The sequence below is a fragment of the Streptomyces sp. NPDC030296 genome (assembly GCF_055572815.1).
In genome coordinates, this window is record NZ_JBVICQ010000015.1 from 109,387 (window position 1) to 193,104 (window position 83,718).

Consider the following 83,718-nt stretch of genomic DNA (forward strand, 5'->3'; position numbering starts at 1 on the left):
CAAGCGCGTGGTCCTCGAACTGGGCGGCAACAGCGCGCTGGTGGTGCTGGACGACGCGGACGTCGACTACGCGGTCGACGCGGCGGTCTTCTCGCGCTACGTCCACCAGGGCCAGGTCTGCATGGCCGCGAACCGCGTCCTGGTGGACCGCTCGGTGCGGGACGAGTTCACCGAGAAGTTCGTGGCGAGGGTGAAGGCGCTGAAGACCGGCGACCCGCGCGACCCGGAGACGGTCATCGGTCCGGTCATCAGCTCCTCGCAGGCCGACGCCCTGACCGCCGTCGTCGACCAGGCGATAGCCCAGGGCGCCACGGCGCTCGTCCGGGGCACCACCACCGGCAACCTGGTCGGGCCGAGCGTCCTCACCGGCCTCCCTGCCGGCTCCCCCCTCCTCCAGCAGGAGATCTTCGGCCCCATCGCCTTCGTCATCCCCTTCGACGGGGAGGAGGAGGCCGTCCGCCTCGTCAACGACACCCCGTACGGCCTGAGCGGCGCCGTCCACACCGGGGACGTCGAGCGGGGCGTGCGTTTCGCCCAGCGGATCGACACCGGGATGTTCCACGTCAACGACGGCACCGTCCACGACGAGCCGATCGTCCCGTTCGGCGGCGAGAAGCACTCCGGCCTCGGCCGCCTGGGCGGCGAGACCACGGTGGAGGCGTTCACCACCCAGAAGTGGATCTCGATCCAGCACGGCCGCAGCCGCTTCCCGTTCTGACGCCGTCCGGCTGATCGTCCACCGGGTTTCCTACGCCCCGCGTACTTGCGGACCGTACCTGTCCGCAAGGGCCCGTAGCTTCGGAGGTGTCAGAGGGGCTCACCGGAGCCCGGACCCGACGAAAGGCGGACGGTCATGGTCACGCACGTGCAGGCAGAGGCGAAGGGCGACGAGAAGGGGGCGCTGCTCGCCTTCCTGGCGGAGCAGCGCGGCGGCCTGCGGCGCACGCTGCTCGGGCTGACCGACGAGCAGGCCGTCAGCCGGCCGAGTGCGAGCGAGCTTTCCCTGGCCGGGTTGGTCAAGCATGTCGCCGAGGTCGAGCAGGGCTGGATCGCCCGCGCCAAGGGCGAGCCCGCGGCGGTGCAGCGGGACGAGTCGAACTGGCACGAGTGCTTCACCCTCGTCGGCGACGAGACCGTCGAGCAGCAGCTCGCGTACTACGAGAAGGTGGCCGCCGAGACCGAGGCGTTCATCCGCGCGGTGTCGAGCCTCGACGACACCTTCGAACTGCCGGCGGCTCCCTGGCACCCGCAGGACGAGACGCTCTCGATGCGCTGGCTGTGCCTGCACCTGATCCGTGAGACGGCCCGGCACGCCGGGCACGCCGACATCATCCGGGAGTCGCTGGACGGAGCGACCGCCTTCGAGCTGGTGGCGAAGGAGCAGGGCGGCAGCTGGGGCTGATCCCGGGGGGTCCTACGCTGGCCCCATGTCAGCGATCCGTCTTCTCGTGCTGGGCGCGGTGCGCCAGCACGGGCGGGCCCACGGCTACCAGGTGCGCAACGACCTGGAGTACTGGGGCGCGCACGAGTGGTCCAACGCCAAGCCCGGCTCGATCTACCACGCCCTGAAGCAGATGGCGAAACAGGGACTGCTGCACGCGCACGAGATCGCCCCCTCCACCGCCGGCGGCCCGCCGCGCACCGAGTACGAGATCACGGAGAAGGGCACCGCCGAGTATCTGAGCCTGCTGCGGGAGGCCCTCCTCGCCCACGACCAGAAGCCGGACGTGCTCTCCGCGGCGCTCGGCTTCATGGTCGATCTGGACCGCGAGGAGGTCCTCTCACTCCTCCAGCAGCGGGTGCGCACCATCCGGCAGTGGCGCGCCGCGGTCACCGACCACTACACCCCCGAGGACGGCCCCGCCCAGCTGGGCCACATCGGCGAGATCATGAACTTCTGGGTCCACTCCGCCGACGCCGGCGCCGAGTGGACCCAGGGGCTCATCGAGCGGATCCGCGGCGGCGCCTACACCTTCGCCGGTGAGGGCGAACCCTTCGTCGGCGTCCTGACCGAGGGGCAGGAGAACCCGTACGCGACGGGGCAGCGGCATCCGGGGGACACTCGCTGATCAAGTTTGACCAATGCTTCGCGCTGCCTTACCGTGGTCGCGTAGTCAAACTTGACTAGTGGTCCGGACCGCCAGTGAGGGGTCCGGTGAGGGAGTGGGGACAGTGGCCGACACGGCGATCACCGTCGAGGGCGCACACAAGAAGTACGGCGACAAGAAGGCGTTGGACGGGCTCGACCTCACGGTCGCGTCCGGCACGGTGCAGGGCGTGCTCGGGCCCAACGGCGCGGGCAAGACGACCCTGGTCAGAATCCTGTCCACCCTGCTGCGCCCCGACGCGGGCCGCGTCCGGGTGGCCGGGCACGACGTGGTGGCACACGCGCGTGAGGTGCGCCCGCGCATCGGGCTCCTCGGCCAGCACGCGGCACTGGACGAGGAACTCGGCGGCCGGCAGAACCTGGAGATGTTCGGCCGCCTCTATCACCTGGGCGCCCGCCACGCGCGGGTGCGCGCCGACGAACTCCTGGAGCGCTTCGGCCTCACCGACACCGGCCGCAAGCCGGTCAGGCAGTACAGCGGCGGCATGCGGCGCCGCCTCGATCTCGCCGCGTCCCTCATCGCCGAACCGGAGGTGCTGTTCCTCGACGAACCGACGACCGGCCTCGACCCGCGCGGCCGGGCCGAGGTGTGGAGCTCTGTCCGCTCCCTCGTCGGCGGCGGGACGACGGTCCTGCTCACCACCCAGTACCTGGAGGAGGCCGACCGGCTCGCCGACCGCATCGCGTTCGTCGACGGCGGCCGCGTCGTCGCCGACGGCACCGCCGACGAGCTGAAACGCCTGACCGGCGGCGACCGCATCGACGTCGTTCTGCGCGACGCCGGACAACTCGGCGCCGCCACGGCCCTGTTGCCGGTCCCGAAGGACGACGTCTCCGTGGACGCCGACCGCCGCCGCCTCAGCGTCCCCGTCACCGACCGCATGACGGCCCTGGCCGGCGTCGTACGGGCCCTGGAGGACGCCGGGATCGAGGCCGAGGACATCGCCCTGCGCCGCCCGACGCTGGACGAGGTGTTCCTGCACCTCACCGGGGACGACCGGGCCGGGCACCACCGAGTGAGGGAGGCCGCGTGACCCCGTACGCGCTCGTCGATTCCTGGACCATGACCCGCCGCGAACTCGCCCACTGGGCGCGGCGGCCGGTCCAGGCCCTGGTCGCCCTGGTCTTCCCCGTCATGATGCTGCTGATGTTCGGCTACCTCTTCGGCGGCGGCCGCGGCGTCGAGGGCGACTACATCCCCTACCTGGTGCCCGGCATGCTCGCGCTGACCATGGCGTTCGGGCTCGAAGGGACCATGATCGCCGTCACCCGGGACCTCGACAAGGGTGTCGTCGACCGCTTCCGGTCCATGCCGATGGCGAGCGGCGCCGTCCTGGTGGGCCGCGCGACCGCCGACATGCTCCAGTCGGCGCTGAACCTCGCGGTGATGCTCGGCGTCGGGTACGCGCTCGGCTGGCGCGCGCACGGCGGGGCCGGGGCGCTCCTCGCGGCCGTCGGCCTGCTGCTGCTCCTCCGCTTCGCCATGCTGTGGATCGGCATCCACCTCGCGATGATCGCGGGGAGGCCCGAGATGGTGCAGGCCGTGCAGATCCTGGTGTGGCCCGTCGGATTCCTCTCCAACGCCTTCGCCACCCCCGAGACGATGCCGTCGTGGCTGGGCGCCGCCGTCGAGTGGAACCCGCTCTCGGCGACGGCCACGGCCGTACGGGACCTGTTCGGCGACCGGGGCGCCACCTCCGCGTCCTGGGCCGCCGAACACGCCGCCCTCCTCGCCGTGGCCTGGCCCCTGGCCCTGACCGCCGCCTTCTTCCCTCTGGCGGTACGGCGGTTCTCCCACCTCAGCAAGTAGCCGGTCTCGGCGAGTAGCCCCGGGGGCGGCCGGGACCTGCCCCCGTAAATCCGTGCTCTAGTGGTGGAAGCCGGTCGCGGCGGCCTTGTCGCGGGTGATCGGGTGCGGCTGCTTGCGCAGTTCGGGCAGCAGCCGCCCCAGATCCTCCAGGAACAGCTCGGCGAGGTCGGAGGAGAACCCGTTGCGGCACACCACGCGCAGCACGGACAGGTCCTGCCGGTTCTCCGGGAAGGTGTACGCCGGCACCAGCCAGCCCCGCTCGCTCATCCGCCGCGCCACGTCGAACACGTCGTACGCGGTGACGTCGTCGGTGGTGGTGAAGGCGAACACCGGCAGCTCGTCGCCCCGCGTGAGCAGCCGGAAGTCACCGAACGCGGCCACCTGCTCGGCGAGCCCGGTGGCGACGTCCCGCGTGGACTGCTGCACCGCCCGGAACCCCTCGCGGCCCAGCCGCAGGAAGGTGTAGTACTGCGCGACGACCTGGGCGCCCGGCCGTGAGAAGTTCAGCGCGAACGTCGGCATGTCGCCGCCCAGGTAGTTCACCCGGAACACCAGCTCCTCGGGCAGCTCGGCGGGCGACCGCCACAGCGCCCAGCCCACACCGGGGTACACCAGCCCGTACTTGTGCCCGGACGTGTTGATCGACGCCACCCTCGGCAGCCGGAAGTCCCACACGAGGTCCTCGTCGAGGAACGGCGCGACCATGGCGCCCGACGCCCCGTCGACATGCACGGGTACGTCGAGCCCCGTGCGCCCCTGCAGCTCGTCGAGCGCCGCGCACAGCTCCGCGATCGGCTCGTAGGACCCGTCGAAGGTGGACCCGAGGACGCCCACCACCCCGATGGTGTTCTCGTCGCACAGCGCGGCGGCCGCCGCCGGGTCGAGGTGGAACCGGTCGCCCTCCATGGGCACCTGCCGGGCCTCCACCTCCCAGAAGTTGCAGAACTTCTCCCAGCAGACCTGCACGTTGACGCCCATGACCAGGTTGGGCCGCGCGTCCGCCGAGGGGTAGCGGTCGGCGTTGCGCCGCGCCCACCGCCTTTTGAGGGCCATCCCGGCGAGCATGCACGCCTCGCTGGACCCGGTGGTCGAGCAGCCGACGGCGGTGGCCGCGTCCGGCGCGTGCCACAGATCGGCGAGCATCGCCACACAGCGCCGCTCCAGCTCGGCCGTGCGCGGGTACTCGTCCTTGTCGATCATGTTCTTGTCCCGGCACTCACTCATCAGGACGGCGGCCTGCGGCTCCATCCAGGTGGTGACGAACGTGGCGAGGTTCAGCCGCGCGTTGCCGTCCAGCATCAGTTCGTCGTGGACCAGCTGATACGCCGTGGAGGGCGTCAGCGGGCCGTCCGGCAGCCGGTGCCTGGGCGGGGCCTCCGCCATACCGGCGACCGGGTCGGCGGCGCCGTAGAAGGGGTTCATGGCGATCCGCCGCCGGTCGCCGTCGTGCCGCCGGTCGTCCGGGGCGAGGGGGTCCCATCGGTGCAGTGGCATGTCTTCGACGGTAGGTGCGGCACCGGGGGCTTGCACCTCACGCGACGTGAGGACCCAGGCTGGACGGAGACCGAAGGGAGGAGCGGAACATGAGCCACACCGTGGGGCAGGTCTCCGGATTCGCCGGGATCACGGTGCGCACTCTGCACCACTACGACGAGATCGGCCTGCTCGTACCGAGCGAACGCACCCACGCGGGGCACCGCCGTTACAGCGACGCCGACCTCGACCGGCTGCAGCAGATCCTGTTCTACCGGGAGCTCGGTTTCCCCCTCGACGAGGTCGCGGCCCTGCTCGACGACCCGGAGACGGACCCGCGGGCGCACCTGCGCCGCCAGCACGAGCTGCTGACCGCCCGGATCGAGAAGCTGCAGAAGATGGCCGCGGCCGTGGAGCACGCCATGGAGGCACGGAAGATGGGAATAAACCTCACGCCCGAGGAGCGGTTCGAGGTCTTCGGGGACAAGGACCCCGAGCAGTACGCGGAGGAGGCCGAGCAGCGCTGGGGCGGCACCGACGCGTACGCCGAGTCGCAGCGCCGCGCGGCCTCGTACACCAAGGACGACTGGAAGCGCATGCAGGCCGAGGTGGCCGACTGGGGCGCGCGCTACGACGCCCTGATGACCGCCGGTGAACCGGCGACCGGCGAGGCCGCGATGGACATGGCCGAGGAGCACCGCCTCCACATCTGCCGCTGGTTCTACGAGTGCCCGTACGACATGCACCGTTCCCTGGGCGAGATGTACGTCGCCGACGAGCGGTTCAAGGCGTTCTACGACTCCATGCGCCCGGGGCTCGCGGAGCACCTGCGGGAGGCGATCACGGCCAACGCCGCCCGTGCGCGGCCCTGACCACACAGCTTGGTCCCGGGGCGGGCACAGGGCACCCTGGAGGAGCCCGTGGAACCTGAGGGGGTGACCGTGCGTTGATAGCTTTGGTCACCCCTGTGGGTCCTCACCCGCAGGCCCTCATTGCCTCTCACCCCCCAGGAGCCCGGAACCGTGACGACGATCGCCCTCGGACCGAGCTGGCTGGACCCGGATTATCTGCTCGACTCGTTCGGGATCTGGGGCCTGCTCGTGATCGTGTTCGCCGAGTCCGGCCTCCTCATCGGCTTCTTCCTGCCGGGTGACTCGCTGCTGTTCACGGCCGGCATGCTCATCGCGACCGATAAGTTGAACTTTCCGCTGTGGACGGCCATCGTGCTGATCTGCGTCTCGGCGATCCTGGGCGACCAGGCGGGCTACATGTTCGGCAAGAAGGTCGGCCCCGCCCTCTTCAAGCGGCCCGACTCCCGCCTGTTCAAGCAGGAGAACGTCACCAAGGCCCACGAGTTCTTCGAGAAGCACGGCCCGAAGTCCCTGGTCCTGGCCCGCTTCGTGCCCATCGTGCGCACCTTCACGCCGATCATCGCCGGCGTCAGCGGCATGAAGTACCGCACGTTCCTGATCTTCAACGTCGTCGGCGGCATCCTCTGGGGCGCGGGCGTCACGCTGCTGGGCGCCTGGCTCGGTCAGATCGACTTCGTCCGCAAGAACATCGAGGCGATGCTGATCCTCATCGTCCTCATCTCGGTGCTCCCGATCATCATCGAGCTGCTGAAGGCCCGTAAGGCGAAGAAGAACCAGCCCGAACAGCCCCCGGCCGCCGCCCCGGTCATGGACGACGCGACGACCCAGCTCCGCCGCGTCCCCTCCGCCGACCAGCCCCAGCCGTACGCCCAGCAGCCCCCGCACCAGCAGCAGTACGACCAGCACCAGGGCTACGACAACCAGGGCTACCAGGCCTACCCGAACCAGGGCTACGACAGCGGCGGCCACCAGAACCACGGCTACCAGCAGCCGTACGCCCCGCAGTACCCGCAGGGCAACCACTACCCCCAGGACCCCAACCAGGGCCAGAACCAGGGGAACAACCAGGGCTACCAGGGGCAGAACCAGGGGAACAACCAGGGCTACCAGGGGCAGAACTACCCGCAGTACTGACCCGCCCCGCCCAGGACTCCGCGCCCCTGTCGCCAGGGGCGCGGATTTGCTTTCAGGGGCGCGGGGAACTGCGCGATCAGCCCGAGACGGCCCGCGGCCGCCCGCGACAGCACACCCCCGGGCAGTAGGCGCTCAGAACCCCCGCGTCCGCTTCGCCGCCTTGCGTCCCGCCCGGGCCGCCCCCGGCAGGAACAGCCGGAACAGCTCCGACCCGAGGTTCACCCCGATCGCGATGGCCATGGCCAGCGCCGCCGCCTTCGTCAGCGACACCAGCCCCGCGTCCACGTCGTTCTGCGCGAACGCCAGCAACCCGAAGTACGTCGCGGAACCCGGCAGCAGCGGCCCGATCGCGGCCGTCGTGTACGGCAGCGCCGACGCGAACCGGTACCGGGACAGCAGCTGCCCGAACAACCCCACCAGGCCCGCGGCCACCGCAGTCGACGCGACCGGCGAGATCCCGCCCGCGTAGTGCATCGCCCCGTACACCGACCAGGCCACACCCCCGTTGAGGGTCACCGCCAGCACGGTGGATCGTTCCTGCTGGAGCAGGACCGCGAAGGTCAGCGACAGCAGCATCGACGCCACGAGCTGGAGCACGGGCCGCTCGGCGGTGCTCAGCTCCGTGTCCGGGTTCAGCTGCGCCCCCAGCTTCACCCCGAAGTACAGGACGAGCAGCACCCCCACCACGATGCCCACGAAGAGGTACATGACCTCCAGCAGCCGGGCGGAGGCGGTGATGTAGAAGCCCGTCAGCCCGTCCTGGACGCCCGCGACGAGCGCCCGCCCGGGAAGCAGGGCGAACAGCCCACCGGTGATGACGGCGGCGGCCTCCACGTCCACGTGGAACACGGTCAGCAGCACGCCGATCGCCGCCGGCGGCATCGCCGCCGCCAGGAACTGGTAGAACTCCGGCAGCCCCCGCCCCGAGCACACCCACGCCAGCCGGTCGCCCAGCATGGCCCCCAGCGCGGCCGCCACGAACACGACGACGCCACCACCGACCAGCGTGGACGCGGCGCCCGCCAGCAGCCCGCTGGAGGCCGTCAGCACCCAGCCGGGATACGGGTGCCGGTTGCGCCGTATCTCCGCGAGCCGCCGGTACGCCTCCTCCAGCGAGATCACGTTCTCCGGGTCGCTGAGGTCGTCCACCAGCCGGAAGACGGCCGCGAGCCGTGTGTAGTCGGTGGCCCGGCGCCGCACGATCCGCGAGGCGGTGACCGGGTCGTCCACCAGCGACGGCTGATGGGTCACCGACAGCTGGGTGAACGTCACCGTCGGCTCGCAGCGGTCCAGGCCGTAGGACCGGCAGACGGCGAACATCGCCGCCTCCACGTCCTCCGCGCCCTCACCGCCCGCGAGCAGCAGCTCCCCGATACGCAGCGTCAGGTCGAGCACCCGCGGCACTGCGGGCCCCGAATCGCCCTCCGCGCGCACCGGCTCCGGCGCGGGCCGCTCCGCCACCGGCATCCGCAGCATGGTCCGCATCCGGTCCTGCCACGGCGCGTCCTTCGTGAGGCTGACGGCCGGGATGCCGCCCGCCGGTGTGAACGCGGGCGGCGCCTGCTTCGCGCGGTACGTCCGCGGCGTGCTGAACGCCGACCCCTCCTGCTCCCCGGTCACCGGCTCGGGCGGCGTGAGCCCCCGCGGCAGCGCGAACTCCGAGGTCGTCTGCGACTCCGGCTCCACCGCGGCCGGCGGCACGTCCAGCCCGGCGGGGATCGCGAACTCCGACGTCACCGACGACTCGCCGTCGATCCCCGGAACAGGGCCCGCCTGGGCCGCCGCTCTCACGGCGGCGAAGGCGCTGCTCGCCTCGTCCGACACCGGCTTGCGGTCCTCGCGTCCCGTCACTCCCACTCCGCGGCGCTCCCTGTACGACAGCTCCAGTACGGCTCAGTATGCGCGGCGCTACACACCGGTACGCGAACGGGCCACGCGTCCCACGAGGGGACACGCGGCCCGTTCGGTTCCACGGCCTGCAAGGCGGGAGGTCAGTGACCGCCCTGCTCCTTGAAGCGCTTGTACGACTTCTCGACCTCGGCCTCGGCCTCGGCGCGGCCGACCCAGTCGGCGCCCTCGACGGACTTGCCGGGCTCCAGGTCCTTGTAGACCTCGAAGAAGTGCTGGATCTCCAGGCGGTCGAACTCCGAGACGTGGTGGATGTCACGCAGGTGCTCCACACGCGGGTCGGACGCGGGGACGCACAGCAGCTTGTCGTCGCCGCCGGCCTCGTCGGTCATCCGGAACATGCCGATCGCGCGGCACTTGATGAGGCAGCCGGGGAAGGTCGGCTCCTCCAGGATGACCAGCGCGTCCAGCGGGTCGCCGTCCTCGCCGAGGGTGTTCTCGACGAAGCCGTAGTCGGCCGGGTAGCTGGTCGAGGTGAAGAGCCGACGGTCCAGGCGGATCCGACCGGTCTCGTGGTCCACCTCGTACTTGTTCCGCGAACCCTTCGGAATCTCGATCGTGACGTCGAACTCCACCGGTGGCTCCTCCATGATCAACACATAGTTCTGGTGGTTAAGTGTCCCTCACGCAGGTGTGTGATCGCGAAAGGGGCTGGTGGTCGTGCCCGAGCCGAAGGTCTGGCGGGCCGCGAGACCGCATGTGGTGCGGGTCGCGCGCGCCGTGAAACCGGGTGTCGTGCGGATGACGCGCGCCGTGAAACCCGGTGCCGCGCGCGTCGCACGGGTGGTGAAACCCGGTGTCGTACGCGTCACGAGCGCCGTCGGTGCGCGCTCTTCGCGACTCACGGGGAGCACGAAGAACCTCACGAACCTCCAGCTCACCGCGGGTGCTGCCACCCTGGGGCTGGTGCTCTCGACCGGCGCCGTCCTCGCCGCCGGGCCCTGGGACTCCACCGGCCAGCGTACGGCCGAGCGCGACTGGGCCGCATCGCACGGTCACGAGGGTGGCGCAGATCACGGACGTAATTCCGGTACGTCGTCCGGTACGGCCCAGGGGGCGCCCAAGCCCGCGCCGAGCGCCCCCTCCGTGCTGGCCGGCCTCGGCGGCGCCTCCGGCGCGGACTCCATGCCCGGCGGCGACGCCCTCGCCGCCGTCCTGGACCCGCTGCTGGGGGTCCCGGCGCTCGGGCCCCGCCGCGCGGCGGCCGTCGTCGACGTCAGGACCGGCGAGCTGCTGTACGGCAAGGGCGCCGACGACGCCCTGACCCCCGCCTCCACCACCAAGATCGCCACGGCCGCCGCGGCCCTCTCGGCGGCCGGCCCGGACCACCGCATCGAGACCCGCGTCGTCCTGGAGCCCGGCTCCGACAAGGTCGTCCTCGTCGGCGGCGGCGACCCCACCCTGACGGCCCACAAGGACGCCGGCGGCTACGCGAGCCTGCGCACCCTCGCCGACCGGACGGCCGCGGCACTGGCCAAGCGTCACCTGAAGGAGATCACCCTCTCCTACGACACGTCCCGCTACGACGGACCCGTGCTCCACACCATCGGCCACGACGACAACCTGGCCCCCGTCACCGCCCTCATGGTCGACGAGGCCCGCCTGAACGACTCCATCAGCGGCACGGCCAGGCGCAGCCTCGACCCGCCGGCGGACGCCACCCGCGCCTTCGCGGACCTCCTGGCGGACCGCGGCGTCAAGGCGACCAAGAGCGCCGACGCGGGCCCCGTCACGGCCTCCAAGAAGGCCGAGGAGATCGCCTCCGTCTCCTCCGCGCCCCTGTCCACCCTGGTCGAGCGCATGCTCACCCACAGTGACAACGACATCGCCGAGGCCCTCGCCCGTCAGGTCGCCCTCGCCGCCGGCGAACCGGCCAGCTTCGAGGGCGGCGGGGCGGCGATCAAGAAGGAACTCAAGAAACTCGAACTCCCCCTCGGCGACATCGCCTTCGCCGACGGCAGCGGCCTGAGCAGGGGCGACCGGCTGACCCCCGGCCTCCTCACCTCGCTCCTCGCCGCCGCCGCGTCCCCCTCCCACCCCGAACTCCGCCCGGTCCTCACCGGCCTCCCCGTCGCCGGCTTCACGGGCACCCTGCGCACCCGCTACCCCGCCGGCTCCACGGGCACCGGCGTCGTCCGCGCCAAGACCGGCACCCTGACCGGCGTCAACACCCTCGCCGGCACCGTCGTCGACGCGGACGGCCGCCTCCTGTCCTTCGCCTTCATGGCCACCGAGACCCCCAGCCGCGACCCGGCCCAGGCAGCCCTGGACACAGCAGCCTCAGCCCTGGCCAGCTGCGGCTGCCGCTGATCCTTGGGAAGGAACGCGCCCCTTGATGGGCCGAAGGCCCAAAAAGGGGCGCGGGGAACTGCGCGATCAACCCCCACCCACCCGCAGTCGCTGGACTACTGGCACCACCCCCCACCTTTGGCGCGGCCTGCCCCAAGCGGCAGCGCTCCCGTACGGTTGACAACATGACGCGCATCGGTGGTGCCGAGATGGTCGACTGGAATCTCGCGGTGGCGACCGCGACCCGGCTCGTACGGCCGGGCCCCGACGTGAGCCGCGACGAGGCACGCGCCATCGTCGCCGAGCTGCGCCGACACGCGAAGGCTTCGGAGGAGCACGTCCGCGCGTTCACGCGGATGCTCCCCGACGAGGCCGACGACACACCCGTCCTCGTCGTCGACCGCCCGGGCTGGGTCCGGGCGAACGTCGCCGGGTTCCGGGAACTGCTCAAACCGCTGCTGGAGAAGATGCAGGAACGTCGCGCCGGCAGCCCCGGCGGAGCGGTGCTGGGCGCCGTCGGCGGCAAGGTCACCGGCGTCGAACTCGGCATGCTGCTGTCGTTCCTGGCCTCCCGGGTCCTCGGCCAGTACGAGACCTTCGCCCCGGCGTCCCGCGATCTCCCCGCGGGCGAGAACGGCGGCGGCCGGCTCCTGCTGGTCGCCCCGAACATCGTGCACGTCGAGCGCGAACTCGACGTCCAGCCCCACGACTTCCGCCTCTGGGTCTGCCTCCACGAGGAGACCCACCGGACCCAGTTCACGGCCGTCCCCTGGCTGCGTGACCACCTCGAGGGCGAAATCCAGTCTTTCTTGCAGGAGACCGAGGTCGACCCCATGACGGTCCTGGAGCGCATCCGGGAGGCCGCCCAGTCACTCGCGGGGGGCCGCCCCGAAGGAGAGGTCGGCGACGACGGTCACTCGATCGTGGAATTGGTGCAGACCCCCGCCCAGCGCGAGATCCTCGGCCGCCTCACCGCCGTCATGTCCCTCCTGGAGGGACACGCCGACTTCGTGATGGACGGAGTGGGCCCCGCGGTCGTCCCGTCCGTCTCCGAGATCCGCGAGAAGTTCCAGCAGCGCCGCGCGAAGGGCGCCTCCCGACTGGACCTCGCCCTGCGCAAGCTGCTCGGCCTGGACGCCAAACTGAGGCAGTACCGGGACGGCGAACGGTTCGTGAGCGCAGTCGTCGAACAGGTCGGCATGGACGGGTTCAACCGCGTGTGGACCTCGCCGAACACCCTGCCGACCAAGGCGGAGATCGCCAAACCCGCGGACTGGGTCGCACGGGTGCACCGCAAGGCGGAGTCGTGAGCCGCACGCGAGTGTGGTGAACGAATCCGGCCGACGGCAGGCGAACGCCCCACCAATCACCCGTCCGAGGGACCGTGAGCGATGGGTAGGCGTGCAATGCTCGGGGAACGGCCCGGTTCTGTCACCATCTACACACTCAGCGTGACCGACCTCGGGCTCACCCCCCGACAATTTCGTGAAGGGAACCGGACATGGGTCCCCACCCCGCGGTCGCGGCGATACGCCTGGCGGTGCGCCGCGTACTCCACGACATCCTCACCGAACACACCACGAACACCACCCGTCGCACGCCCGCCCGCACGACCCCGGGCGCGCCACCCCTCACCGGCGCACCACCGGCGTCCACGCCCCTCACGGCCGCACCCCCCGAGGCCGTGCCGGGCCCGACGTCCTCCCACGAGAGCCCGGCCCCCCGCCCGGCACCGGCACCCCCCGCCGACGCCGGTGGCCCCCCGCACGAGCCCGCGCCCCCGCCGCTCGTGCTCGTCGCCTGCTCCGGCGGCGCCGACTCCATGGCGCTCGCCTCCGCCCTCGCCTTCGAGGCGCCCAAGCTCGGCATCCGCGCCGGCGGCATCACCGTCGACCACGGACTGCAGCCCGGCTCCGACCTGCGCGCCGAGGAAGTCGTCCTGCGCCTGCGCGAACTCGGCCTCGACCCCGCCGAGTCCGTCGCCGTCACCGTCGGCCGCGACGGCGGCCCCGAGGCCGCCGCCCGCGACGCCCGCTACACCGCCCTGGACGCCGCCCTCGAACGCCACGGCGCCACCGCCGTCCTCCTCGGCCACACCCGCGACGACCAAGCCGAAACCGTCCTCCTCGGCCTCGCCCGCGGCTCCGGCATCCGCTCCCTGTCCGGTATGGCCGCGGTCTCGGGGGCCGGCGGCCGCTACCGCCGCCCCTTCCTCGCGCTCGACCGCCAGACCGCCCGCAAGGCCTGCATGGTCCAGTCCCTTCCCGTCTGGGACGACCCCCACAACGCCGACCCCGCCTACACCCGCTCCCGGCTCCGCCACGAGGGCCTGCCCGCCCTGGAGAAGGCCCTCGGCAAGGGCGTCGTCGAAGCCCTCGCCCGTACGGCCCAGCTCTCTCGCGACGACGCCGACGCCCTCGACGCCTGGGCCCGCCAGGCCGAGGCCTCCGTACGCGACGCCGCGGGCCTCCTGGAGTGCGCCAAGCTCTACGCCCTGCCCCCCGCCGTACGGCGCCGCGTCCTGCGCCGCGCCGCCATCGAGGCCGGTGCCCCGGCCGGTTCCCTCTTCGCCCGCCACATCGAGGAGATCGACCGGCTCATCACCGGATGGCGCGGCCAGGGGGCCATCAATCTCCCCGGCCGGGTCGTCGCCCGGCGCCAGGGTGGCAGACTGGTGATTCGGCAAGGCTGAAACCGGACGCCGAAGGGGCCCCTCACCGGGCCCCGGGCCCCCAGGGGAAGAAGCGTCCGGCGGCGGCCCTGGGACGACCGAAAGTGATGCGGGTGGACGCGAAAGACATGGGTGCCGACCTCAAGCAGGTGCTCATCACCAAGGAAGAGATCGACGCGAAGCTGGCCGAGCTGGCCGCGAAGATCGACGCGGAGTACGCGGGCAAGGACCTGCTCATCGTCGGCGTCCTCAAGGGCGCGGTGATGGTCATGGCGGACCTCGCCCGGGCGCTGTCCACCCCGGTCACCATGGACTGGATGGCCGTGTCCTCCTACGGCGCGGGCACCCAGTCCTCCGGCGTGGTGCGAATCCTCAAGGACCTCGACACCGACATCAAGGGCAGGCACGTCCTGATCGTCGAGGACATCATCGACTCCGGCCTGACCCTGTCCTGGCTGATCTCCAACCTCGGCTCCCGCGAGCCCGCCTCCCTCAAGGTGTGCACGCTGCTCCGCAAGCCCGAGGCCGCCAAGGTCGCCATCGACGTCGAGTGGGTCGGCTTCGACATCCCCAACGAGTTCGTCGTCGGCTACGGCCTCGACTATGCCGAGAAGTACCGGAACCTCCCGTTCGTCGGTACGCTCGCGCCCCACGTCTACGGCGGCTGAACCACCCGCGTCACGCACACGGGCCAGTCTTACTGAGACGCTCGGGAACCCCAGCGGGTTTCAAGCCGTTGGAGCATGCGAGGACGGGGTGCCATCGGTCCTACGCGGCTTCGGGTGACAATGCTGGGGTACCGTCCGAAGAACAGTCTTTATCAAACTCACTATGGCAGGAGGGACGGGGCGGCACCGCTCCGTATGGATGGACGTGAAGCGATACTTCCGTGGGCCAGTCATGTGGATCGTGCTGGCCGTCCTTGCCGTGGTCGTGTTGATGCAGGTCGTCGGCTCGTCCGGCGGCTACAAGACGGTGGACACCGGCCAGGTCGTCCAGGCGATCAATGACAACAAGGTCCAAGAGGCCAAGCTGACCACCGGCGAAGAGCAGCTCCTGAAGGTGCAGCTCAAGGACGGCGAGAAGATCGAGGGCAGCTCGAAGATCCAGGCGAGCTACATCGGCGACCAGGGCGTCACCCTCGCCAACACCCTGCAGGACAAGTACCAGAACAAGCAGATCCCCGACGGCTACACGGTCTCCCCGACCAAGCAGAACGCTTTCGTCGGCATCCTGCTGTCCCTGCTCCCCTTCGTCCTGATCGTCGTCGTCTTCCTGTTCCTGATGAACCAGATGCAGGGCGGCGGCTCCCGGGTGATGAACTTCGGGAAGTCCAAGGCCAAGCTCATCACCAAGGACACCCCGAAGACCACCTTCGCCGACGTCGCCGGCGCGGACGAGGCCGTCGAGGAACTCCACGAGATCAAGGAATTCCTCCAGGAGCCCGCCAAGTTCCAGGCCGTCGGCGCCAAGATCCCCAAGGGCGTCCTGCTCTACGGCCCGCCCGGCACCGGCAAGACGCTCCTCGCGCGCGCCGTCGCCGGTGAGGCGGGCGTCCCCTTCTACTCGATCTCCGGTTCCGACTTCGTCGAGATGTTCGTCGGTGTCGGTGCCTCCCGTGTCCGCGACCTCTTCGAGCAGGCCAAGGCGAACGCTCCGGCGATCGTCTTCGTCGACGAGATCGACGCGGTCGGCCGCCACCGCGGCGCCGGCCTCGGCGGTGGACACGACGAGCGCGAGCAGACCCTGAACCAGCTCCTCGTCGAGATGGACGGCTTCGACGTCAAGGGCGGCGTGATCCTCATCGCCGCGACGAACCGCCCCGACATCCTCGACCCGGCGCTGCTGCGCCCCGGCCGCTTCGACCGGCAGATCGCCGTCGACCGCCCGGACATGCAGGGCCGCCTGGAGATCCTCAAGGTCCACCAGAAGGGCAAGCCGGTCGCGCCCGACGTCGACCTGTCCGCCGTCGCCCGCCGCACCCCCGGCATGACGGGTGCCGATCTCTCCAACGTCCTGAACGAGGCCGCCCTGCTGACGGCCCGCAGCGACAAGAAGCTGATCGACAACCAGATGCTGGACGAGGCGATCGACCGCGTGGTCGCGGGCCCGCAGAAGCGGACCCGGATCATGTCGGACAAGGAGAAGAAGATCACCGCGTACCACGAGGGCGGCCACGCCCTGGTCGCGGCGGCCTCCCCGAACTCCGACCCGGTCCACAAGATCACGATCCTGTCCCGGGGCCGCGCCCTCGGCTACACGATGGTCCTGCCGGACGAGGACAAGTACTCGACCACCCGCAACGAGATGCTCGACCAGCTCGGCTACATGCTGGGTGGCCGCGCCGCCGAGGAACTGGTCTTCCACGACCCGACCACCGGCGCCGCGAACGACATCGAGAAGGCCACCAACCTGGCCCGCGCGATGGTCACCCAGTACGGCATGACCGAGCGTCTCGGCGCCATCAAGTTCGGCGGCGACAACACCGAGCCGTTCCTCGGCCGTGAGATGGCTCACCAGCGCGACTACTCGGAAGAGGTCGCCGCGCTCGTGGACGAAGAGGTCAAGAAGCTCATCGAGAACGCGCACAACGAGGCCTGGGAGATCCTGGTCGAGAACCGCGACGTCCTCGACAACCTGGTGCTCCAGCTGCTGGAGAAGGAGACGCTGGGCAAGGAGGAGATCGCCGAGATCTTCGCCCCCATCGTCAAGCGTCCGCCCAGGCCCGCCTGGACCGGCTCCTCCCGCCGCACGCCGTCCACCCGTCCGCCGGTGCTCTCCCCCAAGGAGCTGGCACTGACGAACGGCGCCAACGGCGCGACGCCGGCGATCACCGCCAAGTCCACCGTCGAGGCGACCCCGGAGGAGCGTCCGGAGAGCTGACGCCCAGCCGATGAGATCCGGCCACCGGGAGCCACCGCTCCCGGCCGCGGCCGCCTCACCAGGCCCGGAATGGATGCCGCGCCCCCCTGGTTCTAGCCTGGGGGGCGCGGCACTGTCGTATGGCCGTAAACAGACGCGTCAGCCGCACGCGTCACAGGCTGCAGGAGCGAGGCACCACATGACCGACCCCGTGACGCTGGACGGCGAGGGCACCATCGGCGAGTTCGACGAGAAGCGCGCCGAGAACGCCGTACGAGAGCTGCTGATCGCGGTCGGGGAGGACCCGGACCGGGAGGGCCTCAGGGAGACGCCGGCGCGGGTGGCGCGGGCGTACAAGGAGATCTTCGCGGGGCTGTGGCAGAAGCCCGAGGACGTGCTGACCACGACGTTCGACATCGGGCACGATGAGATGGTGCTCGTGAAGGACATTGAGGTGTACTCGACATGTGAGCACCATCTGGTCCCGTTCCGGGGCGTCGCCCACGTCGGATACATTCCGGCCACCAGCGGGAAGATCACGGGGCTGTCCAAGCTGGCCCGTCTGGTTGATGTCTACGCCCGCCGCCCGCAGGTGCAGGAACGACTCACCACGCAGATCGCGGATTCGCTGATGGAGATACTGGAGCCGCGCGGCGTCATCGTGGTCGTGGAGTGCGAGCACATGTGCATGTCGATGCGGGGCATCCGCAAGCCCGGCGCCAAGACCCTCACGTCGGCGGTGCGCGGGCAGCTGCGGGACGCCGCGACGCGGAACGAGGCGATGAGCCTCATCATGGCCCGCTGACCGGTCCCGGCAGGAGCGGCCACCACGGCCCGCTCCCGGGGGCCTAGGCTTGTCGCATGAGCAAGCTGAACCGGCGCGGCCGAGTGGCTGGTATGCCTCTGTGGGACCGCTGCGCGGTCATGGGCGTCGTGAACGTCACCCCGGACTCCTTCTCCGACGGCGGCCGCTGGTTCGACACCACGGCGGCCGTCAAGCACGGTCTGGAACTGGTCGCGGAGGGCGCCGACCTGGTCGACGTGGGCGGTGAGTCGACCCGCCCCGGCGCCACGCGTGTCGACGAGACCGAGGAGCTGCGGCGGGTCGTCCCCGTCGTGCGGGGCCTGGCCTCCGAGGGCGTCACCGTCTCCGTGGACACCGTGCGCGCCTCCGTCGCCGAGCAGGCACTCGCGGCCGGAGCGACCCTCGTCAACGACGTCAGCGGCGGTCTCGCCGACCCCGCCATGATCCCGGTCGTCGCCGACGCCGGCGCCCCCTTCGTGGTCATGCACTGGCGCGGCTTCCTGGAGGGCGGCAACGTCAGGGGCGTGTACGACGACGTCGTCTCCGAGGTGGTCGACGAGCTCCACGCGCGCGTGGAGGCCGTTCTGGAGGGCGGTGTCGCCCCCGACCGCGTCATCGTCGACCCGGGGCTCGGCTTCTCCAAGGACGCGGAGCACGATCTCGCCCTGCTCGCCCACCTCGACCGGCTGCACGGGCTCGGTCACCCCCTGCTGGTCGCCGCCTCCCGCAAGCGGTTCCTCGGCCGGGTGCTGGCCGGGCCCGAGGGCGCCCCGCCGCCCGCGCGGGAACGCGACGCGGCCACCGCCGCCGTCTCCGCCCTCGCCGCCCAGCAGGGCGCCTGGGCCGTCCGCGTGCACGAGGTGCGCGCCACCGCCGACGCCGTCCGCGTCGCCCGCGCGATCGAAGGAGCCCGGGAGCGGTGAGCTCGGCCCACACCGATGTCGAACAGGTCGAACTCGCCAACACGGCCTTCTACGAGGCGATGGAGCAGGGCGACTTCGAGACGCTCTCCTCGCTCTGGCTGGACCCCGCCGACCTGGGCGTGGACGAGGAGTACCACGACCCCGCCGAGACCGGCGTGATCTCCTGCGTGCACCCCGGCTGGCCGGTGCTCACCGGCCGCGGCGAGGTGCTGCGGTCGTACGCGCTGATCATGGCGAACACCGAGTACATCCAGTTCTTCCTCACCGACGTGCATGTCTCCGTCACCGGGGACACCGCTCTGGTGACCTGCACCGAGAACATCCTCAGCGGCGCGCCCGCCCCGGACGGCAGCGACGAGCTCGGGCCGCTCGTCGGGCAACTGGTCGTCGCCACCAACGTGTTCCGCCGTACGGCCGACGGCTGGCGGCTCTGGTCGCACCACGCCTCTCCCGTACTCACCGAGTCCGCCGACGACGAGGGCGAGGAGTCACCCTCCTGAGCCGGTGGGCGCCGCCGGACGGGCCGTGACGTGACGGGGAACACGGCCGTGCGGGTATGGGCGGCGCCCGGCGCGTGAGCCATCGTGTTCCCTGCGGGAAACGCCCGGTGAACCCTTCCCCCCGGGGAGTGGGCACGGCCTTCCCCGGGCAGGCGCTGTCAGTGCCCGCAGGTAGATTCGAGGTGGCCGGTGTGCCGATCCGCACCCGGAGGACACCGGCCGATACCGACGATTGCAGGAGTGATTCGCGTGGATCGTGTCGCGCTGCGCGGCCTGAAGGCCCGCGGGTACCACGGAGTGTTCCCGCACGAACGCGAGGAGGGCCAGACCTTCGTCGTGGACCTCACGCTGGGCCTGGACACCCGGCCGGCCGCGGCCGACGACGACCTCACGAAGACCGTGCACTACGGGATCGTGGCGGAGGAGGTCGTGGGCATCGTCGAGGGCGAGCCGGTGAATCTCATCGAGACCCTCGCCGAGCGCATCGCCCGGGCGTGCCTGGGGCACGAGGGGGTCCAGGAGGTCGAGGTGAGCGTCCACAAGCCGAACGCCCCGATCACCGTCCCCTTCGACGACGTGACCGTCACCATCACCCGGAGCCGAGTATGACCGCGTTCTTCACCGGGGGTCAGAGCGACCCGACCGTCCAGCCGGTGCCCGCCTCCGTGGTGCGGCAGGTGGACGAGGCCGACACGACCCTCCAGAACCCCCGGCGCGCCGTGATCTCCCTCGGCTCCAACCTGGGCAACCGTCTGGAGAACCTCCAGGGCGCCATCGACGCGCTGGAGGACACACCCGGCGTCCGTGTGAAAGCCGTGTCGCCGGTGTACGAGACGGAGCCGTGGGGCGTCGAGCCCGGCAGCCAGCCCTCGTACTTCAACGCGGTCGTCGTCCTGAAGACCACACTGCCCCCGTCGTCCCTCCTGGAGCGGACGCAGGCCGTCGAGGAGGCGTTCCACCGGGTCCGCGACGAGCGGTGGGGGCCGCGCACGCTGGACGTGGACATCGTCGCCTACGCCGATGTGATCTCCGACGACCCGGTCCTGACCCTGCCGCACCCGCGTGCGCACGAACGCGCCTTCGTCCTCGCGCCCTGGCACGACGTGGAGCCGGAGGCGCTGCTCGCCGGCCGCGGCTCGGTGGCCGCGATCCTCGACGACCTCACCCGTGAAGGCGTGTCGCCCCGCGCCGACCTGGAACTCCACCTGCCCGAGTAGTCGTTAAGGTCTACCGGGTCGGGGTCGTCACCCGACGCCGCCGGGACCGGGGATCGGACCGACCGTCCGACACCCGCGGCTCCCGGTGTCCGTGGACCACCGGACTCGTCGAAAGGGCATCGTGAAAGAGCTGCGCATCAGGACGCTGGCCACGGTGTTCGTCGTGGCGGGGGTGCTGTCCTGGGCCGGGGCCCGGCTGTGGTACTCGGTGGGCACACTGCCGAGCGTGCCGCTGGCCGCGCCCATCGTCCTCGCCCTGATCGCCGCCGTCCTCACCGCCACCGCGCTCTCCATCCGCAGCCGGCTCAAGGCCCAGCGGGAGCGGCAGCCCGACGCCAAGGGGGTCGATCCCCTGATGGCGGCCCGCGCCGTCGTCTTCGGCCAGGCCAGCGCCCTCGTCGCCGCGCTCGTCTGCGGGATGTACGGCGGTGTGGGTGTCTTCCTTCTGGAGCACCTGGACGTACCGGCCCGCCGCGACCAGGCCATCTACGCCGGTTTCTCCGTCCTCGCGGGCATCGGCGTCATAGTGGCCGCCTTCTTCCTGGAGCGCGTGTGCAAACTCCCGGAGGACGACGACACCAACGGGGGCGCGGCGCGGGCCGCCTGACCCCTCGATGCTGTGACGACCTGAGCGAGAGCCCCTGGCACGGGGTAGTGGGGGCTCTCGCTCAGGCTGTTCGGGGTGGGTCAGACCGGTTGGGCGGTTCTTTCGTTGAGGTCGTGGTCGCGGCCGGCGTGGGCGCAGGGGGCCGGGGGCCTGGGGCGGCGGCGCAGGACGCGGGGGAGGGCGAGGCTGACGAAGCCCTCGGCCTGCATGGCGGCCAGGCCGATGCGGGGCAGGTCGCGCGAGGTGGCGTAGACGACGAAGCGGGGCTCCCAGCGTGGGCGGAACTTGGCGTTGAACTTGTACAGCGACTCGATCTGGAACCAGCGGGAGAGGAAGACGAGCAGGCCGCGCCAGGCGCGCAGGACGGGGCCGGCGCCGATCTTCTCGCCGCGGGCCAGGGCGGCGCGGAACATCGCGAAGTTCAGGGAGACGCGCTGGACGCCCAGGCGGGGGGCCGCTTCGAGGGCCGCGACGATGAGGAGTTCGTTCATGCCGGGGTCGGCGGAGCGGTCGCGGCGCATCAGGTCGAGGGAGGCGCCGTCCGGGCCCCAGGGCACGAAGTGGAGTACGGCCTTCAGGTCGCCGTAGGGGCCGGGTGTCTCGTCGGCCTTGTGCGCGGTGGCGATCAGGCAGTCACCGTCGTCAGGGTCGCCGATGCGGCCGAGGGCCATGGAGAAGCCCCGCTCGGTGTCGGTGCCCCGCCAGTCCTCGGCGGCGCGGCGGAGGCGGTCCAGCTCGGCATCGCCGAGGTCACGGACGCGCCGTACCCGGGTTTCGTAACCCAGGCGCTCGATGCGCTTCACCATTTGACGCACGTTGCGCATCGCGCGTCCGGTGAGGGAGAAATCCGTGACGTCCACCACCGCCTCGTCGCCCAGTTCGAGGGCGTCGAGGCCGGTCTCGCGGGTCCACACCTCGGCGCCGGTCTCGGAGCAGCCCATGACGGCCGGGGTCCAGGAGTGGGCCTTGGCCTCGTCCATGAAGCGTTCGATGGCGCCGGGCCAGGCCTCGACGTCGCCGATCGGGTCGCCGCTGGCGAGCATCACCCCGGAGACGACCCGGTAGGTCACCGCCGCCTTGCCGCTCGGTGAGAACACGACCGCCTTGTCGCGGCGGAGCGCGAAGTGGCCGAGGGAGTCACGGCCGCCGTGCCGGGCCAGCAGGGCGCGCAGCCGCACCTCGTCGTCGGAGGTGAGGCGGGCCGCCGGATGCTCGGGGCGGAAGGCGAGGTAGATGGTGGTGACGGCGGTCAGCAGGCCGAGGGCGCCGAGCGAGAAGGCGACCGTCCAGGAGGTGTTGCCGGCGTAGACGATCGGTCCCTCGAAGCCGAAGAGGCCGTAGATGACGTGTTCGAGCCGGTCGGCGAGGCTCGGGTCGCCCACCATGGGCTGGGCGTGGGCGCTGACGACGAGCAGGCCGAGGAGGATCGAACCGGTGCCCATCAGCATGAAGTTGGCGAGTGCCCGCCAGCGGCTGGTGGGGTCGGGCAGGGCGCGGAACTCGTCGCGGTGGCGCAGCAGCGGGACGAGCAGTGCCAGGGAGACGAGGACGCCGACGATCGAGTGCCGGTAGGTGAACTGGGCGATCGCCCCGGCCGGCAGGAGCACGACGGCCGCGCGCCAGGCCCGGCGCTTGCGCCGCCGCAGTCCGTGGGCGAGGAGCAGCAGGAGGACCCCGGCGCTCAGCGACATCGCCGCGGCGAACGGGCCGAGGGCGCCCGGCAGCACCTCCGCCAGCGCGTGCATACGGCTGTGCCGGAAGCGGGGGAACACGCCGGCGGCGATGTCCACGAGCCCGACGAGCGTGCAGGCCCTGGCGACCAGAGCGGGCACCGCCTCGGGGCGCGGCCCGCGCAGCAGGCCGCGTGCGCGCCGAGCGGCGCTCAGCGGGAGTCGGCCCGAACGGACCGGAACCCCACCCGACATTTCCCCATCTGTCCTGACAGACATCGCATCCCGTAGTTCCGCGAGAGATCTTGGACCCGGTGCCTTTCCGGCATCCGGCGACATTGCGCCCTCTAGGACGTCACCTCGACCACGTCGGTTCACTCTCCATCGGAAAGCTGAACCAAAGGGCAGGGAAAGACAGGGAAAGAGAGAACGGCGGGGGACAACCCGATGGGTCTTACGAGCAACAAGGTGCTGGTGCTGGCGGTGACGTCAGCCGTGCTGCTGTTCGTCGGCACGGTGTGGCTGTGGCCGAGGCTGGCACGGCGGGGCTGGCGGCCCGTGTGCGGACGGATCGGGGTGCTGCTGGCCACGCAGGTCGCTGTCTTCGCGGCCATCGGCCTCACCGCGAACCAGGCCTTCGGGTTCTACGCCAGCTGGGCCGACCTCTTCGGCCGGGAGACCGGGCAGGGCGTCGTCGTCGACCACGACGACGCCGAGACCGGGGGCCCGTTGCGGGTCCTCGACACCCGGCCGGTGAACGTGACGGGCGGCGGCCGGCCCGAGGTCGGCGGGCAGATCCAGAAGGTCGAGATCGTCGGCCGTACCTCACGGATCGCCAGCCCCGCGTACGTGTATCTGCCGCCGGAGTACTTCCAGCCCCGGTACCGCACCCGCAGTTTCCCGGCGGCCGTCGTCCTCACCGGCTATCCGGGCACCGCCGAGGCGCTCATCAAGGGTCTGCACTTCCCGCAGACCGCCCACACGCTGGCCCGCGAGGGCAAGGCGCAGCCGATGATCCTGGTCATGATGCGGCCGACCGTGGCTCCGCCGCGCGACACCGAGTGCGTGGACGTCCCGGGTGGCCCGCAGACCGAGACGTTCTTCGCGCGGGACCTGCCGGACGCGGTCGGCCACCACTACAGGGTCGGCAGGAGGCCCGGCAGTTGGGGCGTCGTCGGCGACTCGACCGGCGGGTACTGCGCACTGAAGCTCGCCGTCCACCACCCGGGTACGTACGCCGCCGGCGCGGGCCTCTCGCCGTACTACAAGGCGCCGCTCGACCCGACCACCGGTGACCTCTTCCGGGGGAACAAGACGCTGCGGAACGAGGCCGATCTGTTCTGGTACCTCAAGCACCGGCCGGCGCCCGACACCTCTCTCCTCGTCACCAGCAGCAAACAGGGAGAGGCCAACTACAAGGCCACACTGGACTTCATCGCGTTGGCCGAGGAGAAGCAGCCGACGCGGATCTCGTCGATCATCCTCGACAGCGGCGGGCACAACTTCAACACGTGGCGGCGGGAGATTCCGGCGACCCTGCAGTGGATCAGCGGACGGCTCAGTGACCGGTGAGGGGCGGGGTTCCGGGCCGGTCGGCTCCGGGCGGTCGGCAATTCCGTGGAATCCGTGGAATTGCGCGCGTGGCGAAAGAGCGTGATGTGGCCAAGGCGTATCTGGAATGACGGGAGTTGATCGAGTAGAGGAGCCGCCGGTGAGCGCATTGGTGCCCCGGTGGCGAGGGAGCTTGTGAGGGCTTGTGGGAGGTGAGAGGGGCGGCTGAGTTTTTACGGCCCGGGGCACCATGATTCGCCTACGCGCGGTAAGTTTCTGGCCATGCCACGTGGACGTCACCGCCATTCACCGCCTCTGCACAGGCTGCTGCCCCCCACGGCGATCGCAGGCGTCTCGCTCGTCTGCGCCCTCGGGCCCTGGGTGTTCTCCGGGCCTGCGGTGCTCCGGGTCCTCGCGGCGCTCGCCGCGGCCACCGCGGCCGTGGGCGCCGCGGTCATGCGCCGCTGGGACGTCGAGGCGGGCAAGCGCGTCGCCGACCTCACGCGCGCGCGGGCGAGCGACGAATGGCGCCACGAGGAGCGGGTCGCGGAACTGGAGACGGATCTCGAGGAGTCCCGCGAGCTGCGCACCAAGCTGGAGCACAAGCTGCGCGCCAAGCGGGCCGAGTTGGCGAACCTCCGCAACGAACACGCCGCGCTGCTGCGCCGGTACGCCACCGCCGAGACGGAGCGGGCCAGCGCCCTGGAGGGCCGCCGCCTGCTGGAGATCGAGACGACCGCCCCGGAGGGCGCACGGGAACTGACGGCCGGCGGGGAGGACGCGGCGAGCACGGGGGCCGCGTCCGGTACGGCCGGTGCGGGGGCCGCGTCCGGGATCGCGGGTGCGGCTCGGGGCCGTGCCGCCGCGCAGGCTTCGCCGGTGCCGCCCCAGGGGATTCCCGCGGCGGGCGCTCCCTGGGGGGCGCGCGGGGCTGGAGCGGATGCCGAGGGTGCCGAAGACGCAGGCGATGACGTCGAGGAGTTCGACGACGTCGAGGACTTCGAGGACGTGGAGGACGTCGAGAGCGCCAAGGGCATGGCGGGCGAGGGCGGGAAGCCCGCGTCCGGGGTGTTCTCCCCGGCCGGTTCCGCGCTGTGGCTGCGGGCGAACTCGGCGCTGGAGCGGATCATCACCCAGCGGGGGACGGCGAAGGGCGCGGAGCGGGTCTCGGACGAGGACGTCGCCGCGACCGGGGCCGGGGCGGACACCGGTGGCGTGGCCGCGGAGGCCGAGGCCGACGACCAGGACCGGACCGAGGACCGGACCGAGGACCGGACCGAGACCGGGGCGTCGGCGGAGGCGGAGGGCGGTGCCGATGTGGCCGGCGCCGCCGACGTCGCGGCCGAGGCTGAGGCCGGTGGTGAGGGTGACGTGGCGGAGGCCGGGGCCGACGGGGCCGATGAGGCCGATGGGACCGAGGCTCAGGGCCGACGAGACGGCGAGGGCGAAGACCAGGCGCCCGCTCAGACCGAGGCTGCCGTCGAGTCCGTCGAGTCCGTCGAGGCCGGGCAGCCGGGGGAGCCCGGCGACTCGGGCGATGATCGCGCGCCCGGCGGCGTGTCCGTGGACGAGCCCGTTCGGGCGCTGTCCGTGAAGGATTCCGGCAAGGATGGTTCCGGCAAGGGCGGTTCACCGGAGGACGATCCGGACGGCCCGAACGGCGGTGGTACCCGGCAGGGACGTTCCGCCGAAAGCGACGCGGCGGCGGAGCGGGTTCCGGTCGTGACCGCCGAGGAGGACGATCCGGCGGGGAAGCCGGGGGCGGTCGACGAGCATGAGCACGCGGCCGCCCAGCCCGTACCGGCGGCCCCCGTTCCGGGCGCGCCCGTGCCCGCGCGGTCGGAGTTGCCGCAGGAGCCCGTGCGGCCCGCCCTGCCCGCGGTGCGGCCGGCCGGTCACTTCACGGTGCCGACCGCCGTGGCCGTCGTCCCGGCGGCGCCGCAGCGGCGGACGGCCGTCGAGGGCGGGTTCGACTTCTTCGGTACGCAGAAGGAGGCGGACGTGATCGAGGCCGTGCAGAACGAGGACCTCGCCGACGTGGTCGGGCAGGAGGCGCTCGCGCTGCACAAGGCCGAGTCCGAGGCGCGGTTCAAGCGCCTGGACGAGGCGGCCCGCGGGGTCGGCCAGGTCATCGACCTCACGGCCCACGACGAGACGGAGCAGATCGACCTCCAGGGGCTGCGGACGGCGGCTTCCTGAGGCCACCGGGTCCACCCCGCCCGGAGCGTACGACCCGCCGGCCCACAGGGGCCGGGAACACCGAGGCCGCCCATGCCACGCGCTGGGCGGCCTCGGTGTTCCCGGCGTTCGGCCTTCGTGGTCCGTCCCCCGGGGCCCTACGCCATCCACCTGTCCGGCAGCGCCTCCCGCCGTCCCGTTCGGGAGCGTTCCGCCTGGGCGTGCAGGAGCGCGGCCGCCTCGGTGGCGTCGCGGAGGCGGGCGGTGACCGTCTTGTTCGCCCCGGTGTCGACATGGACGTCGGCGACGTGCTTGAACCGCTCCCAGGGCCCCTGCGCCAGCCGTACGCTCTGGACCTTGGCGTGCGGCACCAGGGCCAGCTGTCTGCGGAGCAGCCCCTGCCGGGCGGCGAACACCGTGTCGGTGACGGTGAGCCCGTACCCGTTCCACCACAGCGGCACGCACCACCGCGCCCGTGCCGGCGGCCGTACGAGGGTCGCCGTGTCCGGCACGTGCGCCCCCGGCAGCACCCGGGCGATCACCGACTCGGCGACCTCGCGCGGGGCGACCGGGATGAGCACGGAGTTCGAGGACCCGGCCACGTCCAGCTCGACCCGTACCCATCCGCGCCGCCGCCACAGCAGCGGTTCGACGATGCGTACGGTCTGCACGCGTCCGGGCGGCACCGTCTCGTGCGCGCGGTCGAGGAGCCCGTGGTCGATGCGGAGGCCGTCCGGGGACTCGCCCACCGTCCAGTCGTACTCGCCGACGAACCGGCCCACACTGCTCGCCCCGGCCGCGCCGAGCAGCGGCAGCGCCGTCGCGAGGACCGTCCACAGGCTCTCCGTGGCGATCCACAGCACCGAGGGCACGACGACCGCGGCCAGCAGGGTCCCCCAGGTGGCGCCGGTGAGCACCAGGGAGACGGCCAGGACGCCCGGCGGGACCTTCAGCAGCTGCCGTTCCGGCGCCTCGCCCACGTCCTGCGCGGTGTCGGGGGCGAACCCGGCGGCGCGGGCGAGGAGTTCGGCGCGCAGCGCGCGGGCGGTGCCCTCGCCGAGGTACGCCAGCTCGTCCTTCTTGTCGGTCCCGACGACGTCGAGCCGGAGTTTCGCGACGCCCGCGATGCGGGCCAGCAGGGGGCGGGTGACGTCGACGGCCTGGATCCGTTCGAGGCGGATGTGCGCGGTCCGGCGGAACAACAGGCCGGTACGGATGCGCAGTTCGCTCTCGGTCACCGCGAAGTGGGTGAACCACCAGGTCAGGAAGCCGTACAGGGCGGCGGCCGGTACCAGCACGGCCAGCCCGATCAGGAGGGTGGACGGGTCCAGCCGGGTGAGCTGCCGCTGCGCTCCGTCGGGATCGTGCACCGCCCAGCCGATGACCACCGCCACCGGCGCCCAGGCCCGCCGCAGCGGTGTCACCGGATGCAGCCGCTGCTCCACGACGGCCGCCGGCCCACCGGAGATCTCCCCGGCGATGTCCGCCCGATCCTCCGCAGCCGCTTGATGTTCCGCTGCCGGCTGCCGCTCGCCCGCCGTCCGGTGCTCGCCCGCCGTCCGCTGTTCCGGTGTCGTGTTCCTCGTGGTGCTCATGGCGTCGTCGGCGCCCGGCGTCGGCACGGTCACAGCCCCGCCGATCGGGCCTCGCCCAGTTGGGTCAGCCGGTCGCGGAGGCGTTCCGCCTCCTCGGGGTCGAGGCCGGGGATCCGGGCGTCGGTGGCGGCAGCGGCCGTGTGGAGCTGGACGCTCGCCAGCCCGAAGTGCCGTTCCACCGGCCCGGACGTCACCTCGACCAACTGCATGCGCCCGTACGGAACGACGGTCTCCTCACGCCACAGCACCCCCCGACTGATCAGCAGGTCGTCGGCCCGTTCGGCATACCGCCAGGAGCGCCAGTTGCGCCCCAGCAGCGGCCAGCCCCACAGCAGCAGGCCCAGCGGCAGCAGCGCGAACGCCGCCCAGCCGGGCCCCGCCAGCCAGCCCAGCAGCACGCCCGTGGCGATGGCGATCAGGCCCAGCCACACCACCAGCAGCAGTCGTCTCATCCGAAGCAGCCCGCGCGGCAGTCCCGTCCACACCGGCTCACCCTGCGCCCGCTCGGCGCCGTCCTCCACGGTCCCCGTCTCCATTCCGCCAGCGTACGTACGACAGACTGTGTCCATGACTCCTCCGACGGAGACCAGACAGACGACGGTCGGTATCGGCGGTGCCGCCGAGAGCACGGACATGGTGCTGAACATCGGACCGCAGCACCCGTCGACGCACGGTGTGCTGCGCCTGCGGCTCGTCCTCGACGGCGAGCGCATCACGCACGCGGAGCCGGTGATCGGCTATATGCACCGCGGCGCGGAGAAGCTGTTCGAGGCGCGCGACTACCGCCAGATCATCATGCTCGCCAACCGCCACGACTGGCTCTCCGCCTTCTCGAACGAGCTGGGCGTCGTCCTCGGCGTCGAACGCATGCTCGGCATGGAGGTTCCGGAGCGGGCGGTGTGGATGCGTACGCTCCTCGCCGAGCTGAACCGGGTCCTGAACCATCTGATGTTCCTCGGCTCGTATCCGCTGGAGCTCGGCGGCATCACCGCCGTGTTCTACGCGTTCCGGGAGCGCGAGGAGCTCCAGAACGTCATGGAGGAGATCTCCGGCGGGCGCATGCACTACATGTTCAACCGCGTCGGCGGCCTCAAGGAGGACCTCCCGGCCGGCTGGACCGCACGCGCGCGTGCCGCCGTCGCGGACGTCCGCTCCCGCATGGGTGTCTTCGACGACCTCGTCCTCGGCAACGAGATCTTCCGGGGCCGCACCCGGGACGTGGGCGTCCTGTCCGCGGAGGTCGTGCACGCGTACGGGGTGAGCGGGCCGATCGCCCGCGCCTCCGGTGTCGACTTCGACCTGCGGCGCGACGAGCCGTATCTGGCGTACGGGGAGCTCCAGGACGTCCTCAAGGTCGTCACCCGTGAGGAGGGCGACTGCCTCGCCCGCTTCGAGTGCCTGCTGGAGCAGACCCATGTCTCCCTCGCCCTCGCCGACGCCTGCCTGGACCGGCTCGCCGAACTGCCGCCCGGGCCGATCAACCAGCGCCTGCCCAAGGTCCTCAAGGCGCCCGAGGGCCACACCTACGCCTGGACCGAGAACCCCCTCGGCATCAACGGCTACTACCTCGTCAGCAAGGGCGAGAAGACCCCGTACCGGCTGAAGCTGCGCTCGGCGTCCTACAACAACATCCAGGCCCTCACCGAACTGCTGCCGGGGACCCTGGTGGCCGACATGGTGGCGATCCTGGGGTCGATGTTCTTCGTGGTGGGGGACATCGACAAGTAGGCATCCGGCTCGTCTACTCCGTGTCGTGCCCCGTGTCGTGCCCCGTGTCGTGCCCCGTGCCGTGCCCCGTGTCGCCCTCCCCGAGCGGGTGGGGGATGCCCACCGGCTGGATCAGCCAGCCGAAGTCGCCGAGCCCGCCCGGCGCGGTGAGTTCGGCGGCCTCGCCGGCGCCCGCGAGGGCGCGCACGTAGGCGGTGGGGTCCGTGGTCGCCAGCGACAGCGGCGGGCGGCCGGCGGTGACGCCGAGGGCCCGTAGCGCGTCCCGCTGGGTCAGCAGCCGCGCGCCCGGCAGCGCGCAGGCGTCCAGGGCGACGTGGGCGGTGATGTCGCGGGAACCGTCCGGCAGGGGCGCCGTCTCCCGGCCCTCACGGAAGCCGGTGAGCGTCCCGAAGGGCGGCCGGGCGTCCGCGAGGTGCGCGTAGTCGACGGCGACCGCGAGCCCCCGCTCGACGCCCGCGACGGCCGCGGCCCAGGCACGGTCCCGGGGCAGCCCGATCTCGGCCCGCAGCCCCTCCTCCCCGGCCACCGGCCACCACCGCTCCAGCCAGGCCGCCTCCTCGCCGCCGACCGGCTCCCCGAGCCGTTCCCGGCCGTCCGCCCGGACGAGGACCAGCCGGGGCGTGCCCGCCGCGTCCACCTCCACCACGTCCACCGGCACGTTGTCCAGCCACTCGTTGGCGAACAGCAGCCCGGTGACCCGCTCCGGCCGTTCGGCGCACCACTCGATGCGGTGATCGAGGCCGTCCGGCCGGTCGGCGATCTCGACGGCGTACGCGCGCGTGCGGGCCGCCACCTCCGCGGGGAGCGCCGCCAGGACCCCGGCGCTCAGCTCGCCCCGTCCCGCGCCCATGTCCACGAACGCCAGTTCGCGGGGGTGCCCCAGCGCCGCGTCGACCCGGCACAGCAGCCGTGCCACCGCGCCCGCGTAGAGCGCGGACGCGTGCACGGAGGTCCGGAAGTGCCCGGCGGGCCCCTCCGGCCGCCGGTAGAAGCCGTGGGCCCCGTACAGGGCCTCCTCGGCGGCGGCACGCCACGGCAGCCAGGGGCCCGCCCCGCCGGGGGCGGGAGGCACTGACCCGTGCGGATCCGGCGCGGCGGAGCGGCCGGCCTCCGCCGACCCGCGGTCGTGAACCACGCAACCCTCCCGACGTCCCGGTGATCCCTCGCCGCCCGAGGCTATGCCGCCTCCACCTTGGGGAGTACTTGGCCCTGTCATGGATCGACCCTCCGGTTGACCCCGCTGTGCCGCGCGCTTCCCTACGCTGGGTTACGTGCAGCGCCTCTATGACTTCCTCCGCAGGCACCCGACATGGGTCGACAGCTTCTGGGCCGTCGTCCTGCTCGGGATGTCCCTGGTCGGCGGACCGATCGACAGTGACTACGCGGAGAGCATGAACGAGGCCGCGCTCGTGCCGATCGCCCTGGCGCTCTGCCTCTCGGTCGCCCTGCGGCGCCGGATGCCGGAGAAGATGCTGGTGCTGGCCGCCGCCGCGGGCATCGCCCAGCTGATCTTCGACGTGCCGAGGATCGCGGCCGACTTCGCGATGCTGGTGATCATCTACACGGTCGCCGCGAACGGCGCCCGCTGGGCCTCCCGGTTCGCCCTGGCCGGAGGTCTCTGTGCCGCGCCCCTGGCGCAGATGCGGTGGGCCGAGGACCAGACGGGCATGCTGGGCAACGCCGTGCTCGCGATCATCCTGACGGTGCCGTTCGCTCTCGCCTGGGTGCTCGGCGACTCGCTGCGCACCCGCCGGGCGTACTTCGCGCAGCTGGAGGAGCGCGCCGCCCGCCTGGAGAAGGAGCGCGAGGCGCAGGCCAAGGTCGCGGTCGCCGCCGAGCGCGCCCGGATCGCCCGGGAGCTGCACGACGTCGTCGCGCACAACGTGTCGGTGATGGTCGTCCAGGCCGACGGTGCCGCCTATGTTCTGGACGCCGCCCCCGACCAGGCGAAGAAGGCCCTGGAGACCATCTCCTCCACCGGCCGCCAGGCCCTCGCCGAGATGCGCCGCCTGCTGGGCGTCCTGCGCACCGGCGAGCACCAGGAGGTCGGCGAGTACGTGCCGCAGCCGGACGTCGAGCAGATCGACGACCTCGTGGAGCAGTGCCGTACGGCGGGTCTGCCCGTCGACTTCAAGATCGAGGGCACCCCGCGCCCGCTGCCCAGCGGTGTGGAGCTGACGGCGTACCGCATCGTGCAGGAGGCGCTGACCAACACCCGCAAGCACGGCGGCCCGAACGCGGGTGCGAGCGTCCGGCTGGTGTACTTCGACGACGGGCTCGGTCTGCTCGTCGAGGACGACGGCAAGGGCGCCCCGCACGAGCTGTACGAGGAGGGCGGCGTCGACGGTCAGGGGCACGGGCTGATCGGGATGCGTGAGCGCGTCGGTATGGTCGGCGGCACGCTCGACGCGGGTCCCCGGCCCGGTGGCGGCTTCCGTATCAGCGCACTCCTGCCGCTCAAGCCCGCACACTGACATGGCCGTGCCACCGGCTGACACCTGTCACGGACGGCACCGGACGACACCCCACGGACACGGAAGAGGACCCCGATGGCGATCCGCGTAATGCTCGTCGACGACCAGGTGCTGCTGCGCACCGGGTTCCGGATGGTGCTGGCGGCCCAGCCGGACATGGAGGTCGTGGCCGAGGCGGGCGACGGCGTCGAGGCGCTCCAGGTGGTGCGGTCGACGGCCGTGGACGTGGTCCTCATGGACGTCCGGATGCCGAAGCTGGACGGTGTCGAGGCGACCCGCCGGATCTGCGCCGAGCCGAACCCGCCGAAGGTGCTCATCCTGACCACCTTCGACCTCGACGAGTACGCGTTCTCCGGGCTGAAGGCGGGCGCCTCGGGCTTCATGCTCAAGGACGTGCCGCCCGGTGAACTGCTGGCCGCGATCCGTTCCGTGCACAGCGGCGACGCCGTCGTGGCGCCCTCCACCACCCGGCGGCTGCTCGACCGGTTCGCGCCGCTGCTGCCGGGTGCCGCCGACCCCGAGCACAAGGAGCTGGAGCGGCTCACCGAACGCGAACGCGAGGTGATGATCCTCGTCGCCCAGGGCCTCTCCAACGGCGAGATCGCCGCCCGTCTCGTCCTGTCCGAGGCCACGGTCAAGACCCACGTCGGCCGCATCCTCACCAAGCTGGGCCTGCGCGACCGCGTCCAGGTCGTCGTCCTCGCCTACGAGACGGGACTGGTACGGGCCGGCGGCCACGGCTGACAGGCGGACCGCCGCCGTCGGGAGGAGCGGGACGGCGCGGTCGCCCGGGGCGTCGCCGAGTCGGTGGCGCCGGGATCGGCGACCGCCGACGGCGACCTCCGCGTTCGTCAGGCGCCCGGACCCCGGCCGCGACCGGGCTCGGGCCCCGGACGGTTGCGCAGATGCGGTGGCGGCACGGCCGGGCCGGGGGCCGTGGGTCGGTTCTGGCCCGGTGTCGTCCGGGGTGCCGAGCGGGATCGGGCCGCGGCGCTGGCGGCACGCTGGGCGTCTCCCGAACCGGCAGCCCCGGCCGTCGCGTTCGACCCGGCGGCCGAGGGCGGCCCCTGCCGGTGTGCGCGCTCGGCGGCGGTGTGTCGGGCCAGGTGGCTGCCCTGGAGGGCGGTCGCCATGAAACCCGCGGCGACATTGCCGCTCTCCGGCGGAGTCGTCTTGTTGTTGAGAACCGCGAGCCGTGCCGTGTCCTCGCGGCCGAAGACATGGGTGGGAAGCATGCGCGAGGCGGCCCCCGTCACATCGCACGCGTGGCGCTGCCCGTGCGCCTCGAACTCAAGGCGGTAGCCGAGGTACTGGCGGTCCTTGTCGAAGCGCAGCTCGCCGCGGACCTCCCCGCCCGCCGACCGCGCCCACGACTCGACGGAGTCCACGGCGTGCGGCAGACGGGAGACCCGCCCCAGGCACGCCACATAGGCGTCGCCCTCCACCCCGAGTGACCTGCCCGAACTGTCCAGCGCCGCGAGACGCACCCGGCCGTCCGGCGCGGTCACCGTGCCGACCGCCCCGAGATAGCGGCCGGAGAACGTCACGAGGCGGCCGTCGCCGCCGTACTCGGCGTCGTGCTTGGCGCGCAGCGCGGTGTACTGGGCGTCGTTGTGCAGCACGAACGGCGCGTCCTTGCCGACCATGAAGACCCGGCTGTCGGGGCGGGCCTGCAGGATGATCTCGGCGTTGGCGATGGCGGCGCCGCCCACTCCGGCGATGACCCAGTCCTTGGCGACGGAGGGGTCGTAGTCACCGTCTCCCACCTCGTCGCCCATCAGGACGCGTCCGGGCGCCGCGGCACGGGCCTCCTCCCACGCGGCCGTCGCCCGCAGGGTCTCCATCGCCCCGGCCACCCGGGGATCCGCCGACGCCGAGAGGCTGTCGGAGACGCCCGCGTCGGCGAGCACGGCGAGGGAGGCCGCGGCTCGGTCCTGGCCCTCGGGCAGGGCGAGCAGCCGGTCGCGGGCCGCGGCGGCCTCCGGGGCGCCGAGCGCGGCGAGGCCGTCGGCCAGACGCTCGGTCGCCTCGGGCACGGTCGGCGCCTGACGGTCGGCCCCCGGGACGATCTCGGGCGGGACACCGGTCGCGATGAGCGGGGACCCCTTGACCTCCACCGTCACCGGATCCGATCCGTCCGCCGGACTGATCTCGGCGAGGAGCCGGCCCTCGGCGCCGACCCGGAGCTCCGCCCGCCCGTCGACGAGCGGACCGCGGACCGCGGCGGTGTCCTCCCAGAGCCGCAGCGCCGGCAGCGGCACGCGCTGCTGCGGGTCGGCGAACTGGTACGGGTCGCCCATGCCGCTCTGCCGCAGATGCCGCACCTGGTCGGCGGACTGGACGATCGCCTCGATGGGGTCGACGTGCCAGCGCCCCCTCGCGTCCACGAGCAGCATCTCCGGGGAGCGCGCCGCGAGGGCCGCACCCCCTCCGATCATGAGCTCGTACTGCGGGTGCCGGCCCTCGGGCAGTGCCGCCTGCCGGGCGCGCAGCTCCTCCAGCGTGCGGCCGCTGAGCGACGTCCGCCGCTCGGCTGCCTCCGCCGCCGCCCGGTCCAGTTCCGCCCGCGGCAGGGGCGAGCCGTCGGGCCGTAGCCCCGGCATGGTGAATCCCGGCGGAACCACCGGGGCCGCCCCCTCGGCGGTCCGCGCCGCCCGCGCCTCGACGACCGCGCGGGCGTCCGCGGCGTCCAGGCGCTCCACCGGCTGCGCGAGGTCCGCCATGGCCTCGCGCGCCCCCGCCCGCAGCAGGGGCCGTACGACGTCCTGGCGGATGTCGGCCGCGTACAGCTCGATCGCGTGACCCGCGTCCGTGACCGGAGACCTGGGCCGCAGCCCCGACTCGTCGACCAGCTCCGAGAACCGGTGACGGGCGTCGAGACGCTCCGCCGCGCCCAGCTCCGCGTCGTTCATCCGGCCCGCCAGGTAGTTGAACTCCTCGGCCCGGCCCCGGTCAGCGTCGGACAGCTCCGGATGCGCCGGCAGCGTCGCGCCGGGGGTCAGCAGACTGTCCAGGGGCACCCGCGCGCCGACGGTGGCCCGGTCCCGCACCGCCAGCAGCTCCCCGACCTCACGGGAGAGCACCTGCCCGGCCAGCTCCGGGCGCAGGGTGTCGGCGAGCTGCACGACGTACCGGTCGGTCGTGGTGTTGGTGAAGGTGCGCGCCAGCAGCGGTTGCGGCAGGGCCGCCGTGTCCAGGCGCAGTTCGATTCTGTCGCCGGCCGTGGTGCCGAGCTCGAAGAAGCGCCGGCCGTCCTGCTCGACCGCGGACACACCGGTCAACAGGCCGGGCCGTAGGTCCCGCAGCACCGCGGGCAACGCGGCCTCGGCCTCAGCGAGCAACCGCCTCTCCGCACCCGATTCCACTGCATCCCCCCTGATCAGCGCCATGATTCACGTAGGATGATGGCATGTTGATCGCCCGTTCGGCCCAAGAAGCGCACCTGTACATGGACCTGCGTGCCTGTGCGTGCGGGGCGGCGGGGTTCGACCGGCAGCACCGGCTGGAGGAGCGGGACGGGGCAGTCGTCAGCGTGTACGAGGGGGTCTGCCCCGCGTGCGGGACGACCCGCGTGTTCGAGTTCGCGCTGTCCGACGACCGGGCGCCGGAGCCGCCCGCGTTCGGCGGCGCCGAGCCCTCGCGCATCCTCGACCCCGGCGAGTTCCTGTGGGTCGCCGACCAGGTGTCGACCGAGTCCGGGCTGCGGCTGCTGAGCGCGCCGCTCGCCGAGCACCGGGCCATCGGAGCGGCCACCGCTTATGCGATCGCCGCGCTGGAGGAGGTCGCCAAGTTCCTTCCGGAGCACGCCGACCGCGTCCCCGAGGACAGGTTCATCTCGCGGCTCGGACAGGAGATGTACGCGAAGGACCCCACCCGGTTCACCCGCCAGGACATCACCGCCGCGCTGGAGCTGAAACGCCGGATCGCCGCTGGCACCCGGCAGTTCGGCACCCGGCAGGGCTGAGGCCGGCTCCACAGGGCGAGGTCAGTCGCGGTCCGGCCCCGCAGGGCCGAGGTCAGTCGCGGTCCGGCCCCGGCACGTTCCCGGGCGGGTGGGTCAGGTCGCCGTCCCGTGCAGCAGGAGCGCCATGACGCCCACGAGTGTGGCGCTGCTGACGATCTCGCGTCGGCCGATCATGCCGGGGACGTCGGCCAGCGGAATCCACGCCAGTTCGTCCGACTCGTTGCGTTCCGTAGGCCCACCGATGTGCCGGGCGTCGTCCGTACGGAACACGAAGTGCCGCGAGTCCATGATCCCGGCCGCCGGCTGCGCGTGGATCAGCTCCCGCATCGTCCCCGGACGCCACCCCGTCTCCTCCTCCAACTCGCGGGCGGCCGCGGCCTCCGGGCTCTCACCGTCCTCGACCAGCCCCATGGGCAGCTCCCAGGCCCAGGTGTCGGTGACGAAGCGGTGGCGCCACATCATCAGCACGCGGCGCCGGTCGTCCACGGCCGCCGTCACGGCGACATCGCGCAGTCTGACGACGTGGTAGTCGGTGCGGGTGCCGTCCGGCTGGGTCACGTCCAGCGATCTCAGCCGCACCCAGGGGGTGTCGTGCAGCGTGTGCTCGCCGTGAACGGTCCATCGCATGGTGCGCCTGCTCTCCTCGGTCGCGGTCGCCGGAGACGGGGCCCGGCGCGGGTCGCCCGCCTGTTCGGCCAGGGCCTGTCGTTTGGATCATGCCTGGGCCGCGGGGCTTGGCACGCACCCAGGTCGTCAAGGTGCCGTAGCCCGAAGCCGGCATGATCCACACGACAGGCCCTGGATCATCCCGCCTACCGCAGGACCCCTTCCAGGAAGTCGCTGCCGAGGCGGGCCACCACCGCCACGTCCAGCTGGTGCAGGACGTACCGGCCGCGGCGACGGGTCGTCAGGAGGTCCGCCTTCTTCAGGACGGCGAGGTGCCGGGATATCTCCGGTGCCGTCATGCCCAGCATCTGCGCCAGCTCGCCCGTGGTGTACGCGCTGCGGGCGAGGTTGCGGCACAGGCGCATCCGGACGGGGTGCGACAGGGCGGTCATGCGCAGGGCGAGCTGCTCGACCGACGGCGGCGCGGCGGGCTCGGCGGCACCGACCGGGTACTGGAGGACCGGCTGCCAGCCGAACCGGTGCAGGACGGTGAGGTGGGGCCGGCCCAGACTGGTCGGTACCAGGAGCAGGCCCCCGTCCTCCGTGGCCGTCCGGCTCTCGACCAGCTTGTCGACGGTGATCCGGGCCGCCGCCTCGTCGTGGGCGATCGACGGGGACACGGCGCCCAGCGCCTCGGTCAGGCCCTTGTGCCGCAGCAGCTCCGTCTTGTGGCGGGCGTCCCCGGCGAGGGTGTGGCCCAGCCGGGACCACGTCTCGGCGAAGAACGCCTCGTCGCAGTCCTCCAGGAACTGCCGCAGCCAGGCCCGCACGGCCGGCGGGTCAGCCAGCAGCCGCTGCGCGAACCGCAGCTGCCGCGGCCCTCGCGCGGCGGCCAGCTCCAGGGCGAGCCGGCGCGTCTCCGGGTCGGACAGCACGTCCCGCTTCCGCGAGTCGTACCCCGGGGTGCAGACGAACTCCATCCCCGCGTCCACGAACTGGTCGTCCGTCAGCTTGTCGAGCAGGTCCAGCTCCTCGGCGAGCGTCCCGCCGGGGAGAGTGTCCCGGCCGGGGACGCCGGCGAACGGCATGAACAGGTCCGAGAACGTCGTACGCCACAGGAAGTCCGCCTCGCACATCCGGTCCGCGAGATGCGGATCGAGCCGGGCGGTCACCCCCGTCACCCAGCCCTGGGACCCCGGATGGTGCCCCGGCTCGGCCAGCACGTGCAGCGCCATGCCGAGTTCGGCCAGGGGGGAGGGGACGAAGGCCACCCGCTCCGGCCGCAGCCCCGTGATGTCGATGCGCACGCTCATGACCACATGGTGCACCCGACCACTGACAACACCCCCGGCGCGGCCGCCCGGCGAGCAGGGCCTCCACCGGCTACGCCCCGAGCACCGCCCTCACCTGCTCCACGAAGCCCGCCACCGCCCGCCGTACGTCCCGCGCCGTCCACTCCAGCCCCGCCGCCCGTACCTCCACCTCGGTGACGGCCAGTCCCGGCCCGCCCCTGTCCCAGGCGCGGGCGAACAGCAGCGTCCCCGTCTCCTCGCCCTGCCGGACCGAGGCCTCCGAGACGACGTCGACGTCGTACGGCAGCCACACCTGGAACTCCTGCGTGTGCGGCACCTCGGGGTGCACGCGCGCCCACGGCACCCCCGCCCGCGCGAACCCCTCGCGCAGCGCGGCGGCGACCACGCGCGCGTGGCGGACGTACTCCGGCAGCCGGGGCAGCTCCCGCTCCAGCCCCACCAGGGCCGACAGGGCGGTCGGGAACTGCTGGAACAGCTGGCCGCCGTACCGGTGCCGCCAGGTCTTCAGGTCCTCGACCAGCGCCCTGGGACCGGCGATCGCGGCACCGCCGTACGCGTCGAGGGACTTGTAGTACGAGACATAGACGCTGTCGGCGAGGGACGCGATCTCGTCCACCGGGCGGCCGAGGTGCGTCACGGACTCCCACAGGCGGGCCCCGTCGAAGTGGACCACCGCGTCGCGTTCGCGTGCCGCCTCGGTGAGCGCCGTCAGCTCCTCCCAGGACGGCAGGACGAACCCGGCCTCCTTGAGGGGCAGTTCGAGCATCAGCGTCCCGAAGGGCTCGGGGAGGCCGCCGACCTCGTCCGCGGTCGGCTGCCGCGCCTCGCCCGTCAGCCGGACCGTGCGCAACCCGCTGACCTGGCTGAACGCGTTCCGTTCATGCACCTCGGGGTGGGACAGCGCGTGCAGCGCGACGGTCGGGTTCCCGGTCCGGGCCGCCCAGCAGCGCAGGGCCACCTGCTGGGCCATGGTGCCGGTCGGGAAGAAGGCGGCGGCCTCCATGCCGAGCAGCGCGGCCGTCCGCTCCTCCAGGGCCTCCACGACCCCGTTGCCGTAGATGTCCGCCGACCGGTCCAGGTCGTACACGTCCCCGGCCGCGTCGAGCACGGCCAGCCGCTCCCGGACCGTCCCGAGGGCACCCGGCCGCGACAGCACCCGGTCCGCCGCGCGGTGCGCGATCAGCCACCGCCGGTACCGCGACATCGCCGAGGACTCCTCAGGCTTCTCGTTCGCCACGGACTCCTCGCCCGCCGCGGGCCGCTCCGCCGACACCTCGCCCGCCGCGGGCCCCGCCGCGGAGTCCGTCCCGCCGTACGCGTGTGCCGTCGTGTGCTCCGCCGCGTCAGTCATTTCCTGATCATCCCGCGCCCCGCCCCCCGGGGACACGGATTTCACACCGCCGTGACCTGCGGACATTCCACGCGGAAACCCACAGCCTGTGGACAACCGATCGACCCCCGAACCAATCGCGTTAACATGACGAGAAATCGTCCGGTACCCGGAGCGGACTGGAACGGGAAGGCCACCGCGAGTGAGTACATCTCAGCAACCAGAGCCGAAGGACCGCCCCGCGCGGCTCACCGTCGGCGTCGTGGGTGCCGGCCGGGTCGGCCCGGCGCTGGCCGCGTCGCTGAAGCTCGCGGGACACCGCCCGGTGGCCGTGTCGGGGGTCTCCGACGCCTCGCGGCGACGCGCCGCCGAGCTGCTGCCCGACGTGCCGCTGATGCCCCCGGCCGACGTACTGCGCCACGCCGACCTGGTCCTGCTGACCGTCCCCGACGACGCCCTGCCGGGCCTCGTGGAGGGCCTCGCAGAGACCGGGTCCGTCCGGCCGGGGCAACTGCTCGTGCACACCTCCGGGCGGTACGGCGCGAAGGTGCTGGACCCGGCGCTGCGGGCCGGGGCGCTGCCCCTCGCGCTGCACCCCGCGATGACGTTCACCGGGACCGCCGTGGACGTGCAGCGGCTCGCCGGGTGCTCGTTCGGGGTCACGGCGCCCGAGGAGCTGCGGCTGGCCGCCGAGGCGCTGGTGATCGAGATGGGCGGGGAGCCCGAGTGGATCGCCGAGGCGAACCGCCCGCTCTACCACGCGGCCCTCGCCCTCGGCGCCAACCACCTGGTCACCCTGGTCGCCCAGTCCATGGAGCTGCTGCGCACGGCCGGCGTCACGGCCCCCGACCGCATGCTCGGCCCGCTCCTCGGCGCCGCCCTCGACAACGCCCTGCGGTCCGGGGACGCGGCCCTCACCGGCCCCGTCGCGCGCGGGGACGCGGGCACGGTCGCCGCGCACATCGCCGAGCTGCGCGCGCACGCCCCCGCCACCGTGGCCGGGTATCTGGCGATGGCCCGCGCCACCGCCGACCGGGCCCTCGCCCACGGCCTGCTGAAGCCGGAGCTCGCCGAGGACCTCCTCGGGGTACTCGCGAACGGAGCGGGCGGGACCACCGGGACCGAAGGGAACGCCGGATGACCACCACCGTGCTGCGCACCGCCGACGAACTGCACGCACGCACGCGTGCGGGCCGCCGCGCCGTCGTGATGACCATGGGCGCCCTGCACGAGGGCCACGCGACGCTGGTCCGCACCGCCCGCGAGATCGCGGGAGCCGAGGGCGAGGTCGTCGTCACCGTCTTCGTGAACCCCCTCCAGTTCGGCGCGGGCGAGGACCTCGACCGCTATCCGCGCACCCTGGACGCCGACGTCAAGCTCGCCGAACAGTGCGGCGCCGACGTCGTGTTCGCGCCCGGCGTCGACGAGGTCTACCCGGGCGGCGAACCCCAGGTCCGCGTCACCGCCGGCCCCATGGGGGAACGCCTGGAGGGCGCCTCCCGCCCCGGCCACTTCGACGGCATGCTCACCGTCGTCGCCAAGCTGCTCCACCTCACCCGCCCCGACGTGGCGCTCTACGGCCAGAAGGACGCCCAGCAGCTCGCCCTGATCCGCCGCATGGTCCGGGACCTCAACTTCGGCGTGGACGTCGTCGCCGTCCCCACCGTCCGCGAACCCGACGGGCTGGCCCTCTCCAGCCGCAACCGCTACCTGTCCGCCCAGGAACGCCGCACGGCCCTCGCCCTCTCCCAGGCCCTGTTCGCGGGCCGGGACCGGCACGCCGCACAGGAGGCGCTCCGCGCGCGTGCCCGCGAAGTGCCCGCCACGCGTGCGCGTGCGGAGGCCCTCAGCGCGCTCGGCGAGTCCCGCGCGGCCGCCGACGCCCACGCCATGGCCAAGGCCGCGCCCGGCGGCCCCGCCGCCGTCCGCGCCGCCGCCCGGCTGGTCCTCGACGAGGCCCTGCGCATGAAGCCACCACTGGAACTGGACTACCTGGCCCTGGTGGACCCGTCCGACTTCACCGACATCCCCGACGACTTCACCGGTGAAGCCGTCCTCGCCGTCGCGGCCCGGGTGGGGACGACCCGGCTGATCGACAACATCCCGCTGACCTTCGGAGCCGCCTCGTGAGCAGCACAGGCATACGACTGCACGCGCCCGCACCGGGCTGGTCCATCGCCGCCGACGTGGTCGTCGTCGGCTCCGGCGTCGCCGGCCTCACCGCAGCGCTGCGCTGCGAGGCCGCCGGCCTGGACACGGTCGTCGTCACCAAGGCCCGCCTCGACGACGGCTCCACCCGCTGGGCCCAGGGCGGCATCGCCGCCGCACTCGGCGAGGGCGACACCCCCGAACAGCACCTGGACGACACCCTCGTCGCGGGCGCCGGCCTGTGCGACGAGGACGCCGTACGCCTCCTGGTCACGGAGGGCCCCGACGCCGTGCGCCGCCTCATCGCGACCGGCGCCCACTTCGACGAGTCCGAGGAAGGCGGCCTGGAGCTGACCCGCGAGGGCGGCCACCACCGCCGCCGCATCGCCCACGCGGGCGGCGACGCCACCGGGGCGGAGATCTCCCGGGCCCTCGTCGAGGCGGTACGCGCGCGTGGACTTCGTACGGTCGAGAACGCGCTCGTCCTGGACCTCCTGACGGACGCCGAGGGCCGCACCGCCGGTGTCACCCTGCACGTCATGGGCGAGGGCCAGCACGACGGCGTGGGAGCCGTCCACGCCCCCGCCGTGGTCCTCGCCACCGGCGGCATGGGCCAGGTGTTCTCCGCCACCACCAACCCGTCCGTGTCCACCGGCGACGGCGTGGCCCTCGCCCTGCGCGCGGGCGCCGAGGTCTCCGACCTCGAATTCGTGCAGTTCCACCCCACCGTGCTGTTCCTCGGCGCGGACGCGGAGGGCCAGCAGCCGCTGGTGTCCGAGGCCGTGCGCGGCGAGGGCGCCCACCTGGTCGACGCCGCGGGCACCCGCTTCATGCTCGGACAGCACGAGCTGGCCGAACTCGCGCCCCGGGACATCGTCGCCAAGGGCATCATGCGCCGGATGCAGGAGCAGGGCGCCGAGCACATGTACCTGGACGCCCGGCACTTCGGCGCCGACATGTGGGAGCACCGCTTCCCCACGATCCTCGCCGCCTGCCGCGCCAACGGACTCGACCCCGTCACCGAGCCCATCCCGGTCGCCCCGGCCGCCCACTACGCCTCCGGCGGCGTCCGCACCGACTCCCACGGCCGTACGACCGTCCCCGGCCTGTACGCCTGCGGCGAGGTCGCCTGCACCGGCGTCCACGGCGCCAACCGGCTCGCCTCCAACTCCCTCCTGGAGGGCCTGGTCTACGCCGAGCGCATCGTCGCCGACATCGCCGCCGCCCACGCCGAGAACGGCCTCCACGCGCGCGTGCCCCAGCCCGTCCCGTACGCCGAGCAGCCCGCGCACCCGCTGCTCGCCCCGGAGATACGGTTCGCGATCCAGCGGATCATGACCGACGGCGCCGGCGTCCTGCGTTCCGAGGCCTCCCTGGCGACCGCCGCGGCGGCCCTGGACCGGCTGCACGCGGAGGCCCGCGACGCACTCGCCGAGAACGGCAAGACGGCCGAGCCCGGCGTCGACACCTGGGAGACCACCAACCTCCTGTGCGTGGCCCGCGTCCTGGTCGCCGCCGCCCGGCTGCGCGAGGAGACCCGCGGCTGCCACTGGCGCGAGGACCACGCCGACCGCGACGACACCGACTGGCGCCGCCACATCGTCGTACGGCTCAACGCGGACCGCACGCTCGCTCTACACACCACGGATACCGCAGACTTCCCCCCTACCCGGCCGCATCACCAGGAGCAGTGACAGACGTGAGCACCCCCGAACTTCCCCTCGCCTCCGCAGGCGGCTGCGGCGACGGCTGCGCCTGCGGCGCCGACGACGGCCTCACGGGCGAGGAGTACCTGGAGTGCGGGCTCGACCCCGCGCTCGCCCAGCTCCTGGCCGACGCCGGACTCGACCCCGTCGAGGTCGAGGACATCGCCAACGTCGCCATCCAGGAGGACCTCGACCACGGCGTCGACGTCACCACCGTCGCCACGATCCCCGAGGACGCCCGCGCCACCGCCGACTTCACCGCCCGCGAGGGCGGCGTCGTGGCGGGCCTCAGGATCGCCGAGGCGGTCCTGTCGGTGGCCTGCTCCGACGAGTTCGAGGTCGAGCGCCACGTCGACGACGGCGACCGCGTGGAGGCCGGGCAGAAGCTCCTCAGCGTCACCGGCGCCACCCGCGACCTCCTCACCGCCGAACGCAGTGCCCTGAACCTCCTGTGCCGCCTCTCCGGGATCGCGACCGCCACGCGCGCGTGGGCGGACGCCCTGGAGGGCACCAAGGCCAAGGTCCGCGACACCAGGAAGACGACGCCGGGGCTGCGCTCCCTGGAGAAGTTCGCCGTCCGTTGCGGCGGCGGCGTCAACCACCGCATGTCGCTGTCCGACGCCGCGCTCGTCAAGGACAACCACGTGGTCGCCGCCGGCGGGGTCGCGCAGGCCTTCAAGGCCGTCCGCGAGATGTTCCCCGAGGTGCCCATCGAGGTCGAGGTCGACACCCTCCACCAGCTCCGCGAGGTCGTCGACGCGGGCGCCGACCTGATCCTCCTGGACAACTTCACGCCCCTGGAGTGCGAGGAGGCCGTCGCCCTCGTCGCCGGCCGCGCGCTGCTGGAGGCATCCGGCCGCCTGACCCTCGCGGGCGCCAAGGCGTACGCGGACACCGGCGTCGACTACCTGGCCGTCGGGGCCCTGACCCACTCGTCCCCGATTTTGGACATCGGCCTCGACCTGCGCGCGGCCGAGTAGGGACGGGGACCGGCCATGCTGCTGACGATCGACGTGGGCAACACCCAAACCGTCCTCGGACTGTTCGACGGCGAGGACATCGTCGAACACTGGCGCATCTCCACGGACTCGCGCCGCACCGCCGACGAACTGGCCGTCCTCCTCCAGGGCCTCATGGGCATGCACCCGCTCCTCGGCGAGGAACTGGGCGACGGCATCGACGGCATCGCGATCTGCGCGACGGTCCCCTCGGTGCTGCACGAGCTGCGGGAGGTGACCCGGCGCTACTACGGGGACGTCCCGGCGGTCCTCGTCGAGCCCGGAGTGAAGACCGGAGTGCCGATCCTCACCGACAACCCCAAGGAGGTCGGCGCCGACCGCATCATCAACGCGGTCGCCGCGGTCGAGCTGTACGGCGGTCCCGCGATCGTCGTCGACTTCGGTACGGCGACGACGTTCGACGCGGTCAGCGCGCGCGGCGAGTACGTGGGCGGTGTCATCGCCCCCGGCATCGAGATCTCCGTCGACGCGCTCGGCGTCAAGGGCGCGCAGCTCCGCAAGATCGAGGTCGCCCGGCCGCGCAGCGTGATCGGCAAGAACACGGTCGAGGCGATGCAGGCGGGGATCGTCTACGGGTTCGCCGGGCAGGTCGACGGCGTGGTGAGCCGCATGGTCCGCGAGCTGGCGGACGACCCCGAGGAGGTGACGGTGATCGCCACGGGTGGGTTGGCGCCGATGGTGCTGGGCGAGTCCTCGGTGATCGACGAGCACGAGCCGTGGTTGACGCTGATCGGGTTGCGGCTGGTGTACGAGCGGAACGTGTCACGCCTGTGAGGGGGGCGTCGGGCGCCTTGTAGCTCGGGGCCGCGGGTTCGTTGGCGGGTGCGGGTGGTTCGCGGTTCCTCGCGCAGTTCCCCGCGCCCCTGGAAAAGCAGGGGCCTGCGGCCCCGTGCTTTTCCGGTGAAGGGCGGGCCGAAGGCCGTTCCCTTCAGGGACGCGGGGCGGTGACACATGCGGCTTGGCCGCGTGGGCGCGACCAGCCCCGCTTACCCGCGGTCGCCAACGGACCCGCACCCCCGGCCCGGAAGGCGAACGGCGTTCAAGATCCCCCCACGCGAGTGGTCCCCCGCGCCACGCGCCCCACGCGGGCCTCTTTTGTCTGATTAGCGCGTATCGTCGCCGCATGCCCACGCCCCACGGAACCCGCGGCGGCATGGCGTTCGGCGCCGAGGAGCTGCGTGTGCTCCGTCGTGCCCTCGCCCTCGCCCTGAACCCCAGTCCCGCTTCGGCGGAGGACGTCCAGGACTGCCTCCGGCTCGCCGAGTCCGTCGACGAGGCGACCCGCGAGGACGCCCGTCTGAGGGCCTTCCTGCTGGCCGACCTCACCCGCTACCGCGCCGCGCTCCCCGGCACGGCCACGGGCTACGTGGCCCTGCTGGAGGAGGTCCTGGACACCGGGTACCGCCCCCAGCCGGACGACCTCGCGGCGCTGCGTGCCCTGCGCGGCAGCCCCGCGGCAGCCGCGCTGCTGGACCGCTGCCGCTCCCTCGCGGAGCGGGACGTGCGCGCCCGCTTCGCGGGACGCGCGGCGCGGACGGTGGTCGTCCCGGCCTCCCGCTCCGGCGTCGGCGCCGACGCCCACGGGCGCGGCCGGCTCACCGCCCTGCCCGGCGGCCTGGCCGCGCGGGCGGCACACGCGCGTGCGTCCGACGAGGAGCCCGCCGAGCAGCCTCCGAAGCCGGCCCGGCCCGCCCGGCCCGCGCAGCCCGCCGACAAGCCGGGCCCCGTGCCCCGGCCCGACGCGCCCCGGCCGGGCCGCCGGCCCATCCCCACCCCGGGCGAGGTGTTCCCGCCCAAGCGGAAGCCCGGCGCCCCGCCGGCGAACCCGCCCCACCAGCTGGCAGCCGTCTAGCCCTGGCTACCCTGGACGCATGGACTACGTCTCCGCGCTGCTGCCCCCCTTCGTGATGGCCGCACTCTTCATCGGTGTGATCAGGGTGATCGTGAAGACCCAGGGCGGCCCCAACAAGGCCAAGGAGGACGCGGCCGTCGACGCCGCGCTCGCGAGCGCGGACCGCGCCCGCCCGGCCTCCGACGGCGACCGCTGAGGCTCACCGCCCCCCGCCTCGCACCTCAACGGCGTACGACTCATGTGCTTTTCGAGTCGTACGCCCTTTTTGTTCACCTCCTCCGGATATCGTGAGGAACTGTGCCTCGCCCATTGGGAGAACTCGAAGACGCGGTCATGACGCGGGTGTGGAAGTGGAACCGCCCGGTGACCGTTCGGGAAGTCCTGGAAGATCTACAACAGGAACGGTCCATCGCGTACACGACGGTGATGACCGTTCTGGACAATCTCCATCAGAAGGGCTGGGTCCGCCGGGAGGTGGAAGGCCGGGCCTATCGATATGAGGCGGTCTCCACGCGCGCCGCCTACGCGGCCGCTCTCATGAACGAGGCCTGGTCGCAGAGCGACAACCCGGCGGCCGCTCTCGTCGCCTTCTTCGGGATGATGAGCGAGGAACAGCGGCAGTCCCTCACCGACGCCGTACGCATCGTGCAAGGTCCCGAAGCGCTCGCGCCACCCGCCCCCGATGCCGAAACCCCTGCCGAAACCGGCGCCGAATCCACCGAATCGTCCGGTGAAACAAGGGGCACCCCCGGCCAATCCCCGGACCACCACGGGCGATAGCGTCCGCTCATGCCAGCAGAGAGTCCCGAAGTCACCGCTAAAGCCCTCACCGTCCGACGGGCTCGGACCAGCGATGTCCCGCACGTACGCCGGCTCCTCGACTCCTACGTCCAGCGCCGCATCCTGCTCGACAAAGCGACGGTGACGCTTTACGAGGACATCCAGGAGTTCTGGGTGGCGGAGCGGGGCTCCGGCGCGGACGCGGAGGTCGTGGGCTGCGGGGCGCTGCACGTGATGTGGGAAGACCTCGCGGAAGTCCGCACTCTCGCGGTGAACCCGGAGGCGAAGGGACTCGGGGTCGGTCACCGGTTGCTGGAGAAGTTGCTGGAGACCGCTCGCTGGCTGGGTGTTCGCCGGGTTTTCTGTCTGACCTTCGAAGTCGAGTTCTTCGCGAAGCACGGCTTCGTGGAGATCGGCGAGACGCCCGTCGACACCGATGTCTACGCGGAGCTGCTGCGTTCCTATGACGAGGGCGTCGCGGAGTTCCTCGGTCTCGAACGAGTGAAACCGAACACCTTGGGCAACAGCCGGATGCTTCTGCATCTGTGATCGTCGGGCGATCGCGGAACCCCGGGCTTCCGAAGGGGGCTCTAGCGGTATTCCAGTGAGGGCGCCTTGCCCGGGTTCCCTATGTCCGAAACGCGCATGTTTTCGGTCCGTCCCGGGCTCCCCGTCTCTCCTCGCCCTCTCCCCGGTCTCTCCCAGGGGTTTGTGTTTTTCCTGGAAAAGCGGTTTGCTTTCCGACGTACTGCAGTACTGCATATAACAGGGGACGTGAAACAGCGGCGGGCGCCGCAGGTCCTCGGCCCCGTAGTTATCGATGAAAGGAAATCCGGTGGCACAGAAGGTTCAGGTCCTTCTTGTCGACGACCTCGACGGCGGCGAGGCGGACGAGACCGTGACGTTCGCGCTGGACGGCAAGACGTACGAGATCGACCTCACGACCGCCAACGCGGACAAGCTTCGCGGCCTTCTCGACCCCTACGTCAAGGGTGGTCGGCGTACCGGAGGCCGTGCTGCTGGCGGGCGCGGCAAGGCCCGTGCCGCTTCCGGCGGCAGCCAGGACACCGCGGCCATCCGCGCCTGGGCGAAGGAGAACGGCCACGAGGTCAACGACCGCGGTCGTGTCCCCGCCGCCATCCGCGAGGCCTACGAGAAGGCCAACGGCTGAGACTCGGACGGTCCGGTGCTCGCGCGCCGCAGCCGGACGCGGTGGCAGTGCGTCGCCACCGTGTCCACCACCCGTACGAGGTCGGGGGTGCCCGCGGCGCCCCCCAACGCCGACATCGTCGGCAGCGAGGCTTCGACCTCGCGTCCCGGCTCGGGGGGCCGCAGCCATACGGCGGCCCCCTGTGAACCGGTGCCCTCCGGCCTGCCCCCGCGCCCCGTGGACCCGTCCGGCGGCGCCGGCGCCTCGATGTGACCGCCCGTTCCCACGGCTGTGAGGTCCAGGTCGAGGCCGCCCCAGTCCAGCCACTCCAGCAGTCCCGGCACCTCCTCGGCGCCGCCCGCCGCGACCAGCAGCCACATCCGCCCGTCGCGCACGGCCACCGGCGAGCCCGGCCCGGGAATCGGGCCCAGGTGCCGCAGCGCCGCGCACCCCGCCTCCGCCGGCACGTCGAGCACATCGAAGCGCAGCCCCGTAATGACGTGTACGGGCGTCCCGGGCACGGTCGCCCAACCGAGATCGTTCTCGTACCACTGCCGAACCGCCTCGCACGGGACATCGCCCGAGATGTCGCTCGGGTCGAGCGGTCGGCGAGGAAGGGGGACGATGGCCATGTCAGCAGCAACCGCACAAAGGGGCCCGGAGTTACGCTGGGTGTCGCCGCGGATGCACAGGGTGCAGGGAAAGGGGGCGTTCAGCGGTGGGTAGCGACGCAAGGATGTTCGCCCTTAGCGGAGGGAACCGGTGCACCCGGCATGGAGTGTCAGTCCCTACGGGTAAGACATCCCTAGTGGGAGGGGGCGACACGCAGCAAAGGGCGTCTCACGTTCGCCATCGGCGTACTGATGGTGAGGGTAACTGCCTGGCCTGCGGGAACATCGTCTCGCACCATCGGGTTGGAGCAGATGTCGGCGTTCGGGACCCAGGAGGCAGCAACTTCTGTCTCCGCGAGAGCGGAGGTGAACCGGACGGTGTCGGCAGTTGGAATGAGCGGTCCCCGCTTGCGGGACTAAGCTGCGGAAGGACAGAGAGGGGAGCGTCCCCTTACTGCCTGACCGCTCTGAGGAGCGATTAACGATGTTCGAGAGGTTCACCGACCGCGCGCGGCGGGTTGTCGTCCTGGCTCAGGAAGAAGCCCGGATGCTCAACCACAACTACATCGGCACCGAGCACATCCTCCTGGGCCTGATCCACGAGGGTGAGGGTGTCGCCGCTAAGGCCCTGGAGAGCCTCGGGATTTCGCTCGAGGCGGTCCGCCAGCAGGTGGAGGAGATCATCGGTCAGGGCCAGCAGGCCCCGTCCGGCCACATCCCCTTCACCCCCCGTGCCAAGAAGGTCCTGGAGCTGTCGCTCCGCGAGGCCCTTCAGCTGGGCCACAACTACATCGGCACGGAGCACATCCTGCTCGGCCTGATCCGTGAGGGCGAGGGTGTCGCCGCCCAGGTCCTGGTCAAGCTGGGCGCAGATCTCAACCGGGTGCGGCAGCAGGTCATCCAGCTGCTCTCCGGCTACCAGGGCAAGGAGACCGCCACCGCCGGCGGTCCCGCCGAGGGCACCCCCTCCACGTCCCTGGTCCTCGACCAGTTCGGCCGGAACCTCACCCAGGCCGCTCGTGAGTCCAAGCTCGACCCGGTCATCGGGCGCGAGAAGGAGATCGAGCGGGTCATGCAGGTGCTGTCCCGCCGTACCAAGAACAACCCGGTCCTGATCGGTGAGCCCGGCGTCGGCAAGACCGCCGTCGTCGAGGGCCTCGCCCAGGCCATCGTCAAGGGCGAGGTGCCCGAGACCCTCAAGGACAAGCACCTCTACACCCTGGACCTCGGCGCGCTGGTCGCCGGCTCCCGCTACCGCGGTGACTTCGAGGAGCGCCTGAAGAAGGTGCTCAAGGAGATCCGCACCCGCGGCGACATCATCCTGTTCATCGACGAGCTGCACACGCTGGTCGGTGCGGGTGCCGCCGAGGGCGCCATCGACGCGGCCTCCATCCTGAAGCCGATGCTGGCCCGCGGTGAGCTCCAGACCATCGGTGCGACCACGCTGGACGAGTACCGCAAGCACCTGGAGAAGGACGCGGCCCTGGAGCGCCGCTTCCAGCCCATCCAGGTCGCGGAGCCGTCCCTGCCGCACACCATCGAGATCCTCAAGGGTCTCCGTGACCGGTACGAGGCCCACCACCGCGTCTCCATCACCGACGAGGCCCTCGTCCAGGCCGCCACCCTGGCCGACCGGTACATCTCGGACCGCTTCCTGCCGGACAAGGCGATCGACCTGATCGACGAGGCCGGTTCCCGGATGCGTATCCGCCGGATGACCGCGCCGCCGGACCTCCGCGAGTTCGACGAGAAGATCGCCGGTGTCCGCCGCGACAAGGAGTCCGCGATCGACTCGCAGGACTTCGAGAAGGCCGCCTCCCTGCGCGACAAGGAGAAGCAGCTCCTCGCCGCCAAGGCCAAGCGGGAGAAGGAGTGGAAGGCCGGCGACATGGACGTCGTCGCCGAGGTCGACGGCGAGCTGATCGCCGAGGTCCTCGCCACGGCCACGGGCATCCCGGTCTTCAAGCTGACCGAGGAGGAGTCCTCCCGCCTGCTGCGCATGGAGGAGGAGCTCCACAAGCGCGTCATCGGCCAGGACGACGCCGTCAAGGCGCTGTCGAAGGCGATCCGCCGTACGCGCGCCGGTCTGAAGGACCCGAAGCGCCCCGGTGGTTCGTTCATCTTCGCCGGCCCGTCCGGTGTCGGTAAGACCGAGCTGTCCAAGGCGCTCGCCGAGTTCCTCTTCGGTGACGAGGACGCGCTGATCTCCCTCGACATGTCGGAGTTCAGCGAGAAGCACACGGTGTCGCGTCTCTTCGGTTCGCCCCCCGGCTACGTGGGCTACGAGGAGGGCGGCCAGCTGACCGAGAAGGTCCGCCGCAAGCCGTTCTCCGTCGTCCTGTTCGACGAGGTCGAGAAGGCCCACCCGGACATCTTCAACTCGCTGCTGCAGATCCTGGAGGACGGTCGTCTGACCGACTCCCAGGGCCGGGTCGTGGACTTCAAGAACACGGTCATCATCATGACGACCAACCTCGGCACGCGGGACATCTCCAAGGGCTTCAACCTGGGCTTCGCGGCCTCGGGTGACACGAAGACCAACTACGAGCGCATGAAGAACAAGGTCTCGGACGAGCTGAAGCAGCACTTCCGGCCCGAGTTCCTCAACCGTGTGGACGATGTCGTCGTCTTCCCGCAGCTCACCCAGGCCGACATCCTGCGGATCGTCGACCTGATGATCGGCAAGGTGGACGAGCGCCTCAAGGACCGGGACATGGGCATCGAGCTCTCCCAGTCCGCGAAGGAGCTGCTGTCCAAGAAGGGCTACGACCCCGTGCTGGGCGCCCGGCCGCTGCGCCGGACCATCCAGCGCGAGATCGAGGACACGCTCTCCGAGAAGATCCTCTTCGGCGAGCTGCGCCCCGGTCACATCGTGGTCGTCGACACGGAGGGCGAGGGCGACACCCAGACCTTCACCTTCCGCGGCGAGGAGAAGTCGGCACTGCCCGACGTCCCGCCGATCGAGCAGGCGGCCGGCGGCGCGGGGCCGAACCTGAGCAAGGACGCGTAGTCCGCTGCGCGAGGCCTGAGCGTTCAAAGGGGCTGCCCCGGGACTTCGGTCCCGGGGCAGCCCCTTTTTCGCGTGGAGGGCGACATGGGGGCGCAGGTTCGGAAAGCGCTGCGGGAAGTCGACGGGCGAATTCTCCAGGGCAGGTGGGCGTGTGGGCCTTCACCCACCACTGTTGTCCGAGTTCGCGCGGAGCGGTGTGCTTGAGTGCGGTTCTGGTGAATCGCGGATACTCCGGTGTGAAGTGTGGCCGGCCTTTCCGGACTCGGAAGGCTATTCAAGGTCGGCCAGGTGAGCCGAAGTTCGGTCAGCGTCCGGTCTCCGCGGAATTCGGTTGTCCCGGAGCGTCGACGACACGGTCTCCGAGCGCGTAGTCCGGGTCACATTCGGGTCGGGGTTCTCGGGCGGGGGCGGTGACATGGGGCATAGGGCCTGCGTCACGTACTAGGTGGAATAGTTGCAGGGCAGTGATGGGGCAAAACGGACTTTTGGTGCGTTGTTTGGGTGGGTGTGGGTTGAGGTGCTGGGCTTCGGGCGTTTTGGGGGTTGAGGTGACGAGTGGGGGGACTGGGGGTTTGTACGGCATTGCGTCGTAGATAGGCGGTTTTGGGTGGCGGGGGAAGTGCGGGTACCAAGGGACATGCCATTCGGCGGTCGCAGTCGAGCGCCGGGTGGTCTTCGTGTGCCTCCCGAGGCACCGGTCCCTGTCTCCGTCCCCCGTGAGGTCACCCATGTCGCAGCGCGTTCGCTCCCCCCGTACCCGTATGTCCGCCCTTCGTGTCCGTGCCGCCGTCGTGGCCGCCGGAGTGGGAGTCTCGGGTGTGCTGGGCGTCGGGGTCGCGGCCGCGGCCGGCGGTGCTCAGAGCGCCGGCACCGTCCAGACCTCGGGCGTCGCCCAGGCCGCCGCGGCCAAGAAGGCGACCTCGTGGGTCACGCCCGTCAAGGGCTACAAGCTCAGCGCCAGCTACGCCCAGGCCGGCAACATGTGGAACTCCACGCACAGCGGCCAGGACTTCGCCGTCAAGAGCGGTACGGCCGTCTTCGCCGCGCACGGCGGCACCGTCGTGAAGGCCGGCGGCAACGGCGCCGGTGACGGCCCCGCGTACGGCAACGCCGTCGTCGTCAAGCACGGCAACGGCACGTACTCGCAGTACGCCCACCTCTCCCGGGTCCAGGTGAAGGTCGGCCAGATCGTGAAGACCGGGCAGCGCATAGCCCTCTCCGGCAACACCGGTAACTCCAGCGGGCCGCACCTGCACTTCGAGATCCGTACGACCGCCAACTACGGCTCCGCCGTCGACCCCGTCGCCTTCCTGCGGGGCAAGGGCATCACCCTCTGACCGACGCGGTGTGGCCCCTCGGCCCTCAGGCGCCCGGCGTGCCCGTGTGGGCCTGGGTGACCAGATCGATGGCGACCTCCAGGACGGCCTTGCGCTTGTCCTCGGGGTCGCCTTCGACGTCCCGGAGGACGAACATCCCGGCGTGCATGGTGAACAGGGCGCTGATGCAGCGGACCTGGTCGGTCAGGGCGGCGTCCGGCTCCTTGATGGTGTCGATCAGGCGCAGCATGCGGTCCTTGAACGACTCGCCGACGCTCAACTCCCGTACCGTCGCCTGGTTCTCCTGCATGAAGCGGAAGAGGGGCGCCACGTCGGCCAGGGCCTCGCTGTAGCGGCGCAGGATCTCCCGCTTGGTGTCGAGGGTGCGCGGCTGGTGGTCCGCCCACTCGATCAGTTCGTCGATCGGGCGCTGGAGGTCCTGGAAGAGGCTGACGAGGATGTCCTCCTTCGTCTTGAAGTGGTAGTAGAGCGCCGCCTTCGTCACCTCCAGACGCTCGGCGATCTCTCGGAGCGAGGTCTTCTCGTAGCCCTGCTCGGCGAAGAGTTCGAGGGCGACGTCCTGGATGCGCTGACGGGTGTCCCCGCGGCGATGCCGTTTCGGCGCCGCGCCGACAGGCGTCACGCCGGTGGGCGTGGGGGCGGGGCCGGCGGGCGTCTCGCCGTCGGCTGTCGTCTCGCTCATCCTGCTACTCCTCGTCGCCGCGACCCCGGTTGCGGGTCAAGCCTCTGCCAAGCCCGCCGAACTTACTTGACGACCGGCTAGTTGGGGGCCTAGTTTCCCCAAGTGTAGTCAACTAGCCGGGCGGCAAGTAAGTACGGAAGCGGTCCGGGGGGAAGGAAGGACCGCCATGAGCGCGGACACCGAGAAGGAAGCGACCAGAGGGGCCGGCGGGGCCGGAGGGGCGGTGGGCGCCGCCGCCGCCGTGACCGCCGCCGTGGCCGACGAAGACGTCCGTGACGCGGTCCCCGGAGGGTCGCCAGGCCGTTCCGGCGAGGGTGACGGCACGAAGGAACCGCAGCCGCGCAGTGTGCGTGTCGTGCTGTTCGCCCTCATGATCGCGATGCTGCTCGCGATGCTCGACAACATGATCGTGGGCACCGCGATGCCGACGATCGTGGGCGACCTCGGAGGGCTCTCACACCTGTCGTGGGTGGTGACCGCGTACACGCTCGCGACCGCCGCCTCCACTCCCATCTGGGGCAAGCTCGGCGATCTCTACGGCCGCAAGAGCATCTTCCTGACCTCGATCGTGATCTTCCTGATCGGATCGGCGCTCAGCGGCATGGCCCAGGACATGGGCCAGCTGATCGGCTTCCGTGCCCTCCAGGGCCTCGGCGCCGGCGGACTCATGGTCGGCGTCATGGCGATCATCGGCGATCTGATCCCGCCGCGTGAGCGGGGCAAGTACCAGGGCATGATGGCCGGAGTCATGGCCCTCGCGATGATCGCGGGGCCGCTGGTCGGCGGGACCATCACCGACCACTGGGGATGGCGCTGGTCCTTCTACATCAACCTGCCGCTGGGCGTGGTCGCGCTGGCCGCCATCAGTGTCGTCCTGCATCTGCCGAGGCCGTCGCGCGAGGCGCGGTCGGCGCGGAGCATCGACTACCTGGGCGCGGCGCTGCTGACCGTCGGCATCACGGCGATCGTGCTGGTCACGACGTGGGGCGGCACCGAGTACGCATGGGGGTCGGCCGTCATCATGGAGCTGACCGCGATCGGTGTGGCCGCGCTCGTCGGGTTCCTGTTCGTGGAGACCAGGGCGGCCGAGCCGGTGATGCCGCTGCACATCTTCCGCAGCCGGAACTTCACCCTGATGTCCCTGATCGGGTTCATCACCGGGTTCGTGATGTTCGGCGCGGTCCTCTTCCTCCCGCTCTACCAGCAGTCGGTGCAGGGCGCGTCCGCGACCAACTCCGGGCTGTTGCTGCTGCCGATGCTGGGCGCGATGCTCGCGGTGTCGATGGTCGCCGGGCGCGTGACCACGGGCAGTGGACGCTACAAGGTCTTCCCCCTCGTCGGCGGCGTCCTGATGATCGCGGGACTCTTCCTGCTGGCGCAGATGGACACCGGGACGAGCCGGGTGACATCCGGGGTGTTCATGGCGGTGCTCGGCGCCGGAATGGGGTGCCTGATGCAGATCACCATGCTCGTCGCGCAGAACAGCGTCGAGATGAAGGACATGGGCGTCGCGTCCTCCACGACCACGCTGTCCCGGACGCTCGGGTCGTCCTTCGGCGTCGCGATCATGGGCGCGCTGTTCAACAGCCGGGTCCAGGACGTCATGGCCGAGCGGGCCGGGGCGCTGGGGGCCAAGGTGACCGAGCAGTCCGCGCAGCTGGACGCGGCGAGCCTGGCGAAGCTGCCGGTGCCGGCACGGGAGGCGTACCAGTTCGCGGTGGCCTCCGGCACGCACTCGGCGTTCCTGCTGGGCTCCGTGGTGGCCGTCCTCGCGCTGGTGGCCGCGGTGTTCGTGAAGGAGGTGCCGCTGCGGGGAGCCGGGGGGCCGCCCGTGGCGGGGGAGTAGACAAAGCCGACGGCAGCGTCTCGTGAGGGGCAGGGGCTCGCGACCCTGCCCCTCAGGCTGTCGTCTCGCCCGACATCGGCAGCATCGGGTAGCTGCCCGTGTTGGTGGGGGCGTGTTCGGGGAGCCAGAGGACGGCCACGGCGCCCTCCGCCGGTACGGAGTCCGGGGCGCCGGGCGGGCGGACGTTGCGGAAGGTGAGGCGGGCGCCGAGGACCCGGGCCTGACCGGCGGCGATGGTGAGGCCGAGGCCGTGGCCCTGGCCGGCGCGGTCCGAGGCGCCGGTACGGAAGCGGCGCGGGCCGTCGGCCAGCAGCTCCTCGGGGAAGCCCGGACCGTGGTCGCGGACCCGGATGACCCGCCCCTCGACGGACACCTCGATCGGCGGCCTGCCGTGCTTCGCCGCGTTGGCCAGCAGATTCAGCAGCACCCGCTCCAGGCGGCGGGGGTCCGTCGTCACCTCCGACTCATGGACCACCTGCACCCGCACACCCGCGTCCCGCGCGGCCACCCGTCGGCTCACGAACTCGCCCAGCATGATGTCCTGCAACTCCGCCCGTTCCGACGCGCCGTCGAGCCGTGCCACCTCCAGCACGTCCTCGACGAGCGTCCGCAGCGCCTGGGCCCGGTCGCGGACCAGCTCGGTGGGGCGCCCCGGAGGGAGCAGCTCCGCCGCGGTGAGCAGCCCCGTCACCGGGGTGCGCAGCTCATGGGCGATGTCCGCCGTCACCCGGCGCTCCGCCTCGATCCGCTGCCGCAGCGTGTCGGCCATGGCGTCCACGGCCCGCGCCAGCTCGGCGGTCTCGTCCCGCGTGACCCCGCCGATCGCGTCCTGCACCCGTACGTCGGTCTCGCCCTTGGCGACCTGGTTCGCGGCGGCCGCCGCTTTGCGCAGCCGGCGGGACATCCGCCCGCCGATGAGGACACCGAGGGCCGAGCCGCCGAAGACGACCGCGATCGAGCCGATGATCAGGGCCTGGTCGAGATCGCTCAGCACCGTCGAGCTGTGGTCGGTGTGCGTGTGCAGCGACAGCACCCGGTTGTCCTTCAACGGCACCGCCGCCCAGATGTCGGGCACCCCGTCGGGGCCCTCCGAGACATACGTCGCCCGGCGGCCCTCCATGACCTTGGCCAGCAGGTCCTGCGGGATCTCGGGGTCGTTGATCCGCACCCCGAACGCCCCCGACTTCAGCGGGCGCCCCGACTCGTACATGCGCTGGGCGACCTGGATGCGCTCGTCGGCCAGGTCACGGGCGTTGTCCAGCATCGACACCCGTGCCGCGTTGTGCACGACCAGGCTCAGCGCGATCGCCACCAGCGCCCCGACGAAGGCGATCGCGGCGCTGAGCTGCCAGCGCAGGCCGGTGCGCAGACCCGGGACCGGGCCCCCGGAGACCGCGTCGACGCCGTCGGCGGCACCGGCACCCGAGCCACCCGCCCCGGGCCCGCGCCCGCCGCCCGCACCCACACCGCTCCGGCTGCCACTGCCGCCGCCGCCCGCACCCACACCGCTCCGGCTGCCACTGCCGCCGCCGCTGCCCGCGCCGACACCGTTCCAGGCGCCCCCGCCCCGGCCGACTCCGACCCCGGCGCCCGGACCGCCCGCCGCACCGGTTCTCGGCCGGGCGGCGTCCGAACCGGCCCCGCCAGGTGCCCCCGGCCCCCGCCGTCCTCGTATCCCCCTCATGGCCATACCGGCGGCCCCGCTCAGGCCTTGAGCTTGTAGCCGAAGCCGCGGACCGTCTCGATGCGGTCCTGGCCGATCTTCGTGCGCAGTCGCTGCACATGGACGTCGACGACACGGGTGTCGCCGCCCCAGCCGTAGTCCCAGACGCGTTCGAGGAGCCTGTCACGGGACAGGACCGTGCCGGGAGCCGAGGAGAACTCCAGGAGCAGCCGCATCTCGGTCGGCGTCAGCGCCACCGGGTCGCCGGCCTTGCGTACCTCCATGCCCTCGGTGTCGACCACCAGCTCGCCGAAGGTGAGGACCCCGCCGCTGCCCGCGGACCCGTCGTCGTCGGCGCGGGCGTCGCCGCCGCTCGCGTGCCCGAAGCGGCGCAGCACCGCCCGGATCCGCGCGACCAGGACGGCGCCGTCGAACGGCTTGGTGACGTAGTCGTCGGCGCCCGCCTCCAGGCCGAGGACGACGTCGATGGAGTCGGCGCGCGCGGAGAGCATGATCACCGGGACGGTCGACTCGTCACGGATACGGCGGCACAGCGACACCCCGTCGAGGCCGGGGACCATGACGTCGAGGAGCGCGATGTCCGGCCGGTTCGCCCGGAACGCCTCCAGGCCCGACAGCCCGTCGGGCATGGCCGTGACCGCGAAGCCGTCCCGCTCCAGGGCGAGCTGGGTGGCCTCGCGGATGACATCGTCGTCCTCGACGAACAGGACGTGGGTCTGCTCTGCCATCCGGTCTTCTCGTCCGCTCTCGGTAGTGATCGGTGGGGTGGGGAAGGGCTGCGCCGGTGTCAGCGGAGTTCGGGGGTGGGCGACTCCGCGCCGCCCACCGAGGTGCTGTACTCCGTGCGCGTACTGGACCGTTCGACGAAGCGGTCCTTCAGCCAGCGGTAGGTGGTGACGTCCTCGCTGGAGGGATACGCGGACGGGTCGCCGTACCGGTCGTTCTCGTACAGCTGCCGGGTCACCAGCAGGTCTCCGCGGTCGATCTCCGCGTACACCGGCGGCTGTTCGGAGAGGAAGACGCTGCGGTACTTGCCCTTCTCCGAGCGGTACACGTACGAGGCCACGCCGACGGCGTCCGCGCAGGACAGCACGTTCACCACGATGTCGTCCGCCGAACCCCCGGTCAGGTCGCCGTAGATGACGTCGATCGGCGGCTTGTCGGCCACGCACGGCTCCAGGTCCGCCTTCACCGCCCTGCTGACCTGCGGGTCGGCCCGGACCAGCCGCACGACCTCGTCCACGCTCGGCTGGTCGCCGTGCGCCGAGGCGGAGGCGGCCGGTGACGGGGCGCCGGCCTTCAACGAGTCGCTGTCCGCCGGGCCCTCGTCGCGGGCGCCGGTGCCGCCCGTGCCGCAGGCGGAGACGGAAAGGCCGAGGGCGGCGAGCACGGCCACCGCCGTGATCACCGCCTTCGATGCCTGCCTGGCCCCTTTGTCGGGGCCGGCCGCTGTGCTCAGGCCGCGCAACGCTCCTGCTCCTTGTTCGGTGCGAGCGCGCGGGCGGCGCGCTCTGCGAGGTCCCGCGACTCCAGCTCCTCGCGGAGCCGGGCCAGCGCACGGTGGAGCGTGCTCTTCACGGTTCCGGCCGACATGCCGAGGGCGGCGGCCGTCTCCTCCGTGGACATCTGCTCCCAGTGTCGCAGCACCACGACGCTGCGCTGCTTCGGAGCGAGCACCTTCATGATGTCCATGAGGAGAGCGCGGTCCGCGTGCTGCTCGGTGGAGTCGTCGATGCAGGCGTCCGGGAGCTGCTCGGTGGGGACCTCCTCCAGCTTTCGGGCCCGCCACCACTCGGTCCGTGTGTTGATCATGACCCGGCGCAGATACGCGTCCGCCAGCCGCTTGTCCGCGATGCCGTCCCAGCGGCCGTACGTCCGGGCCAGCGCCGTCTGCAGCAGATCCTGGGCGTCCACCGGGTCCGGGACGAGCCGGCGGGCGCTGCGCAGCAGCGCGTCCTGCCGGGTGCGGACGTACTCCTCGAATTCGAGCACCTCGCCGTGCGCCATGATCAACCGCCTCCGTTCCCCGTTTGCCGACCCGCGCGCGGTCTGCGCCGTCGGTTCTCCGCTCCGTCGTGCCGCCGAACGCGTCCTGGTCGCGCGTTCCGCCGCCGCGTCCCGCTGGTTCGTTCGCGTGTTCCTGCGGTACGTCGAAGAAGCTACGGAGCTGTTGTCACGGAGGTGTCCGAGGCAGCCTGCGGAGAACGCTCGGCTGTCCGTCGGTTGTGTAACAGAAGTAGGAACGGGGTAAAGCGAGGGGCGATTCGGGGCGGGTATCGGGTGATTCGCCCCTGCGGGGCATGCCGGACGACCGTTACGGAGCCTGCCGCGTCCGCCCCGTGGAGCCCGCGGTAGGTCCGGCGCGGACTCCGGTCGGGCAGGCGTCGTCGGGTGACGACTGTCAGGTGAGGGGGAGTCGGTAGAAGCCGTCGGGGAGGGGCTCCACCAGTCCGTCGGAGACCAGGCCGTCGAGCGCCCGGGCCCGCTGCACCGGCTCGTCCCAGACCCGGTCGAGCACCGCCTGCGGTACGGGCTCCACCGCGTCCCGCAGTACGGCGAGGAGCTTGCCGCGCACCTGCCGGTCGGTCCCGGCGTACGTCTGGCCCCGACGCGCCGGCCCGTCGTGCGCGGGCTTCCCGGCGAGCCGCCAGGCGCACTGCGCGGCGATGGGGCAGTGGTGGCAGGACTCGTTCTTCGCCGTGCACACCAGCGCGCCCAGCTCCATCGACGCGGCCGCCCAGCGCGACGCCGTGCCCTCGTCCTCCGGCAGCAGGGCGCGCGCCAGCTTCCGCTCGGCGGCCGTCGTGGCGTTCGGCGGGTACTGCGTGCCGGTGACCGCGCGGGCGAGGACCCGGCGGACGTTCGTGTCCAGCACGGCGTGCCGCTGCCCGTACGCGAACGAGGCCACGGCCGCCGCCGTGTACTCCCCGATGCCCGGCAGCGCCAGCAGCTGCGCGTGGTCCCTCGGTACGTCGCCGCCGTGCCGTTCCGCTATGGCCGCGGCCGCGCCGTGCAGCCGCAGCGCCCGGCGTGGATAGCCGAGCCGGCCCCACGCGCGCACCGCCTCGCCCGGCGGTTCCTTCGCGAGGTCCGCGGGGCGGGGCCAGCGGGACAACCACTGCTCGTAGACCGGCAGCACACGGTTGACCGGTGTCTGCTGCAGCATGAACTCACTGACCATCACCCCCCACGGGCCGGCCTCCGGCCGCCGCCACGGAAGATCCCGCGCGTGCGTCTCGAACCAGGCGATCACCGGGGTGTGCAGGGGGGAGGCGGACGGGGTCGGGTCGACGGTGTTGGTCTGGGGCTTGGTGGGTGCAGTCATGGCACGTCCGATCCTGCCATGTCGCTCCGCTGGGGTGGTGGGGGCGCGGCGGAGGGGTGGGGGGCACCTGTTGTATGCCGGGTGCGGGTGGTTCGTGGTCTCTCGCGCAGTTCCCCGCGCCCCTGGAGGGACGGGCCTGCGGCCCGTCCTCCCCATGAAAAGCACGGGGCGCAGCCCGGTCGCTTTTCAGGGGCGCGGGGAACTGCGCGACCAGCCCCCACCCACCCGCACCCGCCGAACAAAGCGCGCCCCCGAGCTATTGGGCGCCCGGCCACCCCAACCGCGGTCCCAGTCTCGTCGCGATGTCCGTCAGGATCTGGACATAGTCCTCGTGTTCGAAGGTGAACGGCAGGGCGAACGCGACCTCGTCGACCTCGCGGAACGCGACCTGCGCGTGCAGCCGCTCGGCGATCTCCTCGGCCGTCCCCACCAGGTCCGGCGCGAACAGCAGCCGCCCCGGCCCCTGCGGCGCCGCCGTCCGGGGCATCCGTGCGGCCGCGTACGCCTCGTACCTGGCCCGCTGCTCCGCACTCGCGGAGTCCGTCGGAATCACCACCAGCCCCTGCGAGACCCGCGCCCGCTCCCCGTCGGGGTGATGGGCGCGGAACTGCCGGATGTGCGAGACCTGGATCGCGGCGAAGTCCACCGAACCGGCCCCGGCCTCCTCGTTCCCCGGCGCCTCCTCGCTCGGCGTCGCTTCCCCCGGCTCCGCCTTCACGACGCTGCTGGTGAGGAAGTTCATCCCGTTCTCCCCGGCCCAGCGGGCCGACCGCAGACTGCCGCCGCCGTACCACATACGGCTTCCGAGGCCGGGGGAGTGCGGCTGGACCCGGTCCGAGAAGACCTCGAACCCCTCGGTGCCGCTGAACTCCGTGGCCGCCTCCCCGCGCACGAAGCCGAGGAGCCGCCGGACCCGCTCGAAGCTGAAGTCCTCGGCGTCGGCGGTGTCGGGGTAGAGCGCCGACCTGACGGTGTCGTAGTGCATCGGCGGCCCCACGCTGACGCCGGGGTTGAGCCGGCCGCCGGACAGGATGTCGACCGTCGCCAGGTCCTCCGCGAGCCGCAGCGGGTTCTCCCAGCCCAACGGGATGACGGCGGTGCCCAGTTCGATACGGCTGGTGCGCTGTGAGGCCGCCGCGAGCACGGCGACGGGGGAGGAGATGCCGTACTGGAGGTGACGGTGACGCAGCCAGGCGCTGTCGAAGCCGAGCCGTTCGCCCAGCTCGATGATCTCCAGGGTCGACTCGTGGCCCCGCCGGGGATCCGCCTCGTCGAACAGCCCGATGGTCAGAAAGCCCAGCTTCCGCAACGGCCGCGAGCCCGGCGGCACCGTGTGGTCCATGCTCGTCCTCCAACTGGTCCGGGGTGGGGACGATTGTCGCAGGCGAGTGTCGCGTGGGGCGGCGGCGCCGGGGGATGGCCGGAGGGGCAAGGGATGTGATCGCGAACGGGGTTGGGGTGGGAAGGTGTCGGCGGTCGGCTTCGGAAGTCATGCACCGGTTCGGTGAACATGTGCGGGGGAAAGAGAAGTTCACCTTTCACCCACCTGACCGTCGTGATCACGGACGGTGTCCGTTTCGCCTTGGTGGTTACTGACCGCGATCGGTAACTTCCCTGCTCAGGGGGTGAGTCGGCCTACCAGGATGATGATCCGGAAAAGTTGCGGTCCAGGGCGGCGGGTGAGGCCGGTTAAGTGCCTGATCTCTCGTACAGTTTGCGCCGTGGGATCTCTGCGCAATCCGGTCGGGCCGCTTCCCTCCACCATCTACTGGCGACGGAGGGCCGTCATGGCGGCCGTCCTCGGCGTGCTCGCCCTCCTGATCGTATGGGTCGTCACCAGCGGTGGCGGCGACGGCAAGAACGGCGCGGGCGACTCCAACGGCAAGAACCCCGCGCCCTCCATCACCCCCGGCCCCTCCGGCTCCGGCCCGGCGATCAGCCAGGCGCCGGGCGGCCGCGACGAGACGGGCGACGAGTCCGGCTCCGGCGGCGACAGCTCCGGCTCGGACGCCGGCTCAGGCTCGGGCTCCGAGTCCGGCGGTGGCGGCGGCGGTTCGAGCGCCGGCGCGGGCGGCTCGTCCGGCGGGGGCACCGGGAGCGGTGGGGGGAGCGCCTCCGGCGAGCAGGTGCCGGCCGGGTCCAGCCTGCCCACCTGCACGTCCTCAGCCGTGAAGTTGAGCATCCGCAGTGTGCGCAACGCCTACGCGCCCGGTACGGACCCCGCGTTCGAGCTCGTCGCCCGCAACTCCTCCGGCAGTGACTGCAAGCTCGACCTCGGGCCGGACCACACGATCGTGACGATCACGGCGACCGGGGCCGACGACGCGTTCTGGTCCTCCGACGACTGCCACGAGACCGCCGGCAGCCTGCTGTTCCGGGTCCCGGCCGGCGACCAGGTCACCTACACCGTCCAGTGGAACCGGGACCCCAGCGCCCCCAACTGCGCCACCCCGTCCGCCGGTTCGGCCAAGCCCGGCACGTACCTCGTCGAGGCGAAGGCCCCCGGCCTGACCAAGGACCGCACGTCCTTCGTCCTGGAGAAGGACTGATCCTCCGGGGCGCGCGCGACCGCGGTCGGTCAGGGGTGCGGGGTGGCTGGTTCGGCTGCCGCCGGAGGCTAGACGTAGCGCTCCAGGATCGAGGACTCCGCCAGGCGTGACAGGCCCTCGCGGACGCTGCGGGCGCGGGCCTCGCCGACGCCGTCCACCGTCTGGAGGTCGTCGACGCTCGCGGCGAGCAGCTTCTGCAGGCTGCCGAAGTGCTCCACCAGGCGGTCGATGATGGCGCCCGGCAGGCGGGGGACCTTCGCCAGGAGGCGGAAGCCGCGCGGGGAGACCGCCGAGTCCATGCCCTCGGGGGAGCCGGTGTACCCCAGGGCCCGCGCCACCGTGGGCAGTTCGAGGAGTTCCGCGTGGGAGAGGGCGTCCAGCTCGGACAGCGCCTCGTCGACCGTACGGGAACGTTTGGCCGTGGGCTCGGGGACGTAGTCCCGGACCACCAGCTCCCGCTCAGGCTCCACACCCGCGATCAGCTCGTCCAGCTGGAGGGCCAGAAGGCGGCCGTCCGTACCCAGTTCGACGACGTACTCGGCGATCTCGGTGGCGATGCGCCGGACCATCTCCAGACGCTGGGCCACCGCCGAGACGTCCCGGACCGTCACCAGATCCTCGATCTCCAGCGCTGACAACGTTCCCGCGACCTCGTCCAGGCGGAGCTTGTACCGCTCCAGCGTCGCGAGGGCCTGGTTGGCGCGGGAGAGGATCGCCGCCGAGTCCTCCAGGACACGGCGCTGCCCGTCGACGTACAGGGCGATCAGGCGCATCGACTGGGAGACGGAGACCACCGGGTACCCGACCTGTTTGCTCACGCGGTCCGCGGTGCGGTGCCGGGTACCGGTCTCCTCCGTCGGGATCGTCGGGTCCGGGACCAGTTGGACACCCGCGCGCAGGATCTTCGACAGGTCCGAGGAGAGGACGATGCCGCCGTCCAGCTTGCACAGCTCACGCAGTCGCGTGGCGGTGAACTCGACATCCAGGACGAACCCGCCCGTACACATCGCCTCGACGGTCTTGTCGGAGCCGAGCACGATGAGTCCGCCGGTGTTGCCGCGGAGGATCCGCTCAAGCCCGTCGCGCAGCGCCGTGCCCGGGGCCACGGCGCTCAGTGAGGCGCGCATCAGGCCATCGGCACCGGAGCTCCCACCGGACTTTCCGGGAGCTGCTGCCCGGTCGTTGGCTGCCACTGCACTCCTCCGGTCGCAGGTTCTGGGGCGCTCCCGTTTCGCACTCGTGGTTCGTACGGACGGGCGAGACCTGGGCAAAGTCTACCGGCGGTCCTCGTCGTCCCGTGGGGCGTCTCGGCGACGGGCTCGGGGCAGTACCCGCAGCGCGTCTCCCATGTCCGCCACTTCCAGGACCTTCATACCGGGAGGAACCTTGCCGGGATCGGACGGAACGAGCGCGTGCGTGAAGCCGAGGCGGTGCGCCTCCGCTAGGCGGCGCTGCACACCGGTGACCCTTCTGACCTCGCCGGCGAGGCCCACTTCGCCGATCGCCACGAGGTTCTTGGGCAGCGGGGTGTCGCTCGCCGCGGACGCCAGGGCGAGCGCGATCGCCAGGTCAGCGGCGGGCTCGGACAGTTTCACGCCGCCCACCGTCGCGGAGTAGATGTCCCTTTTGCCCAGTGCGGCGATCCGGCCGCGCTGCTCCAGGACCGCCAGGACCATCGAGACGCGCGACGTCTCCAGGCCGGAGGTGGTGCGGCGGGGGGAGGGGAGCTGGGAGTCGACTGTGAGCGACTGCACTTCGGCGACGAGCGGGCGGCGGCCCTCCAGGGTGACGGTGAGGCAGGTGCCGGGCACCGGCTCGTCGCGGCGGGTGAGGAAGAGGCCGCTGGGGTCGGCGAGGCCGGTGATGCCCTCGTCGTGCAGCTCGAAGCAGCCGACCTCGTCCGTGGCGCCGTAGCGGTTCTTGACGCCGCGTACGAGGCGGAGGCGGGCATGGCGGTCGCCCTCGAAATGCAGCACGACGTCGACCAGGTGCTCCAGGAGGCGGGGGCCCGCGATCGCGCCGTCCTTGGTGACGTGGCCCACGAGCAGGGTCGCCATGCCGCGTTCCTTCGAGGCGCGGATCAGCGCCCCCGCGACCTCGCGGACCTGGGCCATGCCGCCGGGCGCCCCGTCGATCTCCGGGGAGGCGACCGTCTGCACCGAGTCGAGGATGAGCAGACCGGGCTTGACGGCGTCCAAGTGGCCGAGGACGGCGGCCAGGTCGGTCTCGGCGGCCAGGTACAGATGGTCGTGGAGGGCGTCGATACGGTCGGCGCGGAGGCGGACCTGGCTCGCGGACTCCTCACCGGTGACGTAGAGCGTGGGGTGCTCGGCGCTGGCGGACTTCGCCGCCACGTCGAGGAGGAGGGTGGACTTGCCCACGCCGGGCTCGCCGGCGACGAGGACGACCGCGCCGGGGACGAGGCCGCCGCCGAGGACGCGGTCCAGCTCGGGGACGCCGGTGGGGCGGGCGGTGGCCTGGCGGCCGTCCACCTGGCCGATGGGGAGGGCGGAGGTCGTGACGCGGCCGGGGGCGGTGGTGCGGACGGCGGGGGTGCCGTACTCCTCGACCGTGCCCCAGGCCTGGCACTCGGGGCAGCGGCCCAGCCACTTCGCCGTCTGCCAGCCGCATTCCGTGCAGCGGTAGGAGGGGCGATCCTTCGTGGACTTGGTACGGGCAGCCATGCACGAACCGTAGCGGAGGGCACTGACAACGGGCTGGGGGCGGGGGCGGGGCCGAGGGCAGGGGACTGGGGGTGGGGGCGCGTGGTTCGTTGGGGGGCGGGGCCGTGGGCGGCCCGCCCGCCGTGGGGCCACCGGTCACGGACGGGTCAGTGCTCCGGCCATACCCACCCCGTGGTCGGTCTACAAGCGGCGGCCGATCGTCAGGGGGGCCGGGTGGTGTCGGACGTAGGCCGCTCCGTCCAGGTTGAGGGAGTCGGCGGCTGTCTGGAGGGCGGCCGCGGTGGCCGTTGCGCCCCAGTGGCCCTTGTCCAGGCGGGACTCGACAGCGTGGAGGGCGGCCACCGTCTCCGCGGTGGTGAAGCTGCAGTGGCCCTGGCGTTCCACGTACGCCTGGCGGTGCAGCGCGGCGTCCCCGGAGGCGCGGACCCGTGCGGCGAAGCGGGACTGCTGCTCGGTGGGGACGAGGTCGTCGGCGGTGGTGTGGATGTTGAGGAGGGGTACGGCGAGGCCCTGGCCGGCGGAGGACGTGCGTCGGCCGGCGGCCACGGCGGCCGGGTCGGCGGCGATGTCGGCGTGGGCGGTCAGGTTCCGCAGGTCGGCCCGCAGATCGAGGCCGGCCTTCCGGTAGAGCGCCTTGACCAGGGGCGCGTGCTGGGAGGTCGCCAGCACGCGCGCGTAGTCGATGCCCTGGTTGCCGGAGTTGTTGCCGCCGAGGGCCTTCTCGACGTGGTAGCGGGCCGGCACGACCCGGTTGAGGACGCCCTGGAGCAGCCACGAGGCCTGCTGGGCCTGCTGTTCGTCATGGTCGCCGGCGGCGGGGCGGTTCCTGCCGTAGGCCCAGGTCGGCAGGTTCAGGTAGGCCGCGGCGAGGGCGACACGGGCACGGCCCTCGGGGGTCTTCTGCGCGGCGGCCACGGCGTCGGTCAGCAGGCGGCCGCTGACGGCGCCCTCGGCCTCGGAGGCGAAGCCCACCAGCTTCACCGGGGTGCCGGGCAGCAGCAGGCGGGCGATCGTGTACTCGGCGTCGAGCTGGTAGGCGTGCAGGTCGTTCGCGCCGGCCACGAGCCCGCACAGGCCCAGGGCGCCGTCGATGCCGCCGGCGCCGGAACGGGCGAGGCGGGCGTTGACCAGGCCGCCCATGGACAGGCCGACGGAGAGGGTGCGGGTGGGTTCGCCGATCCTCTCGGTGACCGCCCTGATCGTCGCGACCTGATCGCGCTCCGCGCTCTCCAGGGCCCAGAGGGTCTCGCTGGTGTCGAAGGAGGAGCCGGTGAGGGCGTAGCCCTCTTCGAGGAGGCGCAGGCGAACGGCCTCGCCGGGGGCGTTCTGGGGCGTCGTGACGCCGAAGCCGTGGCTGAAGACGATCAGCGTGCCGTTCCAGTCCTCCGGCACGTCGGCTATCCAGGCGGCGCCGTCGGGAAGGGTGCCGGAGAGGCGCTCGACGGAACCGGCGGCCGCCCGGGGAGCGGCGGTCGAGACCGAGGCGCTGGTCGCGGAGAGGACGACGACGGCGGCCAGGGCGGTGAGGGTGCGGGTGGAGCGGCGACTGCGTACGGCCATGAGAGGTGGGGCTCCTGTCGGCACGAAGGGGGACGGGGCTTATGCACGCTCGTACTCGGGGGTAGCTCGAACCCGAGGGGGAATGTAGGGCTCTTTTCTTGTGACGGTCAACGAAGTGCACAACAACCAGCCAGTCCGCCGAAGCCCCCGTTCCTGTCCCCTTATGAGGGATCGTTTCACCCGTACGGAGTAAAAGTGCTCAAGAGGCGAGAAGGTGCTGCTTCCGGGCGCCTACCGTCCACGAATGATGAGCATCAGTCCGGAGACCTCGACCCGCACCGCCGGCGCCCACCGGGCGCACCGCGAGGCGCGCGATCGGGCTGCGGCGCGCGCGGTGGCGCAGCGCCCGCCCGCGCGCTACGAGCCGTACCTGGACGGCCTGTTCACCTACTGCATGTCGGTGCTGTGCGACCACGACATGGCGATCGCCGCCCTGGGTGACGTCCTCGCCCTCGCCGAGCGCCGCCGCGGCCCGGACGCCGAGGAGAGGCGCCGGTCCTGGCTGTACGCGCTGGCCCGCTGGTCCTGTCTGCGCAAACTCGCCGAGACCCGGCAGACGCGCCCCGGCGCACACGCCCAGGGCCGCCGCGCCCCGCACGGCGCGGAGCCCCAGCACGGCGTACGGGCCGCCGCACCGCACCTGTCCGAGGAGGAGGAGCGCCGTCGCCGTGAACTCGCCCGGCTGGCCTGGCCGGAGGCCGCCGGCACCACCCCCGAGCAGCGCGAGGCGCTCGAACTCGCGGTCCGCCACCAGCTCACCGCCCAGGAGGTCGCCGACGTCCTCGGCCTGGACGCGGCCGCCGCCCGCGAACTGCTCTCCTCCGCCGCCTGCGAGGTGGAGCGCACCCGTGCCGCCCTCGCCGTCGTGGAGACCGGCGCCTGCCCCGGTGTCGCCCTCCTCACCGGCGACCGGCAACTCGTCCTCAGCGCCACCCTGCGCCGCGAACTCGTCCGGCACGTCGACGACTGCCCCGCCTGCCGCCGCGCCGCCGAGCGCGCCGTCCCCGGCCGCTGGCCCGGCACCAGCGTCACCCCTGCCGCGCTGCCCGTCCTCGAAGCCCCGCGCGAGGCCCTGTACGGCGCGATGGGACACCTCACACGCGCGCGTGCCCCGCGTTTCGACCGGCGCGGCTTCCCCATGGACCCCAGGGACCGCGCCGCCCGCCGCGACCGGCTCCGCGCGCGTGCCGTCACCACCACGGTCGTCGCCACCGTCGTCGCCGCCCCAGTCCTCGCCCTCTGGGCCGCCTACCGGGGCGCCCCCCTGATCGGCGAGGGCGTCGACGGCCGGCCGGTCGCCTCCGGCGAGGAACAGGGCGACGGCACCGTCGGCGACGGCACCGGCGCCTACGAGAACGCCGGCAGCGCCCGGGCCGAACCCGGCGCCCGCCGGGGCGGACACGACTCGGACGACGTCTCCGTGGAGGTCACCCGCGGCAAAGGCGGCGGCGCGCTCGCCGTGACCGCCCGCAACGACGGCGAGACCACCCTCATCACCCTGCGCGCCACCGGCGACTCCCCGGTCGCCTGGTCCGCCCGCACCGGCGCCGACTGGCTCTACCTCAGCCACTCCTCGGGAACCCTGAAACCCGGCGCCTCACTGACGATCAAGGTGTACGTGGACCAGCTGAGCGAGCCCGCCGGGCACTGGACCGCGCAGGTCACGCTCGCCCCCGCGGGCACCGTCGTCACCATCGAGGGCTACGGTCCCGTCCCCGCGCCGCCGGACGACCCCCGCCCGACCGCACCCGTGCCGGACCCCGGCCAGCCGAGGCCCACCGAGCCGCCCCCGCAGCCCGACCCGGAGCCCACTCCCACCGGCTCCGCCCAGCCGGACCCGACCCCGACCCCCACCGACCAGGCCTCCACGGGACCTGCCGACCCGCCGCCCCCGCCGGGCGGCGGCGACGGCGATCCCCCACCCGCACCCTGAGGCCGAGCGGGACCGCCGCCGCAAGAGGCCGATGCCGGCCTACGGCACCACCGGGTCCGCCGGATGCGGCGCCACCAGCGGCAGCCCAGTCGCCAGCCGCTCCTCGCACAGCTCCACCAGCCGGTCGTACGCGGCCTTGCCCATCAGCTCGATCAACTCCGGCCGGTACGACACGTACACCGGCTCACCCGCGCCGTGCGCCGACGTCGCCGACGTGCACCACCAGTGCAGGTCATGGCCGCCGGGGCCCCAGCCGCGGCGGTCGTACTCACCGATCGACACCTGCAGCACCCGGGTGTCGTCGGGCCGGTCGATCCAGTCGTAGGTGCGCCGGATCGGCAGCTGCCAGCAGACGTCCGGCTTCGTCTCCAACGGCTCGCGCCCCTCGCGCAGCGCCAGGATGTGCAGCGAGCAGCCCGCCCCGCCGGCGAAACCCGGACGGTTCTGGAAGATGCACGAACCCTTGTACGGCCGGGTCTGCCGCTCCCCGTCCTCGTCCTGGGAGACCCACCCGGTCCGGGTGCCCACATCATGGAACTGCCAGATCTCCGGCGTGAGCCTCGCCACATGTTCGGCGACCCGCTTCTCGTCGTCCTCGTCCGAGAAATGGGCGCCCAGAGTGCAGCAGCCGTCGTCCGCGCGCCCCGCCTGGATGCCCTGGCAGCCGCTGCCGAAGACGCAGTTCCAGCGGGAGGTCAGCCACGTCAGATCGCAGCGGAAGACCTGTTCCTCGTCCGCCGGATCAGGGAACTCCACCCACGCGCGCGCGAAATCGAGCCCCTTCTCGTCGGGCACCGCAACGCCCTTGCGCGGTTTCGGGGGTTTGGTCGCCGCCTTCGCCCGCGAGGACCCGGCGTCCGCCGCGGCCACCACTGCCGACTTGTCGGCCTTTGCCTTTTTCGTCTTTGGCACCCGTCCAGGGTACGGCGCCGAAGCCCGCGCGGAGGACGGCGCACGGCTCGTCTGGCAGTAGCGTTCCGCCCATGAGACTCGGTGTCCTCGACGTGGGATCGAACACGGTGCATCTGCTGGTGGTGGACGCACACCCGGGCGCGCGCCCCCTGCCCGCACACTCGCACAAGGTGGAGCTGCGCCTCGCCCAGCTCCTCGACGAGGACGGCGCCATAGGCCAGGACGGGATCGACAAACTCATAGCCGTCGTCCACGAGGCCCTCCAGGCCGCCGAGGACAAGGGCGTCGAGGAGATGCTCCCCTTCGCCACCTCCGCCGTGCGCGAGGCCAGCAACGCCGACGACGTCCTCGCCCGTGTCAAGGACGAGACCGGGGTCGAACTCCAGGTCCTCACCGGCGCGGAGGAGGCCCGGCTGACCTTCCTCGCCGTCCGCCGCTGGTTCGGCTGGTCCGCGGGCAAGCTCCTCGTCCTCGACATCGGCGGCGGCTCCCTGGAGATCGCCTACGGCATCGACGAGGAGCCCGACGCGGCCGTCTCCCTCCCGCTCGGCGCAGGCCGCCTCACCGCCGGCTGGCTCCCAGGCGACCCGCCCGCCCCGGACGACGTCCGCGCGTTGCGCCGCCACGTCCGCGCCCAGATCGCCCGCACCGTGGGCGAGTTCAGCCGCTTCGGCGCCCCCGACCACGTGGTCGCCACCTCCAAGACCTTCAAGCAGCTCGCCCGCATCGGCGGCGCCGCCCGCTCCACCGAGGGCCTCTACGTCCAGCGCGACCTCAAGCGCCAGGCCCTGGAGTCCTGGGTCCCCAAGCTGGCCGAGATGACCACCGCCCAGCGGGCCGCCCTCCCCGGCGTCTCCGAGGGCCGCGCGAACCAGCTCCTCGCCGGGGCACTGGTGGCCGAGGGCGCCATGGACCTCTTCGAGGTGGAGACCCTGGAGGTGTGCCCCTGGGCCCTGCGCGAGGGCGTCATCCTGCGTCGCCTGGACCACATGGGCATGACGTAGGAGCCACCTCGCACACGGGGACGGCGGGGCTCAGAGAACGCTCGGAGAGCGCTCAGAGGACGCGGGGAACATCGCGGGCGACCGTGAGGGACCCGCGCCCGCCCGCGCCGACCGCCTCCCGCGGCGATGTGGTGAGCGCCACCCGATCCCGGCCGACGGCCCGCCCCTGCCCCCCACGAGGAACCCCACCCTTTAGGCTGTGCTGCGTGGCAGAAGTGGTGCGGATCCCGGACGCGAAGGTCGCCCTGTCCACGGCCTCCGTGTATCCGGAGTCCACGGCGACGGCCTTCGAGATCGCCGCGCGCCTCGGCTACGACGGCGTCGAGGTCATGGTCTGGACCGACCCGGTCAGCCAGGACATGGAGGCGCTGCGCCGCCTCTCCGACTACCACCAGATCCCCATCCTCGCCGTTCACGCCCCTTGTCTGCTGATCACCCAGCGGGTGTGGTCCACCGACCCGTGGGTCAAGCTCCAGCGCGCCCGGGCGGCCGCCGAGAAGCTCGGCGCGAGCACGGTCGTCGTCCACCCCCCGTTCCGCTGGCAGCGCCAGTACGCGCGTGACTTCGTCACCGGGATCTGGCGCATGGCGGGTGAGACGGACGTACGGTTCGCCGTCGAGAACATGTACCCCTGGCGCTACCGCGACCGCGAGATGCTCGCCTACGCCCCCGACTGGGACGTGACCAAGGACGACTACCGGCACTACACGATCGACCTCAGCCACGCGGCGACCTCCCGCGTCGACACGCTGGCGATGGTCGACCGCATGGGCGACCGCCTCGGCCACGTCCACATGGCCGACGGGCGGGGCTCGGCCAAGGACGAGCACCTCGTACCGGGCCGCGGCACCCAGCCCTGCGCCGAGCTGCTGGAGGGCCTCGCCCGCTCCGGTTTCGACGGCCACGTCGTGATCGAGGTCAACACCCGCCGGGCCATGTCCAGCGCCGAACGCGAGGCCGACCTCGCCGAGGCCCTCGCCTTCACCCGGCTGCACCTCGCCTCCTCCGCGAAGGTCCCGCGACCGTGACGTCGGCCACCCCCCGCCGCCGGGGACGGCCCCCTCGTACGGAAGCCACCGACGCCCCCGCCGCCCGCGACCGCATCCTCGCCGCGGCCCGCGAGGAGTTCTCCGAGCGGGGCTACGACAAGACGTCGGTCCGGGGGATCGCGAAGGCCGCCGGGGTGGACTCGGCGCTGGTGCACCACTACTTCGGGACGAAGGAGCAGGTGTTCGAGGCCGCCATCACGCTCTCCTTCGCCCCGGCGGTGGAGGCGCCCAGAGCCGTCGAGGACGGCCCGCTCGACACCGTCGGCGAACGGCTCACCCGCTTCTTCTTCGGCGTCTGGGAGAACCCCGCGACCCGTACGCCGCTGCTCGCCATCGTGCGGTCGGCCGTGAACAACGACACCGCCGCCGCCGTGTTCCGGCGGATCGTCGCCACCCAGGTGCTCCGGCGTATCGCCGGCCGGCTGGACGTCGCGGACGCGGAACTGCGGGCCGAGCTGGCGGCGGCGCAGCTCGTGGGGATCGCGATGATCCGGTACGTGATCAAGGTCGAGCCCCTGGCGTCGGCGGATCCCGAGCAGATCATCAGACGAGTGGCCCCCGTGGTGCAGGCCCATCTGACGGCACCCCACTGAGGACGCCGAAGACCGAGACGCTCGTCCCGTCATCCGGACGACGTGTCCGCCCACTGGATAACCGGCGTACGCTCGACTTCAGTCATAACTCTTCGAAGGAGCGAGGCGAGCGACGATGCCCGAGCTGAGGTCCCGCACAGTCACCCACGGCCGCAACATGGCGGGCGCCCGCGCCCTTATGCGCGCCTCCGGTGTACCGGGCGCGGACATCGGCCGCAAGCCGATCATCGCGGTCGCCAACTCCTTCACCGAGTTCGTGCCCGGCCACACCCACCTCCAGCCGGTGGGCCGGATCGTCAGCGAGGCGATCCGAGAGGCCGGCGGCATCGCCCGCGAGTTCAACACGATCGCCGTCGACGACGGCATCGCCATGGGCCACGGCGGCATGCTGTACTCCCTGCCCTCCCGCGACCTGATCGCGGACAGCGTGGAGTACATGGTCGAGGCCCACTGCGCCGATGCCCTGATCTGCATCTCCAACTGCGACAAGATCACCCCGGGCATGCTGAACGCCGCCCTGCGGCTCAACATCCCGACGGTCTTCGTCTCCGGCGGCCCCATGGAGTCCGGCCGGGCCACCCTCGTCGACGGGACGGTCCGCACGCTCGACCTGGTCGACGCGATCTCCGACGCCGTGAACGACAAGATCTCGGACGAGGACATCCTCCGTATCGAGGAGAACGCCTGTCCGACCTGTGGCTCCTGTTCCGGCATGTTCACCGCCAACTCGATGAACTGCCTGACCGAGGCCATCGGCCTGTCCCTCCCGGGCAACGGCTCGGTCCTGGCCACCCACACGGCCCGCAAGCAGCTCTACGTCGACGCCGCCAACACGGTCATGGACATCACCCGCCGCTACTACGAGCAGGACGACGAGACGGTCCTCCCGCGCTCCATCGCCTCGTTCGCGGCCTTCGAGAACGCCATGGCCCTCGACATCGCCATGGGCGGCTCCACCAACACGATCCTGCACCTGCTGGCCGCCGCCCAGGAGGCGGGCGTCCCCTTCGGCCTGAACGAGATCGACGCCGTCTCGCGCCGTGTGCCCTGCCTGGCGAAGGTCGCGCCCAACGTCGCGAAGAACCGCACCTACTACATGGAGGACGTGCACCGCGCCGGCGGCATCCCCGCCCTGCTGGGCGAGCTGCACCGCGCGGGTCTGCTCAACGAGGACGTGAACTCCGTCCACAGCGCCTCCCTCGCCGACTGGCTGAAGACATGGGACGTGCGCGGCGGCTCCCCGTCGCCCGAGGCGGTCGAGCTGTGGCACGCGGCCCCCGGCTGCGTCCGCTCCGCCGAGGCGTTCTCCCAGTCGGAGCGCTGGGCCTCCCTGGACGAGGACGCCGAGAACGGCTGCATCCGCTCCGCCGAGCACGCCTACTCCAAGGACGGCGGCCTCGCCGTGCTGAAGGGCAACCTCGCGGTCGACGGCTGCGTGGTGAAGACGGCCGGCGTCGACGAGTCGATCTGGACGTTCGAGGGCCCGGCGGTCGTCTGCGAGTCGCAGGAGGAGGCCGTCCAGAAGATCCTGCTGAAGGAGATCAAGGAGGGCGACGTCGTCGTCATCCGCTACGAGGGCCCCAAGGGCGGCCCCGGCATGCAGGAGATGCTCTACCCGACCTCGTACCTGAAGGGCCGCGGCCTCGGGAAGTCCTGCGCCCTGATCACCGACGGCCGCTTCTCCGGGGGTACGTCGGGCCTGTCGATCGGCCACGCCTCGCCCGAGGCGGCCGGCGGCGGCACGATCGCCCTCGTCGAGGACGGCGACCGCATCCGCATCGACATCCCCAACCGCACGATCGAGCTCCTCGTCGACGACGCCGAACTGGCCCGCCGCGAGCAGGCCCTGAACGGCGTCTACGCCCCCAAGAACCGCGACCGGAAGGTCTCCGCCGCGCTGAAGGCGTACGCCGCGATGGCCACCAGCGCCGACAAGGGCGCCGTGCGCGACGTCTCCAAGCTGGGCTGACCGACGCACGGACCTGACGCACGGAGCGTACGGACCTGACGTACGGAGGGCCGCTACCGGGAGGAGACCCCCGGCAGCGGCCCTCCGCGCGTTCGATCCCAGGTCCAGCCGCCGCCGGTCATCTCCGCCGGGCGGTCACCAGCCCGCCGGAGCCCCCGCGTCCACCCCGAACACCGTGCCGTCGGGGGCGCCCGCGAGGACGCGTCCCTCGACGACGACCGGCGTGGTCAGCGCGGCCACGACCCGGTCGGTGTCGCCGAGCCGCGGGGGAGTCTCCCCGGTGAGCCGGCCCTTGCGGGCGTCGAGCGCGAGCAGCCGCCCGTCGGCGGTGGTGAAGTACACGTACCGCTCGTCGGCCACGGGTGCCGAGCCCTGCGCCACCCCTGTCTCGGCCCGCCACAGCTGCCTGCCCGCCTTCATGTCGACGGCCACGAGCGAACCGCCGATGCCCAGCAGATAGACGCGGTCACCGCGGACGACGGCGAGCGCCTGCTCCAGCCGCACGGGCAACGTGAACCGGTCCGTCGTCCCGGCTTCGGCGTCGTAGCGGACGACACCCACCGTGTCGCCGTACACCCCGCCGCTGGCCACCAGGAAGAGGGCGTCACCACTGGCCCCCACCGGCTTCAGAGCACCGTCCAGCCGCGCGTCCCATTCGACGCCCCCGGTCTCGGGATCCACCGCGGTGACCCGCGTCCGCGCCCCCGCCCCCTCACCGGTGACGCTCGCCACATAGGCCGGCCCGTCCCCGCCGAACGAGGTGAAGTACGCCTCCCGCTGCCCAGGCACGGCACGGCTCCACAGCGTGTCGCCGGTCGCGCCGTCCAGGCCGGTGACCGTGCCGTCGGCCGAGGTCAGCAGGAGCACACCGCCCACGAACCGCCGACTGCCGTACGCGGTGAGGTCCCGTTCCCAGCGGACGTCGCCGGTCGCCGGGTCGAGGGCCTGCGACCGGCCGCCGGCGTCCGTCGAGACGTGCACCAGACCGCCCGACACGACGGGCGGCTCACTGGTGTCCCCGCTGACGGGGTGCCGCCACAGCACCCGGCCGTCGGCCGGATCCAGCGCCGACACCAGCCCCGGCTGCGCGCACACCAGCTTCCCCGCCCCGTACGAGCACTGCGGCGCCCCGGCCTTCTTCGGCGCCGGTTTCGTCGCCCAGGGTTCGGGCGCGGGGGCGGCGGCCACGGTCGCGCGCGGCGTGGCCGCACCGCCGCCGGCCGCGTCCCCGCCGTCGCCGAGCAGCCGCACCGAGCCGAGGACCCCGCCCACGACCAGCACCAGCGCGGTGGCGACGACGAGCACCCGCCGACGCGGCCGACCCCGCTCACCCCGCCCTTCGGCGGCGTCCGCCGGACCGCCGTCGACCCGCCCGCCGTCCCCCACGCCCGCAGCCGTACCGTCCGGGCCCGTAGACCCCTTTTCGGCCAGGGAGTCCCGCGCGCGCTCCCCGTCCGCCCCCGACCCCTGCTCGCGCTGGGCCGGTATGAACGCCTGGGTGTCGTACGAGGCCGCCACGGACCGCAGCCGGTGCATCAGCTCGTCCGCCGTGGGCCGGTCCTCGGGCTCCTTGGCGAGGCAGTCCCGCACCAGCGGGGCGAGGTTGTCCGGTACGCCGGTGAGGTCCGGCTCGTCGTGGACCACCTGGTAGGCGACGACGTATGGGCTGTCGGAGTCGAAGGGCCCGCGCCCGGTCGCCGCGTGGACGGTCACCGAGCCGAGGGCGAAGATGTCGGCGGCGGGCCCGACCTCTCTCGGCCGCCGGAACTGCTCCGGCGCCATGAAGGGCGGCGTGCCTATCAACTTGCCCGTCTCGGTGCGCAGTTCGCTGTCCTTGGGCCGCGAGATCCCGAAGTCGATGACTTTGGGCCCGTCCTCGGCGAGCAGCACATTGCTGGGCTTGAGGTCCCGGTGCACCACGCCCGCCCGGTGGATGTCGCGCAGCGCCTCGGCGAGCCCCGCCATCAGACGCCGCAACTGCCCCGGTGGCATCGGCCCGTTCCGCTTGACGTACTCGGCGAGAGTCGGGCCGGGAATGAAGAGGGTGGCCATCCAGGGCCGGGCGCTGTCGGTGTCGGCGTCGACCACCGGCGCCGTGAACGCGCCGCTCACCTGACGCGCGGCGGCGACCTCCTGCCGGAACCGCCCCCTGAACTCGGGGTCCTTGGCGAACTCGGCGTGCACCACCTTCACCGCGAGCCGCAGCCCGGACGTCGAGGTGGCCAGATGCACGACTCCCATGCCACCGGAGCCGAGACATGACTCCAGGCGGTACTGACCGGCGTACTCGGGAAGTTCCGCTTCCGCTCCCGAACCGGTGTCCCGCTGTGGCGCCATGGGCCCACCCCCGTGCTGTTCCGGCCGCTCGCGCGACGCACGGAGCCTAGTCGATGACACGTACGAGACAGAGGCGGCTTGCTAGCCTCCGCGTACGAAGAAGGCACAGGTGTGCGTGTCTTGATTCAGGGGTATCAAAGGGTCCCCATGGCTGTCATGGGGTGAAACGGGGGGAGATTTCGCATGTCCATCGACCGCGTCGAAGAGATCACGGGCGACAACGAGGGGGAGCCGACGGCCACGGACGCGACCGCCGCGTCGGTGACGGCAGCCGTCCGCTACTACTCGGTCGCCCCCGGCGTCCGCCTCAACGTCCGGAGCGGCCCGAGCACCAGCTACAGCATCGTCCGCGTCCTCCCCGAGGGCGCCAAGGTTCCGATCTTCTGCCAGACCCCGGGCCAGACCATCTCCGGCCCCTACGGCACCACCAACATCTGGGACAACATCGGCGACGGCGACTACATCTCCGACGCCTACGTCTACACCGGCGCCGACGGCTACGTGGCCGGACGCTGCGGCTGACCCACCAGGGGCAACCGGTACGAGTCGAGAGGGACGCCCTCGCCCGCGGCTGGGCGGGGGCGACCTGCGGGGGTGGGGGCGCCCCGGGTGAGGCGGGGGCGCCCCGCGTGGGGTGGGGCGGGGGTTCCGCAGCGGCCGGGGGTCGCCGCCGGCCCGGCCCGTCACCCCCGCGCGCGCCGGCGCCATAATCGACCCCGTGAGCGACAAGCAGACCGGAACCGGGGCGAAGCCGCAGCCCGCCAAGGCACCCGCGGCCTCCACGACCCCGGCGGCCACCAAGGCCCCCACGACGCCCAAGGGTCCCCTCCCCGAACCCATCCGCTTCTTCGGGACGACCTGGCTGAACCACGACGGCAACTACACCGCCCGCCGCGTGACCGTCTCCATCGGCTCCCTCGCCGCCGTGGCGGCCTCCTGCCTCGTACTGCGCCTCGCCTACGAGGGACTGCAACTGGCGGCGGTGGGCGGCTTCGTCTCGATCACGGTCGTCGTCATGTTCGCCGTGTGCGGCGCCATAGCCTTCGGCCACACCTGGGGTTCGTTCACCCGGCGCCCGGACCCGGACCGCCAGTCCACCCTGCGCGGCCTCCTCACCATCGGCTTCATAGGCTCCCTCGCCGCCTACTTCCTGCGCTCCCTCACGGAGGCCCCCGGCGAGTCCCTCCACCGCCGGACCTACGAAACCGCCCTGGCCCAGTACACCCGCCGCACCACCAAGCGAACCGGCAACCCGGCAAAGCGCCGCCCCCGAGGCTGAGCCACGGCAAGCCCTCGGTGGCGGGTGCCGGGGATGAGTCCGCTCAGCCGCACGCCCCGAACGGTCTTGGGCGTACTGGTCCCCGGCGTTCTCGACCCCGGGGCGGCGACACGCATCCTTCCGTGGTCCGGGCCCGGGAGGCCGGCACCCTGCGCGACCTGGCCATCCCAGGTACGGCCAGAGGCGACGGGGAGGCCCTGAACCATCCTCTGGTGGAGCAGGGGCCCCGCACGCTGACGCCGTACCCGGTGTCCCAGTCGGACGGCCGCATGAGCCGATCACCCCAGGACGCCGCAAGCCCACAGGTCGCCGATCACACGATCGAGCTAACTGCTCCACGCCCACGGGGCCCACGTCCTCGCGGTCGAACCCGGCCCCGGCATGGCCGTGGAGTTCCGCCGCACTCACCCCCGCATCCCGCTCGTCCGGGCCGACGGCAACGCCCTCCCCTCTCCCTCGCCTCCGTCGACTTCCTCACCTACGCCCAGTCCTGGCCCTGGACCGATCCCACCCACCCCTGACCTACGGCCACCCGCGCACGGCCCGCCCCACCGCGACCTTCCGCGCCGGGACTCTTCCGCACCGCGGCGTTCTGCGCCGGGGCCGCCCGCATGCCGCCCTTCCATGGCGACCCCCGGCGCCCACCACCCCTCACCTGGGCCCACCCCGCCCCTCGACGCGCAACCACGCCGCCTTGCGTCCCCCTCCCGTCCCCGCCGTCCAGCCCATCGCCGGGACCTCCGCCCTCCCCTGTTCACGCCTCGCGCGCCCACCCCACCCTCCGCGCGCCTTGACGACCGAACTCACCCCGAGCATTATTCATCGCATGATGAATTACTCGCCCGGGACGTCGGCATCCCCTCCTCCCGACCCCGCCACAATCACCACGAGCACCCCGGCCCCTGCTCCGGCCACACCGTCCGCTCCCGCCATCCACGCCGAGAACCTCACCGTCACCCGAGGCCCCCGCACCGTGCTGCGCGGCCTCGACTTCGAGGTCCCGCCCGGTCAGATCACCGGCCTCCTCGGGCCATCCGGCTGCGGCAAGTCGACGTTGATGCGCTCGATCGTCGGCACCCAGGACAAGGTCACCGGCACCCTCCAGGTTCTCGGCCACCCCGCGGGCGCCCCCACCCTCCGCTCCCGCGTCGGCTACGTCACCCAGGCACCGTCCGTCTACGACGACCTGAGCGTCCGTCAGAACCTCGACTACTTCGCCGCGATCCTCGACCCCGGCCGCGCCGCCGCCGACCGTCGCCACGAGAACGTCGCCCGGGCCATCGCCGACGTGGACCTCACCAGCCACGCCGACGCCCTCGCCGGCAACCTCTCCGGCGGCCAGCGCAACCGTGTCTCCCTGGCCGTAGCCCTCCTCGGCACCCCCGAGCTCCTGGTCCTCGACGAACCCACGGTCGGCCTGGACCCGGTCCTCCGCCGCGACCTCTGGGACCTCTTCCACGCCCTCGCCACCGAGCGCCGGGCCACCCTCCTGATCTCGTCGCACGTCATGGACGAGGCCGAGCGCTGCCACCGCCTCCTCCTGATGCGCGGGGGCGAGATCCTCGCCGACGACACCCCCGAAGCCCTCCGCACCCGCACCCACGCCGACACCGTCGAAGCGGCCTTCCTGCACCTGGTCGACGAGGCCGCCGCGACAGCCTCCCCGCAGAAGGACCAGAAGGAGAGGACCCGATGACCACCACGGCCCCCACCCCGAAGACCCACCGCCCCACCGAGGCCGCACCTCCACCCCGGCCGAGGGCACTCAGCTACTCCCGTACGACGGCCACGGCCGCCCGCGTCCTCCGCCAGCTGGGCCACGACCCCCGCACGATCGCCCTGCTGCTGCTCATCCCGTGCGTGATGCTGTTCCTGCTGCGCTATGTCTTCGACGGCAGCCCGCGCGTCTTCGACTCCATCGGCGCCTCACTCCTCGGCGTCTTCCCGCTGATCACCATGTTCCTGGTGACCTCCATCGCCACCCTCCGCGAACGCACCTCCGGCACCCTCGAACGCCTCCTCGCCATGCCCCTCGGCAAGGGCGACCTCATCGCCGGCTACGCACTCGCCTTCGGCACCCTGGCGATCATCCAGTCCGCCCTCGCCACCGGCCTCGCCGTCTGGTTCCTCGACCTGGACGTCACCGGTTCACCCTGGCTGCTCCTCCTCGTCGCCCTCCTCGACGCCCTCCTCGGCACCGCCCTCGGCCTCTTCGTCTCGGCCTTCGCCTCCTCCGAGTTCCAGGCCGTCCAGTTCATGCCGGCCGTGATCTTCCCCCAGCTCCTTCTCTGCGGCCTGTTCACCGCCCGCGCCGACATGCACCCCGCCCTCGAAGCGATCTCCGACGTCCTCCCCATGTCCTACGCCGTCGACGGCATGAACGAAGTCCTCCTCCACACCGACGTGACAGCCACCTTCCTCCGGGACGTCGCGATCGTCGCCGGCTGCGCCCTCCTGGTCCTGACCCTGGGAGCGGCGACCCTGAAGCGCCGCACGAGGTAACCCCCGCGGTGCCCCCGTGCCCCCGGGCGCCGCATCCCGCCCACCGGACACGTCACCCGGACCCGCACCCCCGATGGGAGGATGGCCCCAGGACGACGCACCCCCGGAGGGCACCCGCACCATGACCCAGAAAGTCGCAGTCCTCGGCACCGGAAAGATCGGCGAGGCCCTGCTCAGCGGCATGATCCGAGCCGGCTGGGCCCCCGCCGACCTCCTGGTCACCGCCCGCCGCGCCGAGCGCGCCGAGGAACTCCGCACCCGTTACGGCGTCACCCCGGTCACCAACGCGGAGGCCGCGAAGACGGCCGACACCCTGATCCTGACGGTCAAGCCCCAGGACATGGCCGCCCTCCTCGACGAACTCGCCCCGCACACCCCCGCCGACCGCCTGGTCATCAGCGGCGCGGCAGGCATCCCCACCTCCTTCTTCGAGGAGCGCCTGGCAGCGGGCACCCCCGTCGTCCGTGTCATGACGAACACGCCCGCCCTCGTCGACGAGGCCATGTCCGTCATCTCCGCAGGCAGCCACGCGAGCGAGGCCGACCTCGCGCACGCCGACGAGATCTTCGGTGCCGTCGGCAAGACCCTCCGCGTCCCCGAGTCCCAGCAGGACGCCTGCACCGCCCTCTCCGGCTCGGGCCCGGCGTACTTCTTCTACTTGGTCGAGGCCATGACCGACGCGGGCATCCTGCTCGGCCTGCCCCGCGACAAGGCACACGACCTCATCGTCCAGTCCGCCATCGGCGCGGCCACGATGCTCCGCGACAGCGGCGAACACCCCGTCAAACTCCGCGAGAACGTCACCTCCCCGGCAGGCACCACCATCAGCGCCATCCGTGAACTCGAGAACCACGGCGTACGAGCCGCGTTGATCGCCGCGCTGGAAGCCGCCCGTGACCGCAGCCGCGAACTGGCCTCCGGCAACAACAGCTGACCGCGCCGGCCGCCCGAGCCGCAGCGCCGGGGGCGGGACCCCGCCGTCACACCCCCGGCACAGCGGTCAACCGGCCAGCAACCCGATCGCCCGGTACGCCGCGTCCACTCTCGGCCGTGCCATCCCTCTGGCCTTCTCCGCACCCAACCGCAACACCCCTTCCACGTACGCAGGATCGGCGCACAACGCCTTGTGCCTCTGCTGTACGGGCCTGAGGAGCTCGACCACGGCCTCTGCGGTGTCCTTCTTCAAAGCTCCGTACGACTCATATACACCGCTCAGGTCCTCGGGGTTCCCACCTTCACAGGCGGCGAGGATCTCCAGCAGATTGGCGAGCCCCGGCCGCGCCGCCCGGTCGTAGACGACCTCGCGCCCGCTGTCCGTCACCGCCCGCATGATCTTCTTGCGCACCACATCCGGCTCGTCCAGCAGATAGACGATGCCCGGCCCCACGTCGTCCGTCTTCCCCATCTTCGACGTCGGCTCCTGCAGATTCATGACCCTGGCCCCGACCTTGGGATGCGTCGCCCGCGGCACCACGAAAGCCTGCCCGTACCGCTGGTTGAACCGCACCGCCAGATCCCGCGCCAGCTCCACGTGCTGCGTCTGGTCGTCGCCGACGGGCACCTCGTCCGTCCCGTACGCCAGGATGTCCGCGGCCATCAGCACCGGATACGTCAGCAGCGACAGCCGGACACTCCCACCCCGGTCCCGCTCCCGCGCGGCCTTCTCCTTGTACTGGATCATCCGCCGCGTCTCACCGTCGGTGGCCACGCACTCCAGCACGTACGACAGCCGCGCGTGCTCGTCGACCTGACTCTGTACGAAGACGGTGCACAGCTCCGGATCCAGCCCGGATGCCAGCAGCAGGGTCGCCGCCTGTCGACTGAGCCTGCGTACCCGTGCCGGGTCGTGGTCCACGGTCAGCGCGTGCATGTCGACCACACAGAACAAGGCGTCCGTCCGGTGCTGATCGACCTCTGCCCACTGCCGAACGGCCCCGAGGTAGTTCCCGAGCGTCAGATGCCCGGTCGGCTTGATCCCGCTGAAGACCCGCGCCATCTCTCATCCTCCTGGTCAGGGCCACCGCCACCGGCCGGCCGCCCCTGGAGGGAGATACGAGAACGGCCGCCGGGGGCGGCGGCCGTCGAGTGCGTACGTGAGCGCGGCCGCCGTCAGGCGGCCCACCACTGCTGGTGACACGTACGCGTAGTCATGCGGCCCAGGCTACGCGGCGGGGGACCGGTCCGGCAGCGAGTTGACACACCCCGGGCCCGTCCGTAGTGTTCTCCGGGTTGTCCGACGTGAGCGCCGACCCCGGTCGGTCCCCGGACAGCGATTCCGCAGGTAAACACCAACAATCGACGATCCCTCGTCGTGCCATTGGCGTGCGTATTTGCAGAATGAGGAATCCGCGTTCGAAAGGGCGCAGCCCCCGATTAGCTCGGGAGCCAGGAATCCGCTAAAGTCTCACTCGTCGGAACGGCCCAACAGCCGCGAAGACAACTCCCGCTGACTGGGAATCAGGCCCGAAAGGATCTGATAGAGTCGGAACCGCCGGAAAGGGAAACGCGAAAGCGAGAACCTGGAAAGCACCGAGGAAATCGGATCGGAAAACGATCTGATAGAGTCGGAAACGCAAGACCGAAGGGAAGCGCCCGGAGGAAAGCCCGAGA

Annotated in this window: 73 protein-coding genes (1 of these 73 only partly in view); 48 read left to right on the plus strand and 25 right to left on the minus strand. The window is 72.0% G+C overall.

Translation table 11 applies throughout. The features are described 5' to 3' along the window. The 5 genes from ACZ4Z3_RS34615 to ACZ4Z3_RS34635 all read left to right on the plus strand — a co-directional run. Nucleotides 1–718: the 3' portion of an aldehyde dehydrogenase family protein gene (locus tag ACZ4Z3_RS34615; protein WP_468504766.1), read on the plus strand. The gene continues 743 nt to the left of window position 1, outside the view; only the last 718 of its 1,461 coding nucleotides appear in the window; its start codon lies beyond the left edge, outside the window; it ends in the stop codon at nt 716–718. A 135-nt stretch (nt 719–853) separates the two neighbouring features. After that, nucleotides 854–1,402, plus strand: coding sequence for a DinB family protein (locus ACZ4Z3_RS34620; RefSeq protein ID WP_468504767.1), 549 nt, complete (start codon nt 854–856; stop codon nt 1,400–1,402). A gap of 25 nt (nt 1,403–1,427) precedes the next feature. Then, nucleotides 1,428–2,069, plus strand: a complete 642-nt coding sequence (locus ACZ4Z3_RS34625) for a PadR family transcriptional regulator (protein ID WP_468504768.1) — start codon at nt 1,428–1,430, stop codon at nt 2,067–2,069. A 103-nt stretch (nt 2,070–2,172) separates the two neighbouring features. Beyond that, on the plus strand, nt 2,173–3,141 hold the full coding sequence (locus tag ACZ4Z3_RS34630) for an ATP-binding cassette domain-containing protein (protein ID WP_468504769.1): 969 nt from the start codon (nt 2,173–2,175) through the stop codon (nt 3,139–3,141). Between the two features lie 29 nt (nt 3,142–3,170). Further along, nucleotides 3,171–3,917 carry an ABC transporter permease gene (locus ACZ4Z3_RS34635; RefSeq protein WP_468504824.1) on the plus strand — a complete coding sequence of 249 codons (747 nt, stop codon included), beginning with the start codon at nt 3,171–3,173 and terminating at the stop codon, nt 3,915–3,917. 57 nt (nt 3,918–3,974) lie between these two features. Here the strand turns inward: ACZ4Z3_RS34635 and ACZ4Z3_RS34640 are convergent, their stop codons facing one another. Beyond that, nucleotides 3,975–5,411 carry a glutamate decarboxylase gene (locus tag ACZ4Z3_RS34640; protein WP_468504770.1) on the minus strand — a complete coding sequence of 479 codons (1,437 nt, stop codon included), beginning with the start codon at nt 5,409–5,411 and terminating at the stop codon, nt 3,975–3,977. Nucleotides 5,412–5,500: 89 nt separating this feature from the next. Here ACZ4Z3_RS34640 and ACZ4Z3_RS34645 point away from each other — a divergent pair, with 89 nt between their 5' ends. Next, entirely contained in the window at nt 5,501–6,262 is a 762-nt protein-coding gene (locus tag ACZ4Z3_RS34645) for a MerR family transcriptional regulator (protein ID WP_099967025.1), read from the plus strand. A 150-nt stretch (nt 6,263–6,412) separates the two neighbouring features. Then, nucleotides 6,413–7,396 carry a DedA family protein gene (locus ACZ4Z3_RS34650; RefSeq protein WP_468504771.1) on the plus strand — a complete coding sequence of 328 codons (984 nt, stop codon included), beginning with the start codon at nt 6,413–6,415 and terminating at the stop codon, nt 7,394–7,396. 132 nt (nt 7,397–7,528) lie between these two features. On the opposite strand, the gene ACZ4Z3_RS34655 is transcribed toward ACZ4Z3_RS34650, so the two are convergent. After that, nucleotides 7,529–9,247, minus strand: coding sequence for a threonine/serine exporter family protein (locus tag ACZ4Z3_RS34655; RefSeq protein ID WP_468504772.1), 1,719 nt, complete (start codon nt 9,245–9,247; stop codon nt 7,529–7,531). A gap of 140 nt (nt 9,248–9,387) precedes the next feature. After that, the gene (locus tag ACZ4Z3_RS34660; protein ID WP_055520960.1) at nt 9,388–9,879 is read right to left on the minus strand and encodes an inorganic diphosphatase; all 492 of its coding nucleotides are present in this window, start codon (nt 9,877–9,879) and stop codon (nt 9,388–9,390) included. Nucleotides 9,880–9,958: 79 nt separating this feature from the next. Here ACZ4Z3_RS34660 and dacB point away from each other — a divergent pair, with 79 nt between their 5' ends. The 11 genes from dacB to ACZ4Z3_RS34715 all read left to right on the plus strand — a co-directional run bounded on the left by dacB (nt 9,959) and on the right by ACZ4Z3_RS34715 (nt 21,178). Further along, nucleotides 9,959–11,614 (plus strand): D-alanyl-D-alanine carboxypeptidase/D-alanyl-D-alanine endopeptidase, encoded by a 1,656-nt coding sequence (dacB, locus tag ACZ4Z3_RS34665; protein ID WP_468504773.1) that lies wholly within the window; start codon nt 9,959–9,961, stop codon nt 11,612–11,614. Nucleotides 11,615–11,778: 164 nt separating this feature from the next. After that, a complete protein-coding gene (locus ACZ4Z3_RS34670; RefSeq protein ID WP_468504774.1) occupies nt 11,779–12,903 on the plus strand; it encodes a zinc-dependent metalloprotease in 1,125 nt (374 codons plus the stop codon). A 191-nt stretch (nt 12,904–13,094) separates the two neighbouring features. Continuing rightward, entirely contained in the window at nt 13,095–14,285 is a 1,191-nt protein-coding gene (gene tilS, locus ACZ4Z3_RS34675; protein ID WP_468504775.1) for a tRNA lysidine(34) synthetase TilS, read from the plus strand. An 86-nt stretch (nt 14,286–14,371) separates the two neighbouring features. Then, nucleotides 14,372–14,932: a hypoxanthine phosphoribosyltransferase gene (gene hpt / locus ACZ4Z3_RS34680; RefSeq protein WP_055542655.1), complete on the plus strand. Its 561-nt coding sequence runs from the start codon at nt 14,372–14,374 to the stop codon at nt 14,930–14,932. A 199-nt stretch (nt 14,933–15,131) separates the two neighbouring features. Next, on the plus strand, nt 15,132–17,147 hold the full coding sequence (gene ftsH / locus ACZ4Z3_RS34685; RefSeq protein ID WP_468504825.1) for an ATP-dependent zinc metalloprotease FtsH: 2,016 nt from the start codon (nt 15,132–15,134) through the stop codon (nt 17,145–17,147). 178 nt (nt 17,148–17,325) lie between these two features. Continuing rightward, complete coding sequence (gene folE / locus ACZ4Z3_RS34690; protein WP_355403702.1) at nt 17,326–17,931, plus strand: GTP cyclohydrolase I FolE; 606 nt, start codon at nt 17,326–17,328, stop codon at nt 17,929–17,931. A gap of 56 nt (nt 17,932–17,987) precedes the next feature. Then, nucleotides 17,988–18,854 (plus strand): dihydropteroate synthase, encoded by an 867-nt coding sequence (folP, locus tag ACZ4Z3_RS34695; protein WP_468504776.1) that lies wholly within the window; start codon nt 17,988–17,990, stop codon nt 18,852–18,854. Continuing rightward, a complete protein-coding gene (locus ACZ4Z3_RS34700) occupies nt 18,851–19,354 on the plus strand; it encodes a nuclear transport factor 2 family protein (RefSeq protein ID WP_055522857.1) in 504 nt (167 codons plus the stop codon). The genes folP and ACZ4Z3_RS34700 overlap by 4 nt, the downstream gene beginning before the upstream one ends. Before the next feature lie 249 nt (nt 19,355–19,603). Further along, a complete protein-coding gene (folB, locus tag ACZ4Z3_RS34705) occupies nt 19,604–19,963 on the plus strand; it encodes a dihydroneopterin aldolase (RefSeq protein WP_055522859.1) in 360 nt (119 codons plus the stop codon). Beyond that, nucleotides 19,960–20,571 carry a 2-amino-4-hydroxy-6-hydroxymethyldihydropteridine diphosphokinase gene (gene folK, locus ACZ4Z3_RS34710; RefSeq protein ID WP_468504777.1) on the plus strand — a complete coding sequence of 204 codons (612 nt, stop codon included), beginning with the start codon at nt 19,960–19,962 and terminating at the stop codon, nt 20,569–20,571. The genes folB and folK overlap by 4 nt, the downstream gene beginning before the upstream one ends. 121 nt (nt 20,572–20,692) lie before the next feature. After that, on the plus strand, nt 20,693–21,178 hold the full coding sequence (locus tag ACZ4Z3_RS34715; RefSeq protein WP_055542201.1) for a DUF3180 domain-containing protein: 486 nt from the start codon (nt 20,693–20,695) through the stop codon (nt 21,176–21,178). 80 nt (nt 21,179–21,258) lie between these two features. On the opposite strand, the gene ACZ4Z3_RS34720 is transcribed toward ACZ4Z3_RS34715, so the two are convergent. Beyond that, complete coding sequence (locus tag ACZ4Z3_RS34720) at nt 21,259–23,103, minus strand: phosphatidylglycerol lysyltransferase domain-containing protein (protein WP_468504778.1); 1,845 nt, start codon at nt 23,101–23,103, stop codon at nt 21,259–21,261. 192 nt (nt 23,104–23,295) lie between these two features. Between ACZ4Z3_RS34720 and ACZ4Z3_RS34725 the strand changes: the two genes are divergently transcribed. Together ACZ4Z3_RS34725 and ACZ4Z3_RS34730 are read left to right on the plus strand one after the other, a co-directional pair. Beyond that, nucleotides 23,296–24,420 (plus strand): alpha/beta hydrolase, encoded by a 1,125-nt coding sequence (locus ACZ4Z3_RS34725; RefSeq protein WP_468504779.1) that lies wholly within the window; start codon nt 23,296–23,298, stop codon nt 24,418–24,420. Nucleotides 24,421–24,681: 261 nt separating this feature from the next. Then, on the plus strand, nt 24,682–26,598 hold the full coding sequence (locus ACZ4Z3_RS34730; RefSeq protein ID WP_468504780.1) for a coiled-coil domain-containing protein: 1,917 nt from the start codon (nt 24,682–24,684) through the stop codon (nt 26,596–26,598). A 137-nt stretch (nt 26,599–26,735) separates the two neighbouring features. On the opposite strand, the gene ACZ4Z3_RS34735 is transcribed toward ACZ4Z3_RS34730, so the two are convergent. Continuing rightward, entirely contained in the window at nt 26,736–28,205 is a 1,470-nt protein-coding gene (locus tag ACZ4Z3_RS34735) for a PH domain-containing protein (protein ID WP_468504781.1), read from the minus strand. After that, nucleotides 28,202–28,708 (minus strand): PH domain-containing protein, encoded by a 507-nt coding sequence (locus ACZ4Z3_RS34740; protein ID WP_468504782.1) that lies wholly within the window; start codon nt 28,706–28,708, stop codon nt 28,202–28,204. Before ACZ4Z3_RS34740 ends, ACZ4Z3_RS34735 begins: the two co-directional genes overlap by 4 nt. A gap of 31 nt (nt 28,709–28,739) precedes the next feature. On the opposite strand from ACZ4Z3_RS34740, the gene ACZ4Z3_RS34745 reads away from it, so the two are divergent. Continuing rightward, nucleotides 28,740–29,900: an NADH-quinone oxidoreductase subunit D gene (locus ACZ4Z3_RS34745; protein WP_468504783.1), complete on the plus strand. Its 1,161-nt coding sequence runs from the start codon at nt 28,740–28,742 to the stop codon at nt 29,898–29,900. A gap of 13 nt (nt 29,901–29,913) precedes the next feature. Here ACZ4Z3_RS34745 and ACZ4Z3_RS34750 read toward each other — a convergent pair whose 3' ends face one another. Next, on the minus strand, nt 29,914–31,035 hold the full coding sequence (locus ACZ4Z3_RS34750) for an SAM-dependent methyltransferase (protein WP_468504784.1): 1,122 nt from the start codon (nt 31,033–31,035) through the stop codon (nt 29,914–29,916). Between the two features lie 136 nt (nt 31,036–31,171). On the opposite strand from ACZ4Z3_RS34750, the gene ACZ4Z3_RS34755 reads away from it, so the two are divergent. Continuing rightward, the gene (locus tag ACZ4Z3_RS34755; RefSeq protein ID WP_468504785.1) at nt 31,172–32,374 is read left to right on the plus strand and encodes a sensor histidine kinase; all 1,203 of its coding nucleotides are present in this window, start codon (nt 31,172–31,174) and stop codon (nt 32,372–32,374) included. Nucleotides 32,375–32,449: 75 nt separating this feature from the next. Continuing rightward, nucleotides 32,450–33,118 carry a response regulator transcription factor gene (locus tag ACZ4Z3_RS34760; protein WP_468504786.1) on the plus strand — a complete coding sequence of 223 codons (669 nt, stop codon included), beginning with the start codon at nt 32,450–32,452 and terminating at the stop codon, nt 33,116–33,118. A 107-nt stretch (nt 33,119–33,225) separates the two neighbouring features. Here the strand turns inward: ACZ4Z3_RS34760 and ACZ4Z3_RS34765 are convergent, their stop codons facing one another. After that, complete coding sequence (locus ACZ4Z3_RS34765; RefSeq protein WP_468504787.1) at nt 33,226–35,715, minus strand: hypothetical protein; 2,490 nt, start codon at nt 35,713–35,715, stop codon at nt 33,226–33,228. 68 nt (nt 35,716–35,783) lie between these two features. On the opposite strand from ACZ4Z3_RS34765, the gene ACZ4Z3_RS34770 reads away from it, so the two are divergent. Continuing rightward, entirely contained in the window at nt 35,784–36,338 is a 555-nt protein-coding gene (locus ACZ4Z3_RS34770; protein ID WP_468504788.1) for a hypothetical protein, read from the plus strand. A 93-nt stretch (nt 36,339–36,431) separates the two neighbouring features. Here ACZ4Z3_RS34770 and ACZ4Z3_RS34775 read toward each other — a convergent pair whose 3' ends face one another. The 3 genes from ACZ4Z3_RS34775 to ACZ4Z3_RS34785 all read right to left on the minus strand — a co-directional run bounded on the left by ACZ4Z3_RS34775 (nt 36,432) and on the right by ACZ4Z3_RS34785 (nt 39,461). Next, nucleotides 36,432–36,965, minus strand: a complete 534-nt coding sequence (locus ACZ4Z3_RS34775; protein WP_468504789.1) for an NUDIX hydrolase — start codon at nt 36,963–36,965, stop codon at nt 36,432–36,434. 185 nt (nt 36,966–37,150) lie between these two features. Continuing rightward, a complete protein-coding gene (locus ACZ4Z3_RS34780) occupies nt 37,151–38,257 on the minus strand; it encodes a DUF5937 family protein (RefSeq protein ID WP_468504790.1) in 1,107 nt (368 codons plus the stop codon). A gap of 70 nt (nt 38,258–38,327) precedes the next feature. Further along, on the minus strand, nt 38,328–39,461 hold the full coding sequence (locus ACZ4Z3_RS34785) for a threonine aldolase family protein (RefSeq protein ID WP_468504826.1): 1,134 nt from the start codon (nt 39,459–39,461) through the stop codon (nt 38,328–38,330). A gap of 328 nt (nt 39,462–39,789) precedes the next feature. On the opposite strand from ACZ4Z3_RS34785, the gene ACZ4Z3_RS34790 reads away from it, so the two are divergent. From ACZ4Z3_RS34790 to ACZ4Z3_RS34835, 10 genes are all read left to right on the plus strand, one after another. Beyond that, nucleotides 39,790–40,728 carry a Rossmann-like and DUF2520 domain-containing protein gene (locus tag ACZ4Z3_RS34790; protein WP_468504791.1) on the plus strand — a complete coding sequence of 313 codons (939 nt, stop codon included), beginning with the start codon at nt 39,790–39,792 and terminating at the stop codon, nt 40,726–40,728. Then, entirely contained in the window at nt 40,725–41,717 is a 993-nt protein-coding gene (gene panC / locus ACZ4Z3_RS34795; RefSeq protein WP_468504792.1) for a pantoate--beta-alanine ligase, read from the plus strand. The genes ACZ4Z3_RS34790 and panC overlap by 4 nt, the downstream gene beginning before the upstream one ends. Beyond that, a complete protein-coding gene (locus tag ACZ4Z3_RS34800) occupies nt 41,714–43,429 on the plus strand; it encodes an L-aspartate oxidase (protein ID WP_468504793.1) in 1,716 nt (571 codons plus the stop codon). The genes panC and ACZ4Z3_RS34800 overlap by 4 nt, the downstream gene beginning before the upstream one ends. Nucleotides 43,430–43,434: 5 nt before the next feature. Next, nucleotides 43,435–44,421, plus strand: coding sequence for a carboxylating nicotinate-nucleotide diphosphorylase (gene nadC / locus ACZ4Z3_RS34805; RefSeq protein WP_390953306.1), 987 nt, complete (start codon nt 43,435–43,437; stop codon nt 44,419–44,421). A gap of 15 nt (nt 44,422–44,436) precedes the next feature. Then, entirely contained in the window at nt 44,437–45,234 is a 798-nt protein-coding gene (locus ACZ4Z3_RS34810) for a type III pantothenate kinase (RefSeq protein ID WP_468504794.1), read from the plus strand. Between the two features lie 379 nt (nt 45,235–45,613). Then, nucleotides 45,614–46,312, plus strand: coding sequence for a hypothetical protein (locus tag ACZ4Z3_RS34815; protein WP_468504827.1), 699 nt, complete (start codon nt 45,614–45,616; stop codon nt 46,310–46,312). Nucleotides 46,313–46,331: 19 nt separating this feature from the next. Beyond that, complete coding sequence (locus ACZ4Z3_RS34820) at nt 46,332–46,508, plus strand: hypothetical protein (RefSeq protein WP_468504795.1); 177 nt, start codon at nt 46,332–46,334, stop codon at nt 46,506–46,508. Nucleotides 46,509–46,621: 113 nt separating this feature from the next. Further along, nucleotides 46,622–47,092, plus strand: coding sequence for a BlaI/MecI/CopY family transcriptional regulator (locus ACZ4Z3_RS34825; protein WP_468504796.1), 471 nt, complete (start codon nt 46,622–46,624; stop codon nt 47,090–47,092). A 9-nt stretch (nt 47,093–47,101) separates the two neighbouring features. Then, nucleotides 47,102–47,641 carry an amino-acid N-acetyltransferase gene (locus ACZ4Z3_RS34830; protein ID WP_055522484.1) on the plus strand — a complete coding sequence of 180 codons (540 nt, stop codon included), beginning with the start codon at nt 47,102–47,104 and terminating at the stop codon, nt 47,639–47,641. Nucleotides 47,642–47,927: 286 nt separating this feature from the next. After that, entirely contained in the window at nt 47,928–48,263 is a 336-nt protein-coding gene (locus tag ACZ4Z3_RS34835) for a histone-like nucleoid-structuring protein Lsr2 (protein WP_055538663.1), read from the plus strand. Here ACZ4Z3_RS34835 and ACZ4Z3_RS34840 read toward each other — a convergent pair. Then, nucleotides 48,242–48,874, minus strand: coding sequence for an SCO3374 family protein (locus tag ACZ4Z3_RS34840; RefSeq protein ID WP_468504797.1), 633 nt, complete (start codon nt 48,872–48,874; stop codon nt 48,242–48,244). The two genes, ACZ4Z3_RS34835 and ACZ4Z3_RS34840, sit on opposite strands and share 22 nt — an antisense overlap. 463 nt (nt 48,875–49,337) lie before the next feature. On the opposite strand from ACZ4Z3_RS34840, the gene ACZ4Z3_RS34845 reads away from it, so the two are divergent. Next, the gene (locus ACZ4Z3_RS34845) at nt 49,338–51,863 is read left to right on the plus strand and encodes an ATP-dependent Clp protease ATP-binding subunit (RefSeq protein ID WP_055538661.1); all 2,526 of its coding nucleotides are present in this window, start codon (nt 49,338–49,340) and stop codon (nt 51,861–51,863) included. Between the two features lie 728 nt (nt 51,864–52,591). Then, nucleotides 52,592–53,200: a M23 family metallopeptidase gene (locus tag ACZ4Z3_RS34850; RefSeq protein ID WP_468504798.1), complete on the plus strand. Its 609-nt coding sequence runs from the start codon at nt 52,592–52,594 to the stop codon at nt 53,198–53,200. Nucleotides 53,201–53,225: 25 nt separating this feature from the next. On the opposite strand, the gene ACZ4Z3_RS34855 is transcribed toward ACZ4Z3_RS34850, so the two are convergent. Next, the gene (locus ACZ4Z3_RS34855) at nt 53,226–53,882 is read right to left on the minus strand and encodes a TetR/AcrR family transcriptional regulator (protein WP_468504799.1); all 657 of its coding nucleotides are present in this window, start codon (nt 53,880–53,882) and stop codon (nt 53,226–53,228) included. A gap of 166 nt (nt 53,883–54,048) precedes the next feature. Between ACZ4Z3_RS34855 and ACZ4Z3_RS34860 the strand changes: the two genes are divergently transcribed. Then, complete coding sequence (locus tag ACZ4Z3_RS34860) at nt 54,049–55,728, plus strand: MDR family MFS transporter (RefSeq protein ID WP_468504800.1); 1,680 nt, start codon at nt 54,049–54,051, stop codon at nt 55,726–55,728. A gap of 52 nt (nt 55,729–55,780) precedes the next feature. On the opposite strand, the gene cseC is transcribed toward ACZ4Z3_RS34860, so the two are convergent. The 6 genes from cseC to ACZ4Z3_RS34890 all read right to left on the minus strand — a co-directional run bounded on the left by cseC (nt 55,781) and on the right by ACZ4Z3_RS34890 (nt 62,079). Continuing rightward, nucleotides 55,781–57,418 carry a two-component system sensor histidine kinase CseC gene (gene cseC / locus ACZ4Z3_RS34865; RefSeq protein ID WP_468504801.1) on the minus strand — a complete coding sequence of 546 codons (1,638 nt, stop codon included), beginning with the start codon at nt 57,416–57,418 and terminating at the stop codon, nt 55,781–55,783. 14 nt (nt 57,419–57,432) lie between these two features. After that, the gene (gene cseB, locus ACZ4Z3_RS34870) at nt 57,433–58,140 is read right to left on the minus strand and encodes a two-component system response regulator CseB (RefSeq protein ID WP_468504802.1); all 708 of its coding nucleotides are present in this window, start codon (nt 58,138–58,140) and stop codon (nt 57,433–57,435) included. A gap of 59 nt (nt 58,141–58,199) precedes the next feature. After that, nucleotides 58,200–58,880, minus strand: coding sequence for a hypothetical protein (locus ACZ4Z3_RS34875; protein WP_468504803.1), 681 nt, complete (start codon nt 58,878–58,880; stop codon nt 58,200–58,202). Next, nucleotides 58,868–59,419, minus strand: a complete 552-nt coding sequence (locus tag ACZ4Z3_RS34880; RefSeq protein ID WP_055524060.1) for a SigE family RNA polymerase sigma factor — start codon at nt 59,417–59,419, stop codon at nt 58,868–58,870. Before ACZ4Z3_RS34880 ends, ACZ4Z3_RS34875 begins: the two co-directional genes overlap by 13 nt. A gap of 394 nt (nt 59,420–59,813) precedes the next feature. Next, the gene (locus ACZ4Z3_RS34885) at nt 59,814–60,737 is read right to left on the minus strand and encodes an HhH-GPD family protein (RefSeq protein WP_468504804.1); all 924 of its coding nucleotides are present in this window, start codon (nt 60,735–60,737) and stop codon (nt 59,814–59,816) included. A gap of 256 nt (nt 60,738–60,993) precedes the next feature. Further along, a complete protein-coding gene (locus tag ACZ4Z3_RS34890) occupies nt 60,994–62,079 on the minus strand; it encodes an LLM class flavin-dependent oxidoreductase (RefSeq protein ID WP_468504805.1) in 1,086 nt (361 codons plus the stop codon). Nucleotides 62,080–62,458: 379 nt separating this feature from the next. Here ACZ4Z3_RS34890 and ACZ4Z3_RS34895 point away from each other — a divergent pair, with 379 nt between their 5' ends. Next, a complete protein-coding gene (locus tag ACZ4Z3_RS34895) occupies nt 62,459–63,286 on the plus strand; it encodes a hypothetical protein (RefSeq protein WP_468504806.1) in 828 nt (275 codons plus the stop codon). Nucleotides 63,287–63,354: 68 nt separating this feature from the next. On the opposite strand, the gene disA is transcribed toward ACZ4Z3_RS34895, so the two are convergent. The 3 genes from disA to ACZ4Z3_RS34910 all read right to left on the minus strand — a co-directional run bounded on the left by disA (nt 63,355) and on the right by ACZ4Z3_RS34910 (nt 67,530). Continuing rightward, entirely contained in the window at nt 63,355–64,479 is a 1,125-nt protein-coding gene (disA, locus tag ACZ4Z3_RS34900; RefSeq protein ID WP_468504807.1) for a DNA integrity scanning diadenylate cyclase DisA, read from the minus strand. 81 nt (nt 64,480–64,560) lie between these two features. Next, on the minus strand, nt 64,561–65,970 hold the full coding sequence (radA, locus tag ACZ4Z3_RS34905) for a DNA repair protein RadA (protein ID WP_468504808.1): 1,410 nt from the start codon (nt 65,968–65,970) through the stop codon (nt 64,561–64,563). Between the two features lie 180 nt (nt 65,971–66,150). After that, nucleotides 66,151–67,530, minus strand: coding sequence for an alpha/beta hydrolase (locus tag ACZ4Z3_RS34910; protein ID WP_468504809.1), 1,380 nt, complete (start codon nt 67,528–67,530; stop codon nt 66,151–66,153). Nucleotides 67,531–67,774: 244 nt separating this feature from the next. Here ACZ4Z3_RS34910 and ACZ4Z3_RS34915 point away from each other — a divergent pair, with 244 nt between their 5' ends. Next, on the plus strand, nt 67,775–69,463 hold the full coding sequence (locus ACZ4Z3_RS34915) for a BACON domain-containing protein (protein WP_468504810.1): 1,689 nt from the start codon (nt 67,775–67,777) through the stop codon (nt 69,461–69,463). Nucleotides 69,464–69,502: 39 nt separating this feature from the next. On the opposite strand, the gene ACZ4Z3_RS34920 is transcribed toward ACZ4Z3_RS34915, so the two are convergent. Further along, nucleotides 69,503–70,375, minus strand: a complete 873-nt coding sequence (locus tag ACZ4Z3_RS34920; RefSeq protein ID WP_468504811.1) for a DUF3109 family protein — start codon at nt 70,373–70,375, stop codon at nt 69,503–69,505. A gap of 71 nt (nt 70,376–70,446) precedes the next feature. Here ACZ4Z3_RS34920 and ACZ4Z3_RS34925 point away from each other — a divergent pair, with 71 nt between their 5' ends. From ACZ4Z3_RS34925 to ilvD, 4 genes are all read left to right on the plus strand, one after another. Then, a complete protein-coding gene (locus ACZ4Z3_RS34925; protein WP_468504812.1) occupies nt 70,447–71,379 on the plus strand; it encodes a Ppx/GppA family phosphatase in 933 nt (310 codons plus the stop codon). Between the two features lie 206 nt (nt 71,380–71,585). Beyond that, nucleotides 71,586–72,407 carry a sugar phosphate isomerase/epimerase family protein gene (locus ACZ4Z3_RS34930; protein ID WP_468504813.1) on the plus strand — a complete coding sequence of 274 codons (822 nt, stop codon included), beginning with the start codon at nt 71,586–71,588 and terminating at the stop codon, nt 72,405–72,407. Continuing rightward, a complete protein-coding gene (locus ACZ4Z3_RS34935) occupies nt 72,404–73,021 on the plus strand; it encodes a TetR/AcrR family transcriptional regulator (protein ID WP_468504814.1) in 618 nt (205 codons plus the stop codon). The genes ACZ4Z3_RS34930 and ACZ4Z3_RS34935 overlap by 4 nt, the downstream gene beginning before the upstream one ends. 115 nt (nt 73,022–73,136) lie before the next feature. Further along, complete coding sequence (ilvD, locus tag ACZ4Z3_RS34940; RefSeq protein ID WP_468504815.1) at nt 73,137–74,990, plus strand: dihydroxy-acid dehydratase; 1,854 nt, start codon at nt 73,137–73,139, stop codon at nt 74,988–74,990. Between the two features lie 135 nt (nt 74,991–75,125). On the opposite strand, the gene ACZ4Z3_RS34945 is transcribed toward ilvD, so the two are convergent. Continuing rightward, nucleotides 75,126–77,327 carry a serine/threonine-protein kinase gene (locus ACZ4Z3_RS34945; protein ID WP_468504816.1) on the minus strand — a complete coding sequence of 734 codons (2,202 nt, stop codon included), beginning with the start codon at nt 77,325–77,327 and terminating at the stop codon, nt 75,126–75,128. 183 nt (nt 77,328–77,510) lie between these two features. Between ACZ4Z3_RS34945 and ACZ4Z3_RS34950 the strand changes: the two genes are divergently transcribed. The 5 genes from ACZ4Z3_RS34950 to proC all read left to right on the plus strand — a co-directional run bounded on the left by ACZ4Z3_RS34950 (nt 77,511) and on the right by proC (nt 82,042). Then, entirely contained in the window at nt 77,511–77,849 is a 339-nt protein-coding gene (locus ACZ4Z3_RS34950; RefSeq protein WP_468504817.1) for an SH3 domain-containing protein, read from the plus strand. Nucleotides 77,850–78,045: 196 nt separating this feature from the next. Next, nucleotides 78,046–78,606: an EamA/RhaT family transporter gene (locus tag ACZ4Z3_RS34955; protein ID WP_468504818.1), complete on the plus strand. Its 561-nt coding sequence runs from the start codon at nt 78,046–78,048 to the stop codon at nt 78,604–78,606. 826 nt (nt 78,607–79,432) lie between these two features. Further along, on the plus strand, nt 79,433–80,302 hold the full coding sequence (locus tag ACZ4Z3_RS34960; protein ID WP_468504819.1) for an ABC transporter ATP-binding protein: 870 nt from the start codon (nt 79,433–79,435) through the stop codon (nt 80,300–80,302). Then, on the plus strand, nt 80,299–81,108 hold the full coding sequence (locus tag ACZ4Z3_RS34965; protein ID WP_468504820.1) for an ABC transporter permease: 810 nt from the start codon (nt 80,299–80,301) through the stop codon (nt 81,106–81,108). Before ACZ4Z3_RS34960 ends, ACZ4Z3_RS34965 begins: the two co-directional genes overlap by 4 nt. Nucleotides 81,109–81,229: 121 nt before the next feature. Next, on the plus strand, nt 81,230–82,042 hold the full coding sequence (gene proC, locus ACZ4Z3_RS34970; RefSeq protein ID WP_055716589.1) for a pyrroline-5-carboxylate reductase: 813 nt from the start codon (nt 81,230–81,232) through the stop codon (nt 82,040–82,042). Nucleotides 82,043–82,108: 66 nt separating this feature from the next. Here proC and trpS read toward each other — a convergent pair whose 3' ends face one another. Continuing rightward, nucleotides 82,109–83,104, minus strand: a complete 996-nt coding sequence (gene trpS / locus ACZ4Z3_RS34975) for a tryptophan--tRNA ligase (RefSeq protein WP_468504821.1) — start codon at nt 83,102–83,104, stop codon at nt 82,109–82,111. Nucleotides 83,105–83,718 lie beyond the last annotated feature (614 nt).

Coding starts and splice junctions, on each gene's coding strand:
- ACZ4Z3_RS34780 (WP_468504790.1), bottom strand. CDS start 38,257: ATGAGCGTGCGCATCGACATCACGGGGCTGCGGCCGGAGCGGGTGGCC.
- cseC (WP_468504801.1), bottom strand. CDS start 57,418: ATGGCCATGAGGGGGATACGAGGACGGCGGGGGCCGGGGGCACCTGGC.
- ACZ4Z3_RS34885 (WP_468504804.1), bottom strand. CDS start 60,737: ATGACTGCACCCACCAAGCCCCAGACCAACACCGTCGACCCGACCCCG.
- ACZ4Z3_RS34730 (WP_468504780.1), top strand. CDS start 24,682: ATGCCACGTGGACGTCACCGCCATTCACCGCCTCTGCACAGGCTGCTG.
- trpS (WP_468504821.1), bottom strand. CDS start 83,104: ATGGCGCGGGTCTTCAGCGGGATCAAGCCGACCGGGCATCTGACGCTC.
- ACZ4Z3_RS34915 (WP_468504810.1), top strand. CDS start 67,775: ATGATGAGCATCAGTCCGGAGACCTCGACCCGCACCGCCGGCGCCCAC.
- ACZ4Z3_RS34670 (WP_468504774.1), top strand. CDS start 11,779: ATGACGCGCATCGGTGGTGCCGAGATGGTCGACTGGAATCTCGCGGTG.
- ACZ4Z3_RS34830 (WP_055522484.1), top strand. CDS start 47,102: ATGCCAGCAGAGAGTCCCGAAGTCACCGCTAAAGCCCTCACCGTCCGA.
- ilvD (WP_468504815.1), top strand. CDS start 73,137: ATGCCCGAGCTGAGGTCCCGCACAGTCACCCACGGCCGCAACATGGCG.
- radA (WP_468504808.1), bottom strand. CDS start 65,970: ATGGCTGCCCGTACCAAGTCCACGAAGGATCGCCCCTCCTACCGCTGC.
- ACZ4Z3_RS34855 (WP_468504799.1), bottom strand. CDS start 53,882: ATGAGCGAGACGACAGCCGACGGCGAGACGCCCGCCGGCCCCGCCCCC.
- ACZ4Z3_RS34860 (WP_468504800.1), top strand. CDS start 54,049: ATGAGCGCGGACACCGAGAAGGAAGCGACCAGAGGGGCCGGCGGGGCC.
- ACZ4Z3_RS34850 (WP_468504798.1), top strand. CDS start 52,592: ATGTCGCAGCGCGTTCGCTCCCCCCGTACCCGTATGTCCGCCCTTCGT.
- ACZ4Z3_RS34910 (WP_468504809.1), bottom strand. CDS start 67,530: ATGGCCGTACGCAGTCGCCGCTCCACCCGCACCCTCACCGCCCTGGCC.
- folP (WP_468504776.1), top strand. CDS start 17,988: ATGAGCAAGCTGAACCGGCGCGGCCGAGTGGCTGGTATGCCTCTGTGG.
- proC (WP_055716589.1), top strand. CDS start 81,230: ATGACCCAGAAAGTCGCAGTCCTCGGCACCGGAAAGATCGGCGAGGCC.
- ACZ4Z3_RS34635 (WP_468504824.1), top strand. CDS start 3,171: ATGACCCGCCGCGAACTCGCCCACTGGGCGCGGCGGCCGGTCCAGGCC.
- ACZ4Z3_RS34785 (WP_468504826.1), bottom strand. CDS start 39,461: ATGTCGCGGTACCGGCGGTGGCTGATCGCGCACCGCGCGGCGGACCGG.
- cseB (WP_468504802.1), bottom strand. CDS start 58,140: ATGGCAGAGCAGACCCACGTCCTGTTCGTCGAGGACGACGATGTCATC.
- ACZ4Z3_RS34640 (WP_468504770.1), bottom strand. CDS start 5,411: ATGCCACTGCACCGATGGGACCCCCTCGCCCCGGACGACCGGCGGCAC.
- ACZ4Z3_RS34760 (WP_468504786.1), top strand. CDS start 32,450: ATGGCGATCCGCGTAATGCTCGTCGACGACCAGGTGCTGCTGCGCACC.
- tilS (WP_468504775.1), top strand. CDS start 13,095: ATGGGTCCCCACCCCGCGGTCGCGGCGATACGCCTGGCGGTGCGCCGC.
- ACZ4Z3_RS34820 (WP_468504795.1), top strand. CDS start 46,332: ATGGACTACGTCTCCGCGCTGCTGCCCCCCTTCGTGATGGCCGCACTC.
- ACZ4Z3_RS34770 (WP_468504788.1), top strand. CDS start 35,784: ATGTTGATCGCCCGTTCGGCCCAAGAAGCGCACCTGTACATGGACCTG.
- hpt (WP_055542655.1), top strand. CDS start 14,372: ATGCGGGTGGACGCGAAAGACATGGGTGCCGACCTCAAGCAGGTGCTC.
- ACZ4Z3_RS34810 (WP_468504794.1), top strand. CDS start 44,437: ATGCTGCTGACGATCGACGTGGGCAACACCCAAACCGTCCTCGGACTG.
- ACZ4Z3_RS34945 (WP_468504816.1), bottom strand. CDS start 77,327: ATGGCGCCACAGCGGGACACCGGTTCGGGAGCGGAAGCGGAACTTCCC.
- ACZ4Z3_RS34775 (WP_468504789.1), bottom strand. CDS start 36,965: ATGCGATGGACCGTTCACGGCGAGCACACGCTGCACGACACCCCCTGG.
- ACZ4Z3_RS34745 (WP_468504783.1), top strand. CDS start 28,740: ATGACTCCTCCGACGGAGACCAGACAGACGACGGTCGGTATCGGCGGT.
- ACZ4Z3_RS34720 (WP_468504778.1), bottom strand. CDS start 23,103: ATGTCGGGTGGGGTTCCGGTCCGTTCGGGCCGACTCCCGCTGAGCGCC.
- ACZ4Z3_RS34625 (WP_468504768.1), top strand. CDS start 1,428: ATGTCAGCGATCCGTCTTCTCGTGCTGGGCGCGGTGCGCCAGCACGGG.
- ACZ4Z3_RS34620 (WP_468504767.1), top strand. CDS start 854: ATGGTCACGCACGTGCAGGCAGAGGCGAAGGGCGACGAGAAGGGGGCG.
- ACZ4Z3_RS34740 (WP_468504782.1), bottom strand. CDS start 28,708: ATGGAGACGGGGACCGTGGAGGACGGCGCCGAGCGGGCGCAGGGTGAG.
- ftsH (WP_468504825.1), top strand. CDS start 15,132: ATGGACGTGAAGCGATACTTCCGTGGGCCAGTCATGTGGATCGTGCTG.
- ACZ4Z3_RS34965 (WP_468504820.1), top strand. CDS start 80,299: ATGACCACCACGGCCCCCACCCCGAAGACCCACCGCCCCACCGAGGCC.
- ACZ4Z3_RS34960 (WP_468504819.1), top strand. CDS start 79,433: ATGATGAATTACTCGCCCGGGACGTCGGCATCCCCTCCTCCCGACCCC.
- folK (WP_468504777.1), top strand. CDS start 19,960: ATGACCGCGTTCTTCACCGGGGGTCAGAGCGACCCGACCGTCCAGCCG.
- ACZ4Z3_RS34725 (WP_468504779.1), top strand. CDS start 23,296: ATGGGTCTTACGAGCAACAAGGTGCTGGTGCTGGCGGTGACGTCAGCC.
- ACZ4Z3_RS34880 (WP_055524060.1), bottom strand. CDS start 59,419: ATGGCGCACGGCGAGGTGCTCGAATTCGAGGAGTACGTCCGCACCCGG.
- panC (WP_468504792.1), top strand. CDS start 40,725: ATGACCACCACCGTGCTGCGCACCGCCGACGAACTGCACGCACGCACG.
- ACZ4Z3_RS34950 (WP_468504817.1), top strand. CDS start 77,511: ATGTCCATCGACCGCGTCGAAGAGATCACGGGCGACAACGAGGGGGAG.
- ACZ4Z3_RS34815 (WP_468504827.1), top strand. CDS start 45,614: ATGGCGTTCGGCGCCGAGGAGCTGCGTGTGCTCCGTCGTGCCCTCGCC.
- ACZ4Z3_RS34890 (WP_468504805.1), bottom strand. CDS start 62,079: ATGGACCACACGGTGCCGCCGGGCTCGCGGCCGTTGCGGAAGCTGGGC.
- folE (WP_355403702.1), top strand. CDS start 17,326: ATGACCGACCCCGTGACGCTGGACGGCGAGGGCACCATCGGCGAGTTC.
- ACZ4Z3_RS34925 (WP_468504812.1), top strand. CDS start 70,447: ATGAGACTCGGTGTCCTCGACGTGGGATCGAACACGGTGCATCTGCTG.
- ACZ4Z3_RS34645 (WP_099967025.1), top strand. CDS start 5,501: ATGAGCCACACCGTGGGGCAGGTCTCCGGATTCGCCGGGATCACGGTG.
- ACZ4Z3_RS34845 (WP_055538661.1), top strand. CDS start 49,338: ATGTTCGAGAGGTTCACCGACCGCGCGCGGCGGGTTGTCGTCCTGGCT.
- ACZ4Z3_RS34840 (WP_468504797.1), bottom strand. CDS start 48,874: ATGGCCATCGTCCCCCTTCCTCGCCGACCGCTCGACCCGAGCGACATC.